General features: G+C 71.2%; 57 protein-coding genes (1 of these 57 cut by a window edge). 14 read left to right on the top strand and 43 right to left on the bottom strand.

Annotation, left to right across the window (positions count from 1 at the left end):
- Window positions 1-310 precede the first annotated feature (310 nt).
- The 3 genes from ACF07B_RS23495 to thyX form a co-directional block, all read right to left on the bottom strand.
- A complete protein-coding gene (locus ACF07B_RS23495; protein ID WP_392180360.1) occupies window positions 311-1,996 on the bottom strand; it encodes a ribonuclease J in 1,686 nt (561 codons plus the stop codon).
- A gap of 131 nt (window positions 1,997-2,127) precedes the next feature.
- A complete protein-coding gene (gene dapA, locus ACF07B_RS23490) occupies window positions 2,128-3,027 on the bottom strand; it encodes a 4-hydroxy-tetrahydrodipicolinate synthase (protein ID WP_362391359.1) in 900 nt (299 codons plus the stop codon).
- A 211-nt stretch (window positions 3,028-3,238) separates the two neighbouring features.
- A complete protein-coding gene (gene thyX / locus ACF07B_RS23485; RefSeq protein WP_328671870.1) occupies window positions 3,239-3,979 on the bottom strand; it encodes an FAD-dependent thymidylate synthase in 741 nt (246 codons plus the stop codon).
- Between the two features lie 295 nt (window positions 3,980-4,274).
- Between thyX and ACF07B_RS23480 the strand changes: the two genes are divergently transcribed.
- Both ACF07B_RS23480 and ACF07B_RS23475 read left to right on the top strand, forming a co-directional pair.
- Entirely contained in the window at window positions 4,275-4,514 is a 240-nt protein-coding gene (locus ACF07B_RS23480) for a hypothetical protein (protein WP_362391361.1), read from the top strand.
- Window positions 4,515-4,604: 90 nt separating this feature from the next.
- On the top strand, window positions 4,605-5,162 hold the full coding sequence (locus tag ACF07B_RS23475) for a hypothetical protein (RefSeq protein WP_369485437.1): 558 nt from the start codon (window positions 4,605-4,607) through the stop codon (window positions 5,160-5,162).
- Window positions 5,163-5,237: 75 nt separating this feature from the next.
- Here the strand turns inward: ACF07B_RS23475 and ACF07B_RS23470 are convergent, their stop codons facing one another.
- The 5 genes from ACF07B_RS23470 to rpsO form a co-directional block, all read right to left on the bottom strand.
- Window positions 5,238-5,690, bottom strand: coding sequence for a hypothetical protein (locus ACF07B_RS23470; RefSeq protein ID WP_362391365.1), 453 nt, complete (start codon window positions 5,688-5,690; stop codon window positions 5,238-5,240).
- A 31-nt stretch (window positions 5,691-5,721) separates the two neighbouring features.
- On the bottom strand, window positions 5,722-6,474 hold the full coding sequence (gene dapB, locus ACF07B_RS23465) for a 4-hydroxy-tetrahydrodipicolinate reductase (protein ID WP_369485438.1): 753 nt from the start codon (window positions 6,472-6,474) through the stop codon (window positions 5,722-5,724).
- 26 nt (window positions 6,475-6,500) lie between these two features.
- Window positions 6,501-7,880 (bottom strand): pitrilysin family protein, encoded by a 1,380-nt coding sequence (locus ACF07B_RS23460; RefSeq protein ID WP_326785149.1) that lies wholly within the window; start codon window positions 7,878-7,880, stop codon window positions 6,501-6,503.
- Window positions 7,877-10,093 (bottom strand): polyribonucleotide nucleotidyltransferase, encoded by a 2,217-nt coding sequence (locus ACF07B_RS23455; protein ID WP_392180359.1) that lies wholly within the window; start codon window positions 10,091-10,093, stop codon window positions 7,877-7,879. Before ACF07B_RS23455 ends, ACF07B_RS23460 begins: the two co-directional genes overlap by 4 nt.
- Before the next feature lie 362 nt (window positions 10,094-10,455).
- Entirely contained in the window at window positions 10,456-10,746 is a 291-nt protein-coding gene (gene rpsO, locus ACF07B_RS23450) for a 30S ribosomal protein S15 (RefSeq protein ID WP_081219736.1), read from the bottom strand.
- Window positions 10,747-11,008: 262 nt separating this feature from the next.
- On the opposite strand from rpsO, the gene ACF07B_RS23445 reads away from it, so the two are divergent.
- Both ACF07B_RS23445 and ACF07B_RS23440 read left to right on the top strand, forming a co-directional pair.
- Window positions 11,009-11,305, top strand: coding sequence for a DUF397 domain-containing protein (locus ACF07B_RS23445; protein WP_362391371.1), 297 nt, complete (start codon window positions 11,009-11,011; stop codon window positions 11,303-11,305).
- Window positions 11,306-11,747: 442 nt separating this feature from the next.
- Window positions 11,748-15,497 carry an SCO5717 family growth-regulating ATPase gene (locus ACF07B_RS23440; protein ID WP_392180358.1) on the top strand — a complete coding sequence of 1,250 codons (3,750 nt, stop codon included), beginning with the start codon at window positions 11,748-11,750 and terminating at the stop codon, window positions 15,495-15,497.
- Window positions 15,498-15,631: 134 nt separating this feature from the next.
- Here ACF07B_RS23440 and ACF07B_RS23435 read toward each other — a convergent pair whose 3' ends face one another.
- The 9 genes from ACF07B_RS23435 to rimP all read right to left on the bottom strand — a co-directional run bounded on the left by ACF07B_RS23435 (window position 15,632) and on the right by rimP (window position 28,053).
- Window positions 15,632-16,585, bottom strand: a complete 954-nt coding sequence (locus tag ACF07B_RS23435) for a bifunctional riboflavin kinase/FAD synthetase (RefSeq protein WP_392180357.1) — start codon at window positions 16,583-16,585, stop codon at window positions 15,632-15,634.
- Between the two features lie 159 nt (window positions 16,586-16,744).
- Window positions 16,745-20,608, bottom strand: a complete 3,864-nt coding sequence (locus ACF07B_RS23430) for a serine protease (protein ID WP_392180356.1) — start codon at window positions 20,606-20,608, stop codon at window positions 16,745-16,747.
- 266 nt (window positions 20,609-20,874) lie between these two features.
- Window positions 20,875-21,780 carry a tRNA pseudouridine(55) synthase TruB gene (gene truB, locus ACF07B_RS23425; protein WP_392180355.1) on the bottom strand — a complete coding sequence of 302 codons (906 nt, stop codon included), beginning with the start codon at window positions 21,778-21,780 and terminating at the stop codon, window positions 20,875-20,877.
- Window positions 21,777-22,271 carry a 30S ribosome-binding factor RbfA gene (gene rbfA / locus ACF07B_RS23420; protein WP_392180354.1) on the bottom strand — a complete coding sequence of 165 codons (495 nt, stop codon included), beginning with the start codon at window positions 22,269-22,271 and terminating at the stop codon, window positions 21,777-21,779. The genes truB and rbfA overlap by 4 nt, the downstream gene beginning before the upstream one ends.
- A gap of 43 nt (window positions 22,272-22,314) precedes the next feature.
- Window positions 22,315-22,608 (bottom strand): DUF503 domain-containing protein, encoded by a 294-nt coding sequence (locus ACF07B_RS23415; RefSeq protein ID WP_351552929.1) that lies wholly within the window; start codon window positions 22,606-22,608, stop codon window positions 22,315-22,317.
- Between the two features lie 268 nt (window positions 22,609-22,876).
- Window positions 22,877-26,026, bottom strand: coding sequence for a translation initiation factor IF-2 (infB, locus tag ACF07B_RS23410; protein WP_392180353.1), 3,150 nt, complete (start codon window positions 26,024-26,026; stop codon window positions 22,877-22,879).
- A gap of 148 nt (window positions 26,027-26,174) precedes the next feature.
- Entirely contained in the window at window positions 26,175-26,453 is a 279-nt protein-coding gene (locus ACF07B_RS23405; protein WP_351869824.1) for a YlxR family protein, read from the bottom strand.
- A gap of 101 nt (window positions 26,454-26,554) precedes the next feature.
- On the bottom strand, window positions 26,555-27,553 hold the full coding sequence (gene nusA, locus ACF07B_RS23400; RefSeq protein ID WP_362391385.1) for a transcription termination factor NusA: 999 nt from the start codon (window positions 27,551-27,553) through the stop codon (window positions 26,555-26,557).
- Window positions 27,554-27,555: 2 nt separating this feature from the next.
- Window positions 27,556-28,053, bottom strand: a complete 498-nt coding sequence (rimP, locus tag ACF07B_RS23395) for a ribosome maturation factor RimP (RefSeq protein ID WP_362391387.1) — start codon at window positions 28,051-28,053, stop codon at window positions 27,556-27,558.
- A 251-nt stretch (window positions 28,054-28,304) separates the two neighbouring features.
- Between rimP and ACF07B_RS23390 the strand changes: the two genes are divergently transcribed.
- From ACF07B_RS23390 to ACF07B_RS23380, 3 genes are read left to right on the top strand one after another with little or no spacing between them, the layout of a single operon-like run.
- Complete coding sequence (locus ACF07B_RS23390; RefSeq protein WP_392180352.1) at window positions 28,305-28,955, top strand: hypothetical protein; 651 nt, start codon at window positions 28,305-28,307, stop codon at window positions 28,953-28,955.
- Window positions 28,952-29,425, top strand: coding sequence for a ferritin-like domain-containing protein (locus tag ACF07B_RS23385; protein WP_369486229.1), 474 nt, complete (start codon window positions 28,952-28,954; stop codon window positions 29,423-29,425). Before ACF07B_RS23390 ends, ACF07B_RS23385 begins: the two co-directional genes overlap by 4 nt.
- A gap of 39 nt (window positions 29,426-29,464) precedes the next feature.
- Window positions 29,465-30,409, top strand: coding sequence for an aminoglycoside phosphotransferase family protein (locus tag ACF07B_RS23380; RefSeq protein WP_392180365.1), 945 nt, complete (start codon window positions 29,465-29,467; stop codon window positions 30,407-30,409).
- An 86-nt stretch (window positions 30,410-30,495) separates the two neighbouring features.
- On the opposite strand, the gene ACF07B_RS23375 is transcribed toward ACF07B_RS23380, so the two are convergent.
- The 8 genes from ACF07B_RS23375 to ACF07B_RS23340 all read right to left on the bottom strand — a co-directional run bounded on the left by ACF07B_RS23375 (window position 30,496) and on the right by ACF07B_RS23340 (window position 43,291).
- The gene (locus ACF07B_RS23375; RefSeq protein ID WP_392180351.1) at window positions 30,496-32,187 is read right to left on the bottom strand and encodes a proline--tRNA ligase; all 1,692 of its coding nucleotides are present in this window, start codon (window positions 32,185-32,187) and stop codon (window positions 30,496-30,498) included.
- A gap of 71 nt (window positions 32,188-32,258) precedes the next feature.
- Window positions 32,259-32,828 (bottom strand): GNAT family N-acetyltransferase, encoded by a 570-nt coding sequence (locus tag ACF07B_RS23370; protein ID WP_392180350.1) that lies wholly within the window; start codon window positions 32,826-32,828, stop codon window positions 32,259-32,261.
- A gap of 61 nt (window positions 32,829-32,889) precedes the next feature.
- Complete coding sequence (locus tag ACF07B_RS23365) at window positions 32,890-33,738, bottom strand: GNAT family N-acetyltransferase (RefSeq protein WP_384241007.1); 849 nt, start codon at window positions 33,736-33,738, stop codon at window positions 32,890-32,892.
- 604 nt (window positions 33,739-34,342) lie between these two features.
- Window positions 34,343-35,500, bottom strand: a complete 1,158-nt coding sequence (gene ispG / locus ACF07B_RS23360) for a flavodoxin-dependent (E)-4-hydroxy-3-methylbut-2-enyl-diphosphate synthase (RefSeq protein WP_369486224.1) — start codon at window positions 35,498-35,500, stop codon at window positions 34,343-34,345.
- Between the two features lie 170 nt (window positions 35,501-35,670).
- Window positions 35,671-36,975 (bottom strand): M50 family metallopeptidase, encoded by a 1,305-nt coding sequence (locus ACF07B_RS23355; protein ID WP_392180349.1) that lies wholly within the window; start codon window positions 36,973-36,975, stop codon window positions 35,671-35,673.
- Window positions 36,972-38,228, bottom strand: coding sequence for a 1-deoxy-D-xylulose-5-phosphate reductoisomerase (dxr, locus tag ACF07B_RS23350; RefSeq protein WP_362391401.1), 1,257 nt, complete (start codon window positions 38,226-38,228; stop codon window positions 36,972-36,974). The genes ACF07B_RS23355 and dxr overlap by 4 nt, the downstream gene beginning before the upstream one ends.
- 195 nt (window positions 38,229-38,423) lie before the next feature.
- Complete coding sequence (gene secA / locus ACF07B_RS23345) at window positions 38,424-41,198, bottom strand: preprotein translocase subunit SecA (RefSeq protein WP_392180348.1); 2,775 nt, start codon at window positions 41,196-41,198, stop codon at window positions 38,424-38,426.
- 161 nt (window positions 41,199-41,359) lie between these two features.
- A complete protein-coding gene (locus ACF07B_RS23340) occupies window positions 41,360-43,291 on the bottom strand; it encodes an acyl-CoA dehydrogenase family protein (RefSeq protein WP_369483819.1) in 1,932 nt (643 codons plus the stop codon).
- Window positions 43,292-43,658: 367 nt separating this feature from the next.
- Between ACF07B_RS23340 and ACF07B_RS23335 the strand changes: the two genes are divergently transcribed.
- Window positions 43,659-44,672, top strand: coding sequence for a LacI family DNA-binding transcriptional regulator (locus tag ACF07B_RS23335; RefSeq protein WP_384238963.1), 1,014 nt, complete (start codon window positions 43,659-43,661; stop codon window positions 44,670-44,672).
- A gap of 365 nt (window positions 44,673-45,037) precedes the next feature.
- Window positions 45,038-47,080, top strand: coding sequence for a TIM-barrel domain-containing protein (locus ACF07B_RS23330; RefSeq protein WP_392180347.1), 2,043 nt, complete (start codon window positions 45,038-45,040; stop codon window positions 47,078-47,080).
- Window positions 47,081-47,129: 49 nt separating this feature from the next.
- Here ACF07B_RS23330 and ACF07B_RS23325 read toward each other — a convergent pair whose 3' ends face one another.
- The 6 genes from ACF07B_RS23325 to ACF07B_RS23300 form a co-directional block, all read right to left on the bottom strand.
- Complete coding sequence (locus ACF07B_RS23325) at window positions 47,130-47,846, bottom strand: hypothetical protein (RefSeq protein ID WP_392180346.1); 717 nt, start codon at window positions 47,844-47,846, stop codon at window positions 47,130-47,132.
- A gap of 39 nt (window positions 47,847-47,885) precedes the next feature.
- Complete coding sequence (locus ACF07B_RS23320) at window positions 47,886-50,162, bottom strand: glycoside hydrolase N-terminal domain-containing protein (RefSeq protein ID WP_392180345.1); 2,277 nt, start codon at window positions 50,160-50,162, stop codon at window positions 47,886-47,888.
- Window positions 50,159-52,165: a beta-galactosidase gene (locus ACF07B_RS23315; RefSeq protein ID WP_392180344.1), complete on the bottom strand. Its 2,007-nt coding sequence runs from the start codon at window positions 52,163-52,165 to the stop codon at window positions 50,159-50,161. The genes ACF07B_RS23320 and ACF07B_RS23315 overlap by 4 nt, the downstream gene beginning before the upstream one ends.
- A 131-nt stretch (window positions 52,166-52,296) precedes the next feature.
- On the bottom strand, window positions 52,297-53,232 hold the full coding sequence (locus ACF07B_RS23310; RefSeq protein ID WP_392180343.1) for a carbohydrate ABC transporter permease: 936 nt from the start codon (window positions 53,230-53,232) through the stop codon (window positions 52,297-52,299).
- Window positions 53,229-54,281 carry an ABC transporter permease gene (locus tag ACF07B_RS23305; RefSeq protein ID WP_392180342.1) on the bottom strand — a complete coding sequence of 351 codons (1,053 nt, stop codon included), beginning with the start codon at window positions 54,279-54,281 and terminating at the stop codon, window positions 53,229-53,231. The genes ACF07B_RS23310 and ACF07B_RS23305 overlap by 4 nt, the downstream gene beginning before the upstream one ends.
- Before the next feature lie 26 nt (window positions 54,282-54,307).
- Window positions 54,308-55,987: a Tat pathway signal sequence domain protein gene (locus ACF07B_RS23300; RefSeq protein WP_392180341.1), complete on the bottom strand. Its 1,680-nt coding sequence runs from the start codon at window positions 55,985-55,987 to the stop codon at window positions 54,308-54,310.
- A gap of 363 nt (window positions 55,988-56,350) precedes the next feature.
- Here ACF07B_RS23300 and ACF07B_RS23295 point away from each other — a divergent pair, with 363 nt between their 5' ends.
- On the top strand, window positions 56,351-59,200 hold the full coding sequence (locus ACF07B_RS23295; protein WP_392180340.1) for a glycoside hydrolase family 3 C-terminal domain-containing protein: 2,850 nt from the start codon (window positions 56,351-56,353) through the stop codon (window positions 59,198-59,200).
- Window positions 59,201-59,488: 288 nt separating this feature from the next.
- On the opposite strand, the gene ACF07B_RS23290 is transcribed toward ACF07B_RS23295, so the two are convergent.
- The 3 genes from ACF07B_RS23290 to ACF07B_RS23280 all read right to left on the bottom strand — a co-directional run bounded on the left by ACF07B_RS23290 (window position 59,489) and on the right by ACF07B_RS23280 (window position 65,638).
- Window positions 59,489-60,934 carry an aldehyde dehydrogenase family protein gene (locus ACF07B_RS23290; protein WP_392180339.1) on the bottom strand — a complete coding sequence of 482 codons (1,446 nt, stop codon included), beginning with the start codon at window positions 60,932-60,934 and terminating at the stop codon, window positions 59,489-59,491.
- A gap of 441 nt (window positions 60,935-61,375) precedes the next feature.
- Window positions 61,376-63,037, bottom strand: a complete 1,662-nt coding sequence (locus ACF07B_RS23285; RefSeq protein WP_392180338.1) for a PucR family transcriptional regulator — start codon at window positions 63,035-63,037, stop codon at window positions 61,376-61,378.
- A 180-nt stretch (window positions 63,038-63,217) separates the two neighbouring features.
- Entirely contained in the window at window positions 63,218-65,638 is a 2,421-nt protein-coding gene (locus ACF07B_RS23280) for an ATP/GTP-binding protein (RefSeq protein ID WP_392180337.1), read from the bottom strand.
- Window positions 65,639-65,952: 314 nt separating this feature from the next.
- Between ACF07B_RS23280 and gabT the strand changes: the two genes are divergently transcribed.
- A complete protein-coding gene (gene gabT, locus ACF07B_RS23275; protein WP_392180336.1) occupies window positions 65,953-67,287 on the top strand; it encodes a 4-aminobutyrate--2-oxoglutarate transaminase in 1,335 nt (444 codons plus the stop codon).
- A 136-nt stretch (window positions 67,288-67,423) separates the two neighbouring features.
- Here gabT and ACF07B_RS23270 read toward each other — a convergent pair whose 3' ends face one another.
- On the bottom strand, window positions 67,424-68,656 hold the full coding sequence (locus tag ACF07B_RS23270) for an RNA-guided endonuclease InsQ/TnpB family protein (protein WP_392180335.1): 1,233 nt from the start codon (window positions 68,654-68,656) through the stop codon (window positions 67,424-67,426).
- A 676-nt stretch (window positions 68,657-69,332) separates the two neighbouring features.
- Between ACF07B_RS23270 and ACF07B_RS23265 the strand changes: the two genes are divergently transcribed.
- Complete coding sequence (locus ACF07B_RS23265; protein WP_392180334.1) at window positions 69,333-70,016, top strand: phosphatase PAP2 family protein; 684 nt, start codon at window positions 69,333-69,335, stop codon at window positions 70,014-70,016.
- On the opposite strand, the gene ACF07B_RS23260 is transcribed toward ACF07B_RS23265, so the two are convergent.
- The 8 genes from ACF07B_RS23260 to ACF07B_RS23225 all read right to left on the bottom strand — a co-directional run bounded on the left by ACF07B_RS23260 (window position 69,955) and on the right by ACF07B_RS23225 (window position 79,691).
- Window positions 69,955-71,790, bottom strand: a complete 1,836-nt coding sequence (locus ACF07B_RS23260) for a chitinase (protein ID WP_392180333.1) — start codon at window positions 71,788-71,790, stop codon at window positions 69,955-69,957. The genes ACF07B_RS23265 and ACF07B_RS23260 overlap by 62 nt on opposite strands.
- Before the next feature lie 121 nt (window positions 71,791-71,911).
- Window positions 71,912-72,370, bottom strand: coding sequence for a hypothetical protein (locus tag ACF07B_RS23255; protein ID WP_369483835.1), 459 nt, complete (start codon window positions 72,368-72,370; stop codon window positions 71,912-71,914).
- A 128-nt stretch (window positions 72,371-72,498) separates the two neighbouring features.
- Complete coding sequence (locus ACF07B_RS23250; protein ID WP_392180332.1) at window positions 72,499-73,926, bottom strand: NAD(P)/FAD-dependent oxidoreductase; 1,428 nt, start codon at window positions 73,924-73,926, stop codon at window positions 72,499-72,501.
- A gap of 30 nt (window positions 73,927-73,956) precedes the next feature.
- Window positions 73,957-74,757, bottom strand: coding sequence for an ABC transporter permease (locus tag ACF07B_RS23245; protein WP_392180331.1), 801 nt, complete (start codon window positions 74,755-74,757; stop codon window positions 73,957-73,959).
- Window positions 74,758-75,687 carry an ABC transporter permease gene (locus tag ACF07B_RS23240; protein ID WP_392180330.1) on the bottom strand — a complete coding sequence of 310 codons (930 nt, stop codon included), beginning with the start codon at window positions 75,685-75,687 and terminating at the stop codon, window positions 74,758-74,760.
- Window positions 75,687-76,838 (bottom strand): ABC transporter ATP-binding protein, encoded by a 1,152-nt coding sequence (locus ACF07B_RS23235; RefSeq protein WP_384240168.1) that lies wholly within the window; start codon window positions 76,836-76,838, stop codon window positions 75,687-75,689. Before ACF07B_RS23235 ends, ACF07B_RS23240 begins: the two co-directional genes overlap by 1 nt.
- A gap of 5 nt (window positions 76,839-76,843) precedes the next feature.
- On the bottom strand, window positions 76,844-78,091 hold the full coding sequence (locus ACF07B_RS23230; RefSeq protein ID WP_369483839.1) for a spermidine/putrescine ABC transporter substrate-binding protein: 1,248 nt from the start codon (window positions 78,089-78,091) through the stop codon (window positions 76,844-76,846).
- Between the two features lie 73 nt (window positions 78,092-78,164).
- Window positions 78,165-79,691, bottom strand: a complete 1,527-nt coding sequence (locus tag ACF07B_RS23225; protein WP_369483840.1) for a gamma-aminobutyraldehyde dehydrogenase — start codon at window positions 79,689-79,691, stop codon at window positions 78,165-78,167.
- A 208-nt stretch (window positions 79,692-79,899) separates the two neighbouring features.
- On the opposite strand from ACF07B_RS23225, the gene ACF07B_RS23220 reads away from it, so the two are divergent.
- A complete protein-coding gene (locus ACF07B_RS23220; protein ID WP_392180329.1) occupies window positions 79,900-80,484 on the top strand; it encodes an NADAR family protein in 585 nt (194 codons plus the stop codon).
- Between the two features lie 313 nt (window positions 80,485-80,797).
- A protein-coding gene (locus ACF07B_RS23215) for an MFS transporter (protein ID WP_392180364.1) crosses the window boundary here: on the top strand, window positions 80,798-81,049 show its beginning. Its footprint extends 1,344 nt past the window's final position; only the first 252 of its 1,596 coding nucleotides appear in the window; its start codon is at window positions 80,798-80,800; its stop codon lies beyond the right edge, outside the window.

Genomic DNA, 81,049 nt, shown 5'->3' with positions numbered 1-81,049 from the left:
GACGCTTCCTTTGTACTCACCCTCTCGGGCTTTCCTCCGGGCGCTTCCCTTCGGTCTTGCGTTTCCGACTCTATCAGATCCTTTCGGGCCTGATTTCCTCGGTGCTTTCCAGGTAATCCGCTTTCGCGTTTCCCTTTCCGGCGGTTCCGACTTTATCAGATTCTCTGAGTCGGAATTTCCATCCCGCTCGGGCTGGCTCCGGAGCATGAAGCTTCGGGGTTCCCGTTCGGGCGGAGACGTAAACGTACTGGAGCGGGGCGCCCCGATGCAAATCGAGGCGCCCCGCTCCTGGTTGAGACCTGACCGGGGGTCAGACCTCGACGACGACCGGGAGGATCATCGGGCGCCGGCGGTAGGTGTCGGACACCCACTTGCCCAGCGTGCGGCGGATGAGCTGCTGCAGCTGGTGGGGCTCGACCACACCGTCCTGGGCGGACCGCTCCAGGACTTCCCTGATCTTCGGGATGACATCGACGAAGACCGCGTCGTCGATACCGGAGCCACGTGCCTGCACGTGCGGGCCGGCCGTGAGCTTGCCGGTGCTGGCGTCCATGACCACGAAGACCGAGATGATGCCCTCGTCGCCGAGGATCTTGCGGTCCTTGAGCGCGGGCTCACCGACGTCACCGACCGAGAGACCGTCGACGTAGACATACCCCGCCTGGACCTTGCCGGAGATCTTCGCCTTGCCCTCGATCAGGTCGACGACGACGCCGTCCTCGGCGATCACGATCCGGTCGTGCGGAACGCCGGTCAGGGCGCCCAGCTCGGCGTTGGCCCGCAGGTGGCGCCATTCGCCGTGGACCGGCATGAGGTTGCGCGGCTTGCAGATGTTGTAGAAGTACAGCAGCTCGCCCGCGGAGGCGTGACCGGAGACGTGCACCTTGGCGTTGCCCTTGTGGACGACCTTCGCGCCCCAGCGGGTCAGACCGTTGATGACGCGGTAGACCGCGTTCTCGTTGCCCGGGATCAGCGACGACGCCAGGATCACCGTGTCGCCCTGGACGATCCGGATCTGGTGGTCGCGGTTCGCCATCCGGGAGAGCGCGGCCATCGGCTCGCCCTGGGATCCCGTACAGACGAGGACGACCTCGTGGTCCGGAAGGTCGTCGAGCGTCTTGACGTCGACCACCAGGCCCGGCGGCACCTTCAGGTAGCCGAGGTCGCGCGCGATGCCCATGTTGCGGACCATCGAGCGGCCGACGAAGGCGACCCTGCGGCCGTACTCGTGGGCCGTGTCGAGGATCTGCTGGATGCGGTGCACATGGCTGGCGAAGCTGGCCACGATGATCCGCTTGCTGGCGCCGGCGAAGACCTGGCGCAGCACGTTCTGGATGTCGCGCTCGGGCGGGACGAAGCCCGGGACCTCGGCGTTCGTGGAGTCCGAGAGGAGAAGGTCGATGCCTTCCTCGCTCAGCCGGGCGAACGCGTGCAGGTCCGTGAGACGGCCGTCCAGCGGGAGCTGGTCCATCTTGAAGTCGCCGGTGTGGACCACCATTCCCGCGGGAGTGCGGATGGCGACCGCGAGGGCGTCCGGGATGGAGTGGTTGACCGCGACGAACTCGCAGTCGAACGGTCCGATGCGCTCCCGGTGGCCCTCGGTCACTTCGAGCGTGTAGGGCCGGATGCGGTGCTCCTGGAGCTTCGCCTCGATGAGCGCGAGGGTCAGCTTGGAGCCGATCAGCGGGATGTCCGGCTTCTCGCGCAGGAGGAACGGGACGCCGCCGATGTGGTCCTCGTGGCCGTGCGTGAGCACGATGCCCTCGATGTCGTCGAGGCGGTCCCTGATGGACGTGAAGTCCGGCAGGATCAGGTCGATTCCGGGCTGCTCCTCCTCGGGGAAGAGCACTCCGCAGTCGACGATGAGAAGGCGGCCTCCGTACTCGAAGACCGTCATGTTCCGGCCGATCTCGCCGAGGCCGCCGAGCGGGGTGACCCGCAGGCCGCCCTTCGGGAGGACCGGCGGTTTGCCGAGTTCAGGATGCGGATGACTCAAAAGACTCTCCTCACCACGCGCGCCACGTACCTGGCAAGGCACGTGGCGCGCGTGACGTTCGTGCAGTAGCTGTTGTGTGGGGTGCAGGCCCATGGCCTGCGGTCATGCGTATTCAGTTGTGAAGTCTGTGGTCAGAGCTCTACCCCGCCGGCGCCAAGATCGATCTTGAGCTGGGTGGTCTCCTCGGGCGACAGTTCGACCATCGGGGCGCGGAGCGGACCGGCGGGCAGGCCCTGGAGGGTGAGCGCGGCCTTGGTCGTCATCACGCCCTGGGTGCGGAACATGCCGGTGAAGACGGGGAGCAGCTTCTGGTGGATCTCGGTGGCCTTCTGGACGTCCCCCGAGACGTACGCGTCGAGCATCGCGCGCAGTTCCGGGGTGACGACGTGACCGACCACGGAGACGAAGCCCACCGCGCCGACGGAGAGCAACGGCAGGTTCAGCATGTCGTCGCCGGAGTACCAGGCGAGGCCGGAGCGGGCGATGGCCCAGCTGGCGCGGCCGAGGTCTCCCTTGGCGTCCTTGTTCGCGACGATACGCGGGTGCTCGGCGAGCCGCACCAGGGTTTCGGTGTTGATCGGTACGCCGCTGCGGCCGGGAATGTCGTAGAGCATGACCGGCAGTTCGGTCGCGTCGGCGATGGCCGAGAAGTGCCGGTACAGACCCTCCTGCGGGGGCTTGTTGTAGTACGGCGTCACGGTGAGCAGGCCGTGCGCGCCGGCCTTCTCGGCGTCGCGGGCGAGTTCGATGCTGTGGCGGGTGTCGTTGGTGCCGACGCCGGCGACGATGTGGGCGCGGTCGCCGACCGCCTCCAGCACGGCGCGTACCAGCTCCGATTTCTCCGCGTTGCTGGTGGTCGGGGACTCACCGGTGGTGCCGTTGATGATCAGGCCGTCGTTGCCTGCGTCCACCAGGTGGGTCGCGAGCCGCTGAGCGCCGTCGAGGTCGAGTCCGCCGTCCGCCGTGAAGGGCGTGACCATGGCGGTGAGGACCCGCCCGAAGGGGGTCTGCGGAGTGGAGGTCGGAGCCATGGGTAATACGCTACTCGCTGCTCACCGCGTGGTCTGCCCTCGGGGGCCACGACAAAGCATGACAAAGGTGGAACCCGGCACTGCCTGCTCGGGGGTTCAAGCAGTGCCGGGTCCGTTTGATCAGGCTAGATGAACTTCGCGAAATGCCGCAATACGGACACTTCGCTCGGCTGATCCGTACATCTGTGCCGGACCGGTGCTCAGTGGCGTGTTACGGCGCCACGCGCCCGTTGGCGTTGTACGCCGCGTGCGTGAGCGGCATGAGCCCGGCCCACTCCGCCTCCATCTTCTCGGCGACCATCTCGATCTCCCGCTGCGGGAACGACGGCACCCTGGCGAGCTCGTGCTGGGTGCGCAGTCCGAGGAAGTGCATCAGGGAGCGGGCGTTGCACGTGGCGTACATCGAGGAGAAGAGTCCGACCGGAAGGGTGGCGCGGGCGACCTCGCGGGCGACACCGGCCTTCAGCATCTCCTGGTACGCGGCGTAGGACTGCCGGTACGACTCCTCCATGGCCGTGGTGACGGTCCTGTGCTGTTCGGGGGTGCCCTGGACGAACTCGTACTTGCCGGGGCGCCCCTGCTGGACCAGCTTGCGGTCCTCGCCGGGAACGTAGAAGACCGGCTCCAGCTCCCTGTAGCGGCCCGATTCCTCGTTGTACGACCAGCCCACGCGGTGCCGCATGAACTCGCGGAAGACGAAGATCGGGGCGCTGACGAAGAAGGTCATCGAGTTGTGCTCGAAGGGGCTGCCGTGCCGGTCCCGCATCAGGTAGTTGATCAGGCCCTTGGAGCGCTCCGGGTCCTTCTGCAGCTCTGCCAGCGACTGCTCCCCCGCGGTGGAGACACGGGCGGCGAACAGCACGTCGGCGTCGGAGGCCGTGTGCTTGATCAGCTCGACGGTGACATCGCTGCGGAAGAAGGGCTTGAGGTCGTCGGCTGGGGTGTCGGTCACGGTGGGCGGGGTCCTTCCCATCACTGGCTCGGGCGGCGACCACTCTACGGCCCGGCGTCCGCCCGCCGTCCGCAAGCGGGCGTTCGGTGCCGGCCGCGACATTCATCGGCGAACTTCGGCGAATTCGGTGATTCCGGGCACGTCTTGTAACGTTCGGCCGTCTGTATGAGTGAGAGCGATACGTTCGAGCCGTTCGAGCCGTTCGCACCACTTGCCACCGGATCACCCAGGTCACCCGGAACACCCGGATCACGTCACTGGGCCCGGCGAAGCACCCAGAGGAGAAGCACCGCCCATGTCCCGTCGGCGCGAGCCCGTCCCGTTCGCCTTCACCGCCGAAGCCGACCCGTTCCGCAGCAATGTCGCTCCCCCGCCCCGCGAGCGGTCCTCCGCCGGGCAGATAGCCGGCCGGTGGCTCTTCGGTCTCACCCTGGCCGCCGGGATCGCCGGGTCCCTGATCCTCGGCATGCCCGCCCTGTCCCAGGATCCGTCACCTGCGCAGACGCAGCATTCCGTGGCGTCGGACGACCGCTGACTCTTCCGGACCCCCAAGGGTGGTGAGCCGGTAACCGGCTCGATAACCTCACCGGGCACAGACCATGCGTGGATCGAGTGAGGATCAGTCGTGCCCCTGCCCTTTCTGACGGCGGACCGCGCCTTTGACGAGGCGGCGGAGGATGTCGCGCTGCCCTTCGACGACCGCGACCGCTGGCGGCGCCCCTACCGGCCCGGCCCCTGGCGGGTGGGCGCGGCCGCGCTCGTCCTGCTGCTCGCCTCGTACGTGCTGGTCGCGGCCGTGATCATCGCCGTCGCCGGGACGCTGCCCGGCGCCGTCGCCTGCATGGCCGGCGCGACGGCCGTCATCCTGTGCGCGCTGCGGCTGCTGCGCATGGGGGTGTGGGTCAGCGCCCGAGGGCTGCGCCGGGTGGGCTTCTTCGTCACACGGACGACTCCGTGGGCGCGGGTCGTGGCGGTGCGCACGGTGCAACAGCCGGTGCGCTGGCTGGGTCTGCCGCGTACGGTCCAGGGCCAGGCTCTGACCCTGGTGAGCGCGGACCGCGCGCCCGGGGACGTACCGCCGCTGATGACCACGCACAACGCCGACTTCCTGGCGCGCACCGAGGCCTTCGACCGGGCGGCGGACGTCATCGAGGTGTGGGCCGACGAGTACCACCGGGCCTGAGACACAGCGGGAGACATCACGGCGAAGGGGCCGGTCCGCACAGGGTGCGGGCCGGCCCCTTCGCCGTACGCCCGGTCAGGCTTCCAGGGTCCTGCCCTCGTGGAGGGCGATGGCCCGTTGCATGGCCTTGCGGGCGCGCGGAGTGTCCCGGGCGTCGTGGTAGGCGACGGCGAGGCGGAACCAGCTCCGCCAGTCGTCCGGAGCGTCCTCGGTCTCGGCCTTGCGACGGGCGAAGACCTCGTCGGCCGAGTCGCGGTCGATGCGGCCGTGCTCGGTGCGCCGCAGCTCGTCGACGGGCAGTCCGCCCTCGGCGTCGAGCACGGTGGCGAGCCGGTTGGCCTTGCGGACGAACTGGGTGTTCATCCAGAGGAACCAGACGCCGATGACCGGCAGGATGAGCACCGCGACCCCGAAGGTGACGGTGATCAGGGTGCCGTTCTGGATGAGGAGCACGCCCCGGCTGCCGACCAGGACGAAATAGACGACCAGGACGGCGGCCGTGACGGCATAGGTGATCTTCGCGCGCATGTCTGTCGGCTAACTGTCGTACGTCCCCGGCTCAGCCGAGGTCGAGGAAGTGTTCCAGGCCGAAGGTGAGGCCCGGGGTGGTCACCACGCGGCGGGCGCCGAGCAGGATGCCCGGCATGAAGCTGCTGTGGTGGAGGGAGTCGTGGCGGATGGTCAGGGTCTCGCCCTCGCCGCCCAGCAGGACCTCCTGGTGGGCCAGGAGGCCACGCAGCCGGATCGCGTGCACCGGGACGCCGTCGACGTCGGCGCCGCGGGCGCCGTCCAGGGCGGTCACCGTGGCGTCGGGCTGCGGGGCGCTGCCCGCGCGCTCCCGGGCCGCGGCGATGAGCTGAGCGGTGCGCGTGGCGGTGCCGCTGGGCGCGTCCACCTTGTTCGGGTGGTGCAGCTCGACGACCTCGACGGACTCGAAGTAGGGCGCGGCGACCTCGGCGAACTTCATCGTCAGTACGGCCCCGATGGAGAAGTTGGGCGCGATGAGCACGCCCGTCTCCGGGGACGCGGCGAGTGAGGTGCCGAGCTGCGCGAGACGCTCCTCGGTCCAGCCGGTCGTACCGACCACGGCGTGGATGCCGTGCCGGACGCAGAAGTCGAGGTTGCCCATCACCGAAGCCGGGGTGGTCAGTTCGACCACGACCTGGGTGCCGGCCTCGACCAGCGTCTCCAGCTTGTCGCCGCGGCCCAGCGCGGCCACCAGCTCCATGTCCTCGGCGGCTTCGACGGCTCGTACCGCCTCGGCTCCGATCCGGCCCTTGGCACCGAGGACCGCCACGCGCAGCTTGCTCATTGCTTCGTTCCTTACCGAGACGGGATTTACGCGACCGCGTCGTGCAGCCGGGACGCCTGCTTGTCCTTGACCGGGCCGATGACCGCCAGCGAGGGGCGCTGTCCGAGGACGTCCCGGGCGATGGAGCGGACCTCGTCCGGGGTGACCGACGCTATCCGGGCGAGCATGTCGTCGACCGACATCTGCTCGCCCCAGCACAGCTCACTCTTGCCGATCCGGTTCATCAGCGCGCCGGTGTCCTCCAGGCCGAGGACCGTGGAGCCCTGGAGCTGGCCGATGGCGCGGCCGATCTCGTCGTCCGAGAGGCCGTGCTCGGCGACCTGGTCCAGTTCGTCGCGGCAGAGCTTGAGGACGTCGTGGACCTGGCTCGGGCGGCAGCCCGCGTAGACGCCGAAGAGGCCGCAGTCGGCGAAGCCCGAGGTGTACGAGTACACGCTGTAGGCCAGGCCGCGCTTCTCGCGGACCTCCTGGAACAGGCGCGAGGACATGCCGCCGCCGAGCGCGGTGTTCAGGACGCCGAGGGCCCAGCGGCGGTCGTCGGTGCGGGCCAGGCCCGGCATGCCGAGGACGACGTGGGCCTGTTCGGTCTTGCGGCCGAGGAGTTCGACGCGGCCCGCGGTGCGGATGCTGCGCCGGCCGTCGCGCGGGGCGATGGGGGCCGCCTCGGCGTTCTTGAAGGCGCCGGCCTTCTCGAAGGCGGCACGGACCTGGCGTACGACCTTGTTGTGGTCGACGTTGCCCGCGCAGGCGACGACGAGGTGCGTCGGGTCGTAGTGCTTCTTGTAGAAGCGGCGGATGCGGTCCGCGGTCAGGGCGTTGACGGTGTTGACCGTGCCGAGGACCGGACGGCCGAGGGGGGTGTCGCCGAGCATGGTGTGCGCGAACAGGTCGTGCACGCAGTCGCCCGGGTCGTCCTCGGTCATCGCGATCTCTTCGAGGATCGCGCCGCGTTCGACGTTGACGTCGTCCTCGAGGATGAGCGAGCCGGTCAGCATGTCGCAGACGACGTCGATGGCCAGCGGCAGGTCGGTGTCGAGCACGCGTGCGTAGTAGCACGTGTACTCCTTGGCCGTGAACGCGTTCATCTCGCCGCCGACCGCGTCGATCGCCGAGGAGATGTCCAGGGCGGACCTGCGGCTGGTGCCCTTGAAGAGCAGGTGCTCCAGGTAGTGCGTGGCGCCGTTCAGGGTCGGCGTCTCGTCGCGGGAGCCCACGTGCGCCCAGATGCCGAACGTCGCGGAGCGCACGGAGGGGAGCGTCTCGGTGACGATGCGCAGACCGCCGGGCAGGGTGGTCTTGCGGACCGTGCCGATGCCGTTCGCGCCCTTGATGAGGGTTTGGGTACGGGCGACGGCCCGCGCCTCCGAAGAGGTGCGGGCCGTCGTCGTGGAGCTACTCGACGTCACTGGTCGGTGTCGTCCTTCTTCTCATCGTCGCCTTCGCCCTCGATCACGGGGATCAGGGAGAGCTTGCCGCGGGAGTCGATCTCGGCGATCTCGACCTGGACCTTGGAGCCCACGCCGACGACGTCCTCGACGTTCTCCACGCGCTTGCCGCCGGCGAGCTTGCGGATCTGCGAGATGTGCAGCAGACCGTCCTTGCCCGGGAGCAGCGACACGAACGCACCGAAGGTCGTCGTCTTCACGACGGTGCCCAGGTAGCGCTCGCCGACCTCCGGCATGGTCGGGTTGGCGATCGCGTTGATCGTGGCGCGCGCGGCCTCGGCCTGCGAGCCCTGGGCGGCACCGATGTAGATGGTGCCGTCGTCCTCGATCGTGATGTCGGCGCCGGTGTCCTCCTGGATCTGGTTGATCATCTTGCCCTTGGGGCCGATGACCTCACCGATCTTGTCCACGGGGATCTTGACGGTGATGATCCGCGGGGCGTTCGGGGACATCTCGTCCGGCGTGTCGATCGCTTCCATCATCACGTCGAGGATGTGGAGGCGGGCGTCGCGGGCCTGCTTGAGGGCCGCGGCCAGGACGGAGGCGGGGATGCCGTCCAGCTTCGTGTCGAGCTGGAGGGCGGTCACGAACTCCTTGGTGCCGGCGACCTTGAAGTCCATGTCACCGAAGGCGTCCTCCGCACCGAGGATGTCGGTGAGGGCGACGTAGTGCGTCTGGCCGTCGATCTCCTGGGAGATCAGACCCATGGCGATACCCGCGACGGCGGCCTTCAGCGGCACACCGGCGTTGAGCAGCGACATGGTGGAGGCGCAGACCGAGCCCATGGACGTCGAGCCGTTGGAGCCGAGGGCCTCGGACACCTGACGGATCGCGTAGGGGAACTCCTCGCGGGTCGGCAGGACCGGCACGATCGCGCGCTCGGCGAGCGCGCCGTGGCCGATCTCGCGGCGCTTCGGGGAGCCGACGCGGCCCGTCTCACCGACGGAGTACGGCGGGAAGTTGTAGTTGTGCATGTAGCGCTTGCGGGTCACCGGGGAGAGGGTGTCCAGCTGCTGCTCCATGCGGAGCATGTTGAGGGTGGTGACGCCCAGGATCTGGGTCTCGCCACGCTCGAACAGCGCCGAGCCGTGCACGCGCGGGATGGCCTCGACCTCGGCGGCCAGCGTACGGATGTCCGTGACGCCGCGGCCGTCGATGCGGACCTTGTCCTTGATGACGCGCTCGCGGACCAGCTTCTTGGTCAGCGCGCGGTACGCGGCGGAGATCTCCTTCTCGCGACCCTCGAACTGCGGGAGCAGCTTCTCGGCGGCGATCTCCTTGACGCGGTCCAGCTCGGCCTCGCGGTCCTGCTTGCCGGCGATGGTGAGCGCCTGGGCGAGCTCGCTCTTGACCGCGGCGGTCAGGGCCTCGAAGACGTCGTCCTGGTAGTCCAGGAAGATCGGGAACTCACCGGTCGGCTTGGCGGCCTTGGCGGCGAGGTCCGACTGCGCCTTGCACAGGACCTTGATGAAGGGCTTCGCGGCGTCGAGGCCGGCGGCCACGACCTCCTCGGTCGGCGCCTCGGCGCCACCCTGGACGAGCGTGATCGTCTTGTCGGTGGCCTCGGCCTCGACCATCATGATCGCGACGTCGCCGTCCTCCAGGACGCGACCGGCGACGACCATGTCGAAGACGGCGTCCTCGAGCTCGGTGTGCGTCGGGAACGCGACCCACTGGCCGTTGATCAGCGCGACGCGGACGCCGCCGACCGGGCCGGAGAAGGGCAGACCGGCCAGCTGCGTGGACGCGGACGCGGCGTTGATCGCCACGACGTCGTACAGGTGGTCGGGGTTGAGGGCCATGATCGTCGCGACGACCTGGATCTCGTTGCGAAGGCCCTTCTTGAAGGACGGACGCAGCGGGCGGTCGATCAGGCGACAGGTGAGGATCGCGTCCTCGGAGGGACGGCCCTCACGGCGGAAGAAGCTGCCGGGGATCTTGCCGGCGGCGTACATCCGCTCCTCGACGTCCACCGTCAGGGGGAAGAAGTCGAGCTGGTCCTTGGGCTTCTTCGAAGCGGTGGTGGCCGACAGCACCATGGTGTCGTCGTCCAGGTACGCGACGGCGGAGCCGGCGGCCTGCCTGGCCAGCCTGCCCGTCTCGAAGCGGATGGTGCGGGTGCCGAAGGAACCGTTGTCGATAACGGCCTCGGCGTAGTGGGTCTCGTTCTCCACTAGCGTTTTCTCCTCGTCTTCGTCCCGTCCTGCCCGTGTGGCAGGGGGACGGTGGCGGAGAGGCGCTCCTTCTCGTGCGGGCCGGTCTTCGATCGAAGCACCCGGGGCTCTGACGCCCGGGGGCCACTACCGAGGACCGGCGGCGATGAGGCGCGCTTCTCCTCGTTCGTTGTCGTGAGATGCCCTACCCGGCGGGTACGGCGTCGTCACGCTGTGTTCGTCCGTGCTGTTTCCTGCGTATTGCGTTGTGCTACCACACTACAAAGCGTCGGTGACACTCCGCACGTAGAGAGCACCTGAGGCAGCACGTACAGCAAAAGGAGCGGTCCCCAAGAAGTGGGAACCGCTCCCTTCACGGCGTCTTACTTGGCGCCGCCGGCCGCACCACGGCGGATGCCCAGGCGGTCGACCAGCGCACGGAAGCGCTGGATGTCCTTCTTGGCCAGGTACTGAAGCAGGCGGCGACGCTGACCGACCAGGATCAGAAGACCACGGCGGGAGTGGTGGTCGTGCTTGTGGGTCTTGAGGTGCTCGGTCAGGTCCGAGATCCGGCGCGAAAGCATGGCGACCTGGACCTCGGGGGAGCCGGTGTCGCCCTCCTTCTGACCGAACTCGCTGATGAGCTGCTTCTTCGTAGCGGCGTCGAGCGGCACGCTTACTCCTTGTAGTCTCGTGTCTGCCACCGAGTGCCCCTGGTCGAATTCTCAGGGGAGCTTCCGTGACTCGGAAGGCGGGGATCCGCTGGGCGCGGCCTCCAGAGCAGCGCTCCGGGGGTGCGTACACAAACGGCCGTTACACAGGGTACCAGCCTGGGCGGATACGTCGGTCCGGGTCCACGAACCTTCCCGGACGGCGCTGACCGGGCCACTAGGGTGACGGCAGGGTCATTCGTACGTGGGGAAGGGGCCGGCGAACATGGCCGAGGAGACGGAGAACGACGTCAAGGCGCGCAAGGAGCGGGAGAAGGACGAACTCTACGCGCTCGACATCTCGGGGGTCGCGTGGGAGAGCGCGCCGGGCACCGAGGAGCACGAGGAGCGGGTCGAGATCGCGCATCTGCCCGGGGGCGCGGTGGCCATGAGGTCGTCGCTCGAACCGGGGACGGTCCTCCGGTACACGGAGGCGGAGTGGCGGGCCTTCGTGCTGGGCGCGCGGGACGGCGAGTTCGACCTGGAGCCGGCTTCGCACGCGGGTGGTGCGCCGGCGGAGTAGCGGGCCGTCGGGAACTCAGGGGCCGGTGCGGAGACATGTCCGCGGCGGCCCTTTTCTCTGTCCGCCTCCCGGCGCGTCCGCGAGAGGCGCGTGCGCGCCGGGCGGGCGACCGTGCGACAAGTGGCCCTGCGGGTGCCGTTGTTTGTCCGCTTTCGAGTCAATAGTGAGCGTGCGTACGCCACTTCTGGGCAGGGTGTGCCGTAACGGGCCGCCGCGGTGCGGTGGACGGGCCTGCCCGGCGAACAGTCATGGTGATTAGGCTGGGACGGGACGCGACGTCTGAACCCGTGGACGGGGGGCTCGCGTTATCCGGGGGGCCGGTCAAATCGGGCGGTCTCGTACGCACTTCGGGCGGCCTCGGTCGTCCGCGAACGTCAGCGGACGACAAGCAGACGGTCGGCCCGGCACGGCTTGAGGGTGCTCGACCACACCAGGAGGAATTGTGAACAGCGATCGGGACGGGATCCGCGGGGGCTGGGCGACGCCCGGCGATGACCAGTCCGACGCCGAGTCCGCCGTCGAGACGACGGGCGAGTTCACCATCGACTACGCGCCGCCCGCCTGGTACACGCAGAACGCCTCGGACGGTTCCGGGGATTCGGGGGGCACGGGCGACGCGGGGGACTCGGAAGGTCCGGCGGACTCGGCGGAGCCGGAGGAATCCGACGGCTCGAAGGCGTCCGGGGACGTGGAGGAGTCCGAGGAGCCGCGGGATTCGCGGGATCCGGAGGACTCGGCACCTGCCGGTGGCGCGACGGCTGCGGAGAGCACGACGGCCGCGGACGGACCGCCGGCCGCTGCGGTGACCGGCCCGGCGCCCGCCGACGGCCCCGAGACCGTCCTCCCGCCCGTCGTACAGCCTCACGTCGGGCAGCCCGACGTCGTACAGCCTCAGGTGCCCGTGGCGGCGGCTCCGGTCGCCGATGCCGGTGGCCCGACCGCTCTGCCGAACCTTCCCGCGGGCGGCTTCCCGGCGCCGTGGACGCCTGCCGCTCCGCCCGCCGCCTCCGATGCCGCTCCCGACGTACAGGATTCCGGGAGCGGGGACCTCGACAGCGGGGCGACCATGCGGTTCTCCGCTGTCGCGCTGAAGCGTGAGATCGCGGACCGGACGGCTTCCGAGGACGCCGGGGCCGGGGACGCTCCGGCCCGTGACGCCCAGACCGAGGCCGGCACCGGCGAAGGTGACGACCGGGACGGCGACGAGAGCACCGTGCGGGGCGAGGACGAAGCCGGCACCCCGGTCACAGCCGTGCCCGTGGTCCGGCCGGATCACGAGGACCGGTCCGGGCAGCAGGTGCCCGCCCAGCCCGTGGCCGCTCCCGAGCCCGCCCCCGCCATCGATCCCGTGCTCGCCTACCAGTCCCTGGAGGCGGCCTCCCAGTCCCAGCGCGCGGGCGTGGCCGACGAACCGGTGACGGACCGGGCCGCCGAAGCCGATGCCGCTTCCCCCGACGCCGAGTCCGTCGAGGAACCGGGCGCCACGTCGGCCGGAACCGGCGAAGAAGCCCGGGACAGGGCCGCCGACGCCGTGCCGCCGGGCTCATCGGACGACGAGACCGGTACCGACGCCGGTGCCCACGGGGTCGGCGACGTCGAACTCCAGGACGCCCCGCTCCAGGACGGCGAGCCCCAGGACGCGGTACCCGTGGTCCGCCCGGAGGAGCCCGAGAGGGTGCGGGACACGCCTCCCGTCTGGGCTCCGCCGCCGCTGCCGCAGGGTGGGCTGCCGCCGTTGCCGCCCGCCTACCAGCCCGCGGCCCCCGCACCGGCTCCGCAGTGGCCCGCCGCCACGGAGCCCCCGCCGGCCGCGCAGGACCGGGTGCCGTACCAGGCGCCGATGCCGCAGCAGGCACCCGAGGCCCCGGCCCCGGGCCAGCCCTTCCAGGCCCCGGCCGCACAGTCCCCCGCCCCCGGCCAGCCTTTCCAGCCGCCCGCTCCGGCGCCGGGTCAGCCCTTCCAGGCCCCGGCACCGCAGGCTCCCGCGCCCGGCCAGCCCTTCCAGGCCCCCGCTCCGGCACCCGCTCCAGCCCCGGGCGAACACTTCCAGCCCCCGGCCGCACAGTCCCCCGCCCCCGGCCAGCCTTTCCAGCCGCCCGCGTCGGCGCCCGCTCCGGCCCCCGGCCAGCCCTTCCAGCCCCCGGCACCGCAGCCAGTGCCGTCGGCGTGGTCCTCGCCGGGTGCTCCCGGTCCCGCGGGTTCGCCTCAGGCGCCCGCGCCCGTGCCGCCGGCGGACTTCGAGAACGCCGTGCCCGCTCCCCCGCAGGCCGCCCATCCCTCGGCAGCACCCGCTGCTCCCGCCCCCGCGGCCCCGGCCGCGCCTCAGCAGGGCAGTTACGGCTTCCCCCAGTCCGGCGCCCCCGACCCTGCCTACGCCCCGCAGGGCGGCTACGGCTTCCCGGTGCCCGGCCCGTCCGCTCCGGCGGCCCCGGCCCCGGGCTACGGCTTCCCGCAGCAGAACGCCCCGGCCCCGGAACAGCAGGCACCCGTCCCGCCCGCTCCCGTACCGGGCTACGGATTCCCCCAGCCGAACACCGCACCCCAGGACCAGCCGCCGGCCCACCCCGCCGCCGGCCCACAGGCACCCGGCTACGGATTCCCGCAGCCCGCCCCGGTCCCGGAACAGCAGGCACCCGTCCAACCCGCCCCGGCCGCCCCGCCGGTGTCGGACGCCGCGCCGCCGCACGCTCCGGCTCCCGGTTCTCAGCAGGGCTACGGATTCCCGCAGCAGGCGGCCGGCTCACCCGCGCCGCAGCCCGGCTACGACCTCGCGCAGCCGCAGGCCCCCGCGTCGGCCGCCCCGCCGTACCCGGCGCCCGCGCAGCAGCCCCCCGCGCCGACCGCCCCGGTCGACCCGCGGACCGGTACCGCCTGGCCACAGCCCGTGCGGCACGATCAGCGGCAGCCGACCAACCCCGGTGCGGCCCCGCTCGGTTACACCGCGGCGGTGGAGCTGTCCTCGGACCGGCTGCTCAACAACAAGAAGCAGAAGGTCAAGAGCGGTCGTCCGACCGCCGCCTCGTCGCGTTTCAAGCTGGGCGGAAAGAAGGAAGAGGCCGAGCGGCAGCGGAAGCTGGAGCTGATCCGGACCCCGGTGCTCTCCTGCTACCGGATCGCCGTCATCAGTCTCAAGGGCGGTGTCGGCAAGACGACCACGACCACCGCGCTCGGCTCCACGCTCGCCACCGAGCGCCAGGACAAGATCCTCGCCATCGACGCCAACCCGGACGCCGGCACGCTCGGCCGCCGGGTGCGTCGCGAGACCGGCGCCACCATTCGTGACCTCGTGCAGGCGATCCCGTACATCAACTCGTACATGGACATCCGGCGGTTCACCTCCCAGGCGCCCTCCGGGCTGGAGATCATCGCCAACGACGTCGACCCGGCCGTGTCCACGGCCTTCAACGACGAGGACTACCGGCGCGCGATCGACGTCCTGGGCAAGCAGTACCCGATCATCCTGACCGACTCAGGAACCGGTCTGCTGTACAGCGCCATGCGCGGGGTGCTCGATCTCGCCGACCAGCTCATCATCATCTCGACGCCGTCCGTGGACGGGGCGAGCAGCGCCAGCACGACGCTGGACTGGCTCTCGGCGCACGGCTACGCGGACCTCGTCTCACGGTCGATCACGGTCATCTCCGGCGTGCGCGACACCGGCAAGATGATCAAGGTCGACGACATCGTCAGCCACTTCGAGACGCGCTGCCGCGGGGTCGTGGTCGTGCCGTTCGACGAGCACCTGTCCGCGGGCGCCGAGGTCGACCTCGACATGATGCGGCCGAAGGTGCGTGAGGCGTACTTCAACCTCTCGGCGATGGTCGCCGAGGACTTCGCGCGGCACCAGCAGTCGCACGGGCTGTGGACGAACGACGGCAACCCGCCGCCGGTGGCCGCGCCGCCGATGCCGGGTCAGTACGTTCCCGGACAGCAGGCTCCCGGACCGTACGGGCCCGGGCAGCAGGTTCCGGGTCAGCCCGCGCCGGGGCAGGCTCCGCAGCAGCCCCAGCCCGGACAGCCGTACGACCGGCCGGGACAGCCCTATCCGCAGCAGCCCGGTCAGCCCTATCCGCAGGCGCCGGGGCAGGGATACGCGCAGCCGCCGCAGCCGGGGCAGCAGTTCCCGCCCGGACAGGCCTACCCGCCGAACCCGGGGCAGACCCCGCCGCCCCCGGCACCCCCGCAGCAGTAGGTCCGGCCGGCTCCGTGGAGGGGCCGGACACGGCGAAGACCCGCACCGTTCATGACGGTGCGGGTCTTCGCGTGCGTACGGGAGGGAATCCGGAGCAGGGACCGGGAGAGAACGGAGAGGCGGCGGGAGAGGGGCTACTCCCCGTCGTACGCCTCGATCAGTTCCAGCGAGCGCTTCACATCGTCGGTGATGGCCACCAGCAGCGCCTCGATGGAGTCGAACCTGGCCTGGCCGCGGACGAACGCGAGGAAGTCGACGGCGACGTGCAGACCGTAGAGGTCGAGACCGACACGGTCGATGGCGTACGCCTCCACCGTGCGCTCGGTGCCGTCGAACTGCGGGTTGGTGCCCACGGAGATCGCGGCGGGCATGGCCTCGCCCTGCGCGTGCAGCCAGCCGGCGTAGACACCGTCGGCGGGGATCGCGGTGTGCGGGAGGGTCTCGACGTTCGCCGTGGGGAAGCCGAGCTCCCGGCCGCGCTGGGCGCCGCGGACGACGACACCCTCGACGCGGTGCGGCCGGCCGAGGATCTCGCGCGCGCCCTCGACATCGCCCTCGGCGACGAGGCGCCGCGTGAGCGTCGAGGAGAACGGCTCGCCGCCGCCCGCCTCACCGGACACGAACAGGTCGACGACCTCGACCTCGAAGTCGTACGTCTCCCCCTGCTCGCGCAGGAAGCCGACGTTGCCCGCGGCCTTGTGGCCGAAGCGGAAGTTGGGGCCCTCGACGACCGCCTTGGCATACAGCTTGTCGACCAGCACCTTGGCCACGAAGTCGGCGGGCGACAGCTTCGAGAACTCGGTGGTGAACGGCAGGATGAGCAGGGCGTCGACGCCCAGTTCGGCCATCAGTTCGGCGCGGCGGTGATGCGGGGCGAGCAGGGGCGGGTGGCTGCCGGGGCGGACGACCTCGCTGGGGTGCGGGTCGAAGGTGACCACGACGGAGGGGACACCCAGCTCACGGGCGCGGTCCACGGCATGCCGGATGATCAGCTGGTGTCCGCGGTGCACCCCGTCGTAGGAACCGATGGTGACGACGCTGCGCCCCCAGTCCTCGGGGATGTCCTCCAAGCCACGCCAGCGCTGCACTGTGACCGCTCCTTGTCGAACCCGTGTCCGTCATTGCCTTATTCGCAGCTCTAAGGGTGCCATGCCGTGCGCTCTCGGCTTGCATCGGCATCGGGCTGTGACCGATCGCTCAGCGCCGCGGAGCGCGGTGCCGAGTTCGACGAGGTGCGTGGGTGCGGTTCAGGCGGGCGCCCTCGCCCCGGCCAGGTTCTCGATCAGGTGGCGGGTGCCGGGGCCGACGACTCCGTGCCACTCCCCGGGGGCGCCGGTCACCCAGCGGGCCAGCAGGGCGGCGAAGCCCGGAACGCGCCGGGCCAGGTCGGCCAGGCCCCGGTCGAGGGCGGTGGCCCCGGCCGGGGTGCGGACGAGGAGAAGGCCGACGCGGTGCACCAGCTCACGGGTGGGTTCCTCACCTCTGCGGTCGAGGCCGGCGGCGACGGCCCTCAGCACGGTGTCGAGAACAACCGGATCGCGCTCGTGCGCCAGCAGCAGATCGAGCAGTTCGCGCCGCAGCGGGGCCGGCGCCTGCTCTCCCGACGACGCGAGGACCTGGGCGAGCGCGCTCCGCACCGGCGCGCCGCAGGTCTCCAGCAGTCCGCTGACCAGGGAGAACAGCGCCCCAGGGGGAGCACTTCCGTGGTCGATGCGCCGGTCCACGTCCGCGGCCATGTAGGCGGCGACTCCGGGGCACAGCTCCACGGTCTCGCGCACCAGGGCGGCGACCGGGCGGGCCAGGGCGGGGGTGGTGACGTCGGCGAGGGCGCGCAGCAGCTCGCCCGTGTCGGGGCCGAGCCGCCGCAGCCGTTCGCGGAACGCGGCGAGCACGGGCTCCGGGTCGGTGGCGAGCGCGGCGGCCGGCGCGCTCGCCGGCAGCCGTGGGTCACCTGCCGCGAAGCGTTCCAGGGCCTGCGGCAGACACCGGGCACGCGCGAGCGGATCCTGTACGAGGATGCCGAGCGCCCCGCCGTGCAGGGTACGGTCGCCGGGACGGGCGAGCAGGGTGAGCGCGGCGTGCCGCAGCACTTCGCGGTCGGCCGGGGTGGCCGCGAAGGGTGCCGCGCGCAGCCCGAGGGTGAGGGCCGCCGCACGCCGCTCGGGCCGTTCGTCCCGCGCCCACCGGTCGACGGCCCGGCACACGGCCGACGGCTCCTCCTCGGCCAGCACGGCCAGCAGTTCGTCGCCCCGTGGATGGGCGCCCGTCAGGAGGGCCTCGGTCAGATCGTCCGGGGCGCGCCGCCGGTGCGCGTACAGCAGTGCCTGCGCGGCCGTCGCCACGGTCGCGTTCGGTGTCGCGGGCAGGGGCCGCTCGTCGTCGAACCAGCGGGTGAGGTGGCGGTGTACGGCGACGGGGTCGGCGGCGAGGAGACGGGAGACGGTGTCGAGATGGCGCGGGGCGGCGGGGGCCTCGCCCGGGTGCGGGGGCTCGGTGGCCGGGGCCCGGCGGGGGTCGGCGGCCACCAGGCGCCTGAGCAGGTCGAAGCGTTCCGTGTCCGGGACGGGCAGCGCCACCCAGAAGGCCGGGCCGAACGCGGGCGGTACGGCTCTGCCCTGCTGCCGCCACACCACGATCCGCTCGGCGAGGAGCCGCAGCGCGCCGAGGTACGGGGTCGCGTCGGGCACGCGGAGCAGGACGGTCGTGCAGAGGCGGGTCGCCCACCAGAGCGGGTCGCCGGGCGGGGCGGGTGCCTGGGGGCCCTGGACGGCGCCGTGCCGGGCGGTGAGCCGGTCCGGTGATTCGGGCAGCAGCTCGCCGACCGCGTGGACGAGGTCTTCGAGGCGGAGCGTCAGTTCGGCGGTGGCCTGTTGACGGGCCAGCAGGAGCAGGGTCTCGACGACGGGGCCGATCCTGTGGCCCGGGACCGGGAGGGTGCCGGCTCCGCGGGCGGGGGTCCTGGAGTCGCGGGCCCCGGTGCCGGAAGAGGCGTGCCGGGCACGGCGGGCGCGCCGGTGGCCGGACACCCTGCTCTCCGTACGGCCGACGTCGGTGCCGGTATCGGTGCCGGTATCCGGGCGGCTTCCGGTGCCGCGCCCGCGGTGGACGAGGCTGTCCAGCGCGGCGTCCAGGTCGAGGTGGGCGCCCTGGATCCAGTCGGCGAGCTCCTCGTGGGCGAAGCGGTAACCGTCACCGGCGGGGACGAGGAGCCCTTCGGTGAGGACGGCGGACGCCCAGCCGGTGATGCCCGCGAGATGTCCCCGGGCGGGACCCCAGGGAAAGACGCTCTCGAAGGAGGCCCGGTCCAGTTGGCCCTGTCCGGGGCCCAGGCAGCGCCGGGCGGCTTCGTGCACCTGGCCGGAGACCCGGGCCGCGAGCCGGCGGACGGCGGTGCCGCGCAGTCCGTTCGCCGCGGCGAGCCGGACCGCGACGCGCAGGCACATCAGGTCGAGGTGAGCGGCGAACACGTCGTCGCGGGCGAGTTGCCGGGCCGGAAGGTCCACGGGCGCGGCCCGCACCTCGGAGAGCAGGCGCAGCACCAGCGGACGGCGGGCGTCGGTCGGCGCGAGGGCACCTTCCGCAATCCCGGCACGCGTCCGCGCCAGTCGCCCCTCCTCCTCGGTCAGATCACCGAGCGGCACACACGCGGGCAGAGTCCCCCCGGCGTCCGGCGACGCGGGTCCGTCGGGGTCCGGCGTCCGCCGGCCGTCCGGGTCCGGCGCCGGGCGGTGCAGCACGGCCGCGGGAAACTCCGCCCCGGCCCGTTCCCAGAACTCCGCACGGCAGGCGACCACGAGTCGGGTGCCGGTCTCCGTCAGCCAGGCCGCCGTCGCCTCGGTCCAGGCGGGGAGCCGGTGGGCGAGTTCGGGGGGCATCTCCTCGGGGCCGTCGAGGAGGAACAGCAGCGGCCGGCCCGCGGCGTGCGCGGGCCCTGCCAGGGACTCCGGCGCGATGTCGCCGAGTTCGCCGCCGTATCCCTCGGGAGGCAGGACGCTCCCCCCGGCCGGGGACCGCCGCACGGCCGCCGTCCCGGTCGCTCCGGGGCTCTGCCGGGACGCGGCCACGATCCGTCCGGCACGCTCCAGGGCACGCGTCGCCGCGTCGGCCACCGAGGTGTCGTCGGCGCGCAGATCGGCGCCGCGCAGCCAGAGGGTGGGGGCCGGTCCGGGACCCCTCAGGCGGCGGGCGGCGAGGGCGGCCAGTTCCGTCGTACGGCCGCTGCCGGGCGGGCCGACGAGCCCGAGGACGACGGCGGGGCCGCTCTCGAAGGCCGCGAACTCCCTGCCGGCGTGGGCCCGTTCGACGATTCCGGGGTGTGCGCCCGCGGCGGCCGACGGGACCGGCGGGCGGGGCCCGTCCGAGCCCACCGAGGTCGCGGTGAGCTCCAGCGCGCCCGCGAGGTTCAGATCGGCGCCGTACGCGGGCACGGTGGCCGCGTTACGGGCCAGCAGTTCGGTGAGCGGCCCTACGCCGCCCCGCATGGGAACGGCGAGTCCGGGCGCCCGATGGCCCGCCGGGGTCTCCCCGGGCGCGGTGCCGTGCGGGGTGCGGGCGTGCAGGGCGGTGCCGACGACCGCCACCACGGCGCCGGTGCGGGCGTCCAGGACCGGTCCGCCGGTCGCTCCGCCGCCCGGCCTGAGCGCGTCCGCGCCCGCCGTGCCGATCGCCAACTCCAGTGCGCCGTGCAGGAGATGAGTCTCGCCGAGGGCCGGGTACGTCACGGGGGCGGAGCCCAGCACGCGCGCCTCGCGCCAGCCGCCCGCGGCGATCCTGACGTACGTGCCGGTCGCGACGCGGTCCCGCACGGTGACGGGGAGCGGGACGAGGCCGAGACCTTCGGTGCGTACGAGGGCCAGACCGAGGCCGGGCAGCGGTGTGACGGCGTCGGCGCCCAGCACGCAGGTGCGGTCGCCGGGGGCGTGCAGGACGAGTCGGGCCAGTCCGTCGACGGCCTCGTGGCTGGTGATCACGGTGCCGTGGTGGTCGGCCGCGAATCCCGTGCCGCGCGGCCGGCCGGCCGGGTCACAGACGCGTACGAGGGCGTCGTCCCCCGCCTGTCCGGCGTCGTCCGCCGCCTTGTCGTTCCCGGTCCGCGGGCCTCGCCCCGCCATACTCGAACCTCCCCGCCGTGCTCCTGCTCCGACGGTAGGGGCGAGGTGATCAGCGGGACAGATCGTGGGGCGAACGCGCCCCCCTCTACTCCCCCGGTTCACTCCGAGCGCCCGCCCGATGGGGTGAAAACGGCAGATGGGATGGATACACCCTTGGTGGGGGAACCGAGGGGGGACCGTGGAGCGGCGGGCACGAGACCCCGTGACCGCCGCTCCACGGGCAGAGTGTCCGCCCGGCCACGCGCCCGGCAGGGGCGCGCGGTTCCTCAGGCGAAGACGGCGAGGCTCTTGGCCTTGCCCTTCTGTTCCTCTACCAGCGCGAGGAACCGGCCCTCGGGGTCGAAGACCGCCACGGTGCCCTTGCCCGCGTACTCGTCGGGCATTTCGAGCCGGACGCCGTTGAGCAGCAGCCGGGCCCGCTTGGAGTCCACGTCCCAGCGCGGGAACGCGGCCGCAGCCGCGTCCGCGAGCGGCATCACCGTCAGCTCCTCCTGGAGCTGGTCGAGGGTGCGCGCGGCGTCCAGCTTGTACGGGCCGACGCGGGTGCGGCGCAGGGCGGTGAGGTGACCGCCGACGCCCAGGTCCGCGCCGAGGTCGCGGGCGATCGCCCGGATGTACGTCCCGGAGGAGCAGACGACGGAGACGACCAGGTCGAGCACCGGGGTGCCGTCCTCGGCGACCGCGTCACGGATGTCGTACACCGAGAACGACGAGATGGTCACCGGGCGGGCCGGGATCTCGAACTCCTCGCCCTCGCGTGCCCTCTTGTACGAGCGCACGCCGTCGATCTTGATGGCGCTGACCTTGGACGGCACCTGCATGATGGCGCCGGTCAGCTTGGCGACCCCGGCGTCGATCGCCTCGCGCTTCACGCCGGAGGCGTCCGTCGAGGAGGTGAGGTCGCCTTCGGCGTCGTCGGTCAGCGTGTTCTGGCCGAGCCGGATCGTGCCGAGGTACTCCTTCTCGGTGAGCGCGAGGTGCCCGAGGAGCTTGGTGGCCTTCTCGACGCCGAGGACGAGCACGCCCGTCGCCATGGGGTCGAGGGTGCCCGCGTGACCGACCCGGCGGGTTCTGGCGATCCCGCGCATCTTGGCGACCACGTCGTGCGAAGTGAAGCCCGACGGCTTGTCGACGATGACAAGCCCGTCGGGCGTTCTGGTCTGCTGCGTCATCGAGCCGAGTCGTCCTCGTCGTCCGAGTCGTCCGCGTCGTCTGCGTCGTCTGCGTCGTCTGCGTCGTCCTCGCCCGGCTTCTTGTACGGGTCCGCGTCGCCCGCGAAGGACGCGCCGGCCGAGACCTCGCGCACCTTCTCGTCCGAGGCCCGTGCCTTGTCGAGGAGGTCCTCGATGGTCTTGGCGGTGTCCGGCAGGGCGTCCGCGACGAACGTCAGCGTCGGCGTGAACTTCACGCCCGCCGCCGCGCCGACGGCCGAGCGGAGCACGCCCTTGGCGCTCTCCAGGCCCGCGGCCGCCTCGGCACGCTGCTCGTCGTCCCCGTACACCGTGTAGAAGACGGTGGCCTCCCGGAGGTCCCCGGTGACCCGGGTGTCCGTGATGGTGACGTGAGTGCCGAGCCGCGGGTCCTTGATCCCGCGCTGCAGCTTCTTGGCCACCACCTCTCGGATGAGGTCCGCCAGCCTCTTCGCCCGCGCGTTGTCGGCCACTGGTCCGTCTCCTTCTTCGCCTTGCGTGTTGCGTCGGTCTTCGTCAGTCTTCGTCGGTGTGGAGTCTGCGTCGTACCGACAGCAGTTCCACCTCCGGTCGCGCCGCGACCAGTCGTTCGCACCGGTCCAGTACGTCGGTCAGGTGCGTGGTGTCCCCGGAGACCACCGCCAGGCCGATCTCGGCCCTGCGGTGAAGGTCCTGGTTGCCCGTCTCGGCGGCACTCACCGCGTACTTCCGCTGGAGTTCGGCGACGATCGGCCGGACGAGAGAGCGTTTCTCCTTGAGCGAGTGAACGTCGCCGAGGAGCAGATCGAAGGACAGCGTCCCCACATACATGTGTAACCGGATGTCCCGCCGGTACGGGGTAGATGGCCTGCCAATGCACTTGGCAGGGACATCAGAACCGTACAACGAACCGTCGGCTCGCTCGACGGGGTTTCCGGGCCCGGGCCGTACGCCGGACGGGTGACCCGGCACGGCGGCCTCCCTGGGCCGGTCACGCGATTCCCCGCGCCCCGGGAAGGGACGCGGGGAATGGCGTGATCTCGCAAAAGCCAGGCTGGCCGGCGGTGACTGCTCACCGCCGGCCAGCCTGGGAACCGCTTTACGAGCGCGGCTTCTCGCGCATCTCGTACGTCGCGATGACGTCGTCGACCTTGATGTCGTTGAAGTTGCCGAGGTTGATACCGCCCTCGAACCCTTCGCGGATCTCGGTGACGTCGTCCTTGAAGCGACGCAGCCCGGAGATGTTGAGGCTCTCCGCGATGACCTTGCCGTCGCGGATGAGGCGCGCCTTGGTGTTGCGCTTGACCTCGCCCGAGCGGACCAGGACACCGGCGATGTTGCCCAGCTTGGACGACTTGAAGACCTCGCGGATCTCCGCCGTGCCGAGCTCGACCTCCTCGTACTCCGGCTTCAGCATGCCCTTCAGGGCCGCCTCGATCTCCTCGATGGCCTGGTAGATCACCGAGTAGTACCGGACGTCGACGCCCTCGCGCTCCGCCATCTGCGCCGCGCGGCCCGCAGCGCGGACGTTGAAGCCGATGACGATGGCGTCGGAGCCGGTCGCCAGGTTGATGTCGGACTCGGTGACCGCACCCACACCGCGGTGCAGGACACGGATGTCGACCTCGTCGCCGACGTCGAGCTGGAGCAGCGAGGACTCGAGAGCCTCCACCGAACCGGACGCGTCGCCCTTGATGATGAGGTTGAGTTCCTGCACCAGACCGGCCTTGAGGGCCTCGTCCAGGTTCTCCAGGGAGAACCGGACACCCCGGCGGGCGAAGTTGGCGTTGCGCTCGCGCGCCGCCCGCTTCTCGGCGATCTGACGCGCCGTGCGGTCCTCGTCGACGACCAGGAAGTTGTCGCCGGCGCCCGGGACGTTGGTGAGACCCAGGACCAGGACGGGGGTCGACGGACCCGCTTCCTCGACGTTGTTGCCGTTGTCGTCGAGCATCGCCCGGACACGGCCGTACGCGTCGCCGACCACCATGGTGTCGCCGATGCGCAGCGTGCCGCGCTGGACCAGGACCGTCGAAACGGCACCGCGGCCGCGGTCGAGGTGGGACTCGATCGCAATACCCTGCGCGTCCTGCTCCGGGTTGGCCCGCAGGTCGAGCGAGGCGTCCGCGGTCAGGACCACGGCCTCCAGCAGGGCGTCGATGTTCAGACCCTGCTTGGCGGAGATGTCGACGAACATCGTGTCGCCGCCGTACTCCTCGGCCACCAGACCGAACTCGGTGAGCTGACCGCGCACCTTGGTCGGGTCCGCGCCCTCGACGTCGATCTTGTTGACCGCGACCACGATCGGCACGTCGGCCGCCTTGGCGTGGTTCAGCGCCTCGATCGTCTGGGGCATCACGCCGTCGTTGGCCGCCACCACGAGGATCGCGATGTCGGTCGACTTGGCACCACGGGCACGCATGGCGGTGAACGCCTCGTGACCGGGGGTGTCGATGAAGGTGATCTTGCGCTCTTCACCGTTGACCTCGGTCGCGACCTGGTACGCACCGATGTGCTGCGTGATACCGCCGGCCTCGCCCGCGACGACGTTCGTCTTGCGGATGGTGTCGAGAAGGCGGGTCTTACCGTGGTCGACGTGACCCATGACGGTCACGACCGGCGGACGGACCACGAGGTCGTCCTCGTCGCCCTCGTCCTCGCCGAACTCGATGTCGAAGGACTCGAGCAGCTCGCGGTCCTCCTCCTCGGGGCTGACGATCTCGAGGACGAAGTTCATCTCGTCCGCGAGGAGCTTCAGCGTCTCGTCGGAGACGGACTGCGTGGCAGTGACCATCTCGCCGAGGTTCATCATCACGCCGACGAGCGACGCCGGGTTGGCGCCGATCTTCTCGGCGAAGTCGGTGAGGGAGGCACCGCGCGACAGGCGGACGGACTGTCCGTTGCCGCGAGGCAGCATCACGCCGCCGACGGACGGGGCCTGCATGGCCTCGTATTCCTGGCGCCTCTGCCGCTTCGACTTGCGACCACGACGCGCGGGACCGCCGGGACGGCCGAACGCACCCTGTGTGCCACCACGGCCACCGGGACCACCCGGACGACCGCCGAAGCCGGGACGGCCACCGCCGCCACCGCCGGGACCGCCGGGACGACCGGCGAAACCGCCGCCACCGCCACCGGGACCACCGGGACGGCCGGCGAAGCCGCCGCCACCGCCACCGGGACCGGCCGGACGGCCGGCGAAGCCGCCGCCGGGACGACCGCCGCCACCGGGACCACCGGGACGACCGCCGCCGGCACCCGGACCACGGCCACCGGGGCCGCCGCCGGGACGCGGGCTGCCCGCGGCAGGACGCTGAGGCATCATGCCGGGGTTCGGGCGGTTACCGCCCGGACCGCCGCCGGGACGCGGAGCGCCACCCTGCGGGCGAGGCATACCGCCCGGAGTCGGACGGGCACCGCCCGGACCGCCCTGCGGACGCGGAGCGCCGCCGGGACCGCCCTGGGGACGGGGAGCACGGTCCTGGCCGCCCGCGCCCTGCGGACGCGGGCCACCGGGGGCACCGGCGCCACCGGGACGCGGGGCACCACCCGGACGGGGCGTCTGCGGACGCGCCATGCCGGTGGAACCACCAGAGGTGAACGGGTTGTTGCCCGGACGGGGACCGGCCGGACGGGCACCGGGACGCGGAGCCTGGCCGGCGGGACGCGGAGCGCCCTGACGGTCGCCGCGCTCGGGACGGTCGCCACGACCCTGACCACCCTGACCGGGACCACCGGCCGGACGGGCACCGGGACGCGGGGCCTGGCCGGCGGGACGCGGAGCGCCCGGACGGGGACCCGCGGCGGGAGCCGAGGAGGTCTGCTGCGGCGCGGCCGGCGCCGACGGGGGCGCGGTGAACTCGGCCGCGACCGGGGCCGGAGCCGCCGGAGCGGGCTTCGGGGCCGGCTTGGGACCCGGCGTCGGGCGCGGGCCCGAGGCTGCCGGGGTCACCGGAGCGGCTGCGGGCGTCTCGGCCGCGGCCGGCTTCGGGGCCGGCGGGCGCGGGGCGGCCGGACGGGCCGCCTGCGCCGGAGAGGGGGCGCCCGGCTTCGCCGGGGCAGCCTTGCGCGGGGCGGGCTTGCCGCCACCGTTGCCCTGCTGGAGGGCATCTGTCAGTTTGCGTACGACGGGGGCCTCGATCGTCGAGGACGCCGAACGGACGAATTCACCGAGTTCTTGGAGCTTGGCCATGACGACCTTGCTCTCTACGCCGAACTCCTTGGCGAGTTCGTATACCCGGACCTTAGCCACTTCGCTCCTTTTAGGTCCGGGTCTGCGTCCGGACCGTCGCTACTTCATGGGCGTACTCATCGCGTGCTCATCGAGTGCTCATCGCAATCTCGACCTACTTCCAACTCGCGGAATACCAGGGCCGCACGGGGGTTCCGTACGACGCTTCTTACGGTGTTGCCTGCTCGACGTAGAGACGCAACGCCGCTGTGTCGAGCGGTCCCGGGGCGCGCAGCGCCCGTGGGATCGCCCGGCGGCGGACCGCCAGATCGAGACAGACCAGAACGGGATGCACGTACGCACCCCGGCCGGGCAGCGTACCGCGATGATCGGGGGCACATTCGCCCTCGACCGCCACGATGCGCAGCAAGTCTCTCTTGGCCGCTCGCTCCCGGCACCCCACACAGGTGCGTTCAGGGCATGCGCGGGCTCGCGTCCGGCCAGACACTCTTAAGTCTACCTCCCCGTACCGACCTCACCCCTTTGGGGCAAGAATCGAACGGTTGTTGTCGTGATGTAAGCGATGCGCGGGCCGGATCTATTCCCGGTCTATTCCCCGCGCTGCTCGCCCGGCTGCTCGGTGTCCGGACGGATGTCGATCCGCCAGCCCGTGAGGCGGGCGGCGAGGCGGGCGTTCTGGCCCTCCTTGCCGATCGCCAGCGACAGCTGGTAGTCGGGGACCGTCACGCGCGCGGAGCGGGCCGCGAGGTCGACGACCTCGACCTTGGAGACCCGGGCCGGGGACAGCGCGTTGGCCACCATGTCCGCCGGGTCGTCCGACCAGTCGACGATGTCGATCTTCTCGCCGTTCAGCTCGGCCATGACATTGCGCACCCGGCCGCCCATGGGGCCGATGCAGGCGCCCTTGGCGTTCAGACCGCTGCGGTTGGACCGGACGGCGATCTTCGTGCGGTGGCCGGCCTCACGGGCGATGGCGGCGATCTCGACGGAACCGTCGGCGATCTCCGGCACCTCCAGCGCGAAGAGCTTCTTCACGAGGTTGGGGTGCGTACGGGACAGGGTCACGGACGGACCGCGGACACCCTTGGCCACCCGGACGACGTACGAGCGAAGCCGCAGGCCGTGCTCGTAGTGCTCGCCGGGGACCTGCTCCTGCACCGGCAGGATGGCCTCCAGCTTGCCGATGTCCACGAGCACGTTCTTCGGGTCGCGGCCCTGCTGGACCACTCCGGTGACGATGTCGCCCTCGCGGCCGGCGTACTCGCCGAGGGTCGCGTCGTCCTCGGCGTCCCGCAGGCGCTGCAGGATGACCTGCTTGGCGGTGGTGGCGGCGATCCGGCCGAACCCCGAGGGGGTGTCGTCGAACTCGCGGGCCTCCTGCCCCTCCTCCAGGTCCTCGGGGTCCTCCTTCGCCCACACGGTCACATGGCCGGTCTCCCGGTCGAGTTTCACGCGCGCGCGCCGGCGGCTTCCCTCGGTGCGGTGGTAGGCGATGAGGAGGGCCGACTCGATCGCCTCGACCAGCAGGTCGAAGGAGATCTCCTTCTCCCGCACCAGACCCCGCAGGGCACTCATGTCGATGTCCACGGCTACGCCTCCTCTTCCTTCTTGTCCTTGCGGCTGAACTCGACCTGGACGCGGGCCTTGACGATGTCCCCGAAGGCGAGGTGCCTGGCGGTGGGCTTGCGCCCCTTCACGCCCGGCACCTCGACATCGAGACCGTCGTCCTCGACCCGCAGGATCCTCGCGAGCAGTTCGCCGTCCTCCGCCAGCTGGAACTTCACCAGGCGGTCGGTGGCGCGTACGTAGTGACGGTGCTCCTTGAGCTCGCGCTCGGCACCGGGGGTTCCGACCTCGAGGGTGTACTCGCCCGCACCCATCGCGTCGGTCTCGTCGAGCTTCGCCGAGAGCGCGCGGCTCACATCGGCGATCGCGTCCAGGTCGGCACCTTCGTCCGAGTCGACGACGACGCGCAGGACACGCTTGCGGCCTACTGACTCCACTTCGATCTCTTCGAGATCGAGGCCCTGGGAGCTCACGAGCGGATCCAGGAGTTCTCGAAGCCTCTCGCTCTGGGTCGTGCTCATCCGGGTGACTCCTCGGCCGCGTGTGCTGTTGTGGGTTGGTCGCGTGTCAGCTCAAAGGGTATCCGGTCGCGGAGGGTGTTGCCGTCCACCGGACGGGTGCGCCCACGCCGGCGGGTGCCCTCGGACCTCCCCGAAATCGCGCCGGAGACAGTTGGAGGAGAGCCGCTGGGCCGTGATCGGCCCCTGCGCGGGTACCGTGATCACGGGCAGCTCGCCCATACATTCGTACGAGCCCTCCGAGGACGTCTGCCGTGTCGTTCCCCCTGCCGTCGCGCACCCCGTCGGGTCCGCGCCGAAGGACCCTGCTCGCGGCCGCCGCGGGCGCCTTCGCGCTCGCGGGCTGTTCCGCCGCTCCCGAGTCGTCCAGCGACACGACGGGCGGCAGCCCCTCGCTCGCGGACCGGGCCCGCGCGCGTGCGGCCCGGGACAGCATGACGCTCTCCGGCCGGTACACCGCGGTGATCGCCGCCCATCCGCAGCTGGCGGAGCGGCTCGGCCCGCTGCGGGAGGAGGTCGTGCGCCACGCGCAGGCGTTCGGGGGCGGCAGCGCGGGGGCGTCGGGATCCGCGTCGGCTGCTCCGTCGAGGTCGGCATCGGCGTCGGCGTCCTCGGCCGAGTCCCCGTCCGCGTCCTCGACGGCTTCGGGTTCGGCGTCCGCTTCGCGTTCGGCCTCCAGTTCGGCCTCCAGTTCGGCTTCGAGTTCGGCTTCGGCCGGGGCCTCGCCCGGTGTGGCGGCCCGGCCCAAGGACGCGCTCGCCGAACTCGCCACCGCCGAACTGGCGCTCGCGGACGAACGGACACAGGCCCTGGTGAACGTCCCCGGCGAACTGGCCCGGCTGCTCGCCTCCGTGGCGGCGGCCGGAGCGGCCCACGCGTTTCTGCTGACGAAGGCGGCGAAGTGAGCAAGCGGAGCAGGACCGAGGAAGCCGAGCTCAAGGCCCTCCAGGCCGCGCTGGGCGCCGAGCACGCGGCCGTCTACGGCTACGGCGTCGTGGGCGCCAGGATCGGCGCGGCCCGTCAGACGGACGCCCGGTCGGCCTACGACGCCCACCGGGCGCGGAGGGACGAACTGACGCGGGAGGTCAAGGACATGGGCGCGGCACCCGAGGCCGCGTCGGCCGCGTACGTGCTGCCGTTCCCGGTGACGGACACCGCCGCGGCCATACGGTTCGCGGCCGAGCTGGAGGAACGCGTCGCCGACGTGTACTCCGACCTCGTGCGCGCCGCCACGGGCGACCGGCGGCGCATGGCGGCCGGGGCGCTGCGCGAGGCCGCGGTCCGCGCGGTGCGCTGGAGCGGCGAGAGCGTAGCCTTCCCTGGGCTCGCCGAGCGGGCGGGCACCCCATCCCCCACGGCGCCCTCGCCGTCGTAACGCGACCTGGAAGGAAACCTCTCGCGCATGGACTCGCGCATGACCTTCGAGCCGCCGCAGCGCCTTCTCCGGGCGCTCGGCGAGACCCGCCGCAGCGGGCCGGAGGGCTCCGACGAGGCCGACGAGTGGCTGGAGCGGCTGCCCGGGCTGGCCCGAGGGGCCGTCGCTCTGCGCGAGTTGACCGTGGAGCGCGTGCAGGCTCCGGGCGGGCGCAGCAGTCTGGTCGTCCTGGTGCGCCGGGCCGACGGCACGCCCGCCGTACTGAAGCTGGCGCCCGGCCGGGCGCGCCCGGAGGCCGAGCGGGTCGCGCTCGGTCACTGGGACGGCCGCGGCGCGGTCCGTCTTCTCGACGGCGGCGACACCGGGGAGGCCTCCGGCACCGATGGCGTCCTGCTGCTGGAACGGCTGCACCCGGACGTGTCCGTGCGGTCGCTGCCCGAGGCCAAGGCCCTGCTGGAGGCGGCCGGGACGCTGCGGCGGCTGTGGGTCGAGCCGCCCGCCGACCCCGTCTTCGAGACCGTGGCGGAGCGGACCGGGCGGCAGGCCGAGGCCATGCGGTCCACGGCGACGGGCGAGGCCGGAGCCGAGATCGGGGCGCTGGTCGACGCGGCGCTCGCGGCCCGCGAGGAACTGCTGGCCCAGCCGCCCGAGGCACTGCTGCTGCACGGCACGTTCCGGCAGAGCAAGGTGCTCGCCGGTGAGCGCGTGCCCTGGCTGGCGGTGGGACCGGACCCGGTGGTCGGCGAGTGCGCGTTCGACCTGGCCCGGCTGGTCCGGGACCGGGTGGAGGACCTCATCGCGTCGCCTTCGGGACCGTCGATCACCCGGCGGCGGATCAAGCGGCTCGCCGAGTCCCTGGACGTGGACCCGGCGCGGCTGCGCGGCTGGACCCTGTTCCGTGCCGTCGAGTCGGGTGTCCGGGCGGGCCGGGTCGGCCGCCCCCAGGACGCCGGACTGCTCCTGGAGTTCGCCGGCTGGCTCTGAGCACCGGCCGGGACACCACGCCCCCGGAAACGGCCGAGCGGCGCCCCGCGCCTCCGGAGAGGTGCCGGGCGCCGCCCAGGTGCCGGTTACGCCGTCAGGCGGGCGATCGCCTCTTCGACGGTCAGTTCCTCGCGCTCGCCGGTGCGGCGGTCCTTCAGCTCCACGACGCCCTCGGCCGAGCGGCGGCCGGCGACCAGGATCGTCGGTACGCCGATGAGCTCCGCGTCGGTGAACTTCACGCCCGGGGAGACGCCGGCGCGGTCGTCGACCAGGACGCGGACACCCGCGGCACCGAGCTTCTCGGAGACGTCGAGCGCCAGCTCGGTCTGGAGAGCCTTGCCCGCGGCGACCACGTGCACGTCGGCGGGAGCGATCTCCTTGGGCCAGCACAGGCCCTGGGCGTCCGCCGACTGCTCGGCCAGCGCCGCGACCGCGCGGGAGACACCGATGCCGTACGAGCCCATGGTCACGCGGACCGGCTTGCCCTGCTGCCCGAGGACATCGAGGCCGAAGGTGTCGGCGTACTTGCGGCCGAGCTGGAAGATGTGGCCGATCTCGATGGCGCGGTCCATCTTGAGGCCGGTGCCGCAGGCCGGGCAGGGGTCGCCCTCCTGCACCACGACGACGTCGAGGTAGTCGTCGACCTCGAAGTCACGGCCGGCCACGACGTTCTTCGCGTGCGTGTTGATCTTGTTGGCGCCGGTGATCCAGGCCGTGCCGGGCGCGACGCGCGGGTCGGCGATGTAGCGGACCTTCTCCAGGCCCTGCGGGCCCACGTAGCCGCGTACGAGGTCGGCACGGCCCTCGAAGTCCTCGGCCGTCACGAGCTCGACGACGGCCGGGGCGAGGTGCTCGCCGAGCTTGCCGAGGTCGACCTCGCGGTCACCCGGGACGCCCACGGCCACGATCTCGCCGTCGACCTTGACCAGCAGGTTCTTCAGGGTGGCGGAGGCGGGCACGCCGAGGTGCTCGGCGAGCGTCTCGATCGTCGGGGTGTCGGGGGTGTCCAGCTCCTCGACGGCGCCGTGCTCCCCGGAGACGGGCGTGAGCTTGAACGTCACGGCCTCCGTGTTGGCGGCGTAGTCGCAGGCCGGGCAGTCCACGAAGGTGTCCTCACCGGCGGCGGCGGGCGCGAGGAACTCCTCGGAGGCCGAGCCGCCCATGGCGCCGGAGACGGCGGACACGATGCGGTAGTCGAGGCCGATGCGCGCGAAGATCTTCTGGTAGGCCTCGCGGTGCAGCCCGTAGGACTCGGCGAGACCCTCGTCCGTGATGTCGAAGGAGTACGAGTCCTTCATCTGGAACTCGCGGCCGCGCAGCACGCCGGAGCGCGGACGGGCCTCGTCGCGGTACTTCGTCTGGATCTGGTAGAGCATGACCGGCAGGTCCTTGTACGAGGCCACCTGGTCCTTCACCACCAGGGTGAAGATCTCCTCGTGCGTCGGGCCGAGCAGGTACTCGGCGCCCTTGCGGTCCTTGAGGCGGAACAGCAGGTCGCCGTACTCCTCCCAGCGGGCCGAGGCCTCGTAGGGCTCCTTGGGCAGCAGGGCCGGGAGAAGGACCTCCTGGGCGCCGATCGCGTCCATCTCCTCGCGGACCACGCGGGAGATGTTGTCGAGGACCTTCTTGCCGAGCGGCAGCCACGTCCAGATGCCCGCGGCGTTGCGCCGGACGTAGCCGGCGCGGACGAGCAGCTTGTGGCTGAGCGTCTCGGCGTCGGCCGGGTCGTCACGCAATGTCTTGACCATCAAACGGGACATGCGCTGGACCTGGGCCATGATTCTCGACTCCTGCTGCGTAAGGGTGATGCCTGGAGGTTAGCCGGGCAGCGGCCGTCCCCGGAAATCCATTAGCGGTGTCGCAGGGGAAGCGGTGCGCCCATCACGGCGTACGGCCTGGGCGCGCTGGGGAACAGGACCTGCCGTGCGAGGTCCTCGTAGCCGAGGGAGCGGTACAGGCCGCGGGCCGGACTGTCGAAGTCGATCGCGGAGAGGATCGAGCGGGGTTCGGCCGCCGTGTCCGTGATGGCGGTGATCAGGGTGCGGCCGACGCCCTGGTTCTGGAAGCGGGGGTGGACGTGCAGTTCGGTGATCACGAAGGAGTCGTCCAGCCAGCCGTCGTGGCGCTGGTCGCGCAGATACGGTTCGACGACGGTGGACCACCAGTGCGCGCGGTCGTTGGGCATGCCGTAGACGAATCCCACGAGCCGTCCGTCGACGGTGGTGGCGCCGAGCGCGCGGGCTCCCGGGTAGGTGATGTGGCGCAGCACGATCTGGCGTCGTACGGCGACCTCGTCGGCGCCGAGCCCGAAGGCGAGCGCCTGCACGGCGAGTGCCTCGTCGACGCGGGCGGCGAGATCCAGCGGGCCGATGACCACGTCGTCGTGGTCGCGGTGGCCGTGACCGGGAAAGCGCAGCATGCGGGGAGACTACCTGGCGGACCGTGTGACGCGTGAGGTCCCGACGGGCCCGCGCCGGGCGTCAGAACAGGACACTCATGAAGGCGCCCGCCTCCTGGAACCCGACGCGGCGGTAGGCCGCCCGGGCCGCGGTGTTGAAGTCGTTGACGTAGAGGCTGACGAGCGGGGCGACATCGGCGAGGGCGTAGCGCAGCACGGCGGCCATGCCGGGGGCCGCCAGTCCCCGGCCGCGGTACTCGGGGGCCACCCACACTCCCTGGATCTGGCAGGCCTCGGCGGTCGCGGCGCCGATCTCCGCCTTGAAGACGACCTTGCCGTCCGGGCCGAGGCGGGCGAAGGACCGGCCCGAGCCGACGAGTTCGGCGACGCGGGCCTGGTAGAGCAGGCCGCCGTCGCCGGCCAGCGGCGAGACGCCGACCTCCTCGGTGAACATGGCGACGCACGCCGGCATGATCGTCTCCATCTCGTCCTTGCGGATGCGGCGGACGTACGGATCCGGGGTGATGGTGGCGGGCAGCCGGTCGGTGACCATCAGCGGCTGGTGGGCGCGGATCTCGCGGGCGGGGCCCCAGCTCGGTTCGAGGAGCCGCCAGAGCTGGGCGGTGGCCTCGGCGGGGCCGACGATCGAGGAGCAGCGGCGGCCGCTTCTGCGGGCCCGGTCGGCGAAGCCGCGCACGGCGCGCTGGGTGGCGCAGATCGGGACGAGGTTGGCGCCCGCGTAGCAGAGGGACCGCAGCATGCCGTCCTCGTACCAGCCCCACATCTCGCCGCCGAGCCGCCATGGGTCGAGTCCGGCGATCTGTACTCGGGAGGTGACGAACGCGTTCGCCACCGGCTCGCGGCCGAGGACGGCGAGCGCGGCGTCCAGGTCACTCGGTTCGAGGACCCTGGTGGTGGTCTGGGTCAACACGTGCGGGGGCCTCACCCTGGGGTCTGCTGATCTCCGCACTGTACCTGGAGAGGTTGTGCCTCGCCGCCGAGTCCTCTGGCCGGACGGGGGAGCGGGCTGTCACCGGGGTGGGGGCTGGGTTGGCGCCCGGGTGCGGGTCGTGGGGGTTGGCCGCGCAGTTCCTCGCGCCCCTGGGTTTCTCACCCCGGCCGGGATCGGAAGGCCGAGGGGGTGGGGGCTGGGTTGGCGCCCGGGTGCGGGTCGTGGGCGTTGGCCGCGCGGTACCTCGCGCCCCTGGGTTTCTCACCCCGGCCGGGATCGGAAGGCCGAGGGGGTGGGGGCTGGGTTGGCGCCCGGGTGCGGGTCGTGGGGGTTGGCCGCGCGGTACCTCGCGCCACTGGGTGGCTCGCCTCGGCCGGAGTCCGCACGGGCAGGTATGTCGTCCGCGGCCACCGGAGCGGGGCCTGGTGCCCGTGCCCGGGTGCGGGTGGGTGGGGGCTGGGGGCGCGGTTCCTCGGGTCCCTGGGTGGCTCCGCGCGGCCGGGATCGGAAGGGCGGCCTTGTTTGCCTGCGGAAGGGGCCTCGGTCCTGCGGCCGGGTTGTCGTCCGGCCGCAGGAACGGGACTCAGCCTGCTACGGAGATCGTCGGTTCGCCGGAGGCCACTCCGTCGGCCTCCATCTGTTCGGCGAGCTTCATCGCCTCTTCGATCAGGGTCTCCACGATCTTCGACTCGGGGACGGTCTTGATGACCTCGCCCTTGACGAAGATCTGGCCCTTGCCGTTGCCGGAGGCGACGCCGAGGTCGGCCTCGCGAGCCTCGCCGGGACCGTTGACGACGCAGCCCATGACGGCGACGCGGAGCGGGACCTCCATGCCGGTAAGGCCGGCGGTGACTTCCTCGGCGAGCTTGTAGACGTCGACCTGGGCGCGGCCGCAGGACGGGCAGGAGACGATCTCCAGGCCGCGCTGGCGCAGGTTCATCGACTGGAGGATCTGAAGGCCGACCTTGACCTCCTCGACCGGCGGGGCCGACAGGGAGACGCGGATGGTGTCGCCGATGCCCTCGGAGAGCAGGGCGCCGAAGGCGACGGCCGACTTGATGGTGCCCTGGAAGGCGGGGCCGGCCTCGGTGACGCCGAGGTGCAGGGGGTAGTCGCAGGCGGCGGCGAGCTGGCGGTAGGCGTTGACCATGACGACCGGGTCGTTGTGCTTGACCGAGATCTTGATGTCCCGGAAGTCGTGCTCCTCGAAGAGGGAGGCCTCCCAGAGCGCGGACTCGACGAGCGCCTCGGGGGTCGCCTTGCCGTACTTCTGGAGCAGGCGCTTGTCGAGCGAGCCCGCGTTGACGCCGATACGGATCGGGGTGCCGGTCTCCTTCGCGGCCCGCGCGATCTCCTTGACCTGGTCGTCGAACTGCTTGATGTTGCCGGGGTTGACGCGGACGGCGGCGCAGCCGGCGTCGATCGCGGCGAAGACGTACTTCGGCTGGAAGTGGATGTCGGCGATGACCGGGATCTGCGACTTCTTGGCGATCGTGGCGAGCGCGTCGGCGTCGTCCTGGGTGGGACAGGCCACGCGCACGATCTGGCAGCCGGAGGCGGTCAGCTCGGCGATCTGCTGGAGCGTGGCGCCGATGTCCGACGTGCGCGTAGTCGTCATCGACTGCACCGAGACGGGTGCGTCTCCGCCCACGGCGACGGTCCCGACCTGGATCTGCCGGGTCTTGCGGCGCTCGGCCAGCTTGGTCGGAACGGACGGCATGCCGAGAGAAATCGCAGTCATCTGCTGTGCAACCCCAAGTTATGGATCAAGGTCCCGGGAATCGTGGGCTCCGGGCTTCGAGATTACGGTACGGGCGCTCCCCCGGGCACATCACGCCCCCGGGCTTCAAACCCACTCAATGGAAGACGGCCGGGCACCCAGGGTGCCCGGCCGTCGCTACCACTGTGTGACTAAGAGATTTTCACGGGATTGACGACGTCCGCGATCAGGACGAGGACCGTGAAGCAGACGAAGATCCCGGCCACCACGTAGGCCACCGGCATCAGCTTCGCCACGTCGAACGGGCCCGGGTCGGGGCGCCGGAGCACCTTCGCCGTGTTGCGCCGCAGCGACTCCCACAGGGCTCCGGCGATGTGCCCGCCGTCGAGCGGGAGCAGCGGGAGCATGTTGAACAGGAACAGGGAGAGGTTGAACCCGGCGACCAGCAGGAGCATCATCGCGACCTGCTGCGACGCGGGGATGTCCAGGGTGAAGACATCGCCGCCGATGCGGGCAGCGCCGACCACGCCCATCGGGGAGTCGGCCTTGCGCGGACCGTCGCCGAAGGCCGCGTCCCACAGGTCGGGGACCTTGGCGGGCAGCGCGACCAGGGACTCGACGCCGTTCTGCATCATGTCGCCCATGCGGTCCACGGACTGGCCGAAGGACTGCTCGACGATGCCGAAGGCGGGCGTGAAGCCGAGGAAGCCGGCGTACACGTACTTGCCCTGGACATAGCCGCCGTTGCCGTCGGTCTTGCTCACCTGGTTCTTGATCAGGTGAGTCTTCAGGTCGACCCGCCGGCCCTCGCGCTCCACGGTGATCGTGACGTCCTTGCCGGGGTTGGCCCGGATGTCGTCCTGGAGCGCCGCCCAGTCACCGACCGCCTTGCCGTCGAACGCGACGATCTTGTCGCCGCCCTTGAGCCCGGCTGCCTTGGCGGGCGCCACCTGGTCGCCCTTCGCGCACTTCGTCCGGTCCTCGCTCTGCTGGATGACGCAGTCCGAGACCTTGCCGACCGTGGTGGTCTCGGAGCGGATGCCGAACGTCATCATCACGCCGAGGAAGATCGCGACGGCCAGGATCAGGTTCATGAAGGGACCGGCGAACATCACGATCACGCGCTTCCACGGCTTGCGCGTGTAGAAGAGGCGGGTCTCGTCGCCGGGCTTCAGTTCCTCGAACGCGGCCGACCGGGCGTCCTCGATCATGCCCCGGAAGGGGGATGTCGAGCGGGCCTCGATCCGGCCGTCCGGGCCGGGCGGGAACATCCCGATCATGCGGATGTAGCCACCGAGCGGAACGGCCTTGATGCCGTACTCGGTGTCGCCCTTCCTGCGCGACCAGATGGTCGGGCCGAAGCCCACCATGTACTGCGGCACCCGGATGCCGAAGAGCTTGGCCGTCGACAGATGTCCCAGCTCGTGCCACGCGATCGAGATCAGCAGGCCGATCACGAAGACGACTATGCCGAGGATCATCATCAGGGTCGTCATGCACGAGCCTCCGCGATTGTCGTCTGTGCCGTCAGTTCACGGGCCCGGGCGCGCGCCCAGGTCTCCGCTTCGAGGACGTCCGCGAGGGTCAGGGAAGTTCCCGTACGCGGTGTGCCGTGTTCCTCGACGACCCGGGTGACGGTCTCCATGATCCCGTTGAACGGCAGTGTGCCGTTCAGGAACGCGTCCACGCACTCCTCGTTGGCGGCATTGAACACCGCCGGGGCCGTGCCCGCGAGCCGCCCCACGTGCCGGGCGAGTCCCACCGAGGGGAACGCTTCCTCGTCGAGCGGGAAGAACTCCCAGCTCGACGCCTTCGTCCAGTCGAAGGCGGGCGCCGCGTCCGGGACGCGCTCGGGCCAGCCGATGCCGATGGCGATGGGCCCCCGCATGTCGGGGGGCGTCGCCTGGGCCATCGTCGAGCCGTCCGTGAATTCCACCATCGAGTGGACATACGACTGCGGGTGCACGACCACCTCAATGCGGTCGAAGGGAATGTCGTAGAGGAGGTGTGCCTCGATGACCTCCAGTCCCTTGTTGACCAGGGTCGCGGAGTTGACCGTGATCACCGGGCCCATGGCCCAGGTGGGGTGCGCGAGGGCGTCGGCCGGTTTCACGTCCGCCAGCTCCGCCTTCGTACGGCCGCGGAACGGGCCCCCGGAGGCGGTCACGACGAGTTTGCGCACGTCCGCGCGCGTGCCGGAGGCCAGCGCCTGGAAGAGGGCCGCGTGCTCGGAGTCGACCGGGATGATCTGGCCGGGCTGGGCCAGCGCCTTCACCAACGGGCCGCCGACGATGAGCGACTCCTTGTTGGCGAGCGCGAGGGTGCGGCCCGCCTCCAGCGCGGCGAGGGTGGGCGCGAGGCCGATGGAACCGGTGATGCCGTTGAGGACGGTGTGGCAGTCGGAGGCGGCGACCTGGGTGGCCGCGTCGGATCCGGCGAGGATCTCGGGAAGGGGCTCACCGGGTGCGTACCTGGCCGCGAGGGCCTCCTTGAGCGCCGGGACGGCGTCCTCGCGCGCCACGGCGACCGTCCGGACCCGCAGCCGGTGGGCCTGCTCGGCGAGCAGGGCGACCCTGCCGCCTGCGGCGGACAGCGCGGTGACCCGGAACCGGTCGGGGTTGCGCAGCACGAGGTCGATGGCCTGGGTGCCGATCGAGCCGGTGGATCCGAGGATCACGACATCCCGGACTCCGTTCACGGGGTCGAAGACGAGATGCGGATCAGCGAGGGGGGCTGGACTGTCGCTCATCCCCCCATTGTGGCCGCATCTCGTCCGCCGGAAGACAGGGCGTCCCTCATTCCCGCCGTCTCTCCCCGTGACCGGTGGTGCCCGGGCGCGCCGGGGAACCCGGCGCGGAGCGGGCGTTCCGCGGGGCCGCGGTGGGCGGGTGCCCGCCCACGGGTGCCGCGGCGTGGCCCTGTCGTCGTCCTACTGATCCGCAGGTCAGCGCTTGCGGCGGCGCCGAGGCGCGGGCCCGGGCGGCCGGGGACCGCCGTGCGCGGGCCGTCCGCCGGCGGGGCCGTCGGTGGGTCCGGGAAGGGCGGGCGCGGTCCCGGGCGTCCGGGCGGGGGCGAACGCGCCTTCGACCACTCCGTCGGACGTGTCGAGCGTCGGCGCGGTGAAGAGCAGGCCGTCGGTACGGTCGCGGGGTTCCAGGGCCCTGGGGGCCGGGGCGGCGGTGTCGAGGTTGAAGACGTAGCCGACGGACTCCTCCTTGATGGCGTCGGTCATGGCTCCGTACATGTCGTAGCCCTCGCGCTCGTACTCGACGATCGGCTCGCGGCCGAGCGTCCAGCGCAGCCCGATGCCTTCGCGCAGGTAGTCCATCTCGTAGAGGTGCTCGCGCCACTTGCGGTCGAGGACGGACAGGACGACGAGACGCTCCAGGTCGCGCAGGGCCTCCGGGCCGAGTTCCCTCTCGCGCTCCGCGTACCGGGCGCGGACGTCGTCGGTGACCGTCTCGACGACCCGCTCGGTGGTGAGGCCCTCCCGGCCGCCGTGCAGGTCCGCCAGTTCCTCGACCGTGATCCCCACGGGGTAGAGCTGCCGCAGGGCTCCCCACAGCCTCTCCAGGTCCCACTCCTCGGGGAAGCCCTCGCCGGTCTCCCGCTCGATGTACGCCCGGATGGTGTCCTCCATGAAGTGCGTGATCTGTTCGTTCAGGTCCTCGCCGTCCAGGACGCGGCGGCGTTCGGCGTAGATGAGCGTGCGCTGCCGGTTGAGGACCTCGTCGAACTTCAGGACGTCCTTGCGCGACTCGAAGTGCTGCTGCTCCAGCTGGGCCTGGGCGGAGGCGATGGCGCGGGTGACCATCTTGTTCTCGATGGGTACGTCGTCGGGGACGTTCGCCATGGACATCACGCGGTCGACGACGTTCGCCCGGAACAACCGCAGCAGGTCGTCCTCCAGGGAGAGGTAGAAACGGGAGGCGCCGGGGTCGCCCTGGCGGCCGGAGCGACCGCGGAGCTGGTTGTCGATGCGCCGCGACTCGTGCCGCTCGGTGCCCAGCACGTACAGTCCGCCGAGCGCCGTGACCTCGTCGTGCTCGGCCGCGGCCGCGGAGGTGACGCGGTCGAGGACCGCGCGCCGTTCCCCGGGGTCCGCGTCCTCGCCCGCCTCGGCGAGCGCCATCGCCTCGGGGTTGCCGCCGAGCATGATGTCGGTGCCGCGGCCCGCCATGTTGGTGGCGACGGTGACGGCGCCCCGGCGTCCGGCCTGGGCGACGATCTGGGCCTCGCGCCGGTGGTTCTTGGCGTTGAGCACCTCGTGCCGGATGCCCTGCCGGCGCAGCAGCGCGGAGAGCGTCTCGGACTTCTCGACGGAGGTGGTGCCCACCAGGACCGGCCGGCCGAGCGCGTGGTTCTCGGCTATGTCGGCGAGGACCGCGGCGTACTTCGCCTCCTCGGTGCGGTAGATCTGGTCGGGGTCGTCGCGCCGGACCATGGGCCGGTTGGTCGGGATCGGGACGACGTGCAGGCGGTAGATCTGGTGGAACTCGGCCGCCTCGGTCATGGCGGTGCCGGTCATGCCGGCGAGCTTGCCGTAGAGGCGGAAGAAGTTCTGGAGGGTGATCGTGGCGAGCGTCTGGTTCTCGTCCTTGATCGTGACGCCTTCCTTGGCCTCGATGGCCTGGTGCAGTCCTTCGTTGTAGCGCCGGCCGGCGAGGATGCGGCCGGTGTGCTCGTCGACGATCAGCACCTCGCCGTCCACGACGACGTAGTCCTTGTCCTTCCTGAAGTGTTCCTTGGCCTTGAGGGCGTTGTTCAGGTGTCCGATCAGCGGGGTGTGGTCGGACTCGTAGAGGCTGTCGATGCCGAGCTGGTCCTGGAGGTACTCGACTCCGGGGTCCAGGACCGACACCGTGCGCTTCTTGGGGTCGTACTCGTAGTCGTGCCCCGTCCGCAGGACGGCGAGGCGGTCCTTGTCGGCCTGCGTGGTGAACTGCTCCTCCTGCACCTGTACGCCGCTCATGTGCCGGGCGAACGCGGCGAAGGCCTCGTACCAGTGCGTCGGCTGGTCGGCCGGGCCGGAGATGATCAGCGGGGTGCGCGCCTCGTCGATGAGGATCGAGTCGGCCTCGTCGACGATCGCGAAGTGGTGCCCGCGCTGCACGAGTTCGTCCTTGGAGCGGGCCATGTTGTCGCGCAGGTAGTCGAAGCCGAACTCGGTGTTGGTGCCGTAGGTGACGTCGCAGGCGTACTGGGCACGCCGTTCGGCGGGGGTCGAATCCGCCCTGAGGACGCCGACGCTCAGTCCGAGGAAGCGGTACGCGCGCCCCATCCACTCGGCGTCCCGGCGGGCCAGGTAGTCGTTGACGGTGACGAGGTGAACTCCGTTGCCGGCAAGGGCGTTCAGATAGACCGGCAGGGTGCCGACGAGCGTTTTTCCCTCACCGGTCTGCATCTCGGCGATGTGGCCGAGATGCAGCGCTGCTCCGCCCATGAGCTGCACGTCGAAGTGGCGCATGCCGAGGATGCGGCGGGAGGCCTCGCGCATCGCGGCGAAGGCTTCCGGCAGCAGGTCGTCCAGGCTCTCGCCCGCGCCGAGACGCCGCTTGAACTCCGGTGTGAGCGCCTGGAGTTCCTTGTCGGACAGGGCCCTGAACTCCTCTTCGAGGGAGCCTGTCTGCGCGGCGAGGTGTTCGAGGCGGCGCAGCATCCGGCCCTCGCCCGCCCGCATGATCCTTCCGGTGATGGCGTCGAGCCCTTTTGCTGGCATGGGAAGTCCCTCGCAGTCCGGCGCGGTCGGTGCCGGGGAGAGCCGCCAGGGCGTCGCGGTGGAGTTCCCCGTTCGCCGTCGCGTTCATTGTCCGCCGCCCCGCGGCGGCGGGGCAAGCAGCGCGACGGCGGACGGGGTCCGTGGGCGTCACCGGACGATCGTCAGCGGATGGGCCGGTGCACGTTCTCCCGGGTGCTCGGGCCGGGGGTGGCGTCGGCGATCCAGGGGCCTTCGCCCGACGGGTCAAGGACGCCTTCCTCCAGCCAGGTGTAGGTGCCGGACAGGACGCCCTTGACGACCTTGCGGTCGATGTCGTCGGTGTTGCTCCACAGGCGTCCGAAGAGTTCCTCGACGCGGACGCGGGACTGGCGGCAGAAGGCGTCGGCGAGCTGGTAGGCCTCGCGCCCGTGATCTCCCGTGGTGCGCAGGAGTTCGGCCCGCACGCAGGCCGCGCTCATCGCGAAGAGTTCGGCGCCGATGTCGACGATCCGGCCCAGGAAGCCCTGCTTGGTCTCCATACGGCCCTGCCAGCGCGACATCGCGTAGAAGGTGGACCGGGCGAGCTTGCGGGCGCTGCGCTCGACGTACCGCAGATGCGTGGAGAGGTCCACGTCGTGGTGGAACTCGCTGTACGAGCCCGGGAGCCGGCCCGCTCCCGTGACCAGTTTCGGCAGCCACTTGGCGTAGAAGACACCGGCGTTCGCGCCCGCCTTCGCCTTCTCCGAGAGTGACTTGTCGGGGTCGATGAGGTCGCCGGCCACCGAGAGGTGGGCGTCGACGGCCTCCCGGGCGATCAGCAGATGCATGATCTCCGTGGAGCCCTCGAAGATGCGGTTGATGCGCAGGTCGCGCAGGACCTGTTCGGCGGGGACCGCGCGCTCGCCGCGGGCCGCCAGCGACGCGGCCGTCTCGAAGCCGCGGCCGCCGCGGATCTGGACCAGTTCGTCGGCCATCAGGCAGGCCATCTCGGAGCCGTACAGCTTGGCGAGGGCGGCCTCGATGCGGATGTCGTTGCGGTTCTCGTCCGCCATCTGCGACGACAGGTCGAGCACGGCCTCCAGGGCGAAGGTGGTGGCCGCGATGAAGGAGATCTTGGAGCCGACGGCCTCGTGGAAGGCGACCGGCTTGCCCCACTGCTCGCGCACCGACGTCCACTCGCGGGCGATCTTCAGGCACCACTTGCCCGCGCCCACGCACATGGCGGGCAGCGAGAGGCGGCCGGTGTTGAGGGTGGTGAGGGCGATCTTCAGGCCCGCCCCCTCGGGTCCGATGCGGTTGGCGGCGGGCACGCGCACCCGGTGGAAGCGGGTGACGCCGTTCTCCAGGCCGCGCAGGCCCATGAACGCGTTGCGGTTCTCGACCGTGACGCCCTCCGAGGCGGCCTCCACCACGAAGGCCGTGATGCCGCCCTTGCTGTCCTCGGACTTCGGGACGCGCGCCATGACGACGAGGAGGTCCGCGACGACGCCGTTGGTCGTCCACAGTTTCACCCCGTCGAGGATGTAGTCGTCGCCGTCCGGCACGGCGGTCGTGGCGAGCCGGGCCGGGTCGGAGCCGACGTCCGGTTCGGTGAGCAGGAAGGCGGAGATGTCGGTGCGGGCGCAGCGCGGCAGGAAGATGTCCCGCTGTTCCTGGGTGCCGAAGAGCTTCAGCGGCTGCGGTACGCCGATCGACTGATGGGCGGAGAGCAGGGCGCCGAGCGCCGGGTTCACGGAGCCGACCAGGGCGAGGGCCTTGTTGTAGTAGACCTGGGTGAGGCCGAGACCCCCGTACTTGGTGTCGATCTTCATGCCGAGGGCGCCGATTTCCTTGAGCCCGGTGATCGTCTCGTCGGGAATCCGCGCCTCGCGCTCGATCCGGGCGGAGTCGATCTTCGTCTCGCAGAAGTCGCGCAGTTTGGCCAGGAACTCCTCGCCGCGCTGGGTGTCCTCGTCGGCGGGGAGCGGGTGGGGGTGGATCAGGTCGAGCCGGAAGCGACCGAGGAAGAGTTCCTTGGCGAAGCTGGGCTTCTGCCAGTTCTGTTCGCGCGCGGCCTCGGCGACCTGTCGGGCCTCACGTTCGGTGACTGTGGGCTTCTGGGGTGTTGCGGACATGAGGCTCACCTCGCCGCGAATAGGGATCTTGGGACTGTCCGTTACCGACCGGTTCTACTCGATCGTATTTACCCGATTACGGATGACCCCACCAGTCCTCGCGCAGCGTTCGGCCCAATGGAATCCCCGGCGGAACCGGTCGGCGGTGTTGCGCCGGAGGCCCGCTCCGGGGGACGGTCCGGGTACGCCGTCCGGGGACGTGCCGCACGGCCGGTGGGGGCCGGGCCGGTGCGGGGAATTCACTGTCGAAGCGCTTCGACAGCCTATGGACACGATTCCTCCACCGGGCTAGTGTCGAGCCACCCTCATTCGCCCCTATCGGTACCGCGCGCACTGTCGAAGCGCTTCACAAAGCTGGGAGAGCTGGATGGTCACCCTCGCCGAGGTCGCCCAGCACGCCGGAGTCTCGGCGAGCACGGTGAGCTATGTCCTCAGCGGCAAGCGGTCCATCTCCGCGAGCACCCGGCAGCGGGTCGAGCAGAGCATCCGGCAACTCGGCTACCACCCGAACGCGGGCGCCCGCGCCCTGGCGAGCAGCCGGTCCAACATCATCGCGCTGATGGTCCCGCTGCGCACCGACATGTACGTACCCGTGATGATGGAGATCGCCATCGCGGTGGCCACCAACGCCCGGACCCACGGATACGACGTCCTGCTGCTCACCGGCGAGGAGGGGCCCGACGCGGTGCGCCGGGTCACCGGCAGCGGGCTCGCCGACGCGATGATCCTGATGGACGTCGAACTCGACGACGAGCGGCTGCCGTTGCTGCGTGAGACGGACCAGCCGTCCGTGCTCATCGGCCTCCCCGCCGACACCACCGGCCTGACCTGCGTCGACCTCGACTTCGGGGCCACGGGCGCGCTGTGCGCCGAGCATCTGGCGCTGCTCGGCCACCGTGACATCGCTGTCATCGGCGAGGCGCCCGCCGTCTACGAGCGGCACACCGGCTTCGCCGAGCGGACGCTCGACGGACTGCGCGCCCGCTCCCGCGAACTGGGGCTGCGGGTGCTGCACCGGCCCTGTGAGGGCGGCTACGACGCGATGGCCCTCACCCTCGCCCGCATCCTCGACGAGCGCCCGGGCACCACGGGCTTCGTCGTGCAGAACGAGTCGGCGGTCGAGCCGCTGCTCGCGCTGCTGCGCCAGAAGGGCCGCGCCGTCCCCGAGGACGTCTCGGTGATCGCGATCTGCCCGGACCAGGTCGCCACCCAGGCCTCGGTACGGCTGACCTCGGTCGCCATCCCCGCCCAGGACATGGGCCGCCATGCCGTCGAGCATCTGATCGCCAAGCTCGAAGGACGCGGCAAGGACGAAGTCGTACTGATCGCTCCGGAGTTGACGGTACGGGCGAGCACGGGGCCTGCGCCGGCCGCTCCCTGAGCCGGTCTCCCGGCTTCGGCGCGCCCTCCGGTACCCGCAGGCGGGCCTCGCGTCCCGCCGGGCACCCGCCGTCCGCGTGTTCTCCCTGTACCGCCCTTCGCCGCCCCACCCCGCACCGCTTCCCTGCCGCCCCACGCTCTTCGTGCCGCCCCGCCCGCACCGCCGCGTTCCGTGCCCAGCCCGTACACCCGGCCCGCATCCCCGTCCGGCTCCCCCGCGCCCGGCCCGCATCCCCGTCCCGCTCGGCCACACCCGCACCCGCACCCGCGGACGAGTGCCCGGACGGAATCCCGTCCGCGCCCGTCATGTCCGCACCCCTTCATGTCTGCACTCCTTCATGTCTGCACTCCTTCAGGAGCATCCACGTGAATCAGCCCGCCGCGATCCAGCCCCAGGTGAGCCTCGCGCAGTCCTCCCCGACCGTAGGCACGTTCCGTGAACGGGACGGCGCTCTGGAGTGGAGCGGCCGCACGGAGACCGTCCGGATCGAGCCGTGGGGCCCCGACGCCGTGCGCGTGCGCGCCCGGCTCGGCGGTCCCCTGCTCGAAGGCCTGCCGGGAGCGCTGCTCGACCGGCCCGAGGACACCACGAGCACGCTGGAACTCACCCCCGATGAGGGCCGGTTGACGGTCGGGGCGCTGACCGTCGAGGTGCGCGCGGAGGGGCTGATCCGTTTCATCCGCACCGCGGACGGCGGTGAGCTCCTCGCCGAGGAGCGCGCCCACTTCTGGTGGCCCGGCTCACGGCTGTACACCCCCACGGGCAACGGCCACCACCGGCTGGAGCAGCGCTTCGCCGCGTACGACGGCGAGCGGTTGTACGGCCTCGGGCAGCACCAGCACGGGCTGTTCGACCAGAAGGGCGCGGTCCTGGACCTCATCCAGCGCAACGCCGAGGTCACCGTTCCGGTGCTCACCTCCAGCCGCGGCTACACCCTCCTGTGGAACAACCCGGCCATCGGCCGGGTGGAGCTCGCGGGCAACGGCACCCGCTGGGTCGCCGACTCGGCCCGCCAGATCGACTACTGGATCACCGCGGGCACCCCGGCCGACGCCCAGCGCCGCTACAGCGCGGCGACCGGCCGCACGCCGATGCTGCCCGAGTGGGCGGCCGGATTCTGGCAGTGCAAGCTGCGCTACCGCACCCAGGACGAACTCCTGGACGTGGCGCGGGAGTACAAGCGGCGGGGCCTTCCGCTCTCGGTGATCGTCTGTGACTTCTTCCACTGGACGCACCTCGGGGACTGGAAGTTCGACCCGGATGAGTGGCCCGACCCGGCGGCCATGCAGGCCGAACTCGCCGGTCTCGGCGTGAAACTGGTCGTGTCCGTCTGGCCGTCGGTCTCGCCGCTCTCCGAGAACCATCGGCTCATGGAGCAGCGGGGCCACTTCATCGGCACCGAGTACGGGCCGATGGCGCACGCCGACTGGCCGGACAAGCAGGTCGCGTCCACGGTCCAGGTGGCCTTCTACGACGCCACGAACCCCGAGGCGCGGGACTTCCTGTGGTCCCGCGTGAAGGACAACTATCTCGACCCGTACGGCATCTCGGCGTTCTGGCTGGACGCCTGCGAGCCGGAGCTGAAGCCGGGCTTCTCCGAGAACCTGCGCTACCACGCGGGCCCGGGACTCGAAGTGGGCAACCTCTACCCGCGCGAGAACGCCCGCACCTTCTACGAGGGCCTCCGCGCAGCCGGGGAGAGCGAGATCATCTCCCTCAACCGCTCGGCCTGGGCGGGCAGTCAGCGCTACGGGGCCGCCCTGTGGTCGGGCGACATCGGGACCGACTTCGCGACCCTGCGCCGCCAGATCGCCGCGGGCCTCAACACCGCGCTGTCCGGGATCCCCTGGTGGAACACCGACATCGGCGGCTTCCACGGCGGCGACCCGGACGACCCGGCGTACCGCGAGGTCATGGTCCGCTGGTTCCAGTTCGGCGCGCTGTCGCCGCTGATGCGGCTGCACGGCTTCCGCGACCCGGGGCTGCCGCTGGGTCCCGGGATGACCGGCGGTCCGAACGAGGTCTGGTCGTACGGCGAGGAGGCGGGCGCCGTCATGGAGAAGTACCTGCGGCTGCGGGAACGTCTGAAGCCGTATCTGCTGGACGTCATGCGGGAGGCCCACGAGGAGGGGCTGCCGGTGATGCGCCCGCTGCTCCTGGAGTTCCCCGGCGACCAGGCGGCCTGGTCGGTGGACGACTCCTACCTCCTCGGCCCGGACCTGCTGGTCGCGCCGGTGCTCACCGCGGGTGCGACGGCCCGTACGGCGTATCTCCCGGCGGGCGCGCGCTGGACGGACGCATGGACCGGGGTGTCGTACGAGGGAGGCGCGGCCGTGACGGTGGACGCGCCGCTGGACCGGATCCCGTTGTTCCTGCGGGACGGGGCGCGGCTGCCGGTGGCCGGATAGCGGGACGCGGCCGGTCCCGGGAGGGGCCGGCCGCGCCGGGACGCACGGGTCAGCTGCTGCCGACCGTCAGGTTGTTGGCGACGAAGTCGAGCCCGCCCGAGGACGAGGTGATCTCGAAGCCGAACTGCACGTCGCCGATGGTCTCGGCGCTGGACATCCAGCCCTTGGTGTTCGCGATCCACCTCATGATCGGGAGGATGTTGATGGTGCCGGAGGTGGAGTCCGAGGTGCGCAGGAACGAGAAGACCTCGTTCGCGCCGTTGTTGCCCTTGTAGACGGTCCAGGTGTTGCCGTTCAGCGTGAGCGTGCCCTGCGAGGTGCCGAGCGCGCCGACGGCGCCGTTGTAGTTGACCCAGAGCATCGTCTCGTAGTCGTAGTCGGTGTCCCAGATGTCGTACGAGGTGTTGTACGCGCCGGACGACGGGACGGTGACGTTGTAGGTGCTGGTGAGGGAGGACAGCCCCGCGATCGTCTTGCCGACGTACTTCTTGGAGTTGGGGTAGGACTTGATGCCGCCGGTGTTGGGGTGGTTGGCCCAGACTCCCCAGTTGGTGCCGGAGTTGGCCCAGACGCACTGGCTGCCCGCGCCGGAGCCCCAGATGTTGTTGTAGAGCGTGTAACCGTTCAGCGTGGTGTTGCCCCACTGGTCGCAGGAGGACCAGACGGCGGCCTGGGCGGGGGCGGAGGCGAGGCCGACCGTCGCGCCGAGCGCCAGCGCGGGGGCGACGAGGGCCTTGGTGATCCTGTTCCGTGTGCGAAGTGCCATGGTGTCCCTTCCATGGGTGGGGGGGGAGGTGCGGGAGGTCTACCGCGGCCCCAGGGTGAGGACGCGGTCTTCTCCGGCGCTCAGGGAGAGCGGTCGCGCGCCGGTGGAAGTCCGGAGTTCGATGCGGCAGGTGCGGCCCGGCCGCAGGACGGCCGTGGCACCGTCGGGGGTCCAGGTGAGGTCGGCCTCGGCGCCGAACCTCGTCCGGATTCCCCGGAGTTCGCCGCTCGGCAGGCCGGCGGGAAGCGCGGGGAACAGGACGAGCCGACGCGGTGTCGACTGGATCAGGGCCTCGATGACGACGCCGGGCAGGGTGTGGGCGGCGTCGGCGTTGTAGACGTGCCGGTTCGGGTAGTGGCCGCTCATCAGGGAGTCATGGAAGAAGTCCCCGGCCAGGACGGCGTCGAGGGCCTTCGCCACCCGCCCGGCGTCCCGCAGCCGGGCGGCCACCAGGGCGTGATGGAGGTGGCCGTGCGCCGAGTCGTTCTCGGGGCCGCGCAGTTCGAGGGCGCGCCGGGCCGCCGCGGCGAGCCCGGGGGTGTCGTAGGGGTTGATCTCGTCGAGCGGCCAGACGCCGTAGAGATGGCTGAGGTGCCGGTGGTCGTAGCTGTCGAGGAGTCCGGGGCGGGCCCACTCGGCCAGCGCGCCCTCGGAGTTGACCCGGTGCGGTGGCAGCCGGTCGGCGAGCGCCCGCAGGCGCTCGGCGCCGGGGCCCGGGTGATACGCGGCCGCCGTGCACAGGGCGTGGCGGGCGGCCGAGAGGTCCATGGCGGCGTTCACGGTGATCCAGCTCGCGTTGGCGGGGCGGTTCTCCGGGGAGTAGGACGGCACGATCACCAGGTGGCCGTCGTCGTCGGTCCGGGTGAGGAAGTCCTCGTAGAAGAGGGCCGCTTCGGCGAGTGCGGCGGCCAGGCGCGGGTCGCGTCCGCCGCGGGTCTCGTCGTGGTCCACGAGCGGCTTGAGCAGCCAGTCGGCGCCGGCGGTCCACACGTGCAGCGGGTACGCACGGCTGAGGTGGTAGAGGTGGCCGGACTCGCCGTCGGTGTGGGCGGGGGCGAGGACCCCGCGTGCGCCGAAGACGGCTCGGGCGTTGTCCCGCCAGTGCGGCAGCAGGCCGTGGACCAGGGCCGCGTGCGCCTCGGTGACCTCGGGGAGGGCGGCCGCCGCGGCCGACGCCGTCTGGAGGTTGAGGTTGGCGTCCGTGGTGAACGCCCCGGACCAGGCCGTGTCCCAGTCGCCGGTCCAGAGACCTGTCAGCCGCGGCGGCAGCGTGCCGGCCGCCGACAGCAGGTGGTACCGGCCGGCCGCGAAGAGCCGTTCCACGAGGGCGGGGCTCTTCGAGCGCCGGACCAGCTCCGATCCGGGCAGTGCCCGTTCGGCGGGATCGGCGTGCAGGTCGAGGGTGACCCGCAGGTAGGCGGCGCGGTGCAGGGCGGTGTGGCGGGAGAGCAGGTGCGCGTGGGCTTCCTCGATGTCCCCGGCGCCGTGACCGGGCCCGGGCAGCAGATCCCGCAGCGCGCGGAGTTCCGCGCGGGCGTCCAGGTGGCCCGGGTGCCGGCGTACCCGGGTGAGCAGCAGCATCGAGCGGGCGCCCTCGACCCGTACGCCCGAAGGGGTGGGACGGGTGACACCGTCCGTGACGAGGAGGGTGACCCCGGTGTAGGCCAGGTCGCTGCCCGGATATCGGGCGCGCAGGGTGAGCAGGGCACCCTCGGGGGTGTGGACGGCCGCGTGCTCCACCGCCAGTTCCGCGGGCGCTCCCGGCAGCCGGTGGTCCAGCGTCACCTCGGCCGCGCGGCCGGGGCCGGTCACGTACTGCGCGATCACGTCGTCGGCGCGCGAGACGAACACCTCGCCGCGCCGGTCGCCGCATGCGGTGCGGACGATCCCGGTGGTGAAGTCGGCCTCGCGGCGGTAGCCGCGCGGTTCCTCGGCGGAACGGCGCAGCCGCACCTGGAACGCCGGATGGAACGGCTGTACCCACAGCAGTGGCCGGCCGTCGGTGAAGTCCTCGCCGGCGTTCACGTCTCCGGCGAGCAGCCGGTCCTGTACGTCGGCGAGGCGGTCGGCGAGCTCGGGCGGGCGCGCGTCCGCGCTGCCGTTCGGACGGACCAGACGGTGATGGTTGACGATGACCCGGTCATCGTTCGGATCACCGAACACCATGGCGCCGTGTGTGCCGTTGCCGCTCAGGAAGGCGTCCTCCCAGCGGGCGGCGGGCCGGGGTTCCCAGGTGCCGTGGACGGGTGCGGAACCGGGGCCGCTCTCCGTCGGGGAAGGGTCGGTGTGGGAGCCCGAGCGGGTCTCGCCGGTCATGGGGCGAGCACCGCCGCTCCGTGGCGTTCCAGTCGTACCCGGTCCCGCACGGCCGCACCGCCGAGCAGGTCACGGTGGTCGCCCGGCACCTCGACGGTCACCGGGTCGCGCCGGTGGTTGAGCAGGAAGAGCAGGTCGCCGCGCCGGACGGCCTCGACGCCGTCGGGCAGCCGGCCGAGTACCGGCCGGACGCCCGCGCGGTCCGCGGCCGCCGCCAGCAGGGCGCGCAGGGCGGCCGGTTCGGGCAGCGTGGAGAGGTAGCGGGCGGTGCCCTTGGACAGCACGGCGGGCAGTCCGTCCAGCTCGCCGCCGCGGTACCGGGCCTCGACGGCCGCGGTGCCGTCGGGTTCGATCTCCTCGGACCACAGCGTGCCCGAGAAGCTGTCGCACGCGACCTTCTCCCCCGCGTCCAGCGGCCACCATTCGTGCAGCGTGCGGATGCCGAACAGGTCGCGCAGCCGCTCGTCCATGCCGCCCGGCCGCACCCGGTCGTCCTCGTCGGCGACGCCGGTGAGGAAGCCGCAGACGAGTGTGCCGCCCGCTCGCACGTGGGCGAGGAGGTTCTCGATCGCCGGGTCCGTGAGCAGGTAGAGCTGGGGCACGACCACCATGCGGTACGCGGAGAGGTCGTGCTCCGGGTGGGCGAAGGCGGTGGTGAGGTGGGCCTCCCACAGAGCGCGGTGCCAGGCCCGTACGACCTCGGCGCAGTCGTTCTCGGCGGACAGCCGGCCGTCGTGCGCCCCCGCCCACCAGGAGTTCCAGTCGTGCAGGATCGCGATGTCCGCGTCGACCCGGGTGCCGGCCACCTGGGGTGCCAGGGCGGCCAGTTCGGCTCCGATCCGCTTGATCTCCTGGAAGGTGCGGCCCCGCTCCCCCGCGTGGCCGATCATCCCGGAGTGGAACTTCTCCGCGCCCTGCCGGGACTGCCGCCACTGGAAGTAGCAGACGGCGTCGGCACCGCGCGCCACGGCCTGGAGGGACCACAGCCGGTTCAGCCCGCGCGGCTTGGGATGGTTCACACCGCGCCAGTTGACGGCTCCCGCCGCCTGTTCCATGAGCATCCAGGGACCTCCTGCCGCCTGCGAGCGCGTCATGTCCTGGACGAGCGCGCCGTGCTGCGCGCCGAGGGGGTCGCGCGGGTCGGGGTAGAGGTCGACCGAGACGACGTCCTCCTCCTCGGCCCACCGCCAGGCGTCCTGGCCGACCCACATCGGCATGAAGTTGCTGGTCACCGGAGTGCCGGGGCTGTGGCGGCGCACGATGTCCCGCTCGGCGGCGTAACACTCCAGGAGCATGTCGGAGGTGAACCGTCTGAAGTCGAGGACATGCGTCGGGTTCTTCATGTAGTGCGCGTGACGCGGTGGGAGGACCTCGAGCCAGTCGCCGTAGGCCTGGCCCCAGAAGGCCGTCCCCCAGGCGGTGTTGAGCGCTTCGAGGGTGCCGTACCGGTCCTGGAGCCAGCGGCGGAAGGCGGTGGCCGCCTCGTCGCCGTGGTCGACGGTGCAGTACTCGTTGTTGATGTGCCACATCGTGAGGGCGGGGTGGCCGGCGTAGCGGGCCGCCAGGTCCTCGGTGACGGCGGCGGCGAGGCGGCGGTAGACGGCGCTGGAGTGCGAGAAGTGCTGCCGGGAGCCCCACCATTCGGTTCGGCCGTCCTCGTCCCGGGGCAGGGTCTCGGGGTGCAGCCGGCCCATCCAGGGCGGCGGCGAGGAGGTGGGGGTGGCGAGCACGACGCTGACGCCGTGCTCGTGCATCAGGTCCATCAGCCGGTCAAGCCAGCCGAACTCCCTCCCTCCGGGGCGGGGTTCGATCCTGGCCCAGGAGAAGACCCCGAGGGTGACGGAGTTGACGCCGGCCTCCTTCATGAGGCGGACGTCCTCGTGCCAGATCTCCTCGGGCCACTGTTCGGGGTTGTAGTCGCCGCCGAACAGGATGCGGCCCCGGGTGGCGTCGCTCAGACGCGGCCGCCCGGACTGCGGACCGGTTCCACGGGACGTGGGCATGGACCTACCTCGTTCGGGGTGAGGGATGGACCGCCGCGGCCGACCGCCGGTCAGGGGCAGGTCGGCCGCGACGAGCTGGGGGCGGCGCGGGGTGGACACCGGGGTACTCCGGTACGGGGCGCGCGGGCGGGTCAGCCCTTCACGGCGCCGGTGAGCATGCCCTTCTTGAAGTGCCGCTGGACGAAGGGCGAGAGGACCGCGACCGGCAGCAGCGCCATCACCATGACGGCCATCTGCACGGCGAGCGGGGAGAGCTGGCCGGTGTTGATCTGGGTGGCGAGGCCGACCGGCCGTTCCTGCTTCTGCACCAGCTGGATCATGACGTTCTGGAGCGGCATCATGTCCTGGTCGGTCAGGTAGATGGAGGCGTTGAACCAGGCGCTCCAGTAACCGACCGCGTAGAACAGCGAGATGACCGCGAGGACGGCCCGGGAGAGCGGCATCACGATCTGCCACAGGATGCGCCAGTCGCCCGCGCCGTCGATACGGGCGCTGTCGATCAGTTCGGGCGAGATGCCCATGAAGAACGCCCGCAGCACCAGGATGTTGAAGACGCTGACCGCGCTGGGGAGGATCAGCGCGAGATAGCTGTCGGTGAGGCCGAGCGCCTGCACCAGCAGATAGGTGGGGATGAGGCCGGCGCCGAAGAACATCGTGGCGAGCAGCAGCATCAGGAACCAGCGGTGGCCGAGCGATCCGACGCGCGAGAGGCCGTAGGCGCACAGGACCGAGACCGCCATGCTGAACAGGGTGCCGGCCAGGGTCACGCCGACACTGACGAGCGCGGCGCGCTGCACCTGGCCGCCGGTGAGCAGTTCCCTGTAGGCGACGAGGGTGACGCCCCTGGGGACGACGACCAGTCCGCCGGCCGCGTCGATGGTCTTCTTCGACTGGAGACTGGTGACGACGACGATCCAGAGCGGGAACAGGATCGCGAGGGCGGCCAGGGTGAGGATGAGCCCCTTGCCCGCGAGGCCGGCCTTCGACGGCTCCTCCTCCCAGGGCGGCCGGGGCGGCGCCGCCCAGCGGCCGGGCCTGTCGCGCGGCGGGTGCGTCACGGCGGTCATTTCTCGTACACCCCCTGCTCGCCCATGAGATGGGCGACCTTGTTGGCGGTCAGGACGAGCCCCAGACCGACCACTCCCTTGATCAGTCCGGCCGCCGCCGCGTAGCCGAAGTCCTGGTTGCGGATGCCGTTCCACCAGACGTAGGTGTCGAGGACCTCGGAGGCGCCGGGGCCCACCGCGTCGCGCTGGAGCAGGAGTTGCTCGAAGCCGACGGTGAGCGCGTCGCCCACGCGCAGCACCAGGAGCAGGGCGATCACCGGGCGCAGGGCGGGCAGGGTGATGTGCCACGTCCGGCGCCAGCGTCCGGCCCCGTCCATGGCGGCGGCCTCGTACAGGTCGGGCGACACGGCCGACAGGGCCGCGAGGAAGACGATGATGCCCCAGCCCGCGTCCTTCCAGACGCCCTCGGCCGTCACCAGGAACTTGAAGATCCCCGGGTCGGTCATCAGGTCGATGCCCTGGTGGCCGTGTTGGCGCAGGGTCTGGGCGATGATGCCCGCCCCGCCGAAGATCTGCTGGAAGACGGTGACGACGAGGACCCAGGAGAAGAAGTGCGGGAGGTACATGACCGCCTGGGCGACGGCCCGGACCCGGGGCCTGACCACGCTGTTGATGAGCAGCGCGAGGCCGACCGGGATCGGGAAGAAGAGCACGAGCTGGAGGAAGAACAGGACGAACGTGTTCTGCACCGCGTGCCAGAAGCCCGAGTCCGCGAAGATCCGCTGGAAGTTCTCCAGTCCGGTCCAGGGGCTCTCGAAGATCGCGACGAAGCCGTTGTCGCTCAGATACGGGTCGTAGTCCTGGAAGGCGACGACATTGCCCAGCACCGGTACGTAGGTGAAGACGAGCAGCAGCGCGATCGCGGGCAGGGTCATCAGGATCAGGGTGCGGTCGCGTCTGAACCGCGGCCGGAAGGCCTGCTTTCCCGCGCGCTGTGCGGTGCCTCCTTCGGCCCGCCGTCCGGTGGCGCCGTCCGGCGGGCTCCCTTCCGGCGTGCTCCTGCCCGCCCTGGCCCCGGCCCTGCTCCGGGGCACCGTGCTGTGCGACACGGCCTTCTCCTTGCCTCAGCCCTGGGTCACTTGGCCGCGGAGCCGTTGGCGTCGAGCAGCTTCTTGTACCAGGCGCGCAGGTCGTCGCCGCCCTTCTGCTTCCAGTCCGCGACGGCCTGCTGCATGTCGCCGATCTTCTTGCGGCCGCGGACGATGTCGTCCTCCAGCTGCTCGAAGTCGTTGGCGAGGTTGGTCCACCGGTTGGGCTCGGTGATGGTCAGGCCGTAGAAGGAGGACTTCTTGGTGAAGGCGCCCATGCGCTGCTGCCACTCGACCTGGAGCCTGGCGATCTCCGGCAGATCGGGGTGGGCGAGGTAGGCGGCCGGGTCGCCGGTGTAGTCGTAGGCGCCGTTGACCTCGTTGGTGCCCTTGGTGGTCTTGGTGGGCAGGCCGTTCTTGACCGTGTAGTCGGTGCCCTCGACCCCGTACACCGTCAGCATGTACTCCTTGGTGCCGTACGGTGCCGCGCAGAAGTCGGCGAGCGCGAGGAAGTCCTTGATCTGCCGCTTGGACGCCTTACCGCTCACGAAGGTGAAGATGCCGGCGGGCTGGGTCGCCCAGAGTGTGGGGTCGCCGCCGTCGGGGCCGAAGATGTCGAAGGCGCCCATCTCGAAGTCGCTCTTCTGGGTGCGCTGTTCGGCCGTCGAGCCGTACCAGTAGGACAGGTCGCCGTTGAAGACGAGGGACTGGCCGGCGGTGAACCGGTTGGACGCGTCGCCCTTGACGGCCTTGGCGTCGGGGTGGACGACGCCCGCCGCGTACAGCTTGCGCGTCCACTCCAGGGCTTCGAGGTACTCGTCGGTCTCGATCCGGTTGACCAGCTTGCCGTCCCTCAGGTCCCACCACAGGGCCTTGTCACTGCCGTTCAGGACGCCGTAGATGTTGAAGGCCGTCCACTTGAGGTCGTCGCAGGCCCACACCTTCGCCTTGGCGTCGGTGGCCGCCTTCGCCCAGGACAGGAACTCGTCGGGCGACTTGGGCAGGGTGTAGCCCTTCTTGGCGAAGATGTCCTTGCGGTAGAAGGGCACGATGTTCGTGACGTAGGAGGCCGGCATCGGGATCGCGCGCAGCCGGCCGCCGAAGATGGAGCGCTGCCAGGCGTCCGTGGGGACGGCCGCGAGGTTCGGGTAGGCCTTGACCTTGTCACCCGACAGATACGGGCCGAGGTCGGCGAACTTGGCGTTGATCGCGCTCGGGATCTTGCCGTTCAGGTTCCAGCCCGGGACGACCACCACGTCCGGGATGTCGCTGGAGGCGAGGACCGCGCCCAGTTTCTCGTCGTAGGTGTTGCCGTCCTGGTTCTGCCAGGTCGCCTTGATGCCGATGGCCTCGTTCATGGCCGTGTAGTACGCGTTGTCGCCGGACGGCGGGGTGCCCCAGAACGGCGACATGATCTTCAGGTCGCTGCCGGTGGCCGGCTTCTTCGGGACGGACGTCTTCAGCGCGTCGAGGTCGATCGCCCGGGTGAACCCGGCCGCCGATCCGTTCTTCGACGGAAGGTCGGGCGTGACGACGCTCGACGCCACGAACGCCGGGAGGATCTTCTGGGCGTCCTTCCCCGAGGTGGTGCCGTCCTTGCTGCCGTCCTGTCCTCCGCCGCAGGCGGCGAGCAGGGACGTTCCGCCGGCCACGGCGGCCGCTGCGACCGCCGTGGAGGCGAGGAAGCTTCTCCGGCTGGGGGCGGTGGTGGCGGAGTTCGGCGTCATTGCGTCAACCCTTCATGGCGCACAGCAGGACACCCGGCGGTGGAGCCGTCGGCTGCGGTGTCTTGAGTGGATCTGCCTGAGCTGAAGCGGTCCTCGGAGGACTGTGCCCTGGGAAGAGGGAAGCCCGACAATCGAAGCGCTTCGATGTTGCTGCGAGGTTAAGTGAACGCCTGGGGGTGCACAAGGGTCGATCCCAAGATTCCTCGGAGACGTACGACAACAGAGCGTATCCGTGCGGCACTTGATATCACTGGCGGGAAACAGAGGTGGGGCGCTCAGGCGTCTTGACACCCACCCCCTGCTCGATCGAGCATCGAAGCGCTTCGAAAGACCTTCGACGCCCCACCGCAAAGGGATCACCACGTGACCGCAGAGACGCCACCCATGCCGCCCTTCCGCGACGCGAGCCTGCCGTTCGCGAAGCGCATCGACGACCTGCTGACGCGGCTCACCCTGGAAGAACGCGTCGCGTTCCTGCACCAGTACGCGCCTCCCGTCGAGCGGCTCGGGATACCCGCCTTCCGCACCGGCCAGGAGGCGCTGCACGGGGTCGCCTGGATGGGCCCGGCGACGGTGTTCCCGCAGGCCGTCGGACTCGGCGCGACCTGGAACGCCGAGCTCGTGCGCCGGATCGGGGAGGCCGTCTCGTCGGAGGCCCGGGCGATGCGCGCCCGCGACGACCGCGTGGGCCTCAACGTCTGGTCCCCCACGGTCAATCTGCTGCGCCACCCGCTGTGGGGACGCAACGAGGAGGGCTACTCGGAGGACCCCGCGCTCACCGCCGCCATCGCCACCGCGTACACCCGCGGGCTGCGCGGCGACCACCCGGTCTACTGGCGTACGGCGCCGGTCCTCAAGCACTGGCTCGCCCACAACAACGAGACGAGCCGGGACACCTCGTCCTCGTCCGTGCGGCCTCGCGTGCTGCACGAATACGATCTGCGCGCCTTCCGTGAGACCGTCGAGGCGGGCTCCGTCGCCGGGGTGATGCCCGCGTACAACCTGGTCAACGGCCGCCCCAACCATGTCTCGCCGTACCTGCGCGAGCACCTGCGAGCCTGGACCGACCAGGAGCTGCTGGTCTGCTCGGACGCGGGCGCGCCCTCCAACCTGGTCGACTCCGAGCACTACTTCGCCACCCACGAGGAGGCCACCGCCGCCGCGCTCCTCGCCGGCGTCGACAGCTTCACCGACCACGGCGAGGACGGCTCGCGGATCACCGCACGCGTCCGGGGAGCCCTGGAGCGAGGCCTGCTGACCGAGGCCGACATCGACACCGCGGTCCGCCGCCAGCTCGCCGTGCGCTTCCGGCTGGGCGAGTTCGACCCGGACCTCGACCCGTACGCGAGCACCGGGGAGTTCGACACGACCGCCCACCGTGCGCTCGCCCGGGAGGCCGCGGAGCAGGCGATCGTCCTGCTGAAGAACGACGGTCTGCTGCCGCTGCGCCCCGGCGTCCGCCTCGCCGTCGTCGGCCTGCTCGCCGACGAGTGCAAGCTCGACTGGTACAGCGGCACGCTCATCCACCGGTCGACCCCGCTGGAGGGCCTGTACGAGCGTTTCGGCGCCGAGCGGGTGGACTTCGCCGAGGGCGTGGACCGCGTACGCCTGAGGACCGCCTCGGGCCGGTATCTCGCGGTGCCCGCCGTGGACGACACCGCGGAGGAGACAGGGGGTGCCGAGGGTGCCCTCGACCCGGCGCTGCTCGTGGGCCGTACGGACCTGCCCCCGCTGACCGCCGACGCCGTCGGCACCGAACTGGCCCTCGTCGACTGGGGCGAGGGCGTCCTCACGCTGCGCGCCCCCGACGGCCGCTACCTGTCGGTCGCCGACGACGGCTTCCTGCGCGCGTCCGCCGACCGGCCGGGCGGCTGGGTCGTCCAGGAGACCTTCCGGCTGGAACCCTCTGCTTCCCATCGCGGCGGCCACCTCCTCAAGCACCTCGGGACGGGCGGATACGTCTGTGTCGCCGCCGACGGCGTGAAGGTTGCCGGGCGGGAGGCCGGGGACGCCGAGATCTTCGAGGTGGAGTTCACCGAACGCGGTGAGGACGCGGTGGCGCGCGTCGCCGCCTCGGCCGACGTGGTTCTCGTCGTCGCGGGCAACGACCCGCACATCAACGGCCGCGAGACCGAGGACCGTACGACGCTGCGGCTGCCCGCCCATCAGGTACGGCTGCTGGACGCCGCCCGCGCGGCGAACCCGGACACTGTGCTGGCACTGGTATCCGCCTACCCGTACGCGGTCGATCCCACCGGCCTGCCCGCCCTGCTGTGGACCGCGCACGGCGGCCAGGCGGCGGGCACCGCCCTGGCCGGTGTGCTCGCCGGGGACGTCTCCCCCGGGGGCCGCCTCCCGCAGACCTGGTACGCCACGGACGAGGACCTGCCCGGCCTGCTCGACTACGACGTGATCGGCGGCCGGCAGACCTACCTCTACTTCGAGGGGACCGCGCTGTTCCCCTTCGGGCACGGCCTGTCCTACGCCTCGTTCGCCTACACGGATCTGCGGGTCCGCAGGGAAGCCGCGGCCTTGACCGTCTCCTGCGCCGTGACGAACACCGCGACCGTGACCGCCGACGAGGTCGTCCAGCTCTACACCCGGGCGGTCGCCCCGTCCGTGCCCCGTCCGCGCCGCGAACTGGCGGCGCACCGGCGGCTCCGGCTCGCTCCGGGCGGCTCGGCGGCCGTCACCTTCGAACTCCCGCTCACCGCACTGGAGTTCTGGGACGTGGCCCACGGCCGCCGACGCCTGGAACCGGGAGCGTACGACCTGCTGGTCGGCGCCTCCAGCGAGGACATCCGGCTGGGCGCGACCGTCGAACTCGACGGTGAGCCGGGCGCGTTCCGCCCGGTCCGCGAACGCGGCCTGGACGCGGCCGACTTCGACGAGCAGCACGGCATCGAGATCGTCGACCGCACGAAGACGGCGGGCGACGCGGTGACCCCTGCGGACGGCGGCGCGGGCGAACTCCTGTACCGGGAGTGCGACTTCGGGGCGGGCGTCACCGGTGCCGTGATCGAGGTGGCGGGCGAGGGGGTCGTCGAACTCTCGCTGGACGGCAAGCCGATCGCCGACGTCACGCTGAGCGGAACGCGGGGGCCCTACGACTACCGCACCCTCACCGCCGCGTTCACCGCCGGCGGTGTGCACGATGTCCGCCTCGGACTGCGCGGGCCCGTCCGGCTCGCGCACGTCGGCTTCTCCGGCTGAGGGTCCGGAGGAGTCGGCACAGGGGTCCGGCACCGGAAGGCAGCGGTGCCGGGCCCCTTCTCTGGTGAACTTAGCTGAAAACGATTGTCACTAGACATGCCGTTTTCGGTCACGCCCCGACAGACCGACGGCCGACTCATGACGGCGACCAGGCCGGGATCGACGAACACGAGGACTTCGCCGAATACCCGTACCAGTGTCAGCACCTGTGTCGAGCGGATACGGATACGCCGACGGCCGGAGCCCCCGCACAGTGGGCTCCGGCCGTCGGTTTCGGTGAGGTCCCGGTCAGAGGGCGAGACCCGTCAGTACGAGCACGCGCTCGTAGGTGTAGTCGTCCATCGCGAACTTGACGCCCTCACGGCCGACACCGGACTGCTTCGCACCGCCGTACGGCATCTGGTCGGCGCGGTAGGACGGAACGTCGCCGATCACGACGCCGCCCACCTCCAGGGCCCGGTGCGCGCGGAACGCGGTCTGGAGGTCGTGCGTGAACACGCCCGTCTGGAGGCCGTACTTGGAGTTGTTGGCGGCCTCGAAGGCTGCCGCCTCGCCGTCCACCTTCTGCACGGTCAGGACGGGTCCGAAGACCTCCTCGCAGGAGATCGTGACGTCGGCCGGAACGTCGGCGAGGACGGTCGGGGCGTAGGAGGCGCCGTCACGCTTGCCACCGGTGAGCAGCGTGGCACCGGCCGCGACGGCCTCGTCCACCCACGACTCGACGCGCTCGGCGGCGGCCTCGCTGACCAGCGGGCCGACGTCCGTCGTGTCGTCGGACGGGTCGCCGGTGACCTGGGCCTCGACGGCGGCGACGATGCGCGGCAGCAGCCGCTCGTACACCGCGGCGTCCGCGATCACGCGCTGCACCGAGATGCAGGACTGGCCGCCCTGGTAGTTGGAGAAGGTCGCGATACGGGTCGCGGCCCAGTCCAGGTCCGCGTCGCTCGCGAAGTCGGCGAGGACGACGGCCGCGCCGTTGCCGCCCAGTTCCAGGGTGCAGTGCTTGCGCGGCACCGAGTCCATGATCGCGTAACCGACCGTCTCGGAACCGGTGAAGGAGATGACGGGAAGGCGCTCGTCCTGGACCAGGGCGGGCATCTTCTCGTTGGCGACCGGCAGGATGCTCCAGGAACCGGCGGGAAGGTCGGTCTCGGCCAGCAGGTCGCCGAGGATCAGGCCGGACAGCGGGGTCGCGGGCGCCGGCTTCAGGATGATCGGGGCACCCGCGGCGATGGCCGGGGCGACCTTGTGGGCGCACAGGTTCAGCGGGAAGTTGAAGGGCGCGATCCCGAGGACGACACCCTTGGGGAAGCGGCGCGTGAGAGCCAGTCGGCCCTGGCCGCCCGCGTCGGTGTCGAGGCGCTGCGCCTCGCCGCCGTTGAAGCGGCGGGCCTCCTCCGCGGCGAACCGGAACACGGACACCGCGCGGCCCACCTCACCCCGGGCCCACTTGATCGGCTTGCCGTTCTCGGCGGAGATGAGCTGCGCGATCTCCTCGGTGCGCTCGGCCAGACGGCGCGAGACGTGGTCGAGGGCGGCTGCGCGTACGTGGGCCGGGGTCGCGGCGAACTCGTCGCGCACGGCGTGCGCGGCCGCCACGGCCTCCTCGACCTGGGCCTCGGTGGGCACGCTGACCTGGCCGACGAGGCGGCCGTCCCAGGGAGACGTGACGTCGAAGGTGGTCTCGCCGGTGGCCTGGCGGCCGGCGAGCCAGAAGGCGTGGGTGGCCCCCACAATTTTTTCCTGGGGCATCTGCGAGTCCCGGCCCTTCCGTATGGGGGTGACGATGGGGGGTGTTCCTGCTGGTGCTGCTCTCGCGTCCACGGTAGGGCCGGGACCATCGAGGGTCGTTTGTCCGACGCGTACCAGTCGGGTGGCGGGGTGCTCCGGTTTGGACTGATCGCCGGCCGATCGTCAGGGTCCGCCGGCCGGGATGGCATCCCCGCTGATCCGCCGGCCGAGATGGCATCCGGCCGATCCGCCGAGCAGAACGGTCCGGGACCCGCCGGGCGGATCGACAGGTGTCCGCCGGACGGGATCGGCGTGTCCGCAGGGCGGATCGGCAAGTGTCCGGGGGACGGGATCGGCGTGTCCGCAGGGCGGATCGGCGTGTCCGCCGGACGGGATCGACAGGTGTCCGCCGGGCGGGCCGCTGTCAGGGGCGGCGGGGCCCGTTCACTCCCCCGTCGCGGCCGTGGTCTTCAGGGCCAGCCAGAGTTCCATCCGGACGTCGGGGTCGTCCAGGGACCGCCCGAGGATCTCCTCGACCCTGCGCATCCGGTAGCGCAGCGTGTGCCGGTGGACCCCCAGGTCGGCGGCCGCCGCGTCCCACTGCCCGTGGCGTGACAGCCACGCCCGCAGCGAGGCGACGAGGTCCCCGCGGCCGGTGGCGTCGTGCTCGTGGAGCGCCCGCAGGAGCCCGTCGGCGAACGCCCGCACGGCGTCGTCCGCGAGCAGCGGCAGTACGGACCCGGCCGCCAGTTCCTCGTGCTCGACGAGGAACCGGCCCCGCCGCCGGGCGACGGACAGGGCCTGTTCGGCCTGCTTGTAGGCGGCGCGGGCGGCGATCGGTCCGGCGGGGGCCGAGAGCCCGACGACGAGTTCGCCCTCGTCCCCGGCGGACTGCTCGCGCGGGACGGCCCGCGCGGACTCCAGCCCCGCGGCGTGGTCCCCGCAGGCCGCCACCGCGGCGCCTCCGTCCACGGCGAGCACGACCAGCCGCTCCCCGTCGGGCACGAGGAGCACCGACTCACCCGAGCGCACGGCCGCGGATTCGACGACCTCCGCGAGGCCGCCCAGCGGATCGCCCTTGGCGTCGGGCAGGGCGGCGGCGGTCTTCTTCGAGGGCGCGGCACCACCCGAGCGCGCGTGTCCGTCGGCGTGCGCACGGCCGGCCGACGCGGACACCGACTCGGCGATGATCAGCCGGAAGGGGGCGTCGAGCAGTTCGCCGTAGAGGTCTCCGGCGACGGCCCGCGCGTGGTCGGATTCCCCGGCGAGCAGCATCCCGAGCACGGCCGCGCCGATCCGCTGCTCGGCGGCGTGCAGGGACCGCGAGCGTTCGGTGGTGAGGGTCAGCAGGGCGATGGCCGAGTGCACGGCGTAGCGCTCGGCGGTGCCGAGGGCGCCGGCGGTTCCGACGGCGAGCGCGGCGCGCGGCCTGCGGCCCGTGCCGAGGGAGTGCAGTTCGACGCGGTCCTCGCCACCCACCACGGAGCTGGCGGGGGCGGGCCGCTCGCGCAGCCGCTCCACGTCCGGGGTGAGGCGCGCGGCGCGGCGTCCCGCCCAGTCCGGGGCGGCGGCGACGACGGACCCGGACGCGTCGTAGAGCGCCGCCCATCCGTCGAGCTGTCCGGCGAGCGCGGTGAGCAGTCCCTCCGGCCCGTCGTTCAGGGCCTGCTTGGTGAGCTCGCGCTGCGCGGCGAATCCCGCGGTGACGGCGCGGTACTGATCCGCGGCGATGGCGGCGGACACGGCCTTGCTGATGGCGAGGAAGGGGGTGCGCCGGGGCACTTCGAGGAGCGGCAGTCCCTCTTCCCCGGCCGCGTCGACGAGCGCTTTGGGGATCTCGTCGTAGTTGACCCCGACGGCGAAGCCGATCCCGACGACTCCGGCACCCGCCAGCCGTTTCACGTACCGCCGCATGACCTCGGGGTCGTCCGCGTCCAGCTTGAGCGCGGTGATCAGCAGCAGTTCCCCGCCCTCCATGTACGGCACGGGGTCGGCGAGCTCGCTGACATGGGCCCAGCGGACGGGCACGTCCAGGCGGTCCTCGCCCGCACGCACCGTGAGCTTGAGCGCGGAGTGGTGGACGAGCGAGGCGAGCGTGGGAGGCATGGGGCCTTCAGGTCGGTGTGATCGCTGTGATCTCTGTGATCTTTTGGCCGCCGCGTATGAACGGCCTGTGTCGATTCTGCCTCACCGTACGGTCGCCGCGTGCGTTCATCCCCGGACACCCTGGTCAGCGGGTCCGTATATCCATACGTCCCCCTCGATACGTCACACCCTCGGGGCCCGTCAGCCGCGCAGGTCGACCAGCAGGGGCGGGGTGTGTTCCCCCTCGACGCTGGTCAGCGACAGGACGGCGTGGCCGGGCGGGACCGCGTGGGCCAGCTCGGAGGCGGACCAGCGCTCCCGTTCGACCTGACGCACGGTCACGGCGTCCGTGGTCACCGCCTTGCCGGTCACCAGCTTGCGCAGCGCGTGGATGGCCCGGGTCATGGGCTGGTCGGCGAAGACGGTGTGCTTGGCCACGTCCCGTGCCTCCACCCACTCGGTGCCCCAGGACTCGGCGAAGCGGCCGCCGTCCCAGGTCGTGACGCCGGAGAAGGCCATGCGGCAGCCGACCGCGCCGTACAGCGGCCCGTGCAGGGCCTCGGGGATGTCGCCGATGGTCCGCAGGGCGAGGACCACTCCGGCGTTCCGCGCCCGCAGTCCCTGGATGCGGCGCACCGTCTCGGCGGTCAGGGCGCCGGTCGCGTCGTCGAGGACCAGGCAGGCGAAGTGCCCGCGCCGGTCGGGGCCGCGGACGACGGCGGCGAACTGGGCGAGGAGGAGCCGGGTGATGAGCTGGGAGGCCTCTTCGTACCCGCGTTCCGGCAGATCGACGCGGACGCGCAGCGGATGATGGGCCACCGCCCGGAGCGAGAACGGCCGGGCGCTCGTGCCCGAGCCGAAGAAGTCCGCGAAGACGGGCCGGTCCAGCAGCGCCAGGCGGTCGGCCAGGACGGGGCCGGGGTCGTTCGGGCCGCCGCCCTGCCGCAGCCGTGCCTCCAGTTCGCGGAGCATCGCGGGGTGGCCCCCGGCCGACAGCTCGTGCCGCAGGGGTTCCAGCAGCGCGGGGACTCCTTCGAGCAGTTCGCGCAGCACGGGAATCGTGGGGAAGGCGCCGTGCACGGCCCGGTAGGGACCGAGCAGCTGGGCCAGGGCCGTGGCGGCGCGCCGGACGTCGACGCCGTCGACGCTCCCGACCAGGCCTTCGGCGAGGAACGCGGCGGCCTCGTCGGGGTCCTCGCAGTCGGCGTACAGGTCCAGGTCGTGGACCGACCCGGGGTCACCGAGCTTCACGACGACGTCGTACGACGCGTCGGGGCCGACCGGCGTCCCGGCGGCGGCCACGACGACGACGGCGCAGCGCGCGGTGAGGGCCTGGAGCCCGAGGGATTCGGCGACGGGCCGCACGAGGTGGCGCGTCTTGCCGGAGCCCGCGGGTCCGACGGCGAGGAGCGAGGTGCCGAGCGTCGCCGGGCCGAGGGCGGCACCGGCGCCGGAGTAGGCGAGCGGGGTGCGCTCGCGGGCGACCCACCGGCCGAGCCGCACCTGGGCCGCGAGCAGGTCGTGCGAGGCGGCGCGGACGGGCAGGTCGCGGGCCCCGGACGGATGGGTCCAGGCCGCGGCGCCCCGCCGCAGCACGGTGTCGCTGAAGCCGGCGAGCCGTCCGTCGCGCTTGGCCGAGGTCCAGGCGCGCAGAATCCGCACGCAGTCGACGTCGTTCATCCGTTCGGTCAGCACCTCGGAGGACAGCAGTTCCGCCGCCTTGTGCTGACCGGTCGCCCTCAGTTCGGGCCATTCGGCCGGAGGCCCTGAGGGCTCCGCAGGCTCGGCCCGGGCCGCCGCCGCGGTGCCGGCCGCGGCCGGCCGGGATCCGAACCGCTCCTTGGCGAGCGGCCACCATCCGCCCAGCTTGGCGAAGGGCAGCACCACGAGCACGGTGATCAGCGTGTACACGCCGTAGCTGATCGCGAGCGACTCGAACACGTCGTCACCGCCGGCGATCAGCGCCACCAGGGACAGCACCGGATTGACGATGGGCAGGGGGTCCCACCCGACGCCCGGGAAGGCGTCCGGCCAGACGAACGTGAGCGTCAGGAGGGCCGCCAGGGCCGCGATGACCGCCCTGCCCGGCTGCGCGCGCCGGACGACGAAGTGATGGGTGATCTCGCGCCAGCTTCCTAGGCGCCCCATCGCGTAGACCAGCGCGCCGAAGAACAGGCCGTCGTAGACGACGATGGCGTCCACGCCCTGCCAGGACTTCGGGGCGGTCGTACCGCCCCACCACCAGTCGTCCGGTGTGAACAGTTTCAGCACGACCAGCTGATAGGGGACGTTCCCCCGGCGCCACAGGGACCAGACGATGAGCCCGAGCACCAGGGGGATCAGCAGGCCGACGATCGTCACGGAGGGCAGACGCCGGCGCTCCTTCGACGCCCGGGGGGCCACATACCCGTACCGCCAGATCCCCGGTGCGGCCTCGGGGCGGGGTGCGTTGAGCCAGTCGCGTACGGCCGGGCGGACTCCGGGCGGGCCGGCGGGGACGGGTGGCGGGCCCGCGGGCCTGGGCGGAGTGCCGCCGGGGACGGCCCCTCCGGGGGGTGCGGCCGGACGAGGCACGGGATCGGCATGCGTGCCACGTGCGTCGCGCGTACCGTCGAAGTCCATCGTGTGCGCCCCCTGACCAGCCAGTCCGCCTGTCGCTCCGAGCCCAATCTAGTGGTCCTGCGGGGCGAGTTCACCGTTTACGCGGCCGGGCCCGCGGCGGGAGGGGCCCCTCGCGCGTCCGCTCCTCCGAGTCCACCGCTATGTCCACCGCGGACAACGGATTCCCCCGACAACGCCCACATGGCGCATGCCGAGCCCCCCTCCTCGGCTCTAGCCTGCGAAGAAAGAAGGCAAGCGTCCGAAAACCCCCCGCCCGGACCAGCCCCGCGTTCGCCGGGGACCGTCCGGTTCGCAAGATCATCAGGGAGCCCCTCATGACCGCACTTCCGCAGGAGCGCCGCGTCGTCACCGCCATCCCCGGCCCGAAGTCGCAGGAGCTGCAGGCCCGGCGCACCGCCGTGGTCGCGGCCGGTGTCGGGTCGGTGCTCCCTGTCTTCACCACGCGCGCCGGCGGCGGGATCATCGAGGACGTCGACGGCAACCGCCTCATCGACTTCGGCTCCGGCATCGCCGTGACGTCGGTCGGCGCGAGCGCCGAGGCCGTCGTGCGCCGGGCCTCCGCCCAGCTCCAGGACTTCACCCACACCTGCTTCATGGTCACGCCGTACGAGGGCTACGTCGCCGTCGCCGAGGCGCTCGCCGAGCTGACCCCGGGCGACCACGCCAAGAAGTCCGCCCTGTTCAACTCGGGCGCCGAGGCCGTCGAGAACGCCGTCAAGATCGCCCGCGCGTACACCAAGCGCCAGGCCGTCGTCGTCTTCGACCACGGCTACCACGGCCGGACGAACCTGACGATGGCGCTGACCGCCAAGAACATGCCGTACAAGAACGGCTTCGGCCCGTTCGCGCCCGAGGTCTACCGCGTGCCGGTCGCCTACGGCTACCGCTGGCTGACGGGCCCGGAGAACGCCGGCGCCGAGGCGTCCGCCCAGGCCATCGACATGATCAACAAGCAGATCGGCGCGGACAACGTCGCCGCGATCATCATCGAGCCGGTGCTCGGCGAGGGCGGCTTCATCGAGCCCGCGAAGGGCTTCCTGCCGGCCATCAGCCAGTTCGCCAAGGACAACGGCATCGTCTTCGTCGCGGACGAGATCCAGTCCGGCTTCTGCCGTACCGGCCAGTGGTTCGCCTGCGAGGACGAGGGCATCGTCCCGGACCTGATCACCACCGCCAAGGGCATCGCGGGCGGTCTGCCGCTCGCCGCCGTGACGGGCCGCGCCGAGATCATGGACGCCGCGCACTCCGGTGGCCTGGGCGGCACCTACGGCGGCAACCCGGTGGCCTGCGCCGGTGCGCTCGGCGCGATCGAGACGATGAAGGAGCTCGACCTCAACGCCAAGGCGAAGCACATCGAGTCGGTCATGAAGACCCGCCTCGGCGCCATGGCCGAGAAGTTCGACATCATCGGCGAGGTCCGCGGCCGCGGCGCCATGATCGCGATCGAGCTGGTCAAGGACCCGGCCACCAAGGAGCCGAACCCGGAGGCGGCCGGCGCGCTCGCCAAGGCCTGCCACCAGGAGGGCCTGCTGGTCCTGACCTGTGGCACCTACGGCAACGTCCTCCGCTTCCTGCCGCCGCTGGTCATCGGCGAGGACCTCCTGAACGAGGGCCTCGACATCATCGAGCAGGCCTTCTCCCGCATCTGACGCGGACGGCACCGCAGCGCCGGAGCCCCGGGAACCGCCCACAGGCGGATTCCGCGAGGTTCTGGTGCTGCGGGGCTGCGGCGTTCCCGTGGGGGCGTTTGAATCCTCCCCTCCCTGAGGGGAGGGGATTCCTGGCTCAGGCTGCCTCCGGGAGCGGCGCTCCCGGAGGTCTTACGCCTTCGACACCAGCCGGGTTGAGACCAGCCCGGACCAGCATCACGCGGGCGGAATTCTTGTCCCTGGAGGAGACGGCCCCGCACGCGTTGCAGGTGTAGGTGCGTTCGGACAGCGGGAGTGCGTGCTTGGTTCTCGCTCCGCACGACGCGCAGTCCATGGTGGTGTGCGCGGGGTGCACGAGACGGATGTCCCGTCCGTGCTTGCGGCCCATCTCGATCAGGGCCTTCTTCGTGGCGCCGATCGCGGCGTCCGCCGCCTTGCGTGCCATCGACGACCTGGCGAGGAACTTCGGGCGGAAGTCCTCGACAGCGATGGCGTCGTGGTCGTGCACGACCTTCTTCGCCCACTTGCGGCTGGTGTCCTGCCGCTGCCGGGCGATCTTCGCGTAGGACTTCGCCCTCCACTTCTTGGCCTCGCGGTAGCCCTTCGAGGCGGCGTGGCCCTTTTTCGGTCTGCGGCGGGCCGTCATCCGGTCGTACCGCGAGAGCTTGTGCTGCGCCTTCTTCCCGTGCTGGGCGTGCGGGAGGTCATACGTGTCGGAGGTGGTGGTGGCGGTCTCCTTCACCCCCCAGTCCACGCCGAGCACACGGCCTGTCCTTGGCAGTGGCTGCACTTGGGCAGGCGCGACGAACGAGCAGTACCAGTGCCCCAGTGCGTCCTGGTACACGCGCACCGAGGACGGGTCGGACGGCAGGTCCCGCGACCGCACCACCGTCAGCACGATCTTGCCCGCGAGGTGCAGGCGGCCGTCTTTCAGCCGGAATCCACGCTTGGTGTAGTTCAGCGTGGGCAGAGCCTCCCGCTTCTTCTTGTGCCGGGGCATACCGGCACGGCGGTGCATCGGCAGTCGGTCCTTGATGTCCTTCTGCGCCTTCGCACGAGCCTTGCCGAAGTCACGGACGGTCTGCTGCTGCACCACCGAGGAGCCCTCGGCCAGCCACGGAGTGCGGGCGCGGGCCTCGGTCAACATCCTGTCGAGCTGCGCGGGACCGCACGTCCACCTGTCATGAGGGTGCGCCTTGTTGTGCAGTTGCACCGCCCTGGACCTGGCCACGCACTCGTTCCAGATCCACCGGCAGCGCCCCCACTCCGCCTCCAGCGCGGCCCGGCCCGTGGCGGACCGCCGGAGCCGGAAGGTGTAACGGGCGTGCCCGCCGGCCGCGCCCGATTCCCTCACCACGGCAACCGCCACACCCCTCCCCTCCCGGCCCACGCCACGGGCGGCGTTCCGCCCCGTCCACCAGGACCGTATGTGCGAGCAACGCACACCCGTACCCCCTTCCCCTCACCGCCACCCGCACCAGCGATCACGGGCACGCATGTTCGCAACGCCCGCCCGGCTGCCGGACATAGACGCACCACAACTGGACCGGATCCGGCGACGCTCCGCGTCATTCACACGGGATGCGATTCCTCCCCGGTGTGAACGCCGGGGCATCCTCGCAAGAGTCAGGTGAAGAAGGTGTGCGAAGTACATGGCGGGACGCGAATCCGCCTGTCGGAGCCGCACCCCCTGCCGTAGGTTCTAACCAGATCAGGGATACACCCGCCCGCAGGGGACTGTGGGCTGCACCGGGCCGAGGCTTCCCCAGCTTCGCCCTGGTCGTGCCCTCGCGCACACACCCGGAGCTTGCGGCTCCGGTTCTCCTCACCGATCGGACGGTCGCCCGCCCCAAACCCCCCGGGGCGCGCGGCATTCCGGTCCGGGCGGCCGCCCCGGAACCACCCCCCCTGTTCCGGGGCGGCCGGCTCCCTGTCCTTCGCCGGCCCTTCGTTCCGCCGGCCCCGCCCGTCCGCGGGCCCCTTCTTCTTCCGCTTGTCCGGCTGCCCGGCTCTCTTCCGGCGGCGGTGGCGGGTGGGCCCGTGCCATGACGGCGCCGGACGATGGCAGGCTGTCCCCCATGCCCCGCACGCCTCTTCTGTTCGGCCTGCCCGCCCTGTGCTTCGCGCTGATCACCTGGCAGGTCGTGACGGGCGGCCCGCTCGTGAGCCTGGACGAACGGCTGAGCGGCTTCCTCGTCCACCCGGGCCGGTTCGCCGAACTGCTCGCCGACCTGGGCAGCGTCCAGGTGGCGGTTCCGGTCCTGGCGCTGGCGCTGCTTCTCGTCGCCCGGCACAACCGCGCCACCGGTCCGGACCGGTGGTGGCTGCCCCCGGCCGCCGCCGCGGTCCTGATGGCGCTGGTCCCCGCGGTGATCGTGCCCCTGAAGGAACTCGTCTCCCGGCCGGGTCCCCCGGTCATGGGACCCGGCACCGGCTTCTATCCCTCGGGGCACACCGCCACCGCCGCCGTCGCGTACGGCGCGGCGACCCTGCTCCTCCTCCCCCTGCTCCGCACCGCGGGCGCCCGTGGCGCACTGCTGTGCGTGTGTGCGGCCCTGAACGCGGGCGTGGCGTTCGGCCTGGTCCGGCGCGGCTACCACTGGCCACTGGACGTCGTGGCCAGTTGGTGCCTCTGCGCCGTACTGCTGTCCTGCCTGTGGCTGTTCGTCAGCCGAAGTACGCGTCGAAGTTCCGTGAGAACTCCCAGCCTCCGAACCGGTCCCAGTTGACCGACCAGGTCATCAGGCCGCGCAGGCCCGGCCAGGTGCCATGGGTCGCGTACGAGCCGCAGCTGGTCTTCTTCGTCAGGCAGTCCAGGGTCTTGGTGACCTCGGCCGGGGACACGTAGCCGTTGCCGGCGTTGGTGGTGGCGGGCATGCCGACGGCTATCTGGTCGGGGCGCAGGGGCGGGAAGACGTTGCCCGCGTCGCCCGCGACCGGGAAGCCGGTCAGGAGCATGTCGGTCATCGCGATGTGGAAGTCGGCGCCGCCCATGGAGTGGTACTGGTTGTCGAGGCCCATGATCGACCCGGAGTTGTAGTCCTGGACGTGCAGCAAGGTCAGGTCGTCGCGCAGGGCGTAGATGACCGGGAGGTAGGCGCCGGCGCGCGGGTCCTGGCCGCCCCACTTGCCGGTGCCGTAGTACTGGTATCCGAGCTGGACGAAGAACGTCTCCGGGGCCATGCTCAGGACGAACTTCGCACCGTACTTGGCCTTCAGGGTCTTCAGGGCCGAGATGAGGTTGACGATCACCGGGGTGGTCGGGCTCCTGAAGTTCGTGTCGCTCGCGTCGAGGGAGAGCGAGTGGCCCTCGAAGTCGATGTCCAGGCCGTCCAGGCCATAGGTGTCGATGATCTTCGAGACCGAGGAGACGAAGGTGTCGCGGGCGGCCGTGCCGGCGAGCTGGACCTGTCCGTTCTGGCCGCCGATCGAGATCAGCACCTTCTTGCCGGCCGCCTGTTTGGCCTTGATCGCGGCCTTGAAGTCGGCGTCGCTCTCCACCGTGGGGCACTCGGTGACCGGGCAGCGGTTGAAGCGGATGTCGCCCGAGGTGACCGAGGTCGGTTCGCCGAAGGCGAGGTCGATGACGTCCCAGCTGTCGGGCACGTCGGCCATGCGTGTGTATCCGGCGCCGTTGGCGAAGCTCGCGTGGAGATAGCCGACGAGCGCGTGCGTGGGCAGGTCGGAGGAGCCTCCGCCGCCTCCGCCCGATCCCGCCGAGGTGGTCGCGGTGACGGTCGCCGACTTCGCGGACTCGCCCGCGCCGTTCGTCGCGGTGACCTGGAAGGAGTACGCGGTGGAGGCCGTCAGCCCGCTCACGGTGGCCGAGGTCGCGGTGACGCTCTGGACCTTCACCCCGTCGCGGTAGACGGAGTAGCCGGTCGCGCCGGACACCGCCGTCCAGGACAGGCCGACCGAGGAGGACGTGACCGTGCCGGTCTTCAGCCCGGCGGGCGCGGCCGGCGGCTGGCCCGCGTCGACGCCGGGCCCGGTCAGCGAGAGGTCGTCGGCCCAGTAGGCGCCGGTGCCGTACCAGCCGTGCGTGTAGATCGTGACCTGCGTCGTGGCGGCGCCGGTGCGGAAAGTGGTGCTCAGCTGCTGCCAGTCGGTGGCGGACGGGGTCCAGGTGCTGACGTCGGTGGTGCCGGTGCCGGTCGCGCCGAGGTAGACGTAGTTGCCGCGGACGTGGCCGGAGAGGGTGTACTGCGCGTCTGGCTTCACCGTCACGGTCTGCGAGCACTGCGCGTAGTCACTGCCGGCCGGGGTGCCCATCATCGCCGAACTGCCGCTGTGCACAGGTGAGTTGACGATGGCCGAGGCCGTGCAGGTCCAGCCGCCGAGACCCGACTCGAAGCCGCCGTTCCTGGCGAGGTCGGCGTCGGCCGCCCGGGCGGCCGAGGAGAGTGCCACCAGGCCGGGTACGGCCAGGGCGGCGGCCGTACAGGCGGCGAGCAGCCTTCGGCGGCGGCGGGCGAGGGGTCCGTCGTGCCGGGTGGGGTCCATGAGTGCCTCCGGGCATGGGGGAGTTGGAGGATGGAACGCGCGCCCAACTTGGTCCAGACCAATTCGGTTGTCAAGTCCTCCGGCAGGCAACGGAGTTCTGACGGCCGCAGGGAGCTCCCCCTCACCGGCGCCGGTCCCCGTCACGAGCGAGGCCCGCCGCGGCCTCGTGCATGGCCAGTTCGAGCAGCGCCGGATCCGTGAGCGTGCCCGAGCCGTCCGGCGCGACCAGCCAGCGGACCCCGCCGGTCGAGCGACCCGGATAGGGCACCACGATCCATGTGCCGTGGCCCGCCGTACGCACCCCGGTGCCCAGCCACCGGCTCGCGGTGCCCGCGGGCACGAAGAAGCCCATCCGGGCGTCGCCGAAGTCGACGAGCACCGGCCCGGGCTGGTCGAGCACCCGGGTCAGTACATCGAGGGTGGGATAGCCGAGCTCGGCCGGCAGGATCAGGACGTCCCAGGCCCTTCCCGCCGGCAGCAGCGCGACCCCCCGGGGACTGCGCTCCCACTCCCAGCGGCAGGCTTCGGGGTCCGGAGCCACTGATGCCAGCCACTCGACCGCCGCCTTGGGCCCTGTCATGACGGAACCTCCCTCTCGTGTCGACGCGGGTCGCGTCACAGAGGAGAGGGAGGTCCGGGCGGTCCATTACGCGAGTTCGGGGGATCAATCGACAGAGATCCGGCTCACGCCCTTCGAGGGGCGGGCCGTCAGCTGTCGAAGCCGAGGCCCAGCCTGTCCATCGCCTTCAGCCACAGGTTGCGCCGGCCTCCGTGCGTGTCCGCCCGCGCCAGCGACCACTTGGTGAGCGCGATGCCGGTCCAGGCGAACGGCTCGGGCGGGAACGGCAGCGGCTTCCTGCGGACCATCTCCAGCTCGGTGCGTTCGGTCCGCTCCCCCTCCAGCAGGTCGAGCATCACCTCCGCGCCGAACCGGGTGGCGCCCACACCGAGACCCGTGTAGCCGGCCGCGTAGGCGACCTTGCCCTGATGGGCGCTGCCGAAGAACGCCGAGAACCGGGAGCAGGTGTCGATCGCGCCGCCCCAGGCGTGGGAGAACCGGACGCCCTCCAGCTGCGGGAAGCAGGTGAAGAAGTGCTCGGCGAGCTTGGCGTACGTCTCGGGGCGGTCGTCGTACTCGGCGCGCACCCGGCCGCCGTACGGGTAGATCGCGTCGTAACCGCCCCACAGGATCCGGTTGTCGGCCGACAGCCTGAAGTAGTGGAACTGGTTGGCCGAGTCGCCGAGACCCTGGCGGTTCTTCCAGCCGATGGAGGCGAGCTGGTCGGCCGTGAGCGGTTCGGTCATCAGCGCGTAGTCGTAGACCGGGACGGTGTACGAGCGCACGCGCTTGACCAGGTTCGGGAAGATGTTGGTCCCGAGGGCCACCCGGCGGGCACGGACGGAGCCGTACGGCGTGCGGACGGCCATGCCGGCGCCGGACGGCTTCAGGGCGAGGGCGGGCGTGTGCTCGTACACGCGCACGCCGAGCTCCACGCACGCGCGCTTGAGGCCCCAGGCCAGCTTGGCCGGGTGGAGCATGGCGACCCCGCGACGGTCGTGCAGGCCGGCCAGGAAGGTCGGGGAGTCGACCTGTTCCCGTACGGCCGCGGTGTCGAGGAACTCGATGCCGCCGGCCAGACCCCGCCGCTCCAGCTCCTGGTGCCACTCACGCAGTTCGGCCGCCTGGTGCGGCTCGGTGGCGACGTCGATCTCGCCGCTGCGCTCGAAGTCGCAGTCGAGGGAGTAGCGGGCGACGGCCGCCTCGATCTCGTCGAGGTTGCGGGCGCCCAGCTCCTCCAGCTTCCCGATCTCGTCCGGCCAGCGGGTGAGCCCGTTGGACAGACCGTGGGTGAGGGAGGCGGCGCAGAAGCCGCCGTTGCGGCCCGAGGCGGCCCAGCCCACCTCGCGCCCCTCCACCAGGACGACATCCCGCCCGGGGTCGCGCTCCTTGGCGATCAGCGCGGTCCACAGTCCGCTGTAGCCGCCTCCGACGACGAGCAGGTCGCAGGTCTCGGCGCCGGTGAGCGCGGGCTCGGAGCGGGGTTTGCCGGGGTCGTCCAGCCAGTAGGAGACCGGCTGGACGTCGGAAAGGGATTTCGTCCACTGATTACCACGGGTCATGGCGCTTGGGGCCATGATTTCAACTCCCTACAAGGGTGACAGGCGTTATGCCTTCTGCCTGTTCCGGCGATTTCCGATGATCATTCCGGACAGGACGAACAGGACGGCGACGAGGAACATGGCCGTGCCGATGACATTGATCTGAACGGGTGTTCCGCGCTGTGCCGAACCCCAGACGAACATGGGGAACGTGACGGTCGAGCCCGCGTTGAAATTGGTGATGATGAAATCGTCGAAGGAGAGCGCGAAGGCGAGCAGCGCGCCCGCGGCGATTCCGGGGGCCGCGATGGGCAGGGTGACCCGCAGGAACGTCTGCGCCGGGCCGGCGTAGAGGTCCTGGGCCGCCTGTTCCAGCCGCGGGTCCATCGACATGACACGAGCCTTGACGGCTGTCACGACGAAGCTGAGGCAGAACATGATGTGGGCGATCAGGATCGTCCAGAAGCCGAGCTGGGCGCCCATGTTGAGGAACAGGGTGAGCAGCGAGGCGGCCATGACGACCTCGGGCATCGCCATCGGCAGGAAGATCAGCGAGTTCACGGCGCCGCGCGCGCGGAAGCGGTAGCGGACCAGCGCGAAGGCGATCATCGTGCCGAGGACGGTGGCCCCGATCGTCGCCCATACGGCGATCTGGAGGCTGAGCCCGAGCGAGCCGCACATGTCGGCGACGCCGCACGGATCCTTCCAGGCCTCCGTGGAGAACTGCTGCCACTCGTAGTTGAAGCGTCCCTTCGGTTTGTTGAAGGAGAACACGGTGACGACGACGTTGGGCAGCAGCAGATAGGCCAGCGTCAGCAGTCCCCCGATGACCACGAGATGGCGCTTGAGCCAGGTGACGAAAGACATTTAGACCAGATCCTCCGTCCCGGACCGGCGGATGTAGACCGTGACCATGAGCAGGATCGCGGCCATGAGAATGAAGGAGAGCGCGGCGGCGGTCGGATAGTCCAGAATCCTCAGGAACTGGGTCTGGATGACGTTGCCGATCATGCGGGTGTCGGTCGAGCCGAGGAGTTCCGCGTTGACGTAGTCACCGGCCGCCGGGATGAACGTCAGCAGCGTTCCGGAGACCACGCCCGGCATCGACAGCGGGAAGGTGACCTTGCGGAAGGTCGTCCAGGGCCTGGCGTACAGGTCGCCCGCGGCCTCGTGCAGCCGGCCGTCGATCCGCTCCAGCGAGGTGTAGAGCGGCAGGATCATGAACGGCAGGAAGTTGTACGTCAGACCGCACACCACGGCCAGTGGTGTCGCGAGGACGCGGTCGCCCGCGGTCCAGCCGAGCCAGTCGGTGACGCTCAGGACGTGCAGCGTGTTGAGCGCGCCGACGACCGGGCCGCTGTCGGCGAGGATCGTCTTCCAGGCCAGCGTGCGGATCAGGAAGCTGGTGAAGAAGGGCGCGATCACCAGGATCATGATCAGGTTGCGCCAGCGGCCCGCCCGGAAGGCGATCAGATACGCCAGCGGGTAGCCGAGCAGCAGGCACAGGACCGTGGCGGCGGCCGCGTAGGACACCGAGCGCAGGAACTGCGGCCAGTACTCGATGAGCGCGTCCCAGTAGGTCGCGAAGTGCCAGGTGACCTTGTAGCCCTCCTCCAGGGAGCCCGTCTGCACGGACGTGGAGGCCTGGTAGATCATCGGCAGCGCGAAGAAGACGACGAGCCACAGGAGTCCGGGCAGCAGCAGCCAGTACGGGACGAGGCGGCCCCGCTTCCTGGGCTGCTTCTCCACGGGCTGCGGCGCGAGCGGTGGCGCCTTCGCCTCGGTGACGGTGGCCATCAGGCGGCCTCCTCCTCGACCGTGTCGACACCCGCGTCGATGTCCTGGGCGGCGTCGAGGCCGAAGGTGTGCGCCGGGCTCCAGTGCAGGACGACGTCCGCGCCGGGCACGAGCCGGAAGTCGCGCTCGATGTTCTGGGCGTAGACCTCGAACTCGGGGCAGACCGCGCTGTCGATGACGTACTGCGTGGAGACGCCGATGAAGCTGGAGTCGGCGATCTTGCCGGTGATCCGGTTGCGGCCGGCGGGTATCTCGCCCGCGTCGTCGGCGTGCGTGAGGGAGATCTTCTCCGGGCGGACGCCGACCAGGACCTTGCCGCCGGTCGTGGCGGGTGCCGAACAGCGCGCCGCGGGGAGCACCAGCTTGCCGCCGCCCGCCTTGAGCACGATGTCGTCGCCGCTGCGGGAGTCGACCTCGGCCTCGATGAGGTTGGACGTGCCGAGGAAGTTGGCGACGAAGGTGGTGTTCGGGTTCTCGTAGAGGTCGGCGGGCGCGCCCAGCTGCTCGACGCGGCCGGCGTTCATCACGGCGACCGTGTCGGCCATGGTCATGGCCTCCTCCTGGTCGTGCGTGACGTGTACGAAGGTGATGCCGACCTCGGTCTGGATCCGCTTGAGCTCGAGCTGCATCTGGCGGCGCAGCTTGAGGTCGAGGGCGCCGAGGGGCTCGTCCAGGAGCAGCACCTTGGGGTGGTTGATCAGTGCGCGGGCGACCGCGACACGCTGCTGCTGGCCGCCGGAGAGCTGGTGGGGCTTCTTGCGCGCCTGCTCGCCGAGCTGGACGAGGTCGAGCATCTCCTCGACCTGCTTCTTGACGCTCTTGATCCCGCGCCGGCGCAGGCCGAAGGCGACGTTCTCGAAGATGTCCAGGTGCGGGAAGAGCGCGTACGACTGGAAGACGGTGTTCACCGGCCGCTTGTACGGCGGCAGGTTCGTCACCTCCTGGTCGCCGAGGTGCACGGTGCCGGAGGAAGGTTCCTCCAGACCGGCGATCATGCGCAGGGTGGTCGTCTTGCCGCAGCCCGAGGCGCCGAGCAGGGCGAAGAAGGAGCCCTGCGGCACGGTCAGGTCGAGCGGGTGCACGGCGGTGAAGGAGCCGTAGGTCTTGCTGATCCCGGTGAGGCGGACGTCGCCGCTGGATTCTGTCGTCATCATCGTCACGCCCCTGTGAGCTTCGCGAACTTCTCTTCGTAGGCCGTCTCTTCCTTCGAGCTCAGTGAGCGGAAGGCGTGGGACCTGGCCTGCATGGCCTTGTCGGGAACGATCAGCGGGTTGTTCGCCGCGTCCTCGTCGATCTTGGCAAGGTAGGGCTTCACTCCTTCGACCGGAGTCGCGTAGTTGATGTACGCGGCGAGCTCGGCGGCCTGCTCCGGCTCGTAGTAGAAGTCGATCAGCCGCTCGGCGTTCGTCTTGTGACGCGCCTTGTTGGGGACCAGCAGGTTGTCGGTCGACGTCATGTAGCCGCTGTCCGGGATGACGAAGTCGACGTCCGGGCTGTCGTTCTTGAGCTGGACGACGTCTCCGGCCCAGGCGACGCAGGCGGCGATGTCGCCCTTGGTCAGGTCGGAGGTGTAGTCGTTGCCCGTGAAGCGGCGGATCTGGCCCTTGTCGACGGCCTTCTGCAGCCGGGCTATGGCCGCGTCGTAGTCGTCGTCGGTGAACTTCGCCGGGTCCTTGCCCATGTCGAGCAGGGTCATGCCCATGGTGTCGCGCATCTCGGACAGGAACGAGACACGGCCCTTCAGCTTCGGGTTGTCGAGGAGGTCGGAGACCGACTTCACCTCGATCCCGTCGAGGGCCTTCTTGTTGAAGGCGATGACGGTGGGGATGCCCTGCCACGCGTACGAGTAGGCGCGTCCCGGGTCCCAGTCGGGGTTGCGGAACTGCGGCGACAGGTTGGTGTAGGCGTGCGGCAGGTTGGACGGGTCGAGCTTCTGGACCCAGCCCAGCCGGATGACGCGCGCGGCCAGCCAGTCGGTGAGGACGATCAGGTCACGGCCGGTGGGCTGGCCTGCGGCGAGCTGCGGCTTGATCTTGGCGAAGAACTCGTTGTTGTCGTTGATGTCCTCGGTGTACTTGACCGAGATACCCGTCCGTTTGCGGAACGTCTCCAGCGTCGGGTGGTGCTTGCCGCTGTCGTCGAGGTCGATGTACTCGGTCCAGTTGGAGAAGTTGAGGGTCTTCTCCGTGGCGGAGTGGTCCTCGGCGGACGTGCCGCCCTGTGTCCTGCCGGCCGCGGGGATCCCGCAGCCGCTCAGCGCCCCGAGTCCGCCGACGGCCAGCGCGCCGCCCGCCGAGGCACGCAGCAGTGAACGACGGGTGAGGGCCGCCCTGCCGTTCCGGAGGCTGCGCCGCATGGCGGCCAGTTGCACCGGGGACAGGCTTTCGGGCTCGTACTGCTCCATGCTCTGATGCCCTTTCGAGAGGGTCGCGGCCGTGGTCGCGGCCTGGTCTGCCACAGGGCCGTAGCCGGTGGGGCTACGGCCGGTCCCCGAAGACCGTGCGGTGCCAGTCCTTCCTGGCGACCGCGGTGTTGTCGAACATGACGTGCTTGACCTGCGTGTACTCCTCGAAGGAGTAGGCGGACATGTCCTTGCCGAAGCCGGACGCCTTGTAACCGCCGTGCGGCATCTCGCTGATGATCGGGATGTGATCGTTGACCCACACGCACCCGGCCTTGATCTCGCGGGTCGCGCGGTTGGCCCGGTAGACGTCGCGGCTCCAGGCGGAGGCGGCCAGTCCGTACGGGGTGTCGTTGGCCAGCGCGATGCCCTCGTCGTCGGTGTCGAAGGGGAGCACCACGAGCACCGGGCCGAAGATCTCGGCCTGCACGATCTCGCTGTCCTGCCCGGCGTCGGCGACGAGCGTGGGCGCATAGTACGCACCGCTCTTGAGTTCTCCCTGTGGGGCCTCTCCGCCGGTGACCACGCGCGCGTAGCCGCGGGCCCGGTCGACGAATCCGGCGACGCGGTCGCGCTGGGCGTGCGAGATCAGCGGGCCGAGGTCGGTGCCGGGCGCGAAGGGGTCGCCCACGCGGACGCTCGCCATCAGGGCGCCGGTGCGCTCCACGAACGCGTCGTAGAGGGGACGTTGCACGTACGCGCGCGTGGCGGCCGTGCAGTCCTGGCCGGTGTTGATGAGCGAACCGGCGACCGCGCCGTGCACGGCGGCCTCCAGATCCGCGTCGTCGAAGACGAGGAAGGGGGCCTTGCCGCCGAGTTCCAGGTGCAGACGCTTGACGGTCGAGGTGGCGATCTCCGCGACGCGCTTGCCGACGGCGGTCGACCCGGTGAAGGACGTCATGGCGACGTCGGGGTGCCCGACCAGATGCTCGCCGGCCTCCTTGCCCAGGCCCGTGACGATGTTGACGACACCGTCCGGGATACCCGCGTGGGTGGCCGCCTCGGCGAACAGCAGGGAGGTCAGCGGGGTCAGCTCGGCGGGCTTCAGCACGATCGTGTTGCCCGCGGCGATCGCCGGGAGGATCTTCCAGGCGGCCATCTGGAGCGGGTAGTTCCAGGGCGCGATGGAGCCGACGACCCCGATGGGCTCGCGGCGCACGTACGAGGTGTGGTCGCCGGAGTACTCACCGGCCGACTGACCCTGGAGGTGCCGGGCGGCGCCCGCGAAGAACGCGGTGTTGTCGATGGTTCCCGGAACGTCGAACTCGCGGGTCAGCTTCAGGGGCTTTCCGCACTGGAGCGACTCGGCCTGGGCGAACTCCTCGGCCCGCTCGGCGAGCACGGCGGCGAACCGGTGCAGGGCGTCGGACCGCTCCCCGGGGGTGGTGGCGGCCCAGCCGGGGAACGCCGCGCGGGCGGCGGCGACCGCCGCGTCCACGTCGGCGGTTCCGGCCAGTTCGTACGTGTACACCTCCTCGCCCGTGGCGGGGTTCACGACCGCGTGCGTACGGCCCGAGGTGCCCTGGGTGAGACGGCCTCCGATGTACTGCGCGCCGCCCGCGAGGCGGTCCTGCGCCTGGAAGCGATGGCCCGGATTGTGCATGTCGCTCTCCTCCGCCGTCCTCCTCGTCGGGACGAGGGTCGGCGTAGCTCCAGCTCGATTTGAGTGCCGATCCTGACAGAGCAAAGGGACTCCAACAAGTGATTCCGTTGTTGCCTTTTGGTTACGCGACGGAATCCTTTGACCAGGTGTCGAGTCCTCCCGGAAAAGGCGGGACGCTGTGTCAGTGGTGCGTGCCACAGTGGCGTGCATGGGGAAGATCGATACACGGGACGCGCTGGTCGGTGCGGTCGCGTCGGGGACGCCGGTGAAGTACCTGCACTTCTGGGGGCACCGCCCGCGGGCGGACGGCCAGGTGGGACCGAGCTGTCTCAGCCAGTGGTGGCCCTCACCCTTCGTGGTCGAAGGGGTCGCCTACGCGACGGCGGAGCACTGGATGATGGCGTCCAAGGCGCGCCTGTTCGGCGACGCCGAGGCCGAGCGGCAGGCGATCGAGGCTCCGAACCCCGCGCTCGCCAAGAAGGCCGGACGGCTGGTGCGCGACTTCGACAACGCCGTGTGGGAGCGCGAGCGGTTCCGGATCGTCGTCGGGGGCAGCGTCCACAAGTTCGCCGCCCACCCCGGCCTGCGGGCGTTCCTGCTGGGCACGGGCGGGCGCGTGCTGGTCGAGGCGAGCCCCATGGACCGGGTCTGGGGCATCGGGCTCGCCGCGAACGACGACGGCGCCCACGACCCCCGCCGCTGGCGGGGCGAGAACCTGCTGGGCTTCGCCCTGATGGAGGCACGCGAGCGGCTGCGCCTCGGGGACGGGTCCGCGGAAGGAATCCAGGGGTGACGGCCGCCGGGCCGGCCGGCTCGCGCACGGGGCGGTGAGGGGTCCCCGACGGACGGGCGGGCCGCGTTCCCGGCCGCTGACCGGGGCGTACCGGGTCGGGAGTTCCGGCTGCCGGCCCGGGCGTACCGGGTCGGGGGCTCCGGCCGCTGACCTGGGCGTAACGGATCGGGGTTCCGGCCGCTGACCCGGGCGTGCCAGATCGTGGGTGCCGACCGGGCCACGGCGGCTCCGGGACGGTCCCGGCTGTGGCCCGAGCGGACGATCTCCGGATGCGGTGGTGCCCCGACCGGCCAAAACTGTCCGTGTGAGTGGCATGTACGCAGAGCAGAACGACATCGCGCCCACCGCACCGAGCGCGCCCCGCCAGTCCCTGGCACTGACGGCGATGCTCTTCGCGGTGGCGATGACGTTCATCGACCAGACGATCGTCTCCATCGCGGCCCCGGACATCGTCCGCGAGCTGGGGCTCTCGGCGTCCGGCATGCAGTGGGTGGTGAACGCCTACCTGCTGTCGCTCGCCGCGTTCTTCGCCCTCGGCGGGCGGCTGGCGGACCTCCTCGGGCCA

The sequence above is a fragment of the Streptomyces sp. NPDC015532 genome (genome assembly GCF_043078065.1).
Classification (GTDB): Bacteria; Actinomycetota; Actinomycetes; order Streptomycetales; family Streptomycetaceae; genus Streptomyces.
The sequence above is the reverse complement of the archived record's forward strand: the minus strand, read 5'-3'. Positions and strand labels throughout refer to the sequence as shown.

What these genes read in the sequence shown, in the direction of transcription:
- ACF07B_RS23325 (WP_392180346.1), bottom strand. Translation starts at nt 47,846, where the DNA reads ATGGCACTTCGCACACGGAACAGGATCACCAAGGCCCTCGTCGCCCCC.
- ACF07B_RS23240 (WP_392180330.1), bottom strand. Translation starts at nt 75,687, where the DNA reads ATGGCCACCGTCACCGAGGCGAAGGCGCCACCGCTCGCGCCGCAGCCC.
- ispG (WP_369486224.1), bottom strand. Translation starts at nt 35,500, where the DNA reads ATGACTGCGATTTCTCTCGGCATGCCGTCCGTTCCGACCAAGCTGGCC.
- ACF07B_RS23285 (WP_392180338.1), bottom strand. Translation starts at nt 63,037, where the DNA reads ATGCCTCCCACGCTCGCCTCGCTCGTCCACCACTCCGCGCTCAAGCTC.
- ACF07B_RS23480 (WP_362391361.1), top strand. Translation starts at nt 4,275, where the DNA reads ATGTCCCGTCGGCGCGAGCCCGTCCCGTTCGCCTTCACCGCCGAAGCC.
- ACF07B_RS23245 (WP_392180331.1), bottom strand. Translation starts at nt 74,757, where the DNA reads ATGTCTTTCGTCACCTGGCTCAAGCGCCATCTCGTGGTCATCGGGGGA.
- ACF07B_RS23355 (WP_392180349.1), bottom strand. Translation starts at nt 36,975, where the DNA reads ATGACGACCCTGATGATGATCCTCGGCATAGTCGTCTTCGTGATCGGC.
- ACF07B_RS23320 (WP_392180345.1), bottom strand. Translation starts at nt 50,162, where the DNA reads ATGACCGGCGAGACCCGCTCGGGCTCCCACACCGACCCTTCCCCGACG.
- ACF07B_RS23220 (WP_392180329.1), top strand. Translation starts at nt 79,900, where the DNA reads ATGGGGAAGATCGATACACGGGACGCGCTGGTCGGTGCGGTCGCGTCG.
- ACF07B_RS23340 (WP_369483819.1), bottom strand. Translation starts at nt 43,291, where the DNA reads ATGTCCGCAACACCCCAGAAGCCCACAGTCACCGAACGTGAGGCCCGA.
- gabT (WP_392180336.1), top strand. Translation starts at nt 65,953, where the DNA reads ATGACCGCACTTCCGCAGGAGCGCCGCGTCGTCACCGCCATCCCCGGC.
- truB (WP_392180355.1), bottom strand. Translation starts at nt 21,780, where the DNA reads ATGACGCAGCAGACCAGAACGCCCGACGGGCTTGTCATCGTCGACAAG.
- ACF07B_RS23235 (WP_384240168.1), bottom strand. Translation starts at nt 76,838, where the DNA reads ATGACGACAGAATCCAGCGGCGACGTCCGCCTCACCGGGATCAGCAAG.
- ACF07B_RS23260 (WP_392180333.1), bottom strand. Translation starts at nt 71,790, where the DNA reads ATGGACCCCACCCGGCACGACGGACCCCTCGCCCGCCGCCGCCGAAGG.
- ACF07B_RS23430 (WP_392180356.1), bottom strand. Translation starts at nt 20,608, where the DNA reads ATGGCGGGGCGAGGCCCGCGGACCGGGAACGACAAGGCGGCGGACGAC.
- dapB (WP_369485438.1), bottom strand. Translation starts at nt 6,474, where the DNA reads ATGAGCAAGCTGCGCGTGGCGGTCCTCGGTGCCAAGGGCCGGATCGGA.
- ACF07B_RS23230 (WP_369483839.1), bottom strand. Translation starts at nt 78,091, where the DNA reads ATGGAGCAGTACGAGCCCGAAAGCCTGTCCCCGGTGCAACTGGCCGCC.
- ACF07B_RS23310 (WP_392180343.1), bottom strand. Translation starts at nt 53,232, where the DNA reads ATGACCGCCGTGACGCACCCGCCGCGCGACAGGCCCGGCCGCTGGGCG.
- ACF07B_RS23380 (WP_392180365.1), top strand. Translation starts at nt 29,465, where the DNA reads ATGACCTTCGAGCCGCCGCAGCGCCTTCTCCGGGCGCTCGGCGAGACC.
- ACF07B_RS23375 (WP_392180351.1), bottom strand. Translation starts at nt 32,187, where the DNA reads ATGGCCCAGGTCCAGCGCATGTCCCGTTTGATGGTCAAGACATTGCGT.
- ACF07B_RS23445 (WP_362391371.1), top strand. Translation starts at nt 11,009, where the DNA reads ATGGCCGAGGAGACGGAGAACGACGTCAAGGCGCGCAAGGAGCGGGAG.
- dapA (WP_362391359.1), bottom strand. Translation starts at nt 3,027, where the DNA reads ATGGCTCCGACCTCCACTCCGCAGACCCCCTTCGGGCGGGTCCTCACC.
- ACF07B_RS23415 (WP_351552929.1), bottom strand. Translation starts at nt 22,608, where the DNA reads ATGTATGTGGGGACGCTGTCCTTCGATCTGCTCCTCGGCGACGTTCAC.
- ACF07B_RS23470 (WP_362391365.1), bottom strand. Translation starts at nt 5,690, where the DNA reads ATGCGCGCGAAGATCACCTATGCCGTCACGGCCGCCGTCCTGGTCGTC.
- ACF07B_RS23370 (WP_392180350.1), bottom strand. Translation starts at nt 32,828, where the DNA reads ATGCTGCGCTTTCCCGGTCACGGCCACCGCGACCACGACGACGTGGTC.
- ACF07B_RS23300 (WP_392180341.1), bottom strand. Translation starts at nt 55,987, where the DNA reads ATGACGCCGAACTCCGCCACCACCGCCCCCAGCCGGAGAAGCTTCCTC.
- ACF07B_RS23315 (WP_392180344.1), bottom strand. Translation starts at nt 52,165, where the DNA reads ATGCCCACGTCCCGTGGAACCGGTCCGCAGTCCGGGCGGCCGCGTCTG.
- dxr (WP_362391401.1), bottom strand. Translation starts at nt 38,228, where the DNA reads ATGAGCGACAGTCCAGCCCCCCTCGCTGATCCGCATCTCGTCTTCGAC.
- ACF07B_RS23255 (WP_369483835.1), bottom strand. Translation starts at nt 72,370, where the DNA reads ATGACAGGGCCCAAGGCGGCGGTCGAGTGGCTGGCATCAGTGGCTCCG.
- secA (WP_392180348.1), bottom strand. Translation starts at nt 41,198, where the DNA reads ATGCCAGCAAAAGGGCTCGACGCCATCACCGGAAGGATCATGCGGGCG.
- ACF07B_RS23250 (WP_392180332.1), bottom strand. Translation starts at nt 73,926, where the DNA reads ATGGCCCCAAGCGCCATGACCCGTGGTAATCAGTGGACGAAATCCCTT.
- ACF07B_RS23335 (WP_384238963.1), top strand. Translation starts at nt 43,659, where the DNA reads ATGGTCACCCTCGCCGAGGTCGCCCAGCACGCCGGAGTCTCGGCGAGC.
- ACF07B_RS23225 (WP_369483840.1), bottom strand. Translation starts at nt 79,691, where the DNA reads ATGCACAATCCGGGCCATCGCTTCCAGGCGCAGGACCGCCTCGCGGGC.
- ACF07B_RS23265 (WP_392180334.1), top strand. Translation starts at nt 69,333, where the DNA reads ATGACGGCGCCGGACGATGGCAGGCTGTCCCCCATGCCCCGCACGCCT.
- ACF07B_RS23280 (WP_392180337.1), bottom strand. Translation starts at nt 65,638, where the DNA reads ATGGACTTCGACGGTACGCGCGACGCACGTGGCACGCATGCCGATCCC.
- rimP (WP_362391387.1), bottom strand. Translation starts at nt 28,053, where the DNA reads ATGAGCACGACCCAGAGCGAGAGGCTTCGAGAACTCCTGGATCCGCTC.